Source organism: Segatella copri (assembly GCF_026015295.1).
GTDB lineage: Bacteria > Bacteroidota > Bacteroidia > Bacteroidales > Bacteroidaceae > Prevotella > Prevotella copri_C.
Genome location: NZ_JAPDUW010000002.1, coordinates 1 through 115,343, shown reverse-complemented (window position 1 = coordinate 115,343; position 115,343 = coordinate 1). Strand labels below are relative to the sequence as shown.

At 40.5% G+C, this 115,343-nt stretch carries 109 protein-coding genes and 3 pseudogenes (1 of these 112 running past the window's edge); 29 read left to right on the top strand and 83 right to left on the bottom strand.

The window, feature by feature from the left end; translation table 11 throughout:
• The 5 genes in view from ONT18_RS16620 to ONT18_RS16600 are tightly spaced (at most 37 nt apart) and all read right to left on the bottom strand, a layout consistent with a single transcriptional unit that may run on beyond the window.
• Positions 1-2,179 carry the 5' portion of a M16 family metallopeptidase gene (locus ONT18_RS16620; protein ID WP_264907125.1) on the bottom strand. The gene continues 635 nt to the left of window position 1, outside the view, so 2,179 of the gene's 2,814 nt are visible here — the first part of the coding sequence; the start codon lies at positions 2,177-2,179; its stop codon lies beyond the left edge, outside the window.
• A 33-nt stretch (positions 2,180-2,212) separates the two neighbouring features.
• Positions 2,213-3,448, bottom strand: coding sequence for a DUF4876 domain-containing protein (locus tag ONT18_RS16615; protein ID WP_264907123.1), 1,236 nt, complete (start codon positions 3,446-3,448; stop codon positions 2,213-2,215).
• A gap of 37 nt (positions 3,449-3,485) precedes the next feature.
• On the bottom strand, positions 3,486-5,000 hold the full coding sequence (locus tag ONT18_RS16610; RefSeq protein ID WP_264907121.1) for a DUF6850 family outer membrane beta-barrel protein: 1,515 nt from the start codon (positions 4,998-5,000) through the stop codon (positions 3,486-3,488).
• Positions 5,001-5,003: 3 nt separating this feature from the next.
• Positions 5,004-5,381: a hypothetical protein gene (locus ONT18_RS16605; protein ID WP_151202038.1), complete on the bottom strand. Its 378-nt coding sequence runs from the start codon at positions 5,379-5,381 to the stop codon at positions 5,004-5,006.
• Entirely contained in the window at positions 5,378-8,098 is a 2,721-nt protein-coding gene (locus ONT18_RS16600; protein WP_264907117.1) for a TonB-dependent receptor, read from the bottom strand. The genes ONT18_RS16605 and ONT18_RS16600 overlap by 4 nt, the downstream gene beginning before the upstream one ends.
• 512 nt (positions 8,099-8,610) lie before the next feature.
• Here ONT18_RS16600 and ONT18_RS16595 point away from each other — a divergent pair.
• On the top strand, positions 8,611-9,531 hold the full coding sequence (locus ONT18_RS16595) for a helix-turn-helix transcriptional regulator (RefSeq protein WP_264907115.1): 921 nt from the start codon (positions 8,611-8,613) through the stop codon (positions 9,529-9,531).
• Between the two features lie 227 nt (positions 9,532-9,758).
• Here ONT18_RS16595 and ONT18_RS16590 read toward each other — a convergent pair whose 3' ends face one another.
• Both ONT18_RS16590 and ONT18_RS16585 read right to left on the bottom strand, forming a co-directional pair.
• Positions 9,759-11,426 carry an ATP-binding protein gene (locus ONT18_RS16590; protein WP_264907113.1) on the bottom strand — a complete coding sequence of 556 codons (1,668 nt, stop codon included), beginning with the start codon at positions 11,424-11,426 and terminating at the stop codon, positions 9,759-9,761.
• Between the two features lie 113 nt (positions 11,427-11,539).
• On the bottom strand, positions 11,540-11,857 hold the full coding sequence (locus tag ONT18_RS16585; protein ID WP_006847953.1) for a hypothetical protein: 318 nt from the start codon (positions 11,855-11,857) through the stop codon (positions 11,540-11,542).
• Positions 11,858-12,039: 182 nt separating this feature from the next.
• Here ONT18_RS16585 and ONT18_RS16580 point away from each other — a divergent pair, with 182 nt between their 5' ends.
• On the top strand, positions 12,040-12,192 hold the full coding sequence (locus tag ONT18_RS16580; RefSeq protein WP_264907110.1) for a hypothetical protein: 153 nt from the start codon (positions 12,040-12,042) through the stop codon (positions 12,190-12,192).
• 371 nt (positions 12,193-12,563) lie between these two features.
• Here the strand turns inward: ONT18_RS16580 and ONT18_RS16575 are convergent, their stop codons facing one another.
• Positions 12,564-12,824 carry a hypothetical protein gene (locus tag ONT18_RS16575; RefSeq protein WP_264907108.1) on the bottom strand — a complete coding sequence of 87 codons (261 nt, stop codon included), beginning with the start codon at positions 12,822-12,824 and terminating at the stop codon, positions 12,564-12,566.
• A 311-nt stretch (positions 12,825-13,135) separates the two neighbouring features.
• On the opposite strand from ONT18_RS16575, the gene ONT18_RS16570 reads away from it, so the two are divergent.
• Together ONT18_RS16570 and ONT18_RS16565 are read left to right on the top strand one after the other, a co-directional pair.
• Positions 13,136-15,886 (top strand): AAA domain-containing protein, encoded by a 2,751-nt coding sequence (locus ONT18_RS16570; RefSeq protein ID WP_264907105.1) that lies wholly within the window; start codon positions 13,136-13,138, stop codon positions 15,884-15,886.
• A gap of 52 nt (positions 15,887-15,938) precedes the next feature.
• The gene (locus ONT18_RS16565) at positions 15,939-16,160 is read left to right on the top strand and encodes a hypothetical protein (RefSeq protein ID WP_264907103.1); all 222 of its coding nucleotides are present in this window, start codon (positions 15,939-15,941) and stop codon (positions 16,158-16,160) included.
• Between the two features lie 29 nt (positions 16,161-16,189).
• On the opposite strand, the gene ONT18_RS16560 is transcribed toward ONT18_RS16565, so the two are convergent.
• From ONT18_RS16560 to ONT18_RS16540, 5 genes are all read right to left on the bottom strand, one after another.
• A complete protein-coding gene (locus ONT18_RS16560) occupies positions 16,190-16,345 on the bottom strand; it encodes a protein tyrosine phosphatase (RefSeq protein WP_117661216.1) in 156 nt (51 codons plus the stop codon).
• A 95-nt stretch (positions 16,346-16,440) separates the two neighbouring features.
• Positions 16,441-16,917 (bottom strand): type II toxin-antitoxin system PemK/MazF family toxin, encoded by a 477-nt coding sequence (locus ONT18_RS16555; RefSeq protein WP_264907099.1) that lies wholly within the window; start codon positions 16,915-16,917, stop codon positions 16,441-16,443.
• 3 nt (positions 16,918-16,920) lie between these two features.
• Positions 16,921-17,496 carry a Panacea domain-containing protein gene (locus ONT18_RS16550; protein ID WP_228115604.1) on the bottom strand — a complete coding sequence of 192 codons (576 nt, stop codon included), beginning with the start codon at positions 17,494-17,496 and terminating at the stop codon, positions 16,921-16,923.
• Between the two features lie 765 nt (positions 17,497-18,261).
• The gene (locus ONT18_RS16545) at positions 18,262-21,552 is read right to left on the bottom strand and encodes a YobI family P-loop NTPase (protein ID WP_367398944.1); all 3,291 of its coding nucleotides are present in this window, start codon (positions 21,550-21,552) and stop codon (positions 18,262-18,264) included.
• Between the two features lie 149 nt (positions 21,553-21,701).
• Positions 21,702-21,857 (bottom strand): hypothetical protein, encoded by a 156-nt coding sequence (locus ONT18_RS16540; RefSeq protein ID WP_264907094.1) that lies wholly within the window; start codon positions 21,855-21,857, stop codon positions 21,702-21,704.
• A gap of 29 nt (positions 21,858-21,886) precedes the next feature.
• Here ONT18_RS16540 and ONT18_RS16535 point away from each other — a divergent pair, with 29 nt between their 5' ends.
• From ONT18_RS16535 to ONT18_RS16515, 5 genes are all read left to right on the top strand, one after another.
• Positions 21,887-22,156 carry a hypothetical protein gene (locus ONT18_RS16535; RefSeq protein WP_264907092.1) on the top strand — a complete coding sequence of 90 codons (270 nt, stop codon included), beginning with the start codon at positions 21,887-21,889 and terminating at the stop codon, positions 22,154-22,156.
• 257 nt (positions 22,157-22,413) lie between these two features.
• A complete protein-coding gene (locus tag ONT18_RS16530; protein ID WP_264907090.1) occupies positions 22,414-24,000 on the top strand; it encodes a hypothetical protein in 1,587 nt (528 codons plus the stop codon).
• Between the two features lie 178 nt (positions 24,001-24,178).
• Positions 24,179-24,538 (top strand): hypothetical protein, encoded by a 360-nt coding sequence (locus ONT18_RS16525; protein ID WP_153117877.1) that lies wholly within the window; start codon positions 24,179-24,181, stop codon positions 24,536-24,538.
• Between the two features lie 51 nt (positions 24,539-24,589).
• The gene (locus ONT18_RS16520) at positions 24,590-25,960 is read left to right on the top strand and encodes a C10 family peptidase (protein WP_264907086.1); all 1,371 of its coding nucleotides are present in this window, start codon (positions 24,590-24,592) and stop codon (positions 25,958-25,960) included.
• 62 nt (positions 25,961-26,022) lie between these two features.
• Positions 26,023-26,745, top strand: a complete 723-nt coding sequence (locus ONT18_RS16515; RefSeq protein ID WP_264907084.1) for a hypothetical protein — start codon at positions 26,023-26,025, stop codon at positions 26,743-26,745.
• A gap of 518 nt (positions 26,746-27,263) precedes the next feature.
• On the opposite strand, the gene ONT18_RS16510 is transcribed toward ONT18_RS16515, so the two are convergent.
• Positions 27,264-27,392 carry a hypothetical protein gene (locus ONT18_RS16510; protein ID WP_254918964.1) on the bottom strand — a complete coding sequence of 43 codons (129 nt, stop codon included), beginning with the start codon at positions 27,390-27,392 and terminating at the stop codon, positions 27,264-27,266.
• 427 nt (positions 27,393-27,819) lie between these two features.
• On the opposite strand from ONT18_RS16510, the gene ONT18_RS16505 reads away from it, so the two are divergent.
• The 6 genes from ONT18_RS16505 to ONT18_RS16480 all read left to right on the top strand — a co-directional run bounded on the left by ONT18_RS16505 (position 27,820) and on the right by ONT18_RS16480 (position 32,578).
• Positions 27,820-28,035 carry a hypothetical protein gene (locus ONT18_RS16505; protein WP_005823733.1) on the top strand — a complete coding sequence of 72 codons (216 nt, stop codon included), beginning with the start codon at positions 27,820-27,822 and terminating at the stop codon, positions 28,033-28,035.
• Between the two features lie 12 nt (positions 28,036-28,047).
• Positions 28,048-28,287, top strand: coding sequence for a DUF6926 domain-containing protein (locus tag ONT18_RS16500; protein WP_264904766.1), 240 nt, complete (start codon positions 28,048-28,050; stop codon positions 28,285-28,287).
• A gap of 23 nt (positions 28,288-28,310) precedes the next feature.
• The gene (locus ONT18_RS16495) at positions 28,311-28,736 is read left to right on the top strand and encodes a PcfK-like family protein (protein WP_264907082.1); all 426 of its coding nucleotides are present in this window, start codon (positions 28,311-28,313) and stop codon (positions 28,734-28,736) included.
• The gene (locus ONT18_RS16490) at positions 28,733-30,010 is read left to right on the top strand and encodes a PcfJ domain-containing protein (protein ID WP_264906994.1); all 1,278 of its coding nucleotides are present in this window, start codon (positions 28,733-28,735) and stop codon (positions 30,008-30,010) included. Before ONT18_RS16495 ends, ONT18_RS16490 begins: the two co-directional genes overlap by 4 nt.
• A 202-nt stretch (positions 30,011-30,212) precedes the next feature.
• Entirely contained in the window at positions 30,213-31,265 is a 1,053-nt protein-coding gene (locus tag ONT18_RS16485) for an IS110 family transposase (protein WP_007896891.1), read from the top strand.
• A 266-nt stretch (positions 31,266-31,531) separates the two neighbouring features.
• A complete protein-coding gene (locus tag ONT18_RS16480; RefSeq protein WP_007896893.1) occupies positions 31,532-32,578 on the top strand; it encodes an IS110 family transposase in 1,047 nt (348 codons plus the stop codon).
• A 428-nt stretch (positions 32,579-33,006) separates the two neighbouring features.
• On the opposite strand, the gene ONT18_RS16475 is transcribed toward ONT18_RS16480, so the two are convergent.
• The 37 genes and pseudogenes from ONT18_RS16475 to ONT18_RS16295 form a co-directional block, all read right to left on the bottom strand.
• On the bottom strand, positions 33,007-34,293 hold the full coding sequence (locus tag ONT18_RS16475; RefSeq protein ID WP_264903518.1) for an IS1380 family transposase: 1,287 nt from the start codon (positions 34,291-34,293) through the stop codon (positions 33,007-33,009).
• Positions 34,294-34,403: 110 nt separating this feature from the next.
• On the bottom strand, positions 34,404-35,933 hold the full coding sequence (locus tag ONT18_RS16470) for a hypothetical protein (RefSeq protein ID WP_264907080.1): 1,530 nt from the start codon (positions 35,931-35,933) through the stop codon (positions 34,404-34,406).
• Between the two features lie 84 nt (positions 35,934-36,017).
• Positions 36,018-37,229, bottom strand: a complete 1,212-nt coding sequence (locus tag ONT18_RS16465) for a sugar MFS transporter (RefSeq protein WP_264907078.1) — start codon at positions 37,227-37,229, stop codon at positions 36,018-36,020.
• Complete coding sequence (locus ONT18_RS16460; protein ID WP_264907076.1) at positions 37,192-38,016, bottom strand: hypothetical protein; 825 nt, start codon at positions 38,014-38,016, stop codon at positions 37,192-37,194. The genes ONT18_RS16465 and ONT18_RS16460 overlap by 38 nt, the downstream gene beginning before the upstream one ends.
• Positions 37,937-38,431, bottom strand: coding sequence for an adenylyltransferase/cytidyltransferase family protein (locus tag ONT18_RS16455; protein WP_264907074.1), 495 nt, complete (start codon positions 38,429-38,431; stop codon positions 37,937-37,939). The genes ONT18_RS16460 and ONT18_RS16455 overlap by 80 nt, the downstream gene beginning before the upstream one ends.
• Positions 38,432-38,542: 111 nt before the next feature.
• The gene (locus ONT18_RS16450) at positions 38,543-39,880 is read right to left on the bottom strand and encodes a nucleotidyltransferase domain-containing protein (protein WP_264907071.1); all 1,338 of its coding nucleotides are present in this window, start codon (positions 39,878-39,880) and stop codon (positions 38,543-38,545) included.
• 115 nt (positions 39,881-39,995) lie between these two features.
• Positions 39,996-40,751: a WecB/TagA/CpsF family glycosyltransferase gene (locus ONT18_RS16445; RefSeq protein WP_264907068.1), complete on the bottom strand. Its 756-nt coding sequence runs from the start codon at positions 40,749-40,751 to the stop codon at positions 39,996-39,998.
• Positions 40,752-40,764: 13 nt separating this feature from the next.
• Complete coding sequence (locus ONT18_RS16440) at positions 40,765-41,436, bottom strand: MAE_28990/MAE_18760 family HEPN-like nuclease (RefSeq protein WP_264907066.1); 672 nt, start codon at positions 41,434-41,436, stop codon at positions 40,765-40,767.
• A complete protein-coding gene (locus ONT18_RS16435) occupies positions 41,433-42,527 on the bottom strand; it encodes a DUF262 domain-containing protein (protein WP_264907064.1) in 1,095 nt (364 codons plus the stop codon). The genes ONT18_RS16440 and ONT18_RS16435 overlap by 4 nt, the downstream gene beginning before the upstream one ends.
• A gap of 18 nt (positions 42,528-42,545) precedes the next feature.
• Positions 42,546-43,535: pseudogene (locus ONT18_RS16430) on the bottom strand (mannose-1-phosphate guanylyltransferase).
• Positions 43,536-43,616: 81 nt separating this feature from the next.
• Positions 43,617-44,519, bottom strand: coding sequence for a glycosyltransferase family 2 protein (locus ONT18_RS16425; RefSeq protein ID WP_264907062.1), 903 nt, complete (start codon positions 44,517-44,519; stop codon positions 43,617-43,619).
• Position 44,520: 1 nt separating this feature from the next.
• Positions 44,521-45,711 (bottom strand): EpsG family protein, encoded by a 1,191-nt coding sequence (locus tag ONT18_RS16420; protein ID WP_264907060.1) that lies wholly within the window; start codon positions 45,709-45,711, stop codon positions 44,521-44,523.
• Between the two features lie 2 nt (positions 45,712-45,713).
• Positions 45,714-46,559, bottom strand: a complete 846-nt coding sequence (locus ONT18_RS16415) for a glycosyltransferase family 2 protein (protein WP_264907058.1) — start codon at positions 46,557-46,559, stop codon at positions 45,714-45,716.
• Between the two features lies 1 nt (position 46,560).
• Positions 46,561-47,886: a UDP binding domain-containing protein gene (locus tag ONT18_RS16410; RefSeq protein ID WP_264907056.1), complete on the bottom strand. Its 1,326-nt coding sequence runs from the start codon at positions 47,884-47,886 to the stop codon at positions 46,561-46,563.
• A gap of 50 nt (positions 47,887-47,936) precedes the next feature.
• Entirely contained in the window at positions 47,937-49,475 is a 1,539-nt protein-coding gene (locus ONT18_RS16405; protein ID WP_264907054.1) for a hypothetical protein, read from the bottom strand.
• Positions 49,476-49,990: 515 nt separating this feature from the next.
• Positions 49,991-50,470, bottom strand: coding sequence for an acyltransferase family protein (locus ONT18_RS16400; protein WP_264907052.1), 480 nt, complete (start codon positions 50,468-50,470; stop codon positions 49,991-49,993).
• Positions 50,449-52,197 (bottom strand): hypothetical protein, encoded by a 1,749-nt coding sequence (locus tag ONT18_RS16395; protein ID WP_264907050.1) that lies wholly within the window; start codon positions 52,195-52,197, stop codon positions 50,449-50,451. Before ONT18_RS16395 ends, ONT18_RS16400 begins: the two co-directional genes overlap by 22 nt.
• Positions 52,198-52,199: 2 nt before the next feature.
• Positions 52,200-53,186: a hypothetical protein gene (locus ONT18_RS16390; protein ID WP_264907048.1), complete on the bottom strand. Its 987-nt coding sequence runs from the start codon at positions 53,184-53,186 to the stop codon at positions 52,200-52,202.
• 88 nt (positions 53,187-53,274) lie between these two features.
• Positions 53,275-54,318 carry a nucleotidyltransferase family protein gene (locus ONT18_RS16385; RefSeq protein WP_264907046.1) on the bottom strand — a complete coding sequence of 348 codons (1,044 nt, stop codon included), beginning with the start codon at positions 54,316-54,318 and terminating at the stop codon, positions 53,275-53,277.
• A 1-nt stretch (position 54,319) separates the two neighbouring features.
• The gene (locus tag ONT18_RS16380) at positions 54,320-55,012 is read right to left on the bottom strand and encodes an acylneuraminate cytidylyltransferase family protein (RefSeq protein ID WP_264907044.1); all 693 of its coding nucleotides are present in this window, start codon (positions 55,010-55,012) and stop codon (positions 54,320-54,322) included.
• A gap of 4 nt (positions 55,013-55,016) precedes the next feature.
• A complete protein-coding gene (gene neuB / locus ONT18_RS16375; protein WP_264907042.1) occupies positions 55,017-56,021 on the bottom strand; it encodes an N-acetylneuraminate synthase in 1,005 nt (334 codons plus the stop codon).
• Positions 56,014-56,991: an ATP-grasp domain-containing protein gene (locus ONT18_RS16370; RefSeq protein ID WP_264907040.1), complete on the bottom strand. Its 978-nt coding sequence runs from the start codon at positions 56,989-56,991 to the stop codon at positions 56,014-56,016. The genes neuB and ONT18_RS16370 overlap by 8 nt, the downstream gene beginning before the upstream one ends.
• A 2-nt stretch (positions 56,992-56,993) precedes the next feature.
• Positions 56,994-58,166, bottom strand: coding sequence for a hypothetical protein (locus ONT18_RS16365; RefSeq protein ID WP_264907038.1), 1,173 nt, complete (start codon positions 58,164-58,166; stop codon positions 56,994-56,996).
• On the bottom strand, positions 58,144-59,286 hold the full coding sequence (gene neuC, locus ONT18_RS16360; RefSeq protein WP_264907036.1) for a UDP-N-acetylglucosamine 2-epimerase: 1,143 nt from the start codon (positions 59,284-59,286) through the stop codon (positions 58,144-58,146). Before neuC ends, ONT18_RS16365 begins: the two co-directional genes overlap by 23 nt.
• Positions 59,283-59,687 (bottom strand): TIR domain-containing protein, encoded by a 405-nt coding sequence (locus ONT18_RS16355; RefSeq protein WP_264907034.1) that lies wholly within the window; start codon positions 59,685-59,687, stop codon positions 59,283-59,285. Before ONT18_RS16355 ends, neuC begins: the two co-directional genes overlap by 4 nt.
• Positions 59,688-59,691: 4 nt before the next feature.
• Positions 59,692-60,867, bottom strand: coding sequence for a tetratricopeptide repeat-containing protein (locus ONT18_RS16350; RefSeq protein WP_264907032.1), 1,176 nt, complete (start codon positions 60,865-60,867; stop codon positions 59,692-59,694).
• A 31-nt stretch (positions 60,868-60,898) separates the two neighbouring features.
• A complete protein-coding gene (locus ONT18_RS16345) occupies positions 60,899-61,171 on the bottom strand; it encodes a hypothetical protein (RefSeq protein WP_264907030.1) in 273 nt (90 codons plus the stop codon).
• Between the two features lie 2 nt (positions 61,172-61,173).
• Positions 61,174-62,394: a LegC family aminotransferase gene (locus ONT18_RS16340; protein WP_264907027.1), complete on the bottom strand. Its 1,221-nt coding sequence runs from the start codon at positions 62,392-62,394 to the stop codon at positions 61,174-61,176.
• An 11-nt stretch (positions 62,395-62,405) separates the two neighbouring features.
• On the bottom strand, positions 62,406-63,614 hold the full coding sequence (locus ONT18_RS16335) for a UDP-N-acetylglucosamine 4,6-dehydratase (RefSeq protein ID WP_264907025.1): 1,209 nt from the start codon (positions 63,612-63,614) through the stop codon (positions 62,406-62,408).
• A 42-nt stretch (positions 63,615-63,656) separates the two neighbouring features.
• Positions 63,657-63,779 (bottom strand): annotated as a pseudogene (locus ONT18_RS16330) (sugar phosphate nucleotidyltransferase); the annotation flags it as partial.
• Positions 63,780-64,430: 651 nt separating this feature from the next.
• Positions 64,431-65,357 carry a hypothetical protein gene (locus ONT18_RS16325; protein WP_264907023.1) on the bottom strand — a complete coding sequence of 309 codons (927 nt, stop codon included), beginning with the start codon at positions 65,355-65,357 and terminating at the stop codon, positions 64,431-64,433.
• Positions 65,358-65,363: 6 nt separating this feature from the next.
• Positions 65,364-66,353, bottom strand: coding sequence for an AAA family ATPase (locus ONT18_RS16320; protein WP_264907021.1), 990 nt, complete (start codon positions 66,351-66,353; stop codon positions 65,364-65,366).
• Positions 66,350-67,762, bottom strand: coding sequence for a DUF262 domain-containing protein (locus ONT18_RS16315; RefSeq protein WP_264907018.1), 1,413 nt, complete (start codon positions 67,760-67,762; stop codon positions 66,350-66,352). Before ONT18_RS16315 ends, ONT18_RS16320 begins: the two co-directional genes overlap by 4 nt.
• Positions 67,763-67,819: 57 nt before the next feature.
• Positions 67,820-68,791, bottom strand: a complete 972-nt coding sequence (locus ONT18_RS16310) for a bacteriophage abortive infection AbiH family protein (RefSeq protein ID WP_264907016.1) — start codon at positions 68,789-68,791, stop codon at positions 67,820-67,822.
• Positions 68,792-68,797: 6 nt separating this feature from the next.
• Positions 68,798-70,342 carry an ATP-binding protein gene (locus tag ONT18_RS16305; protein ID WP_264907014.1) on the bottom strand — a complete coding sequence of 515 codons (1,545 nt, stop codon included), beginning with the start codon at positions 70,340-70,342 and terminating at the stop codon, positions 68,798-68,800.
• Positions 70,343-70,929: 587 nt separating this feature from the next.
• Positions 70,930-71,805: a DNA adenine methylase gene (locus ONT18_RS16300; RefSeq protein WP_153139799.1), complete on the bottom strand. Its 876-nt coding sequence runs from the start codon at positions 71,803-71,805 to the stop codon at positions 70,930-70,932.
• Positions 71,802-73,193, bottom strand: coding sequence for a hypothetical protein (locus ONT18_RS16295; RefSeq protein ID WP_264907011.1), 1,392 nt, complete (start codon positions 73,191-73,193; stop codon positions 71,802-71,804). The genes ONT18_RS16300 and ONT18_RS16295 overlap by 4 nt, the downstream gene beginning before the upstream one ends.
• 1,052 nt (positions 73,194-74,245) lie before the next feature.
• Between ONT18_RS16295 and ONT18_RS16290 the strand changes: the two genes are divergently transcribed.
• The 3 genes from ONT18_RS16290 to ONT18_RS16280 all read left to right on the top strand — a co-directional run bounded on the left by ONT18_RS16290 (position 74,246) and on the right by ONT18_RS16280 (position 75,568).
• On the top strand, positions 74,246-74,788 hold the full coding sequence (locus tag ONT18_RS16290; RefSeq protein WP_264907009.1) for an HU family DNA-binding protein: 543 nt from the start codon (positions 74,246-74,248) through the stop codon (positions 74,786-74,788).
• 88 nt (positions 74,789-74,876) lie between these two features.
• Positions 74,877-75,011: a smalltalk protein gene (locus ONT18_RS16285; protein WP_153079614.1), complete on the top strand. Its 135-nt coding sequence runs from the start codon at positions 74,877-74,879 to the stop codon at positions 75,009-75,011.
• 32 nt (positions 75,012-75,043) lie between these two features.
• Positions 75,044-75,568: an N-acetylmuramoyl-L-alanine amidase gene (locus ONT18_RS16280; RefSeq protein ID WP_264907006.1), complete on the top strand. Its 525-nt coding sequence runs from the start codon at positions 75,044-75,046 to the stop codon at positions 75,566-75,568.
• Between the two features lie 3 nt (positions 75,569-75,571).
• On the opposite strand, the gene ONT18_RS16275 is transcribed toward ONT18_RS16280, so the two are convergent.
• The 9 genes from ONT18_RS16275 to ONT18_RS16235 all read right to left on the bottom strand — a co-directional run bounded on the left by ONT18_RS16275 (position 75,572) and on the right by ONT18_RS16235 (position 85,157).
• On the bottom strand, positions 75,572-75,760 hold the full coding sequence (locus tag ONT18_RS16275) for a hypothetical protein (protein WP_264907004.1): 189 nt from the start codon (positions 75,758-75,760) through the stop codon (positions 75,572-75,574).
• An 803-nt stretch (positions 75,761-76,563) separates the two neighbouring features.
• Complete coding sequence (locus ONT18_RS16270) at positions 76,564-76,746, bottom strand: hypothetical protein (protein WP_203069190.1); 183 nt, start codon at positions 76,744-76,746, stop codon at positions 76,564-76,566.
• Positions 76,747-77,027: 281 nt separating this feature from the next.
• Complete coding sequence (locus ONT18_RS16265) at positions 77,028-77,183, bottom strand: hypothetical protein (protein ID WP_178288105.1); 156 nt, start codon at positions 77,181-77,183, stop codon at positions 77,028-77,030.
• Positions 77,184-77,579: 396 nt separating this feature from the next.
• A complete protein-coding gene (locus tag ONT18_RS16260) occupies positions 77,580-77,708 on the bottom strand; it encodes a hypothetical protein (protein ID WP_264905915.1) in 129 nt (42 codons plus the stop codon).
• Between the two features lie 533 nt (positions 77,709-78,241).
• On the bottom strand, positions 78,242-79,696 hold the full coding sequence (locus tag ONT18_RS16255) for a hypothetical protein (protein ID WP_089545425.1): 1,455 nt from the start codon (positions 79,694-79,696) through the stop codon (positions 78,242-78,244).
• An 841-nt stretch (positions 79,697-80,537) separates the two neighbouring features.
• The gene (locus ONT18_RS16250; protein WP_007896893.1) at positions 80,538-81,584 is read right to left on the bottom strand and encodes an IS110 family transposase; all 1,047 of its coding nucleotides are present in this window, start codon (positions 81,582-81,584) and stop codon (positions 80,538-80,540) included.
• 266 nt (positions 81,585-81,850) lie between these two features.
• The gene (locus tag ONT18_RS16245) at positions 81,851-82,903 is read right to left on the bottom strand and encodes an IS110 family transposase (protein ID WP_007896891.1); all 1,053 of its coding nucleotides are present in this window, start codon (positions 82,901-82,903) and stop codon (positions 81,851-81,853) included.
• Positions 82,904-83,562: 659 nt separating this feature from the next.
• On the bottom strand, positions 83,563-83,937 hold the full coding sequence (locus ONT18_RS16240) for a hypothetical protein (protein WP_264907000.1): 375 nt from the start codon (positions 83,935-83,937) through the stop codon (positions 83,563-83,565).
• Positions 83,934-85,157: a site-specific integrase gene (locus tag ONT18_RS16235; RefSeq protein ID WP_022459668.1), complete on the bottom strand. Its 1,224-nt coding sequence runs from the start codon at positions 85,155-85,157 to the stop codon at positions 83,934-83,936. The genes ONT18_RS16240 and ONT18_RS16235 overlap by 4 nt, the downstream gene beginning before the upstream one ends.
• Positions 85,158-85,606: 449 nt before the next feature.
• Here ONT18_RS16235 and ONT18_RS16230 point away from each other — a divergent pair, with 449 nt between their 5' ends.
• The 7 genes and pseudogenes from ONT18_RS16230 (at position 85,607) to ONT18_RS16200 (ending at position 90,601) form a co-directional block, all read left to right on the top strand.
• Positions 85,607-85,822 (top strand): hypothetical protein, encoded by a 216-nt coding sequence (locus ONT18_RS16230; RefSeq protein ID WP_005823733.1) that lies wholly within the window; start codon positions 85,607-85,609, stop codon positions 85,820-85,822.
• Between the two features lie 12 nt (positions 85,823-85,834).
• Entirely contained in the window at positions 85,835-86,059 is a 225-nt protein-coding gene (locus ONT18_RS16225; RefSeq protein ID WP_068855719.1) for a hypothetical protein, read from the top strand.
• A 12-nt stretch (positions 86,060-86,071) separates the two neighbouring features.
• A pseudogene (locus ONT18_RS16220) lies at positions 86,072-86,310 on the top strand (DUF6926 domain-containing protein).
• A gap of 23 nt (positions 86,311-86,333) precedes the next feature.
• On the top strand, positions 86,334-86,759 hold the full coding sequence (locus ONT18_RS16215) for a PcfK-like family protein (RefSeq protein ID WP_264906996.1): 426 nt from the start codon (positions 86,334-86,336) through the stop codon (positions 86,757-86,759).
• Positions 86,756-88,033 carry a PcfJ domain-containing protein gene (locus ONT18_RS16210; protein WP_264906994.1) on the top strand — a complete coding sequence of 426 codons (1,278 nt, stop codon included), beginning with the start codon at positions 86,756-86,758 and terminating at the stop codon, positions 88,031-88,033. Before ONT18_RS16215 ends, ONT18_RS16210 begins: the two co-directional genes overlap by 4 nt.
• A gap of 202 nt (positions 88,034-88,235) precedes the next feature.
• Entirely contained in the window at positions 88,236-89,288 is a 1,053-nt protein-coding gene (locus ONT18_RS16205; protein WP_007896891.1) for an IS110 family transposase, read from the top strand.
• Between the two features lie 266 nt (positions 89,289-89,554).
• A complete protein-coding gene (locus ONT18_RS16200; protein ID WP_007896893.1) occupies positions 89,555-90,601 on the top strand; it encodes an IS110 family transposase in 1,047 nt (348 codons plus the stop codon).
• Positions 90,602-90,953: 352 nt separating this feature from the next.
• Here ONT18_RS16200 and ONT18_RS16195 read toward each other — a convergent pair whose 3' ends face one another.
• From ONT18_RS16195 to ONT18_RS16110, 18 genes are all read right to left on the bottom strand, one after another.
• Positions 90,954-91,439, bottom strand: coding sequence for a lysozyme (locus ONT18_RS16195; RefSeq protein ID WP_264906991.1), 486 nt, complete (start codon positions 91,437-91,439; stop codon positions 90,954-90,956).
• Positions 91,436-91,927: a DUF3872 domain-containing protein gene (locus tag ONT18_RS16190; protein WP_373690147.1), complete on the bottom strand. Its 492-nt coding sequence runs from the start codon at positions 91,925-91,927 to the stop codon at positions 91,436-91,438. The genes ONT18_RS16195 and ONT18_RS16190 overlap by 4 nt, the downstream gene beginning before the upstream one ends.
• 15 nt (positions 91,928-91,942) lie before the next feature.
• Positions 91,943-92,812 carry a toprim domain-containing protein gene (locus tag ONT18_RS16185; RefSeq protein ID WP_264906987.1) on the bottom strand — a complete coding sequence of 290 codons (870 nt, stop codon included), beginning with the start codon at positions 92,810-92,812 and terminating at the stop codon, positions 91,943-91,945.
• A 12-nt stretch (positions 92,813-92,824) separates the two neighbouring features.
• The gene (locus ONT18_RS16180; RefSeq protein WP_264906985.1) at positions 92,825-93,406 is read right to left on the bottom strand and encodes a conjugal transfer protein TraO; all 582 of its coding nucleotides are present in this window, start codon (positions 93,404-93,406) and stop codon (positions 92,825-92,827) included.
• A gap of 3 nt (positions 93,407-93,409) precedes the next feature.
• The gene (gene traN, locus ONT18_RS16175; protein ID WP_143722985.1) at positions 93,410-94,438 is read right to left on the bottom strand and encodes a conjugative transposon protein TraN; all 1,029 of its coding nucleotides are present in this window, start codon (positions 94,436-94,438) and stop codon (positions 93,410-93,412) included.
• Between the two features lie 59 nt (positions 94,439-94,497).
• Entirely contained in the window at positions 94,498-95,841 is a 1,344-nt protein-coding gene (traM, locus tag ONT18_RS16170; RefSeq protein WP_264906983.1) for a conjugative transposon protein TraM, read from the bottom strand.
• Positions 95,822-96,112, bottom strand: a complete 291-nt coding sequence (locus ONT18_RS16165; protein ID WP_153089026.1) for a TraL conjugative transposon family protein — start codon at positions 96,110-96,112, stop codon at positions 95,822-95,824. The genes traM and ONT18_RS16165 overlap by 20 nt, the downstream gene beginning before the upstream one ends.
• A gap of 11 nt (positions 96,113-96,123) precedes the next feature.
• On the bottom strand, positions 96,124-96,747 hold the full coding sequence (gene traK, locus ONT18_RS16160; protein ID WP_068856390.1) for a conjugative transposon protein TraK: 624 nt from the start codon (positions 96,745-96,747) through the stop codon (positions 96,124-96,126).
• Positions 96,748-96,777: 30 nt separating this feature from the next.
• Entirely contained in the window at positions 96,778-97,791 is a 1,014-nt protein-coding gene (traJ, locus tag ONT18_RS16155; protein WP_068856391.1) for a conjugative transposon protein TraJ, read from the bottom strand.
• A 3-nt stretch (positions 97,792-97,794) separates the two neighbouring features.
• Positions 97,795-98,406, bottom strand: coding sequence for a DUF4141 domain-containing protein (locus ONT18_RS16150; protein ID WP_370867672.1), 612 nt, complete (start codon positions 98,404-98,406; stop codon positions 97,795-97,797).
• 48 nt (positions 98,407-98,454) lie between these two features.
• Positions 98,455-100,956, bottom strand: a complete 2,502-nt coding sequence (locus tag ONT18_RS16145) for a TraG family conjugative transposon ATPase (RefSeq protein WP_264906979.1) — start codon at positions 100,954-100,956, stop codon at positions 98,455-98,457.
• A complete protein-coding gene (locus ONT18_RS16140; protein ID WP_264906977.1) occupies positions 100,953-101,279 on the bottom strand; it encodes a DUF4133 domain-containing protein in 327 nt (108 codons plus the stop codon). The genes ONT18_RS16145 and ONT18_RS16140 overlap by 4 nt, the downstream gene beginning before the upstream one ends.
• Before the next feature lie 21 nt (positions 101,280-101,300).
• Positions 101,301-101,606, bottom strand: a complete 306-nt coding sequence (locus ONT18_RS16135; protein ID WP_068856396.1) for a DUF4134 domain-containing protein — start codon at positions 101,604-101,606, stop codon at positions 101,301-101,303.
• A 158-nt stretch (positions 101,607-101,764) separates the two neighbouring features.
• Entirely contained in the window at positions 101,765-102,097 is a 333-nt protein-coding gene (locus tag ONT18_RS16130) for a DUF3408 domain-containing protein (protein WP_264906975.1), read from the bottom strand.
• Between the two features lie 81 nt (positions 102,098-102,178).
• Positions 102,179-102,346 carry a hypothetical protein gene (locus tag ONT18_RS16125; RefSeq protein WP_264906973.1) on the bottom strand — a complete coding sequence of 56 codons (168 nt, stop codon included), beginning with the start codon at positions 102,344-102,346 and terminating at the stop codon, positions 102,179-102,181.
• Positions 102,347-102,364: 18 nt separating this feature from the next.
• Complete coding sequence (locus ONT18_RS16120; RefSeq protein WP_259305979.1) at positions 102,365-103,009, bottom strand: hypothetical protein; 645 nt, start codon at positions 103,007-103,009, stop codon at positions 102,365-102,367.
• A 21-nt stretch (positions 103,010-103,030) separates the two neighbouring features.
• On the bottom strand, positions 103,031-103,477 hold the full coding sequence (locus tag ONT18_RS16115; protein ID WP_264906969.1) for a DUF3408 domain-containing protein: 447 nt from the start codon (positions 103,475-103,477) through the stop codon (positions 103,031-103,033).
• A gap of 5 nt (positions 103,478-103,482) precedes the next feature.
• The gene (locus ONT18_RS16110) at positions 103,483-104,241 is read right to left on the bottom strand and encodes a ParA family protein (RefSeq protein WP_264906967.1); all 759 of its coding nucleotides are present in this window, start codon (positions 104,239-104,241) and stop codon (positions 103,483-103,485) included.
• Between the two features lie 749 nt (positions 104,242-104,990).
• Between ONT18_RS16110 and mobA the strand changes: the two genes are divergently transcribed.
• The 3 genes from mobA to mobC are packed head-to-tail and all read left to right on the top strand — an operon-like array spanning position 104,991 to position 108,689.
• Positions 104,991-105,410, top strand: a complete 420-nt coding sequence (mobA, locus tag ONT18_RS16105) for a conjugal transfer protein MobA (RefSeq protein ID WP_032856281.1) — start codon at positions 104,991-104,993, stop codon at positions 105,408-105,410.
• Complete coding sequence (locus ONT18_RS16100) at positions 105,395-106,648, top strand: relaxase/mobilization nuclease domain-containing protein (RefSeq protein ID WP_264906965.1); 1,254 nt, start codon at positions 105,395-105,397, stop codon at positions 106,646-106,648. Before mobA ends, ONT18_RS16100 begins: the two co-directional genes overlap by 16 nt.
• 37 nt (positions 106,649-106,685) lie before the next feature.
• Positions 106,686-108,689, top strand: a complete 2,004-nt coding sequence (gene mobC, locus ONT18_RS16095) for a conjugal transfer protein MobC (RefSeq protein ID WP_264906963.1) — start codon at positions 106,686-106,688, stop codon at positions 108,687-108,689.
• Positions 108,690-108,766: 77 nt separating this feature from the next.
• Here the strand turns inward: mobC and ONT18_RS16090 are convergent, their stop codons facing one another.
• The 3 genes from ONT18_RS16090 to ONT18_RS16080 all read right to left on the bottom strand — a co-directional run bounded on the left by ONT18_RS16090 (position 108,767) and on the right by ONT18_RS16080 (position 113,240).
• A complete protein-coding gene (locus ONT18_RS16090; protein WP_264906961.1) occupies positions 108,767-109,396 on the bottom strand; it encodes an RteC domain-containing protein in 630 nt (209 codons plus the stop codon).
• Between the two features lie 230 nt (positions 109,397-109,626).
• Positions 109,627-110,943, bottom strand: coding sequence for a sigma-54-dependent transcriptional regulator (locus ONT18_RS16085; RefSeq protein ID WP_264906959.1), 1,317 nt, complete (start codon positions 110,941-110,943; stop codon positions 109,627-109,629).
• A complete protein-coding gene (locus ONT18_RS16080; protein WP_264906957.1) occupies positions 110,940-113,240 on the bottom strand; it encodes a hybrid sensor histidine kinase/response regulator in 2,301 nt (766 codons plus the stop codon). The genes ONT18_RS16085 and ONT18_RS16080 overlap by 4 nt, the downstream gene beginning before the upstream one ends.
• A 238-nt stretch (positions 113,241-113,478) precedes the next feature.
• Between ONT18_RS16080 and ONT18_RS16075 the strand changes: the two genes are divergently transcribed.
• Positions 113,479-113,718, top strand: a complete 240-nt coding sequence (locus ONT18_RS16075; RefSeq protein ID WP_259023695.1) for a copper resistance protein NlpE — start codon at positions 113,479-113,481, stop codon at positions 113,716-113,718.
• Positions 113,719-114,008: 290 nt separating this feature from the next.
• Here the strand turns inward: ONT18_RS16075 and ONT18_RS16070 are convergent, their stop codons facing one another.
• Both ONT18_RS16070 and ONT18_RS16065 read right to left on the bottom strand, forming a co-directional pair.
• Positions 114,009-114,545, bottom strand: coding sequence for a hypothetical protein (locus tag ONT18_RS16070; protein ID WP_264906954.1), 537 nt, complete (start codon positions 114,543-114,545; stop codon positions 114,009-114,011).
• Positions 114,546-114,615: 70 nt separating this feature from the next.
• On the bottom strand, positions 114,616-115,343 hold a 728-nt coding region (locus ONT18_RS16065), incomplete at its 5' end, for a hypothetical protein (RefSeq protein ID WP_264906952.1).

Below are 115,343 nucleotides of genomic sequence, written 5' to 3'. Positions count from 1 at the left end.
GTAAAGGACGAAGTTCTGCCATGTCTATCTTTCCGATGAAAACGGTTTTGAAATTGCTAGCATCGCTGAAGCGTTCACGATAGATTTCCATAATGCGCCCGTAATCAGCCTTGGCAAGAACCTCATCGGTGACAGGAGCCATACGCAGGTTATGGTCATAGAGAACGGCAGAAAGGGAGTCATTGTAAACCACCTTGGAACTTGCATTACGGTTTTTCAGAAATGACAGCGTTCGATTCTTCAAACCCTCAAATGCCACACTGTCTTTACGGGGTGCCATGAAATAAAGGTGTGCCAGCTGGAGCATGGTTTCCATATCCTTTACAGAAGATGAGCCTGCTATACGCTGGCCTTCACTACTGATGGATGGAGTCAGCCTGATTGACTTCCCTGCCAAAGCCTTACGCAAAGCAGTAGCTGAAAAGTCGCCTACACCCGCTTCTGTGATGGCACTTGTCAAGAGAGAGAAATTAGGAATATCCTCATTTCCGTAAAGTGAGGTTCCACCTTCAGCGCGTATGCTCATCATTACCTGGTCTGCCTGATAGTCGGTAGGTTTTACGTAAACCTTCATACCATTACTAAGCGTAATCTCTGTCATGCCAAACTTGCCGTATGGTTTTTCAGACACAATCTTGCCCGGTTTTGGCAAGGCAGATATCAACGTAGAAGGAATCTTTTCCTCCTGATACGGTTCATATTGCTTTTTCTGGGCAGCAAGTACCGTAGCTTCTATTTCTGATTCTGAAGGAATAACAAATCCTTCCTTATCTGGGCCATACATCACAAATACCTGGTTTTTATCCGTAATGATGTTACCTACAGACTGATTAACCTCAGCCAGGGTTACTTCACCATCAAACTGCTTTACCAGTTGCAGATTATAGGCTGGAGTAAGGATAGGCTCTCCTTCAAGGAAATGATCCACACACTGGCTTACGTAATGGGCGTTGCGATAATCCTTCTCCATCTTCAGTTTTCGTTCTGCTGCATTGAGATAGAGTTTCTTGGCACGTTCCAGTTCACTCTCTGTAAAACCATGCTGGCGGGCACGTTCTATTTCACCCACAGCCTCGTAGATACCACCGAGTACGTGATCCTGCTTGCAGCTGATGCTCATACTGAAGGCATCCTTGGTACGGGAAACAAAAAAAGCACCATTCCTTACGGTAGCACTCATGAATGGAGGATTTGCCACCTGTTTCTTTTCTGAGAGACGGTCATTGAGCATGTAAGTAATGAGTCCGCTTACATAGTCATCACGCTGATACTTTACCTGGCTCTTTTCGCTGTCAGGAGTGGCATCGGTTTTCATGTAGAGATGACCGATGATAATAGGCTGCTCCTTGTCCTTCTCAATGGCAACTATCATCTTGTCGTTGTTGTTTACGGGATAATAGACACGCTCTGCAGGATTCTTATGGGCTTTGATCTTACCGAAAAGTTTCTGGATTTTCTTCTCCATCATATCCACATCGAAGTCGCCCACAACCACGATGGCCTGAAGATCAGGCCTGTACCACTTCTGATAATAGTCGCGCAAATCTCTGTAAGGAAAGTTATCAACAACATCCATACTGCCGATAGGCATACAATCTTCATATTTGCTTCCCTTGTAGATTTTTGGCATCACATTCTCCATCATGCGCTGCATGGCCATACCGGTACGCCGGTTTCTCCACTCTTCATGAATAACACCACGTTCCTTGTCTATCTCCTTAGGTTCGAGATTGATATACTGGCTCCAGTCGTTGAGTACCAGAAGACACGAATCGATAATGCCCTCACGCTTGACAGGGGCAGACCCGATGTGATAGACTGTCTGATCTACAGATGTATAGGCATTCAGGTTGGCTCCAAACTTAACACCTATGGTTTCACACCAAGGCACGATTCCCAACTTCTTCCCCTTGCCAGGGAAATGCTTGGTACCATTAAAAGCCATGTGCTCCAGAAAATGAGCCAGTCCACGCTGACGGGGTTCCTCAAGGATGGAACCTACGCGCTGGGCAATATAGAAATCGGCAAGGCCTGCCTCTTTATTATTATGTCGTATATAGTAAGTCAGTCCATTCTTCAATTTGCCCTGTCGCACGGAAGTGTCCTGCTCCACAGTCTGAGCGAACAATGAAGCTGGAAACAAAGAGAGAAGGAATAATCCCAAAAACTGATTCTTCATAAATTTTTCTTTTTTAAAATTATACAAGAATGCCTATTTCTTCAGGAAAGAGACTGTTGCATCTGATTCGAAATCATTGGTAGAATTATTGGTATCAACCCATTTGCCATCAGCATCCTTCTTACGGATTACTGACTTGCCGTAGCGGTTTTCATCTTTGTCTACCTGACCACAATGAGCCCATCCTGCATCAAGGTTTGCAGCTACCAGATTCCATTGCCACATAGATGCAATAGAAAGATTAACCGCATCCAGTATCCAGGAATTAGGAACCTTGATACAGTTCTTGGCTGTCATCGGAAAAGCATTACCATTCACTTTCATCACATAGCTGGCATCGTAAGTATTCTCTTCGAGATACTTCTCCTTATCGCCATGCATACGGGCAATGGCATAAGTATTGAAACCACGGTTATGCAAAGAGAAATAGGTACGTGAACTGCAATACCATTTATCCAGATTAGGAACACTGGCATTGTCATCGTCTGTGAAGCGTGGATTTGAACTCTCATCATAGAATTCGTAATCAGCCTTACTTAAATCAAATGAAGCTGAGTTTGCTTCTGTATGATTCTTGGCATTCAATGCCAAGACAAGAGATTTGCCTGGTTCTACTGCAACTTCCGTACCCTTTCCTGGAATCATATAGATAGCATCTACCGTCATTGCTTCGTTCATGATATCCGGATTATAATCATATTTTGTTACTGTGAGGAACTTAGATTCCAGAACCGCTATACTGTCTGCATAGAGTGTAACATCAGAATTATTGGAAAGAATGAAATACTGGTCATCAGAATACTGCTTTCCTTCTGGAGTAAGCGTACCCGTGAAGAAAATCTCTGAGATAACGAAACCTCCCTTAGCATTGAATGTGTTCACAGCCAACTTGACTTGGGCATTGCCGGATTTTACACTCACATTCTCGCTCTTCTGATTGATTTTACTGCTACCGGCAATACCATCCTTAGTAAAACTCAGGTCACCGCTGATGGCAACATTGTATGTTCCTTCAGGCACATCGGCAAGAGATGCCATAAAGCTACCATTTTTTTCCTGGAACTGCTCCTGGATAAACGTTTCATTGGTAGTTACATTGGTAAAAACCGCTTTGGCATTGGAGAGAACTATATTCTCCAGTCCCAATGGCATTTCAATACTCAATGACACAGGAGTGGTAACTACTTTGTCATCATTGTCGCTACAAGAGGTGAAAGTCAATGCCAACACCGAAAGCAACATCATACTCTTTAAAATTAACTTTTTCATTTTTCTACTATTAGTTACATTAATACTATATTATACTTTAGAATGTGATACCAAGAGCCAAATGCAGATGGTGCTGGTGTCCGTTTTCAGAACAAGTTATCCAATCTCCACCTAATTCGGCAAACAAGCCGATCTGTGAGCCTGATAGCCGATAATCACTACGTATCTTAGCAGAGAGCATTCCATAGCCTGCTTTTTCAAACTGGTACTGATGATTGATCATGTCCTGGAACGAAGCCTTCATATTGGCATAAGGCATGACGATACCAGAACTGACATTACCATAATAGGCTGCCGCCATGTTCACAGTAAGGGCCACAGTTCGGGAGAGACTGCGCATCCACTGTCCACCCAATCTCCCATAGATCTTAGCAGCCTCCATTTTGCGTTCAGGATAGACATATCGCTCACGATTGCTCCAATATCCGATCTTTCCATTCAAGCACCATGTACCAGAGCCACTCCCCCATCCGTAAAGTCCTCTGAGATAGGTATCTATAAGATAATTCTTATACATCGTAAGTTTACCGATAATAGGATAATATTGGGCAGAGGACTTGCCAATGATGTTTTCATCACCACTACGTCTGACAAAAACAAGGTTTCCATCTAAGGCTACCTGACGGCTCCCTCCCATGTGCTTCCATCCCAAGGAGACTTCTGCAGAATGATAAAACAACTGGGTTAAGGGTACGGAATTCAAATCGGCAAGCATACGTTTATATTGCCGTCTCCAAAGCTTGGCATGACCATAAAAACCAGTTTCGTTCAACGGATTGACATCCAGATTTATTCCATATCCTACACCTTTATAATACAAGGTGCGTTTATCTCCGGAGAAACGACTGTATTCTGTTCCCAATCCTGTCATTTGAAACTCAGGTATAACACCCAGTTCCCGATAGAAATCCACATCATTGGTCTGCTTGTATACATTCCCTTCTAGACCGGCAGCCCACTGGTATTTACCGAAATCATAGGCAGTACCAAGGCGTAGAGTCAGATCTGTGACAATACCTCGCATTCTCGGGTCCACATTCCGATATTCATGTTCTGCTCTGAAAATCGCTTCAATACCGAGTTGGAATTTCCCCTTGCTAACAGCATATCCGCCCTGAAAACCATACCGTTCACAATGTGTGTCACCTCCTAGAGTATCCGCCAGAATATAAGGATTCAGCAAATCATAATCAGAAGAAGAATTCCAGCTGACCTGATATTGCTTTCCCGTCATGTAAGATGCTGCCCCCCAAGCAGAAGAGTGGTTGCTCAAGTGAAGGAAGGTTTCAGCCTTGGCCTCAGAGAGAAAATGCCCTGTTCCCTTCTGCAGTACAAAGGGAGCAGATTGATGCAGGTAATCCATCTGGACATACACTTCAGAATAAGGCAGCGTGAGGCTAAGCCCATGAATGGCGGGATTTTGCCATGCTGTCTCCTTCTGCCAGTTTTTCCACATAGCATGATGCTCTATCCTGGCAGAATCTGTTACTGCAGACCTTCCAGTAAACCAAGACACACAGCACAGAAATAATATGAAATATCTCTTCTTCATGATTTACATCCAAATTATGTTCAACATCGCTTCATTATGTCCTTCCTTTTCCAATCCCACATAATCGGTACTTGCCCTGAACATCCTGATGTAGGTTTTACCTGAAGCGTCATGATATTGGGCAGTACCCTCTACCAGGATAGCATAAGAACCCCGAAGAATACTGGCTCTGGCTATATTCCCTTCAAATGATGATACAGTGAAAACCTGGGTGGTATTCAGATTGGTAAGACTTACCGTACCCTGGACCCTGTCGAGAACGATATCCGTTTCTCCCTGCAACACGATGGAAGCTTCGGCAAACAGGGAATCTTCATCCTGATGACAGGAGGAAATGATAAAACCACAGGTCATCATACATATAATCAACAATCTTTTCATATCTTTACATTCATTTCTAATCCAAAATAGGGAGTTACATGACGGCGGATCGTTACTCCATTGTTCTCATATTCGGGAGTATAATCCAACAGTTTGTTGCAGAACAGAGCTACATTCAGTTTCTCATCAAAGAGTTTCTTTGTTACCTTGAAATTGACATTCATGGCAAAAGGTACTCTGTATTTGAGATAATAGCTGTCGTTATAATCCCTGATCAGATACCTGAGATAAGCATCATTTTCATCACCTGCTTTCCACTCATGCATCACACCGTCATTATCCATATAGCTGGTAGGATAATTACTCACCTCTTTACTCTGTTTCAGCGTATACCACAGGCATTGGGCGGATATTGAGAAGCCCAACTTCAACTTGGGGACATCCGTATCTAACGTGAAATTGGTATTGAGCATTTCATTCATATTGCCTCCATCATGTTCATAATACCCCACATACTGTATCTGCTTACTGCCGATAACAGCACTTGGGCGATAAGTCTCTACCACAGAATTACGATAAATCGTGCGGAACCATGCTCCGTTGATAGTGAGTCTGGTGAACAGTTTTTCTATTCTTCGGGTAGCAAAGGTGTATTCCACTCCCCGTTTGAGAGTCTGACTGCCATTGGTGTAATAACTGTAGCCCCTCAGTTCCTTACGTTCCTCAAAGGGTAATCCTTCCAAAGAAGGTGGAGCTGACAGTGCATCGGCATCAATTCCCGATGCATCATACCACCTATATATATAGGGAGCATAAGCCGTCTGCAAACGGAAGCCTGAAGTCATGTTCTCCCTAAAGAGTGTGACAGACAATCGATTGCCTCCTATATTGATGTCAGTACTCACCTCCCATTTGAAATTACGTGCTGGCTTCAGATTCTGATTGGTTGCATCTATCACATACGTCATCAGGTTGATACGGCGATACGCTGGATTCGTATGGTAATAATTCAGCTGGGTTAAGTCCAGATATACAGGATCAGGGTAAAGCTGTTCCAAAGTAGGCATTTTGGTATGTTCACCTATTCCACCTGCTATTCGGATAAAGGATGGTAGCTTGCCAATATTGAATTTCGGAAAAGTCAAGCCGAGATTGATACGGGGATCCCAGAAAAACTTACCATGCATCTCATAATTATTGGGCAGATTCAACATCTGCGTACCTCTTATACCGGCTACCAGTTCAAGAGAATGACCAGCAAAAGGCAATGTCAACTGTTCCTCAGCATAAATTCCCCACTGTTGGTTGGAAGGTATTGAAGAAAGATTTCGGGGACGGCATGACATGGAACCTGCATAAAGAGGGCGGGTTACATCATAAATCTGCCCCCGTCCTTTATTTTTGTCGTAATTCCAATCGGTGCCTAACAGCAAGGTATTGGAAACCACAAGAGAAGGAACCTGGAATTTACCATTGACCTTAGCATAAAGATTGAGCGGCTTTCCTTCTACATCATGACAAGCCACATATTTATAGGGAAGGATAACACCATCATGAATCCCTTGTGTAGTTGCTGTAGCTGCCACTGTCTGGCGGGTCAGCTGTACCAGTTTGGTTCGCTTGATAAGGTCATACTCATAAGAGGCTGACAAAGTCAGATCCAGCGACTTAAACCAAATGCGCTTCTTAGGAGACAGACTTACATGTGAATTAAATGCATATTTATTATATTGCGATTTATAAGAATCTTCCGCCTGATTATTGAGATCCGGGTCAACTTTATCATTATCAAAAGAACCGGTATAATCGAGATTGGATGAAATCTTCCAACGGTAAAAATCTGTCAACCAAGTTTTTCCGAACCGGGCAGAAAACGTCAGTCTCCTGTAATTTTCAAGCCGGTTTCTTGGATCCGCCTTCGCATCGAGGTAATCAACACTGAGATTGAGGGTCATCTGCTGGGGAGTCCATTCCAATCCTTTTGCAAGATAAAAGAGTTTGCTTCCCATATCTGCTTTCAAACGGGCATTCCAGTCATTTCCACCTCTCCTACGTTCTATTTTCACCAGACCACTTGTCAAATCTCCATATTCTACCGATGGAATGCCACGTACCACCTCTACTTTCTCGATATCATCGGTAGAGATGCTACGCATATCCACTCCGGCATTCATATTTTCTCTGGATGTTGTTGCTGCATCCCAAGACCCAGCCACATATTGCATATTGGCATTGGTACTGATGGGAGCTCCATCTACTACAAAACTCGTTCCGAGGGAAGTGGTAGTATATCCTGAAGGACTTCCGGCTTCCCGAATACGAATCGTATTAGGGCTACTCAAATCAGGATCTTTGGAACGTCCACCAGGCAACAGTTCGAGAATGTCCGTAAAACTTGAAGGCTGCAGGTGCTCCATGGCATGCTTCTCAATAACAGAAGCAGAAGACAGACTCTTGGACTCCTGAGCTGTAACCACTACTTCACCCACAGACTTGATTTCCGGTTCCATTTCATAGAGAGCCTGGTTTAACTTACCTAAATAGTTTTTGTATCCTATATAAGTAATCTTAAGAGATTTACCTGCATTGGCTGCATCTATGGAAAATCGCCCGTTAATATCAGTGATAGCTGCCACTTTCTGAGAACTACCCACATACACGACAGCACCGATAATCGCTTCATGAGAATCTTTGTCCACAACTTTGCCAGACATAGATTGCGCCTTTCCCATCAGACTCACCTCAAAAAGCATCATAAGCAACAGGATATGTTTCATACTAATCTTTTAACTTATTTTTTTGGGTGCAAAGATACGACAAAATTAAATAGTTCACAATACCTAAAAATAGGTAATATATGTATCAGTAAATGTACATTCATATATCTGTACTGCTGCTCAAATAGTAAAATACAAAAAGACTCAAAACCACATTCCTGAAGGTAAACAGAAATGTGGTTTTGAGTCTTCTTGTTAACCTGAAACTTAAAAGCAACCAGATTTGAACAACAGGTAAATTGGAATACCTGAATTATTGACCAATGAAACCTTGTCCCCTTTTCTAATATTAAACGGACGTATTTTGTCCGCTTTTCCATGGCAAATATACAATAATTTGTCTGTTTCTGTTACAATTCATCATTGCTTTCTAAGTTTTTGATGCAAAGATAGAAGAAATGGGTGTAAAATCACTTCACACATCAAAAATAATTCAACTTGTGCAACATATTTTCCTACTTTTCCGTTATCTTTGTACCAAAATTATAAGAAACAAAATTAAACAAGATAATATGGCAATCAACCAATTAAACAAATATGTCTGGCTCGTGGAAACCATCCACCGGGCAAAGAAAAGGGGCGGCATCACCCTGAAGGAAATCCAAAGCAGATGGTTGGACTCTGACCTCAGTGAGGGAACGGAACTCTCCCGAAGAACCTTCATCAACAACATCCATAGCATCGAGGAACTGTTTGAGATAAACATCGAATGTGGCAACGGATACCGCTACAACATCGAGTATGGCGACTGCTTCGAGGAAGGAAGTACCCGAAGTTGGATGCTCAATGCCTTCTCCCTCCATGCCATGGTTGGCAACAGCCGCAAGCTCAAGGAACGGGTCCTTCTGGAGGATATGCCTTCTGGCAGAAACTTTCTGGAAGACATCATCAAGGCCATGCGTGACAACCATGTCATTTTCATCTCTTACTATAGTTACAATTCCGAGAAGTATTATGAGTTTGACATCCATCCTTATTTCGTGAAGGCTTTCAAGAAACGCTGGTATGTGGTTGCCTATAGCCCTGGTACGAACGATATCCGTTGTTATGCCCTTGACCGTATGGAAAATGTCATCATCTCAGACAAAGTTTTCAAGATGCCAAAGAAGTTGGAACCGGCCGAATATTTCAAGGATTGCTTCGGAATCATCAATAACGAGGATTCCGAAGTTCAGAAGGTGGTGCTCAAGGTAGATGCCTTCCAGAGCAACTACATACGTAATCTTCCTCTCCATGAGTCTCAAAAGGAAATGAAGCGTACCGATGAATACTCCATCTTTGAGTATCACCTGAAACCAGAGTTTGATTTCGAACAGGAGATTTTCTCCAACATGGACACCATGGAAGTACTGGAACCACAATGGCTAAGGGAAGAGGTGAGTGAAAGGTTGAGAAACCTTGCTAAGAAATACAAGATCTGGCCTTCTTCTTAACTCCTCTCAACAAATGATTAAGGCGGTAAATACAAAATTACGTATTTACCGCCATTTTCATTTCTGCCAAGGTAAATGATATTGATGCAAACTATTTTGAATCATAAGGAAACGACGATTCGTGCCTATCGCTTTCTGATCAAACTTACCTTTAGGAGTATTGAGCACTCCATCGAAATCCAAAAATATATACTTCTCCATAGGGGATATTTAATTTTGATTATACATTAGAATCCTATCTTTCTCTTGGCCCTGGCACCTTCCAACCTCTCGCTCTCGCAAAACTCGGTAAGAGACTTGACCATCTTCTCCGGGCTACCATGCAAAATGGTCTGAATGGTGTAATGACGGGCAATATTCTCAATCTCACCACCACTGAAATCATAGCGGGCAGCAAGGAAAGAAGCATCAGCATTCTCCAAAGAAGGTATCATCGCTTGCCAAATCTGTGAACGGCAAGCCAAATCAGGCTTCTCAAATTTCACTTTATAGAGGAAACGACGCTCAAAAGCCTTGTCCATGTTCTCTGCGAGGTTGGTAGTGGCGATGAGAATACCATCCAGCTGCTCTATCTCCTGAAGGATGATGTTCTGAATACTGTTCTCCATCTTCTCCACAGCTCTTTCCGCTCCCACCTGACGCTTGCCGATGATAGCATCAGCCTCATTGAATAACAGGATAGGAGCCTTGACAGATTGCTTCACCTTCTGCTTATAGTCATCGAAGATACCCTTGATGTTCTTTTCGCTCTCGCCAACCCACATGCTCTTAACCTCTGACACGTTCACCTGAATCAGGTCACGCCCTGTATTCCTGGCTATCTGAAGAACAGTCTCCGTCTTGCCAGTACCAGGCGCGCCATAGAAAAGACAAGCAAAGCCACTCCTGAAATTGGTTTCCCTCAGACGATTTCTGATACTCTGGTAGTGCTCTTCCTCCAAGAGTGTTGCCAGCTCATCAACTTGCTTTCGTTCCTTACTGTTGTAGAACAGTTGCTTGGGTTTGATGTCCTCAAATGACAACATTCCTCCCTTCGGCCGGACACCACGCATGGAAGACAGGTTGAGTTCAGAGAAGAGCAGTTTCTTGGCATCGTCTGTAATCTTGAAGGACTCCCTGTCTACAAAGCCATCATCATTGGTATACTCGATAAACTTCTCCACTAAGAACAAATGGTCACCTTGGCTCAAGCCTCTCTTTGCCCATCTCCAGTCAGCCTCTCCCTCCTCGTAGAGAAATTCCAAGTCGTGATAGCGGATATCGTCATCACCATCTATGACAAAGAGTGTACAGAACAACAGAAAAAGAGAAAATTCTGTATCCTCCTCATCTATGTCAAATGAAGACATGGCCTTGACAAAAGCCAGGTTCTCATTCTTGCGAACCAATGCCCTGAGCTTCTTTTTCAATATTTGCCTGTCAAGTTTCCTGCGACGGCATTTTGTGAACAGTTCATTGAACTTGTCAAACAATTCCCTGGCTGTAAGTTCCTCCACATCAGAGGGTATATAACGTTGATTCTGCTGAAATGCCTCCATCACCTCCATGGGGATGCAGTAGTAAAGACCTTCATCCTTACTCCGGCAGACATATTCCTTGTCAACAAGTTCCTCTGTCTCCTTGGAATATCGAAGCAAGCTAAGGATTCTGCAATCCAGAAAATCCGTATAGTCAGAAAACTGGATGTGATTGTCATCGCACCTGTCGGCAAACAAGGCCATGATGGCACTGGCACGCTTGGAGATACACAACTTGTCAGAAACAAATCCAAGATATGGGTCTGCCTCCTGATAGAACTTCTCACCAAGTGAAGAACCCTTGGCCTTGTCTACGATAATCTCGAAGGCTTGGAGCAAGTCCATCTGCTCCATACCTTTCTTACATGATGTTTGCATAACCATAATAGCACTACATTAATACATATAATTTTCTCCATGAGGGAAAGACTTTTGAAGTCAGTTCCTCCCAATATGATTCTCAAATAAGGTCTATTTCCCATCTGTCATCTTTAAATGAAGAAATCATCCTCTTCTTCGTCCTCACCATTAGGAAACATAACACTTCTCTCATACTCAGGGTCATAAAAATTATACCCATTCTTCACCTGCCGGATTTTCTTCTGGATGGCACCGATCTTCTTCAGCTCAGAAAGCTGCAGATGATCCTGCCTGAACTCCGATATCTCCTCCAACTCTCTCTCAAAGGAATCTACCTCAGCCTGAAATTCATTAAATTCAGACTCAGATTCTTCGAAGAGGTCAGTATCAAGAGCCTCATTCAAACGTCTGTTCATTTCCTCCAATTTCATCTTTAATGCCGTATTCATCTGTCTGATATTTTAAAAGTAAAACAATTGACACTCATATACTTTGTGCCTGATTCTGTATTCTGGTGCAAAGTTACGGGGTAGCTATGAAAGTTCGTTTCATAGGTTGAGAATATTTTCTCCAGAGCAACTATTTTTCTCACCATTCAGCTAATTTTGCAAAAAAATAGAAAGGAAAAACAATGAAAATGGAAAAAGATCACTTAAATGACAAGGTGCTAGATAAGGAAAAAGCCCTATCCGCCATCAAAACCAGTTACCTCAACAGCTATAAGGTAATTGTAGCTGGTGCGCGAGACTTTGCTGATTACGCCTTTATGAGAAAGAAGACTTAGGTGAATAACTTAAGGCATTTTTTTTGTATCTTTGCAACATAAAAAATCGTCAAAACGTGAGAAATAGCCTACTATTATCTCATCAAAACGTGAGAAATAGGGCAAAGATAGGTCGTCATAACGTGATAAACAGATAATTATGAAGAGAAAAATATATAATGAAATGCTGCAATGGAAGTAGAATTCTCAAGGAAAATCTGCTTTGATGATATTTATATAATAGTGCCAATTCATCCCAAAGGCAAAAGACCTTTTTGATGAATTGGCACGATATGTAAACAAAAGCACCACCAATGCTATTTAGCAGAGAACACTACCCACTAAAGCCCAAAACTCAGCCAAAGGAAGAATGCTATGATGCCTTTACTCCATTACCTGTTGCTGTCTTCCTCTAACCTGTGATACCGTTCATATACATCAAGAGCATACTCCTGCCTGAGCAGTTCACCCCGATGAAGCCCTTCAACCACCTCTGCTAGAAGGATGATGCTATGACGTATGGCAGCAAACAGTTCCCCTGTCGCTATCAAATGCTGGTATTTGCCCAAGCCATACCTGATTATGTTCTCCAAGTCCTGACGCAACTCCTCGTGATCTATAGTCAGCAAGAGATCGATGATGTGATCCGGCAAATTCTATGGAACCATAGATCAGATTGTGAGCTACCTCATATGGTATCTCAACCATCCTGTTATTCTCAGCATCCGAGTAGTACTCAACAATCTCTTTTAAGTTCTCGGGTGATATATTAAAGAAATATGCTTGAAAAATTGGATATTACATTAAATCATTGTATCTTTGCACATGTTTTAATTGGTGCAGTTCCGAATATGGAAGAAAAGATACGAGTGACATGATGGTGCAGTATAACCATTAGTTTTGTATTTTGGAGTTAAGAGAATTACCATACGCACTCGCAACAATGTATTATAAAAAATTAAACATGTTAGATATATCATCAAAAATAATCCTCATAAAAGGAGAGCCACGCTCCTTGAATATTGAGAGCATTACTCCCGCCAATGAGCAGAAAATGGCTGTGATGTTTAAGGAAAACCCGAAAACATATCTTTACAAAAAAGAAAATGTGGTCATCATAGAGGAGTCTTTACATATTGACGGAGAGTATGCTGTAGTGATGCTGGATGGTACCATAAGACAAGGCATTTCTGATCTCTGGTGCTTCACACATCATGGTATGAAGTACTGGCGCATCAAATATAAAATTGACAAGGTAGAAGAATATCCAGGAAGCAGAATTCAAGTAGAAGTTTCTTGCCTGGCAGATGAAAAGGCAAGAAATGTCTGGGCCTATCTTAAACAGGTGGCAGAGATTAATCCCTTAAAGAATGACATCAATAACCAAAAGATTCTCTTAACTGCCTATGAAAAGATAAAGCAGATACCTAATTCTACAGCTGCTGATGTTTATCTTAATACTAAACATCATAGCAAAAAACTTAGAGCAGACTTCTTTATCTACCCTTTTGGCTGCAATTCCAGTCAGAAGAAGGCAGTGGAGAACGCTTTGAGAAATCAGGTTAGTATCATCCAGGGACCTCCAGGTACAGGCAAGACTCAGACAATTCTCAATATCATAGCCAATCTTCTCATACAGGGAAAAACAATACTCGTCGTATCAAATAACAATTCTGCTACAGCAAATGTAAAGGAGAAACTCGCCAAGTACGGAATTGATTTCATTGTTGCAACTTTGGGAAGCCATGATAATAAGGAGACCTTTATCAAGGAAGGACAACCCCCAATACCAGAGAATGTAAAAGATTGGGGAATAGAAGAAGAGGAAAAAACTGTTGTTGAAAAAGAGATTCAAAGAATTTCTTTGCAATTAGACAAAGTCTTTGATTTAAAGAATCAACAGGCAACTTCAAGGTTGGAATTGGAAAACCTCAAATTGGAATGGACTCACTTCAAGAGCAATCATAACATTTCAGATGGCACATTCTACCTCAAGCGTTCTTTATCTTCTATAAGGCTGACGAAAATGTGGGTAAAACTTCAGGAGTTTGCCGATACCAGGGATGATAATTCCAAGAGTTTTTGGCAATGGCTGAAATGGTTATGGACAAGCCTGCTTATCAGATATTGGCTGCATCTCAAGAGTAAGTTTGATAAACATCACCTGGCTGAGCTCATTATAGAACTTCAGGCCCTTTACTATATGAAGAGAATTGAAGAACTGGAACAGGAGCTAAGAAAGATAGAAGATGAATTACAGCTACATGATAACAAAACTCTTATGGATTCATTATCTGATCATTCAATGATGATATTGAAAAATACGCTTCATGCCAGATATTCAGGCAGAATGCGTCGTGAGTTTACGGATGCAGATACGTTGTCCACCCTGGCTGAGGAAGTCCTCAAGGAATATCCGGTTATTACGAGTACAACTTTCTCTGCTCGATCTTCATTAGGCGGCAATACGATCTATGATTATGTAATTATGGATGAATCCTCTCAAGTATCACTTGAGACAGGAACGTTGGCTCTTACCTGTGCAAAGAACGCTGTAATTGTAGGCGATACAAAACAGTTGCCAAATGTAATTACAAATAATGATAGAGAGAAACTGAAAGTTATTTTTGGCTTATCCCACATAGATAATGGATATGATAGTGCTAATCATAGTTTCCTGGAGTCAGTAAGTATTATGATCAAGGATGTACCCCAAACCTTACTGCGTGAACATTATCGCTGCAATTCCCGTATCATCAACTTCTGTAACCAGAAGTTTTATGGTGGAAATCTTCTCATTATGAAGGAAGATGAGACCAACAAAAATGTTCTTGCTGCTTATAAGACAGTAAAGGGTAACCATGCAGCAAACATGACCAATCTGAGAGAAATTGAAGTCATCAAACAAGAGGTAATTCCTGAGCTGAAAGATATTTGCTTGGATGAAATAGGAATCATTACCCCCTATAATAATCAGGTGAATGCCATTCGCCAGCAGTTACCTGATATTGAAGTGGGTACTGTTCATAAGTTCCAAGGAAGAGAGAAGGATGTCATTATTATGAGTGTAGTAAGCAATCAGATTAATGATTTCATTGATGATCCACATCTCATAAATGTAGCTGTATCAAGAGCTAAGAAGAAATTCTACCTAGTGGTAACAGGCAATGAGCAAGAGAAGACAAGTAACATCAAAGATTTAATTGATTATATTGACTACAATAACTGTAAGGTCGTAGACAGCAAGGTGTTTTCTATCTTTGACTATCTCTATAGTCAATATACAGATATGCGCATCGCATTCTTGGAAAGCCATCCGAAAATCTCAGAGTATGCTTCTGAGAACATTGCGTATTCTCTGATCAAAAGTATACTTGAAAGTGACCGGAAGTATTCCTGTCTCCATGTATTATGCCATATCCCTTTACGTTCAATCTTCAGGCAAACAGACTTAATGAGTGAAGAAGAAAGAATTTATGCAGGCAATTTCAATACCCATGTAGATTTCCTGATCATAAATCGGGCTACCAAGCAACCATTACTCGGTATAGAAATCGATGGTTATGCCTATCACCATAAAGGAACCGTACAAAGTAGTCGTGACGCCCTAAAGGACCACATCTTCAAATCATATCATCTCCAACTCTTAAGATTATCAACAAAGGGTGCAAATGAAGAAGAAAAAGTGAAGGAACAGTTGGATACGATTTGCTGACACAAATGCAAACACAAAAGTAAACACAAACATAAGAATAAAAAAGAATGATATGAAAGTATTTGCACACTATATGGGAAATGAAAAAGATTGGAATCTTTCTGAGGATGGATTCCAATACCGCTGGCGTACCCTGCTGAAGTTTGGAGACTCCTGGAATGTCATAGGATCAGTCATCATGAAAAATCCAGGCAGTGCCCAACCTCTCAAATCAGAAATATCAAAAGCAGAATCAGATGCATTGGCAGAAACAGAAGATAGCATTTGCATATAAGGTAAGCATGACACACTACATATTTTCTACTACCATACTTCTACCCCTATTGGTTCTTTACCAGTACGTTCCAGACAGCTTTTGCGAACCAAGTTCTCCAGTTTCTCCACCATTTTACGTTTGTTTTCCTTAGAAGCATTCCAACGGCGTAGAGCCTCTTCCCTTGTTAACTTTGTTGTATCCATATATTCTTCCTCCTATTTATTCTAGTTCAACATTCAGCCGCCAAAGCTACGCTTTTCCCTCGAAACCACCAAGAAAATCACAATAAATTTCCCAGTTATATCAATCTAAAACGTTTCAACAACTTCATGGAAATATTCTCATAAGAACAAATAGCCTTTTTTATTTCTACCAAATCATTCTTATTAATTTTTCCCTTCATCTTATCTATTGAAAACAATTCTGCAAATCGTTCCTTTGAAATTCTTTTAAAATCAGAGCAATCGACAAATCTATCTTGGTCACCCAAAAACTCATACTCAGAAGCCTTCAATAAATAGTGCAATTTCCTTCTACTTTCAGGAAGGTGCTTATTGATTTCTGAGTTGATAAGTACAAAACCAATCGCATTTCCTTCTTGGTCTTTACCCACAACTACAAAGAACTTCTTTCTCCCTTCATCTCCTTTATTTTTAGGAATAATACCTTCTTCTTTTGTCAGGCAAAGACGATAAACTTCACCCTCCTCAACTGTATCAAGGAGCAAGTTTTGAAGCTGATTATTATTTCCCAGCAATTCTTTGAAGTTCACCATAGCCTAAGCCTCCAAAATAGAATCTATAAATTCCTGTTCCTGGAGATACTCTAAAAACTCATTAGAAGCATCACCTGCTTTTGCAATATTCAGAGAGGTCATAACAGCATTATGATTTTTATCCCATGCCTCATGCCAGGCAGAATCATGAGATAGCTCAGACAAAGTCTTGGTATCCATATCTTTGTATTTATCAATGGCAGCATCCAACGCTTCTATCTCAGCTTTACTCAATTCGTCCAAGTCAGGCTTTTCGCCAGCTTTCACAAAAAACCAAGCGCATTCCCCACCAGCAGGTAACAAAGAATCGCTAATAGCTTTGACATCCTTATTGTTTCCCTTGCCATTCATTAATTTCAAGGCATCATAAAGATGAGAGGGAACCGGTCCGTGTTCCATGGCGATAAAAGTATCCTTAACTAAATGTTGACCATATTTTGCATAGAGATTCCTTTCCGCAAAATAGATAATCTTAAACAAATGAATGAAATCCGTTTCACCACATTTGTCTAAGACATACAAAGCTACCGCTTTAAGCTTAGCGATATCCTCCGCCGACATTTTATTCATACTTCTCATAATCAATTCCTTCTATATTTAACACTTCTGCCGCAAAAATACGCTTTTTCTTCGAAACCACCAAGAAAATCACAAGAAATCTGCAAGTTATCAGCAAATAACCACGAAATCAATCGTAAACTATAACTATTAACTGTAAACTATAAACTGCTATTCCTAGGCGGTCCCATCCCGCAAAATATGGCGAAGACCGCTTTGGTCCGCCAACCTTAGAGCGTAGCGGTTCCGAGCGACGAGGAGGAGCGGTTACATCCCTTGCCCTTTTGGAAAGGGCGAGGGCTTGGGAGTGGGTTAAGGACCCTCCCGCAGGGGAGGGACAGGTGGGGCAAATATAGCACTGTAGGGCGGTTACATCTTTCCCATTTCGAGAAGGGTTTCTGTCCCCTGTAAGGGGAACCGAAAGGGTCGTAAAGACAATTGAAGGTAAGTTTTCAGGATACTCCTCCCCCAATCTCTCAATATCCTCAAAGCAAAGCCCCAGTAACGCCTGCTTAGAAGCAAAAGAATACAGCTCCTGCCAGTTCATACAAGCGCAACAGCTTTTCTTCCCTTATCTGGATTTCAATATTTCTGAACTCAGGTGTATTCATCACCTCTTTCTTCAGATGCTTCTTGATGACTTTTGTCAGATAGCGTCGCCATGCCTCCTTGTTTTCTTCGGTAACAAATGGCGGACATTGCTCTCCGTAGAAGGTGTGTCAGGTGACTGGCTCGAAATCGAGGTGCCAGAGGAAGGAATTGTGTTGGGTGTTGTTTGGTTCCATTTTACTTTGGTTTACGTTTTAAAACTTTTCCTGTCAGATAATCACCTTTCTCTTTTACCTGACCAATATATTTGGACTGGTGTAGAGCTTCCATGAAATCCTGTGCTCCTTCCACTTGCTTAGAAATAGAATAAACCTCTCCTTGCTTTTCAAGTCCTTCAAATATACCTTTTGTCTTAGCAAAGATACCAGCCAGTTCATTCATAGCTATTAATCTTTTCGCAATACAACATGTACTAGCTAAAATCTTTAAAGCAGGATTGTCTGACTTTTCCATAGCTTCCTTATATAGAGACAAGTTAAACTCACTGTCAGATTTGCTGAAATATGCCAGTAAAGCATTAGCAATAATAGGCGTAACACTTTCCGTTTCAATTTTATCCAATATGAAGCTATGGTATTTCTTATATTCTACCCAACTCAGTATCTCAACAACTGTAGTTATGCTAAAAGCAAATTCATCCCACTCTGATATAATTTTATCTGGATCCTTACATAGGAGGTATTTGCTCAGCTTTGGGTTTCCTTTTATTATGTCTTGATAAATACTTGGAGAAACAGTAATGATGCCTTCATCTACAACATATCTTACTCTGGTTTCATTTAATTGTGACAGTTCCTTACTCCATACATCTATTAGCCAATGGTTATTAAATATGGAGAAAGCTATATTGTCATTAATATTGTCAGACTTTACAACACTTGCTAACAACTCTGTTTCATGTTCATCATTACTTTGCACAAGCTTTGTAAATTCTTCCATGGTCTTTTCCTCATTGAGATTCATGAATACAACAAGCGAACTGTCTATTTTCCAAGTACCTATGCAAGAGCAGTAATGTTTAACATTTTTAATCGTCATTTTAATTTTGTTTTTCCAGAACAAATTTCTTACGATATTTTCATCTGAAATACCCTTACAATCATCCCACAAAGTATTATTATGCTTGATAAGTTTAATAATATCGTCCACTTTAATATCTTCATCCATTAAAGACACTATTGTATCAGAAGATTCATGGGTGTTGCTTGAAGTAAGCATAAGATTATCCACAAATGCTGGTAATTCTTGATGAACATATCCCTGAAGTTCATTCAGTTCTGTCGCTTCTATAGAAGTATAAATTGCTGAATCCAAATTATCTACCGGCAATTCATTATGCTTAAAAATCACCTTGACATTATCCAATGTTAGAGCATACATATTGTTCTCATATATATAAGAATATGTGTCTGTACCATTGCTGTCATCTTTCAACGATTGAACATTTAAATCCAGCAAATCAAGAAGCTCCCGAACCTTTTTTTGATCTATATCTTCAAACAGATCAGGATAATTGTAGTTATCGTTTACATAAGTATTGAATGGATATGAGGTATTTACAGATCTTATGTCGTTTATGTCTGCATACTTAAACATCGTGGATATAACCCTGTCTTTATCCTTATTAGTATGATTCATATCCATATTTAATGATTTCCAAACATTTTTATCAATATGGACTAATCGCTTGATGAAGGTCGGTACACAATTGCCTTCTTGCATGAATTGATACAGCAAATCTATATATTGTTCATGAACAACCATTTGTTTAAGAATAGCATCACATTCATCCTCATATTCATCTTCATGCAGTAAGCAGAATTTCAACAGGTCTTTGTTTAATATTCCCTTATGGTCATAATCTACAACAGATAGGTTTTGGATAAGAGAAGGTATTTCTTGTAACTTATAATCAAATTCTTTAGGTGTATTGAATTTGATAGAAAGAAGGAATTCCTGATCAGAAGGTGTTAGTCTTCCTTCTTGGAATATTGAAATATAGAAGAAATACTCTTCGTCTATATACCCCTTTTCTAAGAAATATTTGAGAACTTTATATTTTTCTTCTTGACCTTTTGGTATGTCCACATGCTCAAAGATATCCCTATCTGATTTTGCAATATCTGTAAGCGTATATTTATCTATGGCTGCCATTTCATCCATAAAAGCCCTGCGCTCATCTCTAAGATTTTCTATTTTGTTATTTGCAACTGATTGAATGTATTTTTTCCTTACGCTATATTTATAACTTTCCCCTAAAGTAGATTTGATTTCATCAAGATTAGGTTGCCTAGATGAAGAATTGAAACCATTGCTTATAAAATAAATTTTTCCTTTAAGAATATGCTGTATATTTTCTTCAGAAAATAAACTACTGATATTTGTTTGGTAGCCATTACAATATATTTCCCAGCCCACACCTGGCCATAATTTTAATAAATTTCCAACAATAACAGCGCGTAATTCTTCTATAGACCGAAGAGACTCTTCTGATATAGCTTGTATCTCCAAGTCTATCTCCTCTAATCGTTTCCAATCATCTTTTTTGATTTCATTCTTTAATATTCCTGCAGATATAAATGTCTCATAAACCACGCCCTTATTCTGATGCAACAAAGAAAAATCTGTAGGATAGAGATTCTTATATAGAATCATAGCCAGCAATTTATCCTTCTTAAGTTTCTTGTCAAGCAAGTTATGATAAAGATCAAACTCATTCACTACATTTGTCAATACCCTCATATCATTAACAAACGCTGATATATCCGTAATAAATGAAGAATTTACCTCTGCCTCAGGAATACGTAAGCCAGTAATTTTTCTTCTGAACAAGTCACCAGAATTAGAAGCATTCACAAAAGGAATAACAGGAACTATATAGTCAAAGAACTTTGTTCGTTCTTCTGCATTGGCGAAAATGTCATCTTTCAATGCATATAGAAAGACAATTCTCCTTCCTATTTCTTCAGACTGGTTAAGAATCAGGTTTAATTCCCTCAATTTTGTAAATATATGAGTATTTTCAAAGCGGTCAATATCTTCAAATATTACAACATTATACTTCTTTTCCTGGAAGAGATAAAGAATCTCGTCCAAATAGCGATTCATAATGGAAACATTCTTCTTCTCTTCAAATTCTAAGGTAGCCTTATCTAACGTTAGATTTTTGATACTAATCTTCTTTATGAAAAGAATAAGTTGAAACAGAATAACACATATACCAAGAATGAATACACATATACTTAACCCAAATAAGAATGAAGATTTTAAAACTTCTGTTGGAATCAAGAAGTACTTTGTCACCTGTTCCTGACAAAACAGGCACAAGTTTGCTACAACAAACAACAATATGCACACAACCACAAAAATTCTCTTCTTGCGTGATGTCCTTTCAATTCGTCCGAATCTTGATTCTGGTATATTTGTCGCTTTTACGGGGCAGGAAAGTACGTATTTTTTATAAGTGATTGAGAATGAGATAAGTTTTTATCTCATAAAAAGAAGAGGTTACGAATTAGAAATAAACAGAATGTAGCATCCTGCTGTGATTTGCATAACCATCCAAAGAACTCTTTCGGTTGCAAAGGTACGATATTTAATCGGGGATAAAGAATGTTTTAAGATTTTTTATCCTCGATTTTTTGCTTGGATAAATCTGTTTTTATTAAACCATATTCTTCTCTATTCTTTGCTATTTCCATTTCAATCCATTCAAACTTATGTGGCAAGGGTTCCTGTTTTTTAAATGTTCTGTTTGGTTTACATATTCTCATCCTTTCGCCGCTTCTTTCACGAGAAGAATATGCACAACGCCTATGCCGAGGCATCGGCCAGAAAGACCCGCTTTACAGGAAATGGTAGCCTGCTTACCGAGAAATATCTCAGAGAGTGGAACGATCCGCGCATGGGAATCAGAGCTGCATGGTATGTAAACTGGGACAAGCAATCGCTGCTTTCGCTGAAACGCAACATCGGTCACATCAACCTGCTCATGGGCGAATGGCTGTTCATCAATCTGAAAACCGGAGCGCTCAGTACTAAGGTAGTTTTTTGCACTGAAAATTTCTTTTGAGATGACAAAAATATCTTTTATTGGTAAGAGGCAACCTTAACCGCATATTTTTCACTAATCGCAGGTATAAAAGACACTTTTGTGTTTACCGAAACTAAAATTTAGACTTGTAAAAAGCAGTTAAACACAAATAATCTGCTGTGTATCAACAAGATAATCGCTATGATTATAGATTGGTAATTTAGACCTTATTTCTGGTCGTATTTCTCGGAAAATTTGTATTTTTGCAGACAAAAAAAACATAAAGGAATTAAGTCATGAAAAATTTTTATATTCACATCAGTTCATTGATTATTGTGGTTTTGGTGTTTATGTCGTCTTGCCAACACAAGCCTAATACCACAATAGCACAAGCATTGCTACTGGCAGGAGAACACCCGGATAGTGCCCTCGTACTCCTGAACAACATGCAGTTCAGTGAACTGGGCAAGTCTGAACAGGCAAAGTACGCTGTTGTGTACACAATGGCACAAGATAAGTCGGGGTTGGATGTGGACGAAGATTCGCTAATTCGCATTGGATACAACTGGTATGAAAAGCATCCCGCAGATTCCCTTTATGCAAAATGCCAATACTATATGGGCAAATACTATATGCTAAATGATAGCACGGAGTTTGCCATCCGTTGTCTAGATCGCTCATATAAAGCGTCAGAAAAGATAGACGACATCCTTACGGAATGCCTTGCTTTGGAAAAACTTTCTAAAGTAGAGAAGATGACGGATGCCAAACAAGCTTTGCTTCATGCAAGAATGGCTATTGACAAATGTGAAAGAGATACGAGAATATCACTTGCCAATAAGATTTACTTCAGGTTGAACCTATGTGAGGCCCTTGAGTTTGCTGATAGCTCTGCTATAGCCCTAAAAGAATGCAAAACAGCTTTGAGCTTGGCAGAAGAATTAGGCGACTCACTGGTTCTTGCTGATACCTATCAAGACATGTCGCGGTTCTTTCATGATGTAGGAATGTACCGAAAGGCACTTACTTGTGCAAAGGAAGCCTATTTATATAGGAAATCGATGTTTGATACTTCGAACGCCCTTGCCCTAGCAGATGCATATTGTGATGTTGATTCAACGCTACAGGCAAAAGATATTCTTGCAAAGGTCAGTAAAGATTCTCATGCTAGCCGACACCTTATTTATTATATCAGATGTAAGGCGGCAATAAGAGAAGGACAAATACAACCGGCTATTGTTTGCCTTGACTCGTCAAACTACTATTTAGACAAAATGTACTGTACAACCATGCAAGTCAAAAATGACTATTATGTCTCTGTTCTGCAAAAAGAAAAGGAAGAAGCAAGATTGCAAGGTGAGATTACATCGCAAAAAGCTGCAACAGTATTGACGGTTGTACTGGCACTAATTGTTATCATTTTTGTACTCTACATATATAATACCAATAAGAAGCAAGCAAAACAAAAGGCTACAATGGCAGAACAGCTCCATGCGCAAGAACTCTCTCACCGAGATATTCAAATTTGCACTATGAGGAATTTTCTTCTAAAGAAAATTGATATAATGGAAAAGATAGAGTCCATGAGAAACGAGACAGAGAAACATATACTCATATCAGAAGATGATTGGAATGAAATAGAAGTGTTTTTAGATAGTGTCGAGAATCTCTTTGTGTCAAGATTAAGAGCGCAGTTCTCGGGATTGACGAAGAAAGACCTACGACTGATGATGCTGCTCCGTCTTAAAATGCCACAGAAGGCACTTGCACTAATCTATGGTATCAGCGAGAAAGCAATTAAGCAGAAACTGTTTCTCTACAAGGCAAAAGTAGGCATAGAAAAAGAACAAAAATCTCTACGAGAATTCATGGAAAACTACTAAAATCAGTAGCAAAACTTCAAATTTAGACCTCCATTTTTCTGGGGGGGGGGTATATAATACGTTGATTATCAGTATATAATAAAAATGTTACAAAATTAAAGAATTAGACCCAACTTCTTTGCTGAGTGTTTGGAATTAACGTAACTTTGCACCGAAATTAACAACAAACGAAATCAGTATGAAGAAAATTATCATTTTTACATTATTGTTGTTACTAACAACATTGCCCTCTACAGCAAAGGGCATAAAGACCCATATGGATGGGATGCGGCAACATGGTGGTGCACGCAGTGCTATTCCTTCAGTAATGGTTGACCAAGAGTCTGCATATGTTACTGTAGAAATAAGTCGTTATTCTGGAGAGTACGCAATTTACATCTCTGATGAGTATGGAGTTCCTTCATCAAATACAAATGGTATTGTAGAAGGACGCACATATAGTATTCTTGAAACAGAAGATTTGCCCACAGGCAATTATACTATCATGATTGTTTTGGGCAATTTGGTTTATAAAGGAAAATTCCATATTACGCATTGATAAGAAGTTATATAGCTATATACTATTTTGAATATTAATTTTAAAGCAACAATGACAATGAAGAAATTTTTTATCGTTGCTCTTTGTGTGGCTGGAATGATGAGTTCTTGCTCTGATATTGACGATAACATCGCCAACGATGCCAAAAGTTCCATCCTCCTCACACAACAAGAGTATGCAAGTATTGAACCAGATTCTCAACTAGAGATGACGCAAGGCGAGATTGTTGATATGGTAAGCAAATTCTCTACAACAGGCAATTCCACTAGAGCTATCGCTGCCAATCCGACAATTGTGAAGAAGTTTTCCCTCTCCTCTTATAGTAACGGAAAACAGATTCCTCTCTATGAGGTAAGCCTAAACGAAGGTGACGATGCTGGTTATGCTATCGTTTCTGGAGACGAAAGAGTCCCTGGAGTCATAGCATATGTTGAGCATGGCTCTCTCAATGACACCCTCACCAACAAAGGTGCAGCTATGATGCTCAAAGAAGCTCAGCGTTCGCTGATAAGCAAAGTGAAGGCTGTAGATATTGCTATAGATTCTTTGAGAGCAAGTGCTAAAGCTAAAATAGCTGCAAAGATTGGCACCTGTAATTTTACTTTTGATGAAGTAAAAGACCGTATCGAAGTTCAAAAGGGTATTACTAGAACGGTTGCTACGTCCAATCCTCAGGGCACATTGTTAAAGCAAGTGACACCACTTATCACCACAAACTGGAATCAGTGTGCGCCATACAACAATCTTATGGCTGAGACTACTGCATCCGCCATGCAAGGATGGCCATATTATGGGAAAAACGCTGTAGGATGTACCGCTGTTGCTATTGCTCAGATAGTTGCATTTTACGAATGTTTATCTACTGTCAATGGTGTTTCGCTTAATTGGAGTGCACTGAAGGCATCCTCGGAAATTAGTAATTATGGAAGTGAATCTTTAAAAACACAGATTTCAAATTTATTTTACCATGTTGCTCACGGAATTCAAACAACATGGAATAATGGAGAGGGTGGTGCAAAAATAAGCAATGCCTCAAGCTACCTTAGTGGACTTGGCATCACTTTTGATTCCGGAAGTAAGTGGGCTGGATATTCTATGGATGCGGGACGAATTGTAGAATCGCTTGACAAATTGTATCCCGTAATTATTACAGGAGCATATGAAGCGGGCACAAGAAGTTCTAGTGTCGGAGGAAGACATTGCTGGATTCTTGACGGTTATCAAATCCGCAGAAGAACAACGACCACCCGTATCATTGTAAAGCAAAACGACACATACATCCATGCGAATTTTGGATGGAGCGGCAGCGAGGATGGGTACTATATGGTGGATAGAAACACCACCAATCTGGATTTTGAAACTTCGTACAACGGACATTACAACCAGGATTTGAAACTCTATCCTAATGTAAGAAAGAAATAAAACAACCAGCTAAGAGGGTGCGTTATACAAGACGCTCCCTCTTTATCATATATTATAAAATTATGAAAATATATAGTATATTAGGTGTTATCTTAGTTGCGTTATGCTTCTTTGCATGTAAGAGCAATAAAGAAAATGAGTATCAGCCTCTGACTATAGAAAATTATGCAGAGGTATCCTTGGGTGATACGACAAACCTCATAATAACTGGCGGAAGCGGAAACTTTGTTGTTGAAGGTAACGACAAAGTGGACATTTCTACAGCTCAGAATGACAAACAAAAAATCACTCTTATCGGCAAGGAAATAGGTACTACTCACATCTTCGTACGAGATAAAATCACGAACGAGTCATGTAGCATTGAGGTAAATGTGATTCTCCCATTTCTTACGTTGAACTTTGAAGAGGAGGAAGGAAACCACCTCAATATAAGGTCAAATAGCTTATTCGTATTGGTTGCAAGTGAGGATAGCATATGTTACGCTTTTAGCTATAATAACATGCAGTTTAAATATAATGACATACCAATTATGAAAGGAACATACCATATATCTCAAAATGGAACCATGTTGTCTTTCGACTTAAAAGGAGAAAATAGTACCTTCGAACATACCTTTAAGTTAAAAAACGATAATGTTGCATACCTTCTGTCAAACATGTCAAGCATAAACATGTTACCGCAAACCTATTTAACGGCAAGTTTTACAGACATAGAAACGGGCATTGACTTTCCGCATGTGTTCATAGGAAATAAAGTCCACAAGACTTTACCAAAAAGAGAGTAGAAGGTCGTATGATAGAACTTCTTTCTCGATAGTATTGTTTATGTCTGAAAATAATTGCTACATAAGCAACATTATTGAGTTAAATTCAGAAAATACGTATTTTTATTCGTTTGCTTTTCTCTCCTTATGAATATCCACTATAAGACTCAGCCGTCGTCGCAGAAAGACAGTCCTCGTACCTCAGACTAACTTCCTCCGACTATGGCACGGCAAGAAAAATCCTTGACAGTATGCCTTGAAATGCTTCAAGACTATACTGCCAAGGACTTTTCTTTGTTTGCCGTGCTGACAACGGCTGATTTTTATAGCCACAACTCGCAGTTCCATTTTTATCGCACAATCCAAACGACATGAAACAGTGGCACGCCACCCTTTCATGTCTCAGTAGTACGGCATGAGGAAAAGTGTTTCTTTTTGTCGGTTGCAGGCTAACCGATCAAAAGAAACACCATTCCTTGATTTGCCGTACCATTTTGTTTGCATACTCCACCGCAAGAAAGAAGTCATTGATGTAAACCTCAACGACCACTTTCATGCTTGGCAGCACAGCCTTGGAGAAAACCCGATGCAAGAAGCATGGACAAGCCATACTCTTCTTTCACCGGAATTTCTCTGAAGGCTGTGCCATTCTTGTATGCGATTTCCATTTTCCTAAAAACATTTGCAAGACAGTAATTGTATCCATTTCTCAGAAATGGGTATGCGATAATCGTACAGTCCAAAAACTTCCGTGAAGTTTCTATTTTCATTTGCCGCTCTGATTTTCTTTCCTCCACAAGGTCTTTCCTTTTGGCATCAACCGTTATCGTGCAGGTGCAAAGGTATGGCAGTGGGCTTTGGAAATAAAAGGTCGAGCCTTCGGTTTTCGAAAAAATCTCCACACCGTTGGGTAGTATTTTTCCGAAAAACCTTGTATTTCCAGCCTCGCCGCCCTTGAAAGGCACCTGAAACGAAACGACCGATGCGACAGGAAGACGCAAAAAAAAATGTCGGAAAAGGGAGCGACAAAAAGGTGAAGAAACGAGAACTTCCCTTCAGTTCCTGGAACCGCAAATAAATTTAATTCAAGGCTATATGACAACAAACATCAATATAACACAGACTTGGTGGAGATTACTCTCCGCAGTCGGCTCAACCCTCATCACTTTGGTGGCTTGGTTGGGATATATGGCTCTCTGCATGGTCGGTGAAGTCATATTGGGAATTGTGAAGTTCATCTTCGGCATCATCATTTCCATTCTTTCTATGGTGGTACTGATTGGAACATTCATTTGGTTATTAACACTTTAAAGAACAAGCGATATGAACAGAAGCATTGAAGCGATACCTACATGGGCACTCTGCTACATCATCAACGGCGATGCAAGCGGACTGACAGACGAGGAAATCCGTATGGTGGACGAAACCATGCGCAAGAACAATATTGAGATAGTAAGTCCGAGATACAACGAGGACATGTGCACAGAACCTTACTTCAGCCATTATCCGTTCTTCGGACTGCCTACAGAAGTTGAGGACTGCGACATCATCTATCATGAGTAACGAACCCTTTAACAACATCAGATATGAACACTACAGAATATTTCAAGAGAACCATACAAGCCTATTTGGAGGAGCGTGCTATGGAGGACGAACTCTTTGCAGCCAAGTATGACAACCACGACAAGAACATAGACGATTGCGTCACCTACATACTTAATTGGGTGCAGAAGAGCGGTTGCAACGGCTTTTGCGATGACGAGATATATGGGCAAGCCATCCACTACTACGAGGAGAAGGACATCGAGGTAGGAAAACCATTGAACTGCCAAGTGTCTGTTAACCACCACATCGAACTCACAGAGGAGGAGAAGGCACAGGCAAGACAGGAAGCCATCCGCCAATATCAGCAAGAGCAGATGAACAAGATGCGTAACAGAGATACCGCCAAGCGCACCTCACAGAGAACGGAAGCAGAAGTACACCAACCATCATTATTCGACACGTTATGAAACCAAGAACGAAATATCAGAAGCAAGTCGTAACCTCAAACAAGGGGTTACGACCTATCAAGGGAGCGCAAATGCAATGGGCATTCCGTGAATGTCTTGACCACTATGCCTTTCAGTTGAAGCACGGACAGACCACCTGCATGGACTGCGGACACACTTGGACTACGGACGATGATGCGGACAAATGTGTCTGCCCGAAGTGTAAGGCAAAGTTGGAAGTGCAGCGCACCAAGCGACAGAAGGCAATGTCTTCTACCTATTTCAGCGTACTCACCGAGCGTAAGGGACTGCAACTTATGCGAGCATATCAGATGAAAGCCTACTACCGCAAGGGACAAAAGGCAGACATCTTTTGTTGGGAGGTGGCACGCTATTGGATGAACGAGAAAGGCAAGGTGGAGGTTATGGCACGCAAGCGCACAATGGGTATCTATATGGACACGTTCTGCTACGACTCCGACATTGAACTGCGCAGGGACAACACCACCTATCAGCATATTGCTTCATTTCCGGTCTGCCCCGATATGAAAGTCATTCCTCAGATATGGCGCAACGGCTTTGACGGAGCGTTTCACGGCATCGAACCGCTTACATTGTTCAAGGCGATGCTGACAGACCACCGCATCGAAACGATGATGAAACAATGTCGTTACGGACACGTCCGCCACTTCATAGACCACCCACGGCACTTGGAAACTTGTTGGAATGCCTACAAGATAGCCAACCGCAACCATTACCTTATTACAGACATCGGCAAATGGGCGGACTACATCTGTATGTTGGTAGAAATGGGCAAGGACATCAGAAGTCCACATTACATTTGTCCCGACAACCTTGAAGCCGAGCACGACAGAATATCCGAGAAAATCAGAGCAAAGAAAGAAAAGGAGCGCACCGAGGAGGAGATACGCAAGGCATTGAAGAACGAGGACAAGTTCAAGGAAATGAAGAGCCGTTTCTTCGGTTTGATGTTCACGGACGGCAATATCGTGGTGAGAATGCTTGAAAGCGTCAGGGAGCACGTTCTTGAGGGTAAGGCGATGCACCATTGCGTAGGCAGCGGTACAAACTACTCACTCAATCCCGACTGCATCATCTTCTCTGCAAGAATAGCCGAACAAAGGGTTGAGACCGTGGAGTTTTCACTCGAACAGATGAAAGTCGTACAATGCCACGGACTACAGAACAAGGACACCGAGCACCATGCCGACATCATCAACTTGGTGAACAGCAATGCAAGACTTATAGAGCAACGAATGGTTGCAACGACATGAAATCCATATCGGCGGAGCGATGAAAATTCGTTCCGCCACTTTCTTTCTTTTACCTTTGCACCCAGGAATCAAGTTAGGATATTTGGTTAATGGGTGTTAAGGTGAACTATCTTTCTTTCAAGGTATGCCCTTTCTCATGTCATAGTCCTTATATAATCCAGCCAACTTTCTTGATTCCATTTAACTATTAAATGTCAAAATTATGGATAAAGAACTTTACATAGGCGTGGATGTCTCAAAGCAGACTCTCGACCTTGCTTATTATGACGGAGAAAGCATTGATTGGAAGAAAGCCCATATAAAGGTGAGCAACAACAATGCAGGTTTCAAGAAAATTGGTTCATGGGTGGCAAAGGTAAGCAAGGGGTTTGATATAGTCTTGTTCTGTATGGAATATACAGGACTTTACACCCAAAACTTTAGACTGTGGTTGGAAGAGAAACATTATATTTATAGGATGGTGGAACCTCGCAAGATGCATCGCTTTGAGCCAGACTTGGATGATGGACTGCGTTCGCTCGACCGCATCAAGACTGACGAGCTTGATTCTTTCCGCATAGCCATTTACTGTGAGCAGAACCACAGAAAGATTCTTCGCAACCCATCAAAACTTCCTTCTCCTGTATATTTTAAGTTGAAGAGGCTTTTGGCGGAACGCAAGCAGACAGTCAAGCAGTCAGTCCTTTACAAGCAGCAGCTTCATGATATATGTGCGTATGACACAGATTTGTCTGTGGAACGTAAGAATGGGCAACTTAAAACGCTCAATGATGCACTTAAAGGCATAGACAATGAAATTGACATGTACATAAAAGAAGATGCGGACATCAGCAAGAACTTTTCCCTGCTGACATCAATACCTGGTATTGGGCGTGTTGTCGCACTTGAAACCATTGTCTTGACCGAAAACTTCATGGCAATAGATAACCCACGTAAATACGCTTGCTATATTGGTGTCGCTCCTTTCAAGAAAGAATCTGGTACATCTGTGAGAAAAGGCTCGTCAGTCTCTAAGAAAGGTTTTAAACAGGCAAAGGCAGATTTGTCCATTGCCTGTTTGGTTTGCATGCAGCACATTCCGAACATCAGAGATTACTGGGAACGCAAGAGAAAGGAGAAATGCAGTGGAATAGTGTTTAATGCAATCAAGTTTAAGATGATACTCCGTATGTTTGCCGTTATAAAACGAGGTACTCCGTATGTGGAGACGGACAATTATCGAAATGGGAAAAACAAGCAACCAGGAGTGAACTAACAGTGTTTTAAGACCATCACTATACCATGATAGAGTCTCTTGGTTGCTTTTGGCACTACCTTTGCGAGGAATCCTCAAAAGGAAGGAACTCCAGACAGAGGTAGTGAACTTTTTAATCTTAGGCAAAGCCCTTTCCCTTGATATAGTCTCCTCTGCCCGAAATGTCAGACTCAGTGCCTTTTAGGGAATTAGCTGTCCGTCCCAGCTTTTAAAAGATTTGGCTTATCCTGACATAGAGAGTTCCTTTCGTAAAGCGGTGCAAAGATATGAAAAATAAATCATTTGTAGGCATTGACATCTCTAAAAATGTCATAGATGTATCTATATTTCGTGAGGACACCAACATCAAAATGTTCCCTCATGAGGTGTTCAACAACACTCGCAAGGGATTTGGCGATATGTGCTCATGGCTCAAAAAGAGCCGTGTGGTACTTTCCCAAGCCCTGTTTGGCATGGAATTTACAGGTTGCTACTCCTTGGACTTGGAAAAATTCCTCACGTCCAAGAATTACTCTTTCTGTATGCTTAGTACACGTATAGTAAAACATCATCCTATGGGGACAATAGATAAGCGAGACAAGAATGACTCTGCAAAGATAGCTGACTTCCTCTATCGTTATGATGGCACGGAATGTGCCAAGCCATACAAGTTGCCAAGCAAGGCTATGCAACAATTGAAGCAACTTGTCAATGAGCGTAAGTTCCTTGTGGAGCAACGGACAAACTTTATGAACCGAATGCAGATGTTTGAAACGAAAGAGGATTCTGCCATGTATGAGAGCTACATTAAAAAGCTCAATCATGACATTGAGAAGATAGATCAGGAAGAGTGTGAATTAATGTCCAAGGAGGAAGATGTCTTTGACACTTTTCAGAATCTGTTGACGATACCAGGAATTGGTTTTGTCAATGCAACAAACATAATTGCCATCACACGAAACTTTACCGCTTTTGACACAGCTCGGCAATATGCGAGATATGTTGGCGTAGCTCCATGCAGTCACACTTCTGGTACCAGTGTGAAATGGCGTGCCCGACCTTCCGCACACTGTAACGGTCAAGTGAAAGCTGACCTGTCTATGGCGGCATTGAGAGCTGTTGAGTACGATGTGGAAATGCAAATGTTTTATAATCGAAAGTTAGGAGGCAGAAAAGATTCTGATACTAAGCGTAAGGCATTGAATGCCGTCAAGTTTAAGCTCATTTGCAGAATGTTTGCCATAGGCAAGCAAAAGAGAAAATGGGAAGTGTTGAACACCTCTGACGACAGAAAGAACTTACATATTGAAAAGTCCAAAGCAAGTGAACTATGACAATGTACCATTGTCTCTTATAGTCTTGTGAGGACAGATACGGATAACTAATTAGGAATCGAGCAAAAAGCTATTAAAAGAAAGAGTTCCGTATCGTTTTTTTTGTAACAGAAAAGTCAAAAAATGTCTTCTTCTGCTACAGGGGTAGGTATGACTATATGCTTTCTGGGGGCTATTTTGCTTATTTTAACACAAAAAAGCTCTCAAAAATTTGGTGATGTCTTAGGAATCTGCACCAATTTCCAATGAAATCATGTTCACCTCAAATCCGCAACCTATAGGGTTTAGTGGGATTTTGCTTGCAAAGCGACAAAATTCATTTTATTGTACATATTTCTTGCACAACAGAAATGTCGCAGACACAAAATCCCCTTACCCCATAAAGCGACTTGAGGTAATACGCTGGTTTAACCAGAAAAGCATGGTCTTTAACCAAAGTCTGTCTTGAACAGGTTGGCATAAGCATTGTTGTCTGAGTAAATGTTCAATACATGCCTACGTGATGTCTTAATCCATTTCGCAGGAACAGAGATGAACTTGAAAACAAAGGTCTTGATTCTGCTGGTGGCACGCAATCCAAATTCATGGGTTTTCAATCTCTGCATAATAGCTTTGTAGAAGTTTCTGATGAGAGCTGTCATAAGCAGGAATACAGTATTCTGTGCCATGAACGATTTTGGCAATCGATTCCAGCCAAAGCCATTGTTCATGTCATCGAAGATGCGTTCCTTGCCACCACGAAGATTGTAGAATTCCACGATGTCTCTTGCACTCGACTTGTAATCGTTAGTCAGTATACATCTGTAGGTATATTCGCCTTCCCAAATGTCAAGGTATCCATCTATTCGCCTTTGTCTCTGTATGACAAGACGATACGGTTTTCCTTTCCATTTCTCAACAAGGATAGAATTCAACTCAAACTCAATACCGTTGATTTCAACAGTTTTCCATCCAGTTAAGGCAAACATGGAATCGTAGAAAGAAGAGCATCTGTTGGCACGAATATAAAAATGCCTGCAATGAGCCTCTACCATATCTACGATTTCCTCCGAACATGAGCCGCAATCCATGCGGGCACGAGAAATATATATTTCCGAAGCCTCCAATCGCTTGAAGATTCTTTCCAAAGTCTCTCTTTGGTTGAAGCGCACGTTTGTGTTACCGTCTCTATTTTCAATACCGACAATCATGTCGTTAATGACTGCCACCCCTGGACTATAGCCCAAGAACTTCTTGTAGGTTGGTTTTGCATCATACTTCTCTGTTTCAATGAACTGATGGTCAAAGTCAAAATCATACTCTTGACCGGATTTCAATTGACCAGTAGCAAGCAGGGCATTGACCAGTAAGCAGTTCATCTTGTCTGCAGTATTGAAATCATAGGATTTGCCAGAAGCAGACTTATAGGTGATGCTCTTAAAAGTCAGTTCTTCGATAGCACGTAATATGGTGTCTGCGCTGCAAGTGCGAAGAGTTGGATGAAGAGACAAATGTTTCATCAGGTGAGTTGTAACATCCTCAATACATGAGCCACCACAAAGATATACGCACATCAGAGAGCGTAGAATCTCGCTATATTGATAACCAAACATAGTGCATCTCAATCCCAAGGTGGAATCTATGGTTTGAGCTAAAAGAGCATCAAATTGCTCCATAATCGAAAAAATTCCCCCAAAAGGAGTGAGTTTCTCAGATTTTATTTGTATCTTTGCCATGTCATATTAGAGTTTTGCTTGTCTTCTTTTCGCAACACTAAGGTAAGTGAAAATTCTGACATGGCAAAATCCTGGGTAACTTTTTGTTGCTCAGGCACTTATAAATAATGTTAAATATAGTGTTGCGGAATTAAGGGTTCATTTTCTCCAGAGCGCATAGCTCTTACCCATATTTTACCATTATTTTCCGTATTTACAGTAATATATTGTGGTACTATCGTGGCTCTGTCGATGTATTTGTCAACCCATGCATGAATTTTTAGAAAATCTTGTTGGCGAGGTGCTTTACTATATAAAGTTAGCACATTCTTAATAGAAGAAAATGTATGACCGTATTTCAATCTCTCATTGTCCAAGACGATGAAATCCCTGTTCATTTTATCTATCATCACACATTGAAGATAAATTAAACTGGTAAGTTCTTCCTCTAAATTGCCTTGGCATTGAGCGATATATTTTTTCTGCATAGCATAATAATAATCTTCATATTCAAATTTGGAAGGCAAAAGTTCTTGCTCTCTTAGTTTATGGACTGTAGAAACGAAATTGGTACCTTTCTTTTCTACAATATCTTCAGCTAGCATGTTATTTATAATAGAATATGCTTCTGCTGCGTTTTTTGTTCCAATGACTTGTTCTAATGTATTACGTTTCACAGAAAAAGAGAATTCTGTCATACCAAATATTTTATTTAAAGCATCTTCTAGAATATTTCTCTTTTCCAAAAAGGCGAGAATCGAGCATATATAATTATACCAGATACATAGTACTCTATAATATGCATTATCTTTTCCTCTGTCATCATATAGGGTGGAAATATCATTTTTTACAAGATTCCATATTTTCAGGCATTCGGTATTTCTCCACTCAATTGTACCATCTAAATCTTCTTGCGAAATATCATAAGCTGTTATAGAGGATATAGTTAAACGATTACCTCGTATATAGAAACGTATTTTTCTTAATTCACTAGTTGATCCTATATTCCAACCAAACTCAAAACAGCCTCGTCCATCTTGATCTATCTCAATTGCCGTTATTTTATATGTTTTCTTCGTCCTGTTATACAATTCGGCATAGAAATTACTGATATCTTGTGGTGAGTTATATGGCAGTTCTATTTCCAATGCAGGAAACTCTATCTCAAAGGGTGCATATTCTTCACAAAAACATTCAGCTAATGATTTTACAAAATAATGACCATATACTCTTGGTTGGATACTTGCCTTTAAATTGTTTTCAAAGGATAAGGATGCTTCTGAGGCTTTAACACAGCATATTGGAATGATGTTGATATTATCATTATACGATTTTATAAGATTATAATAATAACTGAATGTGGAACCAAAATAGATAGCGTCATCCATCAATATAATGGTCTTTATATCAGACCATTTTATAAACGGAAGCGCAATCTCTGTAAATATGTACAACTTATCCCAAATAGACGACAACTGTGGTTTTACCATATCCAGCAATCTTGGTGTCTTACGTGAAATCGCACATAAGAACACTTTGCCATTTGTCATTTCTTCTGGTTTGATATTGTTTACAATCTTAATTAAGTTTGTACAAAATGCACCTATCACGTTGTCAAACGATTCATGTCCTTTGATTTTTTTTCTCTTTGGATATTCCATAATCTCATATATCTTATAAAATGGGCTGAACCTCCAACCCCTAAAACAAACTCATTATAAGCATTTCCTAAATTCATCACTCTTTCAGCCCCTCTCGACATCAGTCGAAGAGTATCTAGGCAATGCAGCATACCCTCCAATCACCCCATAACATACCAGCGGTATAAGAAATTCAATCGCCATACTCCCCGTAGTATCCGCAATATACCCCATGATTACAGGAGCAACCGCACCACCCACTATCGTCATGATAAGCAATGAAGAGGCAAGTTTGGTCTTTGTACCCGCATCCCTCAATGCCAGCGAGAAGATAGTCGGAAACATGATGCTCTCTCCCAGATACAGGGCGAAAAACGCAATGAGAGATAAGGTTCCACTACATACCACCACAATCAATGTAGCAACAAAGGTGAGGATGGCGCAGACCAGAAGCACCAGCCTTGGCTGGATATAATTCATGATGACACCACCAGCCAGTCGGCCGATAAAGAACAGACCCATTCCGCCAAAGGCGAGATACAGACTGGCAGTCTGCTTCTCTATATGAATACTCTCCTCTGCATAGTTGATGAAGAAACTGTTCACACCCGTCTGGGCAGCCACATAAAGAAACAAGGTCAGCATACCGAAACCGAATGCCATCACTCGCATCGGCTTCTCCTCCACCTTCTCGTTCGTATCCGCCTCATGCGCTCTCCTTGGGTCCGGCAACTTGATTCTTGACAGAACCAGCGCCACAGCAAGCACGAAGATACCCACCAGGGCATAAGGAATGGCGATGTTGACACCCGAGAACAGAAGCTGTCCGCCAACCAGCGGTCCTACAATCCATCCGATACCATTGAGCGACTGCGACAGGTTGATTCTGCTCTCTGCCTTGTCAGGATGTCCCAGTACCGTAGTATAAGGATTCGCACTCGTTTCCAGACAGGTCAGTCCGCATCCTATCACAAACAGCGACAGAACGAAGAAGTAGAAACTGTTGATCCTGCTTCCCGGTATGAACATCAGAGCACCGATACCGAAGAGAACCAGTCCTGTTATCACTCCCCTCCTGTAGCCCCACTTCCGGATAATCCATCCGGCAGGCAGCGCCATCAGAAAGTAGGCACCATAGACAGCAGTCTGCGTCAGGGCCGACATCGCCTTGCTGATATGGAACGACTCCTGGAAATGCGGATTCAGCACTTCGAGGATGCCATGAGCAAAGCCCCACATGAAGAAGAGGCTGCTGATGATGAGGAAGGGCACCAGATAGTTATGCCCTTCGTATCTGAAGATGGATGGCTTCGTCATGATTCTCAGCAAATTTAAGACTGTCCTTTACTACCAGTGCCAGATAACCGCCGCCACCGGCTCCCGGCATCTTCCATGCCAGAACCTCCTCCATGTTGCTGTAGCGGTCTATCATCGGCTGTACACTCGCCTCCGGTTCTATCACACCGTTGACAGACGGATTCACCATACCCGGGAACATCGCAATCTGGGCCTCGAAAGATGCCCTATATGCTGCAGCAAAGGCATCGAGGTCGTGCGCCAGAATCGCCTTCCAGCAGGCATCAGCCGCATCAGCCAGCGCCTTCACCTTCTCAGGCGTGATATCCTTACCTTCCACCACACTGCATCCCGGCCGTCTCGGTTCCATCGGAATCATCACCAGATGGTCTTCCAGGAAACGGAGGGTCATCTCATCCTGCGTACTCTCTATCTTCTCCGGCCAGAAGTTATTGTCATAATAATGACGCACCAGACCGGGAACACAGATACCGATAGAATCCTGGGCACCCGAGATGATACCGTCATGACGCTCCGGATTGTTCTCAAAGCAGAATACCAGTCGGGCGAGCATCTCCGGGTCCATCTTCGGCAACTTCACCGGCCATATCTTCTGAATCATCTTACGGGTAGAGGTAGACAGACCGCAGCGGTCGCGCACCTCAAAGGTCGGTTCCAGCGAGATGGTAATCGCCCATCCCGGATGATGCATGCTTACATAAGGCTGGTCAATCCAAGTACCAGCCAGATCCAGCCAGATCCAGACGGGTAGGAATCCCCGCCTCCTGTGCCGAATTCTCAGATACATTCGATAACGCCTTCTTCAAGTCAGAAGAAGAACGTGCCTTCAAACCAGCATGAGGCGTGCGCTGGAGTTCGACATATTCGATGCCCCTTTCCTTACAGATCCTACGTTTCTCATCAGACCCACCTTCAGCGTTCACCACAAACACGTCCGGTTTCACCTTATCAAGAGTAGGCAGGAAATCGATGACTCCGCTTCCCTCATTGATATACGCATCCTTCACCGCCTTGATATTCTTGACCATGAATAGCCTTTCCTCCTGCGGAAACATAGGCTTGCGATGCTTATACTCCAGATAAGTAGCATCCGATCCGATACCCACATACAGGTCACCATACTGTGATGCCTGCTGGAAAAACTCCACATGACCGGAATGCAGCAGGTCATAGCAACCGCTTACAAATACTTTTTTCTTCATTATGATTATCATTGATAATCGAAGTGCAGACAGTCAACCTCATCTAGCTGATTACCTATCTGCATCTCGATAAACATAAACAGAATTATTTCAATTAATTATTTGATTATTTTATTTTTTATATTTTAGCCTCCAGAAGAAGTGCCATATCCTAAACAAAGGCTCGCATAGAGCCTCAGCAGGAAAATACCTCACGAGTCTTATATCCCGATACACCCTTTGGAGATTATGTCCAAGCTGTGACCTACCAAACCGATTCCGGGCATCATGCCTTCCGAAATTCCCGGCTTCCAGCACTTCATTCAGCACAAACCTACCATACTTCTCATTCGGAGGAACAATAAGGCGAGAGGCAGGCATGCCGAACACCTCCTGCATGATATACATGATACCCCCGGCAAACTTCCACAATCCCAACTCCTTCAATTCCTTCTGCACCCTATCGATAGCTGCAGAAGAATTGGCAGCAAAAGAAGAGCGAGCAGCAGTTGCAAAAGTCATATCCCCAATAGCATCCCGGCGGTCCCATCCCGCACAATTTGGCGAAGACCGCTTTGGTCCGCCATCCTTAGAGCGTAGCGGTTCCGAGCGACGAGGAGGAGCGGTTACATCCCCTGTCCCCTGAGGGGAAAGGGGCTTGGGGAAAGCGGTGGAGCCTCCCTTAAGGGTAAGGGAGGACGGGTGGGTTTTCGAAAAATTTTGATAGACTTTATAAAAGTCGCAAAGAACATAGTAGTAATCCAGAAGCTGCCTTAACCCAATCCCCTCATTCATCAGATGAGCATAAATATGAGTTAACTGGAAGATGAGATTGAATTCCGCTGTCGGAATCGCAATCTCACCTTGTTCCCCCAACATTACCCGATGCGAGAACTGCTCCTCCTTCACCCTCTCATAATATTTCTGAAGCTTTCTGTTATGCCAGAAACACAACAGGAAGCTAGGGCGATAATGCACTTCCACCTCAATACCCTTATACGATGGGAACTCGATGTGGTGATAGCACGCCTTTTCATGAGGCGAGATAGAGCGGACAAAGGAGATAACTCGTTTATCTCCACCTTCTACCCAGATATCAATATCACCAGGCGTACGAGAATAAGGATTCGGATACATCAATGCATTCCCCTGCCCTTTCAGGATACAGGTTCTGAATCCCTTTTTCCGGAACCACTCAGAAACCTGGATGGCAGCATCATTCAGCCGAACATTCGCATTCTCCAACATCTGGCTTTCTGCCATCCATTGAAGCAGCAGTTCCTTCTTCATCCCTACATGTTCAGCAGGCAACTTCTTGATACCATCAAAGAGAATACCCACCAGGCATTGCTTCTTGGCAATAGCATATAATTCCTGCCAATCCGCTTCCTTCAAAGAACCAGGAATCTCCTTGACAGAACCAATACAGAATCGCAAGAAATCAATGAAAATCTTTTGTTGTTTCAACATAAAGTTGTACTTTTGCACGCATGAAGCAAGCCATACGCATCATATTATCCTACATAGCAGCTATCATCCTTCTTCCGATAGCCTTGCTATGTAAGTTCTTCCGAAGAAAGTAATCCTACTTTTTTCGGAAAGGATCCTTGTATATTCCCAAGAGCTGCTTACCAAAGTAATAGAAGAACTGCATATCATCCACGAAGTAACGCTTGAAGAGGCGCTTTGGCTCCTTCATGCAACGATACAGCCACTCCATACCGATTTTCTGCCAAATCTTAGGCGCACGTTTCAATGTTCCAGCTTCGAAGTCAATGGTAGCACCCAGAGCCATGAACACCTTTACTCCAGGCATCTTATCACGATACTTCATTATCCACTTCTCCTGCTTTGGAGCACCCACACCAACGAGCAGCACATTAGCACCACTCTCGTTCACGATGCGAACCAGCTCCTCGCATTCATCCTCATGCTTCTCGAAGCCAAAGGAAGGAGAATGAGCACCTACCACCATCTGGCGCCCCACCTTCTCATTGATACGTTCCATAGCCTTGGCTGCAATACCCTCCTTGGCACCAAGCAGGAATATCTTGCAGTCAGCATCATCCTTATGATACATATAATAAGAGGTGAAGAAGCTGGAACCCGGAATCGCTTCCTTAATTGGAGTCTTCAACAACTTACCGAACAGGTAGAGGATCTTACTGTCACACACCACCCATTCCGACTTCTGATATACATCATAAAACTCCTTGTCTTTCTGAAGTTTAATCAGATGGTCAAGATTAGGAGTCACAAGAACACCCTCCTTCAAGTTCTCCAAGAGTTCCTGACGGGTAATGTTCTGAATTTCAATATTTAAGATTTCTACTGTTTTCATTTCTATTATCGCCCTAATATCGTTTATATTTATGATCACTAATGTGTTGTTTCATCGTCGTTGTAACCATCTGCATAAAAGTAATAATATGATTTTTAAACCTTTCCAAATCGGTTAGCATATAACAAGCACCACATTGAGAAAATGAAATGTTACCATGAGCTAACATATTTCTACGATTTTTCACAATTAAAAAACTATTAGAAAACTCACCTCTATCTTTATCATCTAAAGGACAACCATGTTTTTGGAATATTTCAAAAATTTTTCTAATATCTAAGCTACCTGATATATTAACAGCCAATTCCTCAAATTTAATTTTCATAGTCATTATCTCATCATCTGGCTTATCAAAACTTGGATGGTTGCGACGTTTCATATGACTTCTCCACATTTTTCTCATATCATCTGATAGGGAAAAATATGTCAAGTTGTCATCAAAAACAGCATCATATAATGCATTTAAACAATCATTTACAGTTGATTCTACTAAATTATATAGAACCAAGAGAAATTGAGCTTTTAACACACACTGCATTTCTTGAGTAACATACAATTCTTCTTTTGTATCATCATTTAACAATGGCTTGTTTTTGTGTGACTCTAGCTTTAATACAAATGAAAGCATGGTGAAAATTTCATTAATGTCCTCCACCCGCATTTTAAAATTTTTATCTATTATCATTTAAGATACAGATTTTTTACATATTCAATTCTATTACGTATCTTTTGAGCTGTATGAGTTCGATATCGACCTTCAATTAACTTAAAGAATTCATTTCTGTTATTTTTGTCTATAATCAATTCTTTCTTCGCTACTAAGTTAATATCAGGATTATCAATAAGGGCTAAATATATACCAACGGCAATTGCCTCAAAATATGGCTTAGAAATTCCTATAGCCATCTTTGTCTTTGCAAAGCCTTGATTAGGATATATTTTTTCTATTGCATTTATAAGATTATAAAAATTTTTCTTCAGTACGGCCTTTTCATTTTTGTTAAAGGTTTTATTTTTTTCTGCCAAGTAATTATCCAAAAATTTAGCAACCCCTTTGTTCTCTACTATCGAAAACGAAGGGAATATCTCGCTAAAAGCAAACAATCTCAACAAGAGTTCCTCTTCTTCCCTTCTATTTTGCATGTAATTTGCCAGTGGACAAAGTTTCTTAAATCTAGGTTCTTTTGCCAATTCTGCAATAAAATCAGTAAAAATACCTTTATAAATTCCTCGACGCGTTTCCATCGGCAGCAAAGGCACACTACTTGTGTTTATACGGTCAAACATTTCATTTCTTACATCTTCTGTAGCTTTAGCAGATAACACAACCATTCTGATTGATATATTTTTAAAGCTTCTTTGTAAGCCAACAGGAAGTTCTGAATACTTACAACCATTCATTTCAGAAAGTTTCTCCAAATGGGATAAAGTTAGTTCGTCAGATAAGAATGCAGCCAAAGTTCTAATTCGCTGCGAACCATCTACAATTTCCAATCTTCCACTCTCTTTAATTTCTGCTGAAAACATAAAAGGGACTGGTAATCCTAAGTAAAGACTTTCAATAAAACGAGACTGATGTCTATCATCCCAAATAAATTCTCTTTGATAATCAGGAACATACAGTTCGTTATCTTCTTTATCTATATCCTTAAGATATTTATTAACATACAATTCTATTGTAAACTCTTTCATATCATATGAAATTGCGTTCTGTTGAAGTTCTATCTGATCTTCAATCTTTTGTTTTTTTTCTGGTGTCAACATATTTTCAGTCATTTAAATTTATATTATTTATCATTTTCCGAATTCTTTAATTCTCTGTTCCTCTTTCAAAGAGCAGACAAGCAATTGCCCATTCTTCTCGGCTACAATATAGCCATCCAAGCCTTGAACTACCACCTTGCTTTCGTCGGCTGCATGAACCACGCAGTTCTTGCATTCATACAATCGGATGTCCTTTCCTACCTTGGCATTGCCAGCCTCATCCTGTGGAAGCAAGGTGCGGAGGCTGCCCCAACTACCTAAGTCGCTCCAGCCGAACTCGGCTGGCAGGGTATAGATATCCTTAGACTTCTCCATCACGGCATAGTCAATGCTTATCTTCTCGCAGGTTGGGAAGAGTTTGCCGACTACCTCTTTCTCCTGTTCAGTATAGAAAGAAGGAGCCATCTCATCCATAATGCTGGCAAGGTTTGGCTGGAAGGTTCGGATTGCCTTGCTGATGGTATCGATGTTTCATACGAAGATTCCGGCATTCCAATAGTAATTACCAGCGGCAAGGTATTGCTCAGCAGTCTCCAGGTTTGGCTTTTCCTTGAAAGCCTCTACCTTGTAGATTTCATCTACGGATGTTGGCTCTGCTGCGGCGATATAGCCATAACCTGTTTCCGGGCGGCTCGGCTTAATTCCGATAGTAACGATGGCGTTCTTATCGGATGTATAGCTCAATGCCTTGCAGAGCACTCGCTGATACTCCGAGGTATTAATGACCAGGACATCGGATGGTGTCACCACGATGTTGGCATCAGGATGCTTCTTCTGGATCTTCCAGCAGGCATAAGCGATACATGGAGCGGTATTGCGTGCCTCCGGCTCTGATAATATGTTATCTACTGGCATGTCAGGGATTTGCTCCTTGACAATGCTGATATATTTCTCGTTTGTCACCACCCACATGTTTTCGACAGGACAGATTGGCTTCAATCTATCTACCGTCAATTGAATGAGGGAACGACCCACTCCCATCACATCAATGAACTGCTTTGGGTAATCTGGGGTTGACATTGATCAGAAGCGGCTGCCACCACCGCCGGCCATGATTATGATATACGTATAATTAATAATCATAAATTTACAAGTAAAAGATTATGATTTAATAAACTTGTTTGTATTTTGCCTATCCATTAAGACTTGCTTAACATAAAATATTTTTTCCAAACCTTTAAAGATATTACTTCTATGACGCCCACATTCATAAATACAATGTAACAGATATTTTATACCAAATTGATAAGATTTACCTAAAAAGTATAAAATAGAAATTTGATATTTACTATAATTATTTTTTCTCAAAACATCATTTACGCGTAATGTAGCTTGGAATCGGGCATCAAATCTATCTTTTGATAATGTTGTTGTAATACTATTTTCCGTAACAGTAACACAATATATTTCCTGAAAATCAAATGTAATATTTTTAGCAATGATACCTGCAGTTACAGAAAACATCATATCATTCCCTGCAATAATTTCTTCAAAACGAAGATTGTTGCACTTTATGAATTCTCCTTTATACATTTTTCCCCATGGTACAGTATAACAACATCTTAAAATATCCATTCTTTTATTTTTTCTACATTTCTCTAGAATAGATTTAATATACTTATCACGATAACCATTAGATAAATCTGAAGAAAACTTGCTCGTTACATTAAAATAAACAATATCGAAGTTTGATTTTACATATTGTTTTAATATATCAAATGCATTTGGTTCAAAAAAGTCATCAGAATCAGCGAACAGAACCCACTCACCCTTAGCATGCTCTATACCTACATTTCTAGCTCCACCAGCATAAACATACGTATTAACATATAATTCAAATGAATATTTTTTTTGTAATTCATTCAAACATTTTTTCTCACTTACAATACTATGATCATCTATTACTATCACTTGTATCATATCATCTTGGGGGATACTAATTAATAATCTTTCCAGTAAGCGTGAGCTATTTTTATGAGGAATTATTATTGAAAATGTGTACATATTAAAGGAAATTATTTATAGGAAACAATAAAAGTCCAAAAGGTATATTATAGTCATAAGATGAACCTGTGATATAAAAAATTAGGACTAAATTCATTATTAAAGAAAATCCTAGAGCTCTTGCAGAACTAAATTGTTTATTTCCAAAATAATAAATTACAGGAAATATTGACAATATTGATGAATAAAAGAAGAATCTATTACTTAATTCTAGTTGATTTAAATTTGCCAAAATAAATAGATTAAAAACAACTATACAATTAATAACTGGTAAGTGCTCTATAGACAGCATTATCTTTTTTTTCTTTGAGTAAAATGCGTATAAGCATAATATAATACACATAATCAAGAAAAGAATTTTACTTACTCCTAAAGGAGGTAATTCAAATGTTGTATTGGTTGAAGCCCTACTGAGCACATAAGACAATGCATTATCACCACTTACAAACTTAAACAGGAATGATGAAATTGATTGAATAAAAACAAATACTAGTAATCCACAAACATATAAAACCAATGTTTTAATTGTAATTTTCTTTTTAAAAAAATTCAAATATAACAATGGAAGAAATATAAGTGAAGAAGTATGAGTCAAAAACATGCATATATATGGTATTATCATTTTTTTCTTATAGAAACAATGATCAACTATAATACAAAGTAGAATCGACCCAGCCAAAAACTGTCTCAATAAAGTACTAGTATATGTAAAAACCCATGGAAAACATGCGAACCAAATAATGGGATAAATAATGTTTTTTCTGTCAACTCTCATGTATTCAAATAGTCTAATTATCGCCAAGAAACTTAAAAAGTAACAAATAAAGGAATGGATGAAAATATACAATTTAACATTGTCTCTTGCTATAAAATACACTAAATAATTAAAAGTAGGAAAAAACAATTCACGTCCCTTACCATTCATACCAAATTGAAATATATATGGAATAAACTTCATATCGCCTGCCATTAAGTATTGTGTTGTATACCAAGGAAGATCAGGGTCTGACATTATATCCTTCGAACAATTTATAAAGGATAAGTAACTTGCAACCATTAAAGAAAAAAGCCAAATATACTTTCCTTCTTTTTTACCAAACAGCAAAAACATGGACACAAAAACTGCTCCTAAAGGAAATAGCAGAAGTAACAAAAAACACAAAAAAAAGTTCAATACTAGATATTTATCCATTATCATATAATATTAATATCCCAAATTTTAGGAAACAATAGACGAACATGATTTGTAATAATATGCATTAAAGCAATTAACGTACCTTTATGTATCCTATCAAAATGAAATGCCTCACGAGGAGGATTACCAAGAGGAGAATAATAGTTTTTAATACGTTTTGCTAGCTTAAAATTTGGATTACACCAAATTGGCAATGATGCATGGCGATTACAAATACCTTGAAAACCTGGACAAATATACATTTGGATTTTTTTCTTATAAGCTCTGTAACCATAATCAAAATCGCCAAACGAATGAGAATATACCTTGCTTATTGTCCCCAGTTTTTTAAAAGCGAAAGATGGAATAAGTACTAAATTACCGTTGAAAGAGTTACATTTTTTTGCAAAACTATCATTAACCTCAATTAGCTTTTTATCCAAATCCCTTCCTCCATAACATAGTTTCTTTTTGTCATTTGAAGAACACATATTACCAACAATAATAGAATTAGAATAGGATTCTTCTGTACTTAACAAAACTTGTAATGCATTTTCATATAAAACAGCATCATCATTAAACCATAAGTAATAATCATAGTCAAGCGTTTTGCTAGCTACATCCCAAGCCTTACGCATCCCTCCACTCCAATAAAGATTACCATCACCATTTATAATATGTACATCAGGAAAGCAATTTTTCACAGCCCCTGGAGTACCATCCGTACAACCATCATTGGTCATATAAACATCGAAAGAATATTTATCCTCTACGGGCTTCATCGCAGCATATAATGTCGATAAGCCTTTAAGTGTTATATCCTTTCTATTAAATACTGTCAGTAAAACAGCTACAGTCTTTTTCATATTAATCTCTTCTAAAAATATCCCTTGTATATACCTTATCCTTTACATCATCCAGACAAGCATCATAACGGTTGGCGATGATAGCATGGCTCTGTGACTTGAAGGCTTCGAGGTTGTTCTCAATGCGGCTACCGAAGAAGGTGCTGCCCTCTTCCAATGTTGGCTCATAGATAACTACCTCTGCACCCTTTGCCTTAATACGCTTCATGATGCCCTGGATGGCAGACTGGCGGAAGTTATCGCTGTTTGACTTCATGGTCAAACGATAGACTCCAATCACGCAGTTGTGCTCCTTGCTAGCATCATAGCTGTTGGCATCAGCATAGCTGTAATAGCCTGCCTTCTGGAGTACGGCATCAGCAATATAGTCCTTACGGGTACGATTGCTCTCTACGATTGCCTCTATCAGGTTCTCTGGAACATCGGCATAGTTTGCCAGGAGTTGCTTGGTATCCTTTGGCAGGCAATAACCACCATAGCCGAAGCTTGGGTTGTTGTAATGGGTGCCGATGCGTGGGTCGAGACCTACGCCATCGATGATTGCCTTGGTATCGAGTCCCTTTACCTCTGCGTATGTATCTAACTCATTGAAGTAGCTTACTCGGAGTGCCAGATAGGTATTGGCGAAGAGCTTAACCGCCTCGGCTTCCTTCATACCCATAAAGAGAGTATCAATGTTCTCCTTGATGGCACCTTCCTGGAGCAAAGCGGCAAATGTCTTGGCAGCTTCCTTCAACATGTCGACATTGGTTACAGACTTGATAGCCTCGTTCTCCTCTTCGAACTCTGGGCGCTCGATAATCTTTGGATAGCCTACGATAATGCGGCTTGGATAAAGGTTATCGTAGAGAGCCTTGCTCTCACGAAGGAACTCTGGAGAGAAGAGAAGGTTGAACTTCTTCACGCCCTTCTTGGCATACTTCAAGTAGAGGCTACGGGTATAACCGACAGGGATGGTGCTCTTAATGACCATCACTGCATCTGGGTTTACCTCCAGAACCAGGTCGATGACTTCTTCTACATGGGTTGTATCGAAGTAGTTCTTCACTGGGTCGTAGTTGGTTGGTGCTGCAATCACTACGAAATCTGCATCCTTATAGGCTGATTTGCCGTCAAGGGTTGCCACGAGGTTCAATGGCTTTTCTGCCAAATACTTTTCGATGTAATCGTCCTGGATTGGAGAAATCTTATTATTGAGTTTCTCCACCTTCTCAGGGATTACATCTACTGCTGTTACATGATGGTGCTGAGATAACAGGGTTGCTATACTCAGACCTACATAGCCGGTACCGGCTACTGCTACCTTTATATCTTTAAAATCATTCATATCATTTAAATTAATCATTATCAACAATATATATAAAAAAATACAGATGATTATTTGTATTGTTTTGACCTGTATTTGCTAAACAATGTGGAAACTATATTTTTCACAAAATTTTGTTCTACAGAATTTAAGAATATATAATATCCATAACTTGGTAGAAAAAGTATTGCTAGCAAAATTGAACAACCTAGGTATAAGATACCCGAATTATCCAAAAACATACTTAAGACATAATATAATGATAAATATACTACAGTATAAGGTATAAAGCACTTAACAAACAAAAGCAAATAATCAGATAAACATATTAATCCAAATCTCTTTGCAAAATATACTCTTACCACCAAGCAAAGAAATGAAGATAAAATCAAAGAATAGTAGACCCAATTAGCATCATGAGTAAACTTAAGTCCAAAGTAAGACAATAATGTGCATGAAACTAAAACTATCGTATATGAAATTTGTGTCCACTTTATATTTCCATTAGACTCTATAAGAGTACTTAAAGTACCTGTTGCAGCAACAATTGCAGAATTTACTAATAACAACTTAATAAATACAGGAACAAATTCAGGATATTCTTTTAGCCATAAAGTTAGTATAAATTCTATATTAAAAGCAATCGGAATAGCAACTGCAACAATTAAAAAGAACGAGAGCTTCATCCCTGAAAAAACAACTTTTCTTAGATAAGAATCATCATTGGAAGCAAAACTCTTAACGATTTGTGGTTGAATTGCTGAAAGAAAGTCTTGAATAAACTTATTAACATAAGAATTTACTTGAGTTGCAATAGCTTGGGCAGCATTAACTAATGGTCCGCAAAAAACATTAATCATCATATTACTAAGTTGATTCATTGTTACCTGACCTATTCCACCTAAAAAATTCCATCCACCAAAACTAACCATCTTCTTTAAGACAAGCACGTCTATATCAGAAAAAGGTTTGAGGATTACAGTATATTTTCTACTTCCAAATTGATATAAATGAAAGATTATCATTGTAATCAACAGGAAAAACAATGCATATAAAATAATGCGATTCGAAGAGAAACAACTTATGAGATAAGCAATTAATAGCTTCAAAATAGATTCAACTATTGTAAGAATAGAAATCCAATCAAAACGCTCATAAGCTGTAAGTATTGCTCTATAAGGAACTATTAAAATATTATATACAAAAACCAATATCGAGAACTGGAGGACTAAACTCATTTCTACTAAACGGTCTTGTGGAACATTCATATAGTTATAAATAAAAACCAAGCCTACAACTTCACATATAGCTACAATTAATAAAGACAAATATCTATGTATCTTTAATGCGCCATAATAAACTAAAGCCAACTTCAGCATATTATTGTTTCCTAATTCAAAAGAGATAAATCTCTGTGTAGAATTTGCTAGTGCTGACGTCAAAAAGGAACATAATACAACAATACTTCCTATCGTATTATATAAACCATAATCAAATACACCCAAAGAGGCTAATAAGATGCGAACAGAGTACAAAGTTATCAACATTTGTAATCCTGTTCTGACATACATAAATAATGAATTTTTAAGTGCAGCTTTACTTTTACTCATTTTATATATTTTTTCCTAATAATAATTTCGATAACAAAGAAGATTTTCCAATATACTTTTTAATCAACATACATCCCATAATATTAAGACAAGAAAGAATTAAGCATACTAATGACAAACAAAATTGACTATACTGGTCACAATCAATTAAGAGGCAAAATATTCGATTAAAAATATAATGCAACAAATATATCTCTAATGTTGAACTCCCCAGTAAACACAGAAAGCTTTTAACTTTCTCATTTAAGGAACTATCAATCCTTTTGACAATACTCATAACGAGGAAAGAACCAATTGATCCAATTAATATTCTATAACCAAAAGCAATCCATTGCTCTAGGTTAGATAGAGCCCCTCTCGTTAATGGCGTCACGTAAACTGTATAATCATATTTCCAAAAAAAAAGTAAACAAATGTATAACAACAATAGAGCAATACATGCTCTTAGTGTAAACTTTGACTCTATTCTTTTGAAAAAAACGCCTATCAAAACAAATGGAAGTGTAAAATTCACTCTAAACATATCCATATGTGGAACAACTAGAACTATCAATAGTGCTAGAATCGCCCCCCCCACCAACACTGTTTGTTATCTTTACAGATACCATTATGAATGCTAGAGATATGAATAATGATTTTAAAAACCAATAACTATTGGCAATTGTCCTCAAATCATGCGGCTCATTAAAAGCAAGAACCAACAAGGTGTACCAGAAAAATGTAGGCAAAACTAAATGCAGAAACTTTTTCTTTAAATAATCTGCAATTATATTTTTCTTTAGCTTGTCTAAGTTTAAAAAGTACCCTGACATTATCATGAATAAAGGCATATGAAGAGACTGGATAGAAGTAAAACCAATCTCATTCATATAATTGTCTTGAGCTATATTTTGAGCAGTATGCGTATAAACTACCAAAAACATAGCTAATATCTTAGCAATATCAATATATGTGATTCTTTTGCAACCTGTCATCATACACAATATTTTTTCCATTCTTTTCTTTCAATGGTACCTATGACTAACTTTAATTTTAAGTAAGCCATAAATACATAAGAATGCTGATTTATTAAGTTTCTAATTAAATCATTATCAAAGATTTCATTAAACCACAATGATTCCTTATCATAGAAAGACAAAAAACTTTCTTTTTGTTCTGGTAACATATCTGCAAAATGAGAAACACCTCTCAGTCTCTGAGAAATAATAGCCTTTATAATTTTTAGCCAAGATGTTTTTTCCTCATCATGAATACCACACAAGCTATGCTCACTCTCAATATTATAAACATTCTTATAATAATCATGTATCGTTTGCTTAAGAACGAGTCTGTCCTTAATGTATTTAAAAGGAACATGCTTTAATACATCGTTACCAAAAGGATAGAACATAGAATAAGTCTCCTTTACCTGTCCTGTCAGACTTTCAAATGCTCCACAACAAATATCAGAACCATTATCATAGCGATACTTCAAAATTGAATTTGAATCATCATCCTTAAACAAATCATTTTTAATATATGAATGAGTTGCTTTATAGAATTGATCTTTCTCAAATATTCTTATTGGATAAAAATCCTGTACATCTGTAGGTAATGGAATTTGGATAGTATTCTTACCAGCTTTAATTAAGTGATATAACTTTACCAATTTATGGACTTTACCACTTTTAACACCTCTTTTAAGATATCTATTACCCTCATAATTTTCCATGATATCTAATAAATCAATACCCTCGGCAGACATAGCCCTCACACCAGACAGCAAATCTGGATGACCTGCAGTAACCAAATAATCAAAGTTTAAACCATAACGCTTCGGATTAATGGTCTTGATAAAGTTTTCTCCACCAATTGGAAAATTCTTCATTTCTATATCAATCTTTTCTTCAACAGGAGTCAAAGACTGATCTAACTTCATAATATTAATGCCAAATGCCTTTGCTATTTTATCTATATAACAATAATTATATGGTTTCAAGCCTAATTTTGATATATTTCTCTTTCCTACAATCACAAAATATGTTGGTTCTTTACCAAACAATCCAGGAAGAATTCGAGAGTCTAACCCGCCGCTTATGCTCAGCCCTATTTTTTTTGTTGTAGTTATTCTTTTTATATAACTGGAGAATTTCTTCAACGCCTCATTAAACTGATGCGCAGAAGTCTCCAATGAGAGTCTTTTGTCTTCAACAAAATCTTGAAATTTATAGTACTTAGATTCTGTAAAACTAAAAGTACTAAAGTCAAGTATAAAATTACTTCCTGCAAGAACGGATTTTAAGCCCTTAATTGGAGTATTATGATACAAATATGAGTTATAAACTCCATATCTACAAATTGCTTCAAGATCCAACATATCCTTATCAGGATTTAGAATATCTACGGAGTTCCAGAATCTATTTGACACAACAAATTTTGCCCCACTACAATAATAATAGATGGAGCGTATAGACATTGAATCGTTTGTAATATAGACCTTATTCTTTATCTTATCTACTACTATAATATTATAGGAGCCCTCCAATTGATTAAAAAACTCCAATCCTTTACTCTTAAATAAAGAGAGAATATTTGCACTATTAAAAGACTCATCAATAATAAATCCTTCAAAAAATACAAGATAGTCCTTGTCGTCACTTATATTTTCTCCGCGATAGTAAAGACTCCCAAATGTTTTTGCCTGTGGAAATGCAACATTACTAATTTGTATTAATTCTTTCATAACTAGAATATATCTTTAAATTCTTCTATTGTCTTTGGAAAATAAATAATACCTTTACCATTCAATCTATTTTCCAAATATTCATAAAATCTCTGCTGCGATGCCTCATTCTGAGGTTTCATAAGGTATAAGGTGGATATTACCTTTTTACCATTCTGAGCAGCCTCCACCAACAACGTACTAAAATAACCTATGTATATATCAAAAGCATCTAAAATAACATTCCCTGGAATATACTTTGGTATTTCATTAAGCTCTCGTTCTTTTCCTATCATATCATCGAAACGTGGATGCATTTTTACAGTAGCATTTTCAGTCCCAATAAAATCGATTATCTCATTGATGCTGTTTTCATAATCTTCCTTTGAAACAAGATTTTCTGCAACTACAGATCCGCTAACAAACAATACGTTACCTTTGATATTAAGTTTATCATTTAAACTTTTTACTGCATTGCAAATTAAAGCTCTATCAATCTTTGATTCAATAGAAACAGCCTTTAAACGCTTAAAAAAGCTATTGGGTAAAGAAGGGAACAGATTTGTTCCATCATCCAACACATCTGGAAAATAATTGAAACATAACCATTGTTTGAGTTTTATTTTTAAACCTTGATACCATTTTGCTTTTGGTACAGGTATACTATCAAAAACCTTATGATATTCAATACTTACTCCTTTCTTTGCAAATTTCAAGAGAAGCCAATTGGCTAATTCGCCAAACTCTGCATGATAAAAAACAACTTTTGTTATTCTATAATTTGCTAGAAAAGATTTCATCTTCTTTTTTTCCTTATAAATAACAGATACCTTACCTGTAGAATATGCTAATTGTATGACATTAACAAAATTAAACAACTCAAAAAATTGATTAATATTGGGTGTATCAGAAGCTACTACATATCGTTTAGTCTTATTCTTTAGACATTCTGTCATTACATAAGGAACAAACATATTAGAGTTACATATAATCAATTCTCTTTCTTCCATAAAACTTAAGTATTTGAAAATTAAAACAGGAACTGATTTACATATCTATTCCAGAAACAAGGATACCAAATAACATATGTAAAATTATTTAATTTTTTAGATGCTTAACCAAGTCCTTTGCCTTCTGATATTCCTGAGGAGTACCAATATCAATCCACGTTCCATTTAGTGGATATCGGATAACCTTCTTGCCTTGAGCAATAAGCTTCTCTATAAGATGAGTGGCATGGAAGAATGTGTCTTCAGGTATCTCAGCAAGGGCACGCTTCTTTATAAGATAAATACCAGCATTAGCATAGTAATTATACTTCGGCTTCTCGATGAGTCCCTTGATGTTACGACCATCCAAATCAAGAATACCTAGTTCTATACTGATGTTGTAAGGAACTGCTGCTACCGACATTTCTGCATCATTCTGTTGAAAATGAAGGAAGAAATCTTCATAATCTATATTGGTGAAAAGATCAGAATTCATTACGAGGATGGTATCATTATAGAATGTATCTACAAACTTAATGCTACCAATAGTACCAAGGAACTTTGGCTCTCGGAAAGTACGAACCTGAACTCCATCACGCGGAGTAGCAAAATGTTCCTCCAACTGTTCTGCAAGATAATTTACAGTTACATCAATATGATTAACTCCATAAGAAATTAATCGGTCTATGTTATGATCTATGATACATTTACCACCAACTTCTAGCAATGGCTTAGGAGTCTTTTCCGTTAAAGGACGAAGACGTTCACCCTTTCCTCCTGCCATAAGAACTGCATCAATAGGAAGTCGTGTAATATACTTTTCCAGATTGACTATATCAACAATATGATTGTCTGAATCAAGAATCGGAACCAACTTCATTTTCTTCAATTTCTGCTCATGAAGATGCTGTACATCATCATCAACACCACTACGAAGGAAATTGAAGTTTTTATGCATCACCTTCTCGATAGAGTCATTAACAGAAACACCTGCTATCAAAGCTCGGCGAGAATCGCCATCTGTCAACGTACCCACCATTTTGTCATCGTCATCAACAACAAACAAAACCAACGGTTCTTGTTCCATTTCATTGATTATCTTTAATGCTGACAAAAGAGATTCTCGTTTATTAATAATATGTATTGTATTCATCTTATTTTACTAAACCTTCGTTCAACATAAGTTCTGCAACCTTCCAATCAAACATAGTGTCTAAATCAACAGAATGAGTATCATCCATTTCTACGAAACCTATTTTGTGGAAAAGATTATATGTACCTTTTTTCAAGGCTTCAACGTTCATTACATAGACAGCACCGTTATACTCATACACTTTTGGAGCATCCTGTCTTCTGTTAATATTACCATCACCTTTAGAAGGAATAAGATAACCATCTTTATTGCTCTCAAAGCAATCATAATATGGATTGGAAGAAGCGTTCTTTACACTAACTACCATTTCATAGTCCGACGTGTATTTCCCTACACATACTTTCACATCATCTACACTTCTAAAAGGAGATGTTGGTTGAAGCAAAACGATTGCATCGTAATGCTTACCTTGCTGCTCATAAAAGTTGATGGCATGCATTATCACATCATACGACGAAGAATTGTCTGTCGCTAAACTATCTGGTCGTTTAAACGGAACTTTTAGTCCAGCCTGTTCTACTGTTGAAATAATCTCATCATCGTCAGTAGTTACACAGATGTTTTCATCTGCAGTAAGTTGGCGAGCCGTTTCTATGGCATAATAGATGAGTGGTTTTCCTCCAAACAACTTAATGTTTTTATGAGGAATACCTTTACTGCCACCTCTTGCTGGAATAATATATAAAAAATTCATACTCCTAAAGTTTTATTTCTTCATCAATTGAATAATCTTGTTGTGCAACTCTTCCTGCCACAACATCCCAATAAGAAGCCTTGATACCATTGTCGCTACGCTTTACGGTCATATTATCCTCAGAAAGAATCTCACCTTTCTTGATGGGACGGCTAGCAACAATACGTTTCAAAACTACCGTTGAGATTTTCTTTTCACTCTCATTTGGCTGCTTTATTCCATCTCCCAAGGCCTGCTCAATATGGCGAATGGCAGATACCATTGCCTTGAGTTCCTCAGGATTCAAGGAAGCCTTATGGTCTGGTCCTTCCATATTTTGGTCAAGAGTGAAATGTTTCTCAATAATCTCTGCTCCCATAGCAACAGCTGCTATTGGAACTTCAATTCCCATGGTATGATCTGAATATCCAACCCTGCACTTAAATGCTTCCTTCATTGTCTGCATAGCTCGAAGGTTGACCTCATTCATAGGACATGGATAATTGGTTGTACAGTGTAAAATAGAGATATCCTTGACACCAGCCTCCTGCAATGTATCATAAGCAATGGCAACTTGTGCCAAGTTTGCCATGCCTGTAGAAAGTATAACAGGCATTCCATATTTCGCAACAGAGCGAAGATATGGAATATTAGTAATATCACCTGAACCTAACTTGATAAAAGGCATACCCAGGTTCACCAAAAAATCTAGAGACTCTGTCTCATCCGCTGTGGAAAGAAACTGAATACCGATTTCATCACAATGCTGTTTAACCAACTGGAAATTATCATATGACAACTCCAATTTCTTCAGCATCGTAAACTGGTCATCATCATTATTGAGATTTTTCTCCTGATACTCTGCTTTCTTGGTGCCTTTGGTTATAATAAGTTCCGTTTTCCAAGTTTGGAACTTCACGGCATCAACACCGGCAGCTTTTGCAGCATCACAAAGCTGCAGAGCTAAATCGAGTCGACCATTATGGTTTACTCCTGCCTCTGCTATAATGTATACATGTTGATTAGTCATTAGTATCCTTGAAATATAATCCGTTATATTTAAGCATCATGATGCCTTCTTTGTAAGAATCTAAAGAAACTTGATTCTCATTACCATTCAGATTGTTTAATATCAAATTCATGAAATTAACTCCACATCCATAGGCATGAGGATAACCTCCACCAAACCTAGGATTAATCTCATTGATATAAACTTCTCCATCATTAGATACAAATACATCTATATCGATAGGACCATAAAGGCCTTTGATATTCTGTACCTTTAAAACTTCATCTATAACATTTTGAGAATGAACAGAAATTGCCTTATCTGTTTCTCCAGCTCTCATTGCAAGTTTCTCCTTGATAAACATTGAGACGAGCTTTCCTGATTTCAAATCAAAGAAAGTATCAACCCCATATTCCTTTCCTACAATAAATGGCTGATAGATATACTTTGGTTCACTCTTCAGTTCTTCAATATCCTCAAAGCTATTAATCTTCTTTATGCCAATGCTGGCACTTCCATCTCTCAATTTAGCAAATAGAGGGAACTCCCATTCTTTACTATTAAGTTTGTTCAAAGCATCTTCTGCCGAACCAACAGTTTCTACTAGTTTAAGAATACCTTTATATTTATTGTAAAACTCAAACTTATCAAAAGTGGATTCTACAAAATCAAGATTTGAGAGTATAAGCTTTACACCAAGTTGATCAAACTCCTGCTTGTAATGAGAAAGAAGAACTAATTCTGGATCTATCAAAGTAATGATAGCACCAACTTCCTTCTTTTTGCAAATCTCTAAAACCTTGTTGATATAGAGGTCAAGATGTGCAAAATCCTTATCTATACGAAAATATTCATCACCAAAATATAAAGCAGGAGCCTTATCGCTCATATCCAAAGTATAGACCTTTCGGTTTTCCTTATGGAAAGCATCCTTAAAGTATTGAACAATCTCAACACGTCTTCCGGGACTAAGAATTAAAAGATTCTTCATAATTACAATTTACTTTTTTGAATAAACTCTTTTGTTGTCCATTTCTCTCGGACAACTTCCTCGTTTCCATTTTCATCCGTAACTATAACAGTCGGAAAATACTCTATGAATAATGGAGTCAATGACATTGTATATGCACCCACATTATATATCGTTATTCTATCACCCTTTGCCAACTCAGGTTGATTATCCAAAGTCAAGAAACGATCCATCTCAATGCAAGTATAACCTGTAACGATTTGCTTTTCTTTCAAATTACTGGATTTAGTATTAAGAGAAGATACAAAAGGTGGGGCTTTCATTTGAGAAGCTACATGTTTTACAGAACCATCAGTAAAGACAAGTCTTCTATCCTTAATATCCTTAACGTCTATCACAGAGCATACATAAGAAACCGGTGAAGCTATCAATGCAGCACCTGGTTCAACAAGAAGTTGTACTTCTTTAGAGATTTGATAAGCTTCAAGGATATCAACTATTGTAGAAGCATATTCTTCAAAGGTCGGAGTACCTGGTTTATCACCAAACAGACAACCACCTAAATCCAAATATTCTAATGCAGGTATCTTTTTACTTACCTCGCAGAGATGCCTAGTTATACTATTAAAGATTCTCAAACTCTTTGTACGAGTACTGTGATGTCCATGCAAGCCTACAACTTTAACTTTCTGCAGATGACTTAAGCGGTTTAATGCCTTATCAAAATCACCATTCTCAAGATTAAAACCAAAACGTCCAGGTTCTTCACCTGGAATAGTTTCACCAGGACATTCGTGTTCCAAATCAAAATTGATGCGCAAACCGACCTTGATGTCATGAGTGAATGACTGGATATTCTCTTCAATGAAATCAATCTCAGCAAATGAGTCAAGGTTTACTATACTTCCGTTTTTTAACGCTAGCAATAAGTTGCTTAAACCTTTATGCGGACCATTAAGTATGATGTTATTAGGCTGATTCCCCACATAAGTAGCTAATTCATACTCTGGTTCAGAAACAACTTCTGCCATAACCCTTTGTTCATGCATCCACTTTACAAGCCAAGGTAAGTTATTCGTTTTATAAGAATACCCTATTTGGAAATTTGGCCATAAAGCTTCAAAAGCCGAGCGCAATGATGCTAAGTTCTTCTGAAGCTTAGATAAATCTATATTATAATAAGGTGTCGCTATCATTTAAATAACATTTAATCTGTTCAACTATCCGTTCTGATGCATGACCATCTCCATAAGGATTGTCTGCCATCTTACATTTATTATGAAATTCTTCAGTCTGAAGTTCTTTCAACGCATTCTGCATACCAAGTTCGGTACCATCACAACATTTTATGTTCGATGTTATTAATCTTCCCTTTTGTCTATCACCAATGTTCAAGACCGGAAGTTTAACGAATGGTGTTTCAAAAATACCACTAGAAGAATTTCCTATCATCATAATTACTTGGTATAGAATACTAATGTATCTCTTTTGACCTAATGATGCGACAAAATGGAAATTATCTTTTTCCTCTGCATGTTGTTGAAGAATATCGTTTATCAAATTGCCACCAATATCTGAATTTGCTTTGGTAAACAGAATTTCACAATCGGGACATTCTTTTTCAAGAGATACAATAAGATTATTAACTCGCTGGATATTTTCAGACACAGATAATGTAGTTTCTGAATGATAAGTACCTAATATCCACTTTTTAGCAGGATCAAGTTTTAATGATTCTGCTAATTGATGGCGGTTTAACAATTCAATCTTACGGAAATTATCCAGATTTGTCTCACCTGTAACATATATATTGTCTGAACTTTGGCGCATAGCTCTGATACGAGCAGCAGATTCTTCAGTACCAGGGAAATGAAGAGCCGACATCATTGTCACAGCATTTCTCACTTCATTGTCAATTGCCCCCTCTGTGATATCTCCTCCAGATATATGAGCAACAGGAATTCTCATAACCAAGGCTGTACCTACAATTGGAAGCAACTCATATCTATCTCCCAAAACCACAATCATATCTGGCTTCAGGCGATTAAAAGCATCTGTCATTCCTATGGAACAGAGTCCCATTGATTTGGAGATACCAACAGATGTTTCTGAAGAAAGGAGCATCTCCACCTTCTCATCGATATGATATCCATCCTCTTCTATTGCCTGATACGTAAGTCCTTGTTCAGGAGAAAGATGCCCACCTGTAACTACTAACTGTAGTTGCAGGTCTTCATCTTTATCTATTCCATCTATCACCCATCGCAAGAGCCCATATTCAGAACGGGCGCCCGTGATAACGCAAACCTTTTTCATTTTGAATATTCTCTTATTGCCTCAACAATACTATCAGCATTCCATCTTACATCTTTAACAGAACGATTACAAACTTCTTTAGATATGTGTTCCTGACCTCGAGGAATAACACCTATAACATTGAGACCAAGCTCTTTTGCCTTATCCATCTCCCATTGCATCCACTCACTATGTGATGCAAAAACACCAGCTATCGCCAACAATACATCAGACTCTTGCAGACGTTTAGTAATATTGGCTTTGACAACTGCTGCTTTCTCAGAATTAATGGGGCAATCTTTTTCAACCTGCATATAAACAGCAGAGAAATAGCCCCTACCATTTAATAAGTTCTTTAAACTCTGCAAGGTATCATCATGATCCCAGCTATGACTTATAAATAAAGAATATGTTTTTGCCATAATTCTACGATTTTAATAGTTCTACCAATTTTTGTTTTTGAGATAGATATGATGTTTTCATCATTTTATCCGCTCTGCTAAGAAAACTTTTTTCATATTTATCAGAGAGTTCCTTCTTATTCAAAACTAGAGAACATGAAGCCAATGTTGCCAACGTCCATATTTCATAGTCGGTATTTACTTCATCTTCTACATAATTTCTATTACTTTCAAAAACTTCTCTGTATATATGTTTAGCTATAACCTTTAACTCCATTTTCTCTTCACATTCTTGCAAAAGTGAAGCTCTGAGAAGCAAACAGAAGGCATAATTTTCACCATTATAATAGTCTGAAAAAATACTATAAGCCTTCTTGTAATAATTTATAGCCTTGATAATATCACTCTCTGCATTGGAAAGATAAAACTTCCGCTTAAAAATAGCTCCTAACAACCCATTAGTTTCAGGATCTACAGTATTTTCAAGGGGACTTAAAATACTTAAAGCCTCCTCTAATGCTTCTTTTGGAGATGGCTTTTCTGATTTATATGTACAAAGAGCCTTTTGCTGTCTAAAATAAGGATCAAAAGGAACATCATCTATCAATGAAGTAAAAAGAATTTTAGCTTCCTCGTATCTTTCCTTTTTCCTTAGGGCTATAGCCTCTTTTATTCTTTCAAATAATGGCTTATAATCCTTCTTTTGTAAAGCTTCATCCGCATCTTTTACGGGCTCTTTCAAGGCTGGAATAAACTTATATAATGGGCTGTCAACTTGATTCTCTTTTACAATGGAATCAATTATCGCCTTTAGTCTAATTTTTACACGCTCAGCCTCTTCTGCGAACTTTTTGCGATTTCTAACATATGTATAAGTCAGTGTACGATTATGATTCAAATCAAAGAAGAATTTATCTCCAGTTTCCATCATTATTATCGTACGATTCTTCCTTACTCCATGTCTGACACCCAGTTCATATATTGCATTGGGATTCAAAGTTGTCAAATCAGCTACGACCAAATCAGACTCTAGAATACCATAATACATACTCTCGTCTATTAAGCCACTATCTAAAACCTCATCACCTCGAATACATTCGAAACCGCTTTCTGTAACAGCAGGTTTTATAATTTCATGATAAATCTGATCCAGATTAATCTTCTTACCAGAAGACAAATCCGGTCGGGTACCATATCCCATAACAACAAAGCACCTCATAATAATAACATTATTAAAGAAAAAGTGGGCTGTGGAGGCTTTTCACCTCGGAGCTTCTACCATATCTATTACCTTCAATGACTTTTACAATACCTTTTAGGTTCGTGCACAGCCCAGATGAAGCTCCAGCCCACCATCCTAATAGTTCTCCATTTTTCATACCGTTTGAATTTATTTTCTCAATCAGCGTCAAAACTGATATAGTTCCTAACATGAACTGGAAATAGGTTGCAGCAGGAGCTCCAAACAATACTGTAGAAATCATATCCAGAATAAATACGATCATATTTATATATTCAAATCAGAAGGTCGAACAGAACTTGGAATATTCACGACTCTATCTGCAAACCAGATGGTATTCTCCAAGCCATCGTTCTCACAATTCTCAAACATCGGCAGGCGATTCATCAACTCCCAGATTGGGCGAGTCATTACTCCATTATCATTTGTCTGGGTAAGGAAATCAATCTGTGCCTCCTTATCTTTCAAGATAACAGCATTGAGCCAATAGTTAGAAACTGTATTTGGAGAATCTACGAAGAACTCGATATCTGATACATTCTTGAAGTACTCCTCATATTCAGCAGCAACCTTACGCTTGCTTGCTACATACTTGTCAATGTTCTCCAACTGGGCACATCCCATAGCTGCATTGATATTTGGCATACGATAGTTGTAACCTACATGGTCGTGACGAAACTCCCAACGATGTGGAATCTTTGCCTGTGTGGTGATATGCTTTGCGTATGCTCCCAACTCCTCATCATTGAAGAGCATCATACCGCCGCCACCAGTAGTGATGGTCTTGTTACCATTAAAGCTAATCGCACCAATCTTACCGAATGTACCTGTATGCTGTCCCTTGAATGTAGAACCAATACTCTCTGCTGCATCCTCTACAAGTTCGATATGCCACTCTTTACAGATAGCTGCAATCTCATCAATGCGGACAGGGTGACCGAATGAGTGCATAGGAACGCATGCTTTGACACGACGACCGGTATTCTTGTTATAGCAAGCCAAGTCGTCCTCTTCGAAAGCGAAATCCTTGCTTTCCGGTAGTTCTCCCTTGCGAGCGTTCTTGCGAACCTCAGCATTCTTCTCAAGCCATGCCTTCAAAGAATCTGGAGAAAGGCCCATTGTTGAACGATCCACATCGATGAATACGGCATGAGCTCCAATATAGCTCAATGCATTGCAGGTAGCAATGAAAGTAAGAGCCTGAGTCAACACTTCATCATCTTGCTTTACACCTACGAGCAACAAGCTCATGTGAAGAGCATTAGTTCCACTAACACATACCACAGCCTTCTTGGCACCTGTGTATTTTGCCATATCCTCCTCGAAGCGATCCACAAACTTACCTACGGATGAAACGAAGGTTGTATCGATACACTCGTTGAGATATTTCTTTTCATTACCTGCAAAAACAGGAACAGCCAAAGGAGTAAACTCCTGATTGCCATAAACTGACTTGATAAAGTCTATCGTTTTCTTAAAATCTGCCATTTTATTGAAAATTACATTTTTTGATCCAAGTTCTTACCTTTTTCCTCATGCTCGAAGTTAGGTATAAACTTCTTGATAGATGTCACGATTTCAGCCTTGGTGAAGTCTGGCTCTGCAAAGATGCCCTCCAATTCATCAAAGAACTGGTTAATCTCTGGCATCGGGCGACGGGTTGTCTCCTCAACTACACCAAGTGCAGAGAAACGAGTCATATTGATTTTCTCACCAGGAACATAGAATTCCTCGTAAGCTTTCTCGCCAGTAGTATCACTCTTGAAGTAAACGACAGGATAGTTATCACTCTCGTAATCCATATCTGCAGCATACTTCTTTGCCTCTGGATCATTCTTGCACTCTACCTTCTTGAAGCCTTCTGCCTTTACGAAGTCATCGCAGATAGATGAGAAGGTAAGCATCTGCTCTTCACCCAACTTAGGGAAGAACACCTCACCGCCATTACCAAGGATACAAGCCAACATACAAATCTGGCCAGACTCCTCAGGAGATACGAAATAACGCTTTACATCAGAAGGGGCAGCCAATGGCTGCTTCTTCTGCAAACGATGAATCCAACCATCAGGTAAAGAACCATTGGAGAAAGCAACATTGGCAAAACGAGCTGTTGTTACTTTGAAGTGCTCATTATAAGCCATCACCAGGTCTTCCATAATACGCTTGCTGGCACCCATGATATTAACAGGATTAGCAGCCTTATCTGTAGATACGCAGAAGAAATGCTTTGGTGGGTACACGCAAAGCAAATCCATCAGTTTCTTTGCCTTGATGTCATTATTCTCGATGAGTGCCTGAACACTATACTTATCTTTCTCAGAGCGAACATGCTTATGAGCTGAGAAATTGGCTACAATGTCAAAGCCCTTCTCCTCACGAAAAATACGTTCGAAGATTGGATCTGCAAAGTTGAGGGTGTAGCAACGGAACTCATCAGGTACATAAAGTCCTTCTGTGCTTCGTACATCACGAACCAATTCTGCCAATCCGTTCTCATTCAAGTCAACTACAACTACGCTCTGTGGTTCAAAGCGAAGTACTGCCTTGATGAATGAAGAACCGATGGAACCGGCTCCACCAATTACACAAACTTTCTTGCCTTTGATTTCAACAGAAAGTTTCTCCTTGTTTGCCTCGATATCCTGAGCAAACATACTCTTTTCACGATGGGTCACATACTGACCTATGAATTTACTGAGATTAAACATGATTTATATGTTTATTGTTTTATTTACTTTTTAAATTAAATATTGTATGAGGGAACGGCCGACACCCATCACATCAATGAACTGCTTTGGGTTATCGGGAGTTGACATAGGCCAGAAGCGGCTACCTACGCCGCCGGCCATGATTATGATTTGTATGTCGTACATAAATCTTGTTCTTTTATATTAAAGATTTTCTAAAATCATCCCGGTCTTCTTTACCATTAAAAAAGGCTTTTTTCGAAAACCTACCCGTCCTTCCTTACCGTTAAGGAAGGCTCTACCTCTCACCCCGACCCTCTCTCCTCAGGAGCGAGGGAGAAAACCGCCCTACTCGGTGCTCGGAACCGCTACGCTCTAAGGTTGGCGGACCATCAAAGGTCTTCGCCATATTGTGCGGGATGGGACCGCCTTAATGCAATGTTTTCTATACCTAACCTTAAGCCTTATTTACATGAATCAGCAAAAAGAAAAGACTAGTTATATATATTATTATCTCCACATTAACTTTGCTGCAAATTCAAAGAAATCCGCAACATTCTTGAAGTTATCAAACTGCTGGCAATACATACTTGCATAAGGTTCGGGAAACCTACTGCGTATGTCAGCCTTTATCATGCTTGCCAAAGCTTACTTGGTATAGGCTTTCAGCAATTCATTATATTGTTCCTCACTCATAATATTCTCTGTCATTTCAACATCCTTGCTATATACATCGCCTCATAAACTATGATACAACCATCAAGAACTGTATTCGAAAATACAGAAGCAAAGTATTCTTTGCATTTCGGTTGTTATTATCAGATGTTTGAGACTTTGTCATTTTTCTTCCTTTGATTTCTCATATTTTACAATCTCTTGATGAGCTCTAATCATATCTTTATTTTGTTTCTTACCTTTATATTTTGATTTGCGTCCAACACCTCCAAAAATCAAATGATGCTCATCTTTCTTTTCGAGATAGAATCTTATACCTAAATCATGTGCAGATTTCAATTCAAACATATTGGATACACCAGTACATTTGCAATGGCGATATAGCTTTTCATCTTCCTTGTTTAAACTAATGAGATTTTCTGAATATGCAACATTCAACCTCTTTACCATATGTTTTAGGTCTGATGTTTGAAGATTCATAAAATCATCTTTGAACACTTGGCTAAATTCAATAAAATAATTGTCTATACGATGTGTGAAACGAACCAAATAAGCTTCATTTGTTTCTTTATCTTGTAATATTCTCTCAACAACATCATAACGATTTCTGCCATAGAAATTTGGCAACTTATATTTGTTTTCTTTATCTAATGCAATTACCGAATTTTCCCATTCTTTTTCAATTGGGAAAGAAAAAAGAATCCATGAATTTATGCTTGCGATGGCAGTATATAATGCGAGTTTGCCATTGTGAAAATGCATATCCAAGATTTCTTCTAATACAGAATCTTCAATGACTTTATTTTGGTAATTATAATCTACTAAATTTGCATTATCTCGCAAACAGAAATAGCTATAACAAACTTTCTTCAAATCATTATCTTTTATTCCTTTTATCAATTCCCCCAAAGACTTGCCACCTATTATTATTTTATTAGCCTTATCACCAATGATAATATACTTTTCTATATCAAGAAGTGATTCTTTGCGTATTTGAACATATTGTTTCATTGTATGCTCAAAAATTTCCTGCATGTCATCAACATTTGCATCAGCCATCAAATCGTTTAGATAGAATTTTTGACTCATAACAACTTAAATCAATTTTTCTGCATCTATCAAAAATTGGTCAAACATTCCTTGTGGCCAATTATCCACTTTTCCATTTTTCTTAATATGACAAGTATCTACTTTCGTGCATTTGTCTTCATCAAGTTGGCACCAATAGGCAATAACGTTGTCTGCAAATGAAGTTGCACTTTCTTTGCAAAAAATTCTAACTCCATCAAACAAGTGGTCACTATGGGTTTCAACTAAAACTTTTGCGCCTGCTTCAACGCAAAGACAAATCAATCGTGACATTTCATATTGTCCTCTTGGGTGAAGGTGGGCTTCTGGGTTTTCTATCAGTACCAAAGAATCTTGTTTTATTGTTCCAAGTAGTAAAGCGACAATGACTGGTAAGGAATAACTAAGTCCATATCCAACATTAGAAGAACGATGTTGGTCATATAGAGAATAAGAAGTATCGGCCTGTCGTGCCAACCTCGGTTCAAACTTTACATCTGGACTTATTTTTTGCAGCCATCCAGCTAAGACATAACTAAATGTTTTGCCTTCTGCTTCATCTTGTAAAGAGTCTGCAAGAATCTCGTCTCCATAATGTTCTATTACATTTAGAACATTTTCTCCTTCTGATCCAAGTTCTAAATTTGAAAGCAACGGTATGGTAGAAGTTCCACCTTTTCTTGATGCAGAAATATAGATAATATAAGGAAATGGTGCTATATTTATTCCGTTCTCGGAATCGTATAATATTTGAGTATGGTCAAGATCATCAATCGTCGCTTTGATTTCTATCTTGTCGCAATTTTGATTCATTACCTCATTTTTGTCTCCTATATTTAATTGATAAAATGCTTTGTTTTCATCTTTGTATGAGACGATATTTTTTAGAACTCTGATTGATTGAATCACAGAACTCTTTCCACTACTATTTAGTCCTGTCAAAATCGTAAGTGGACTTAATTCAAACGTTTGATTCACATAAGACTTAAATCCATGTAAGCTTATACTCTTTATCATAGCGAATATTTATTAATCAATTTTGATAATTCCTCATATCTATAAACTACTGAACCTTGTCGCATACTATCTCTTGATATTGCGATTATGAATTTGTTGTCATCTAAAAGTTTTGAATAGTCAGCAGCAAATTGCTTTTTATGATTACATAAACGTACATATTGATCATTAGGCATGTTTGCTAATAATACACCCCAACTCTCAAATAGACATTTGTTGATAGGTCGTCTGCGCAGAGTTCCATAACTTTTTCTAAAAGCATGTTTACCAAAAAGTTTAGTCGCTCTACTCATCGCAATATCAAAATTTGATATGATAGTAGATTCGTCTAATACTTTTATATCTGACACATTTACAGAACCTCTGGATATGCTTCTTTTAATATCCCTCGAATCCAAAAATGGGAAAGAATTGTAAATAATCATAGTGTCTGATAGCCAAGTGTCAATATTCTGGGTCTTTTTATAAAATGTATGATCCCGAATCACAAAAGAAAGAAAACGCAACAACAATTCTTTATCTTCCATTCTCAAACTTTTTATTGAATTATCTGTTGCTTGCTTAAAAGACTTCATTTCCGACATTTTCTTCAATAATGAAGATATACGACCACCATAAAGGGCATTACGTATTTCTTGTGGACTAAGAGGTACTCCACCGGTATTTATTCGTTTAAATACATTTCTTTTTACTTCATCAGGTGTTCCTGGATTTATGATTGTCAAGGAAAATTGAGCTTCCATAATTCTGTTGTAGAAATTATTTGGCAATTTTTTCATTTGGCAACCTTCTATGTTTTTTAGGAACTCCAAACCTTTTAGTTTTATGCCATTTCCTTCATCATCGCTATTTTTTGTTTTCATATATAGTTTACCCAATATGAAATCCCTAAAAGCACTAATTCTTTGTAATCCATCTACGACAGTCCAATTACCTTCTTCATCTGCAGAGACATAAAACATAGGAATAGGTATCTCTAACAAAATGGATTCTATCAGTTGCGATTTTCTTACATCAGTCCAAACTTCATTGCGTTGAAAATCTGGATTCAAAATCAAAGAACCTTGTTTTAATCTTCTGAGCAACACATCCATAGGGATAACCTTTGTGTTTATTGAAATTTCCTTGGGGTTGAATGGATCCGAGATCTCATTTTCTTCCGTTTCGGTCTCTATTCCAGAAAAATTATCTTCTAAATATTGATGATATAACTCATCTATCTTATTAGAAACACTTTCCTCTGATTCTGAAAACAAAAAGGAGTCATAAGAAAATTCCAATTGTCCTAAATCTCCTTTTCTTAGCGCAAGATATTCTTTCCCCTCTTTTGATACCAATACAAAAGTGTCGTCATTCTTTAGTTGAAGGTAAAGATTTATCTGTTCATTATTATATAACTGGAATAACATGTTTTTAAAATTTCATTTAAAATAACTGATTACTTTGTCATAAACAAATATTCTTCATTACCACATGTTCCTATGTCTGTTTGGATTAGGCATAGTTACAATCATTCTACTTGCTTTGATGTCGTTAAGCCTTTCGGTAAATACCTCGAATTTCTGCAACTCATTTCTGTCATCATAGTACATCTGCTTAGTTTGTATGATGCTGATGTTATTTCTACGGAACAATTGAGTCAAATCTACCTGAGCATTTCTTATACTATTGCGTATCTGTTGGTTGGAATCATCATCGTATATGAAGATTGTGATGTGCTTACTTTTATACTCTCCACCCATGCCACTCTGCTTAATAAAGAAGTCCTTGAAATAAGGGAAGTCCATTCCGTTAATGGAGTGTCCAAAGAAAATGATGTCATCGGCTTTATCAAAATCTTCATACATGTTGTTTGACATATAGAAGCGACTATTGTCCTTATACATAAAAGAATACTGCTCATGTAATTGATTGGCAGGGTCTGTCAAAACACCAAGTATGATACTGTCATTTTCTAAAGAGCCATGAACATGAGTAATGCGTGAAGTATCTATTTTAATTCCACAAGAAGTGGCAATGTCACCTAAACTTGTGTAGTTGAATGTATAATATTCAAAGCCACCAACATCTGCAATCAATCGTAAGACCTGGGCAGCATAATGATTACTTTCCAAAGTCCGTGATTTCTGCTCGTCTTTCAGATACTTATCAAGTGCCTTAGTTACTTCTATAAAATTCTTTTTATCTTTATCAACAAGATCTGTCGTGAGAGATTCTGGGCGTATGGCACGTACATATTCATTCATAGTCTTTTCTATATCAAACCATGCTTCCTTTTCTTTTGCCTCCCTCAACGCTGCAAGTAAATCTTGATCAAAGCCGTAAGTATTTCTCATTAACTTTTCCCAAATATTGCTTTTTGCAAAATCTGAATACCGGGTTCTAAGACCTAAATCTATATCGAACCCATTGCCTATTATCAATATTTTTTTAGCCATAATTATTTAAACTTGATACAATTTCATCATCTCTTCAAAATCAGAGATAAATTCATTGCGTTCATCCTTATATTTCTTGAATAAAGGAGTTAAGACCTTGGATGCAGTTCGGCCCCAAGAAGGCAACTGGCTTCTAAACCAAGTTTTAGCTTTTATCCTATCATGCAATATTTCATCATAAGTTATGTCTCTGAAACATACTTGCTTGCTATATCCTTCAGCTATATTTTCCCAAAGTTCATCTGCTTCTGATAAATCATGCAAAAAAGTTGAAGTCAATTGTTCTGGTGACATGTTGGTTGGTAAAACTAAAATGTTGTTAGCCTTAGTGATAGACTTCATCTTGTTGGGTTCCTTACGTACATCACCATCAACTATCACAATAGCCGCTGGTTCTATGAAAGCTGGAACTTTCTTTGATACCAACGAGATTAAGTTTGCGCCAGAGAAGTCGATGTCTATGAAATTAAGTTGAGAAGTTTTGCCTCGCAACAGGTGCTTGGCAAATATGATATTCTCCTTATCCTCAGTATAGACTGTGATTTTATGAACAGGTTTGATTTTTCCTTGTATAACCTGAAGATTCAGTGTTATGTTGTGGAAAGTAGCCTTGTCATTGATAACAATATTGTTGTCTTGCTTTTTCAGATAGACTAATCTTACCTGGTCTTTTGTTGCATCTTTCTGACTGCATTCACCAACCAAATCGTCAATGCTCTCTAAGAGAGATAAAGAGTGGGTTGTAAAGAATATTTGCAAATTAAGTTTTGATGCATATGTGCGCAACTCTTTTAGCAACTTCTTTTGTGATGCAGGATACATGGTCGCATCCAATTCGTCTATAGCCAATATGCCACCTTTGTATTCATGAGGATACTTTTCTTTCAAATGCTTGAAAGAGAACAATGCCAATATGATTTTACTCAGATTGTCTTGTCCCACAGAGTTTTCATTCCAATCATACGTGTCCGTTGTGATACCAATAGTTTGCTTATTAGCACTTTCAAGAAAAGAAGCTGATTCTATATGACTCTCTGTAATCAGTATCGTGTCATGTAATTTTTTGAATTCCGCAAGCTCTTGGTCTGTGAGTAGTGATGATTCTGAAACTGTTCCTGATTCAGCAACAGGCAACACACGCTTCAAACTAAGAAAGATAGTAGGGTATTGGATGTATCCATCTCCTTTTCCCCTCATGCCTTTCTGCCAAAAGCGTATGGTCTTTGTATCGGAGCGAAGAATGCTCTCTATAGTATAATCGCTACCATTATCAAATGTCAGTGTCCACTCATGAGAGCCTGGTTGGTCAAACTTTGGAGAAAGTCTAAACTTGTCGCTGAATGCTGAACGGTAGTTTCCTCCACAAAGAGGTTTCTCACCACCCATTGGATTCTTGTCTTTACCCAATGTAAAAGTCTGTGTTATCATACCCAACAGCGTTGATTTTTGAGTTCCATTCTGTCCAGCAATAGCTGTCAACATGGAACCTACTTCAAACTCTTGGTCATGAAAACCTCGAAACTTTTCTATATGTACCTTTTTAATTAGCATGATTCTACAATATTTATCTTTGCTAGGGCCTCTTCTGAAACCAAACAGTTGTTGGAGAAGAAGAGGACTTCAATACTTTTTACATTGTTATTGGTGTATATCACCTATCCTGCGTCATCAATATATTACAAATAGGTACACCTATCATTTTTTGAAATTTGTTCTTCGGGAATATGCTATGTCAAATATTATTTCTAAATTATCGCAAATTCCAGATTTTCAATCTAGATGGCTGCGAGGAGGCAAAAATATCGATTTTATATCGTATTATATGCTCCTTGCAGAACGAATGACCTGTAGTTGTACGACCGTAAGGCTGCGGTTGTACGACCATATAGGCTATGGTTGTACAACTCTGGAGTTATGGTTGTACAACTATAAGGGTCTTAGTTGTACAACTGCAGAATTCTGATTTTTTGACGGAATCCACGAATTTAGATAACATACTGATTTACTGCATTTTATGCATTTTTATTATATTTCAGATATTCTCTAAGAAAGATTTTCTGGTCGAAAATCCGCGAATTTTGAAGAGATTTTATCTTGAATTTGTAAGATTTTTTAGCATCATTCTACCCTTTTATCCGTTACTGTTCTTTCTTAAAGTGCAACTTATCCAATGCTTCTGGGGTCAAAAGACAATTATCGGAGAAAAAGATAACCTCCGTTCCTGTACCATTATTATTTGCACTATAATTCAACCGAAACTCCTGATGACGAAACTCCTGATAAAGAGACTTGATGAACTCTGAATTATCATACGAAACGACCCATTTCATTTGACCAAGCCGTGATACCAGACTCTTGATGTCCCGGTGATCAGAATCCTTATAGTAGTTCATATATAACCCCTGCCCCTTCTTATAATAAGGTGGATCCAGATAAAGTATCGTTTTGTCGATATTCTGATTTGCTATTTTTTGGATAAAATCGACGGCATCTTCATTGTGCAATTCTATCCTATCCGCATAAGAGGCTATGCGACGGATACGCTTCATGAGTTTGTCTTTCCTATACCTTGCATCCATCTTATAATTACCGGTCTGGGCATACCCTCCAATGACACCTGCCTTGATGATTCCTGAACGATTGGTACGGTTCATAAAGAATGTTGAGAAACCTAAGTCTAACAGACTAGCCTGGTCCTTCTTGTCTACCTTCTGCAACTCCCGGAGTTTTTTCCAGTTTTCCATCGTAACAGGTGTCTCTGCTATCAGGCGACACAGATTTTCCGTATCATACAATACACTGTGCCAAAAGGCATAGATAGAACGGTCCTTATCATTGATGATAATCTTGCTGACATACTCATCAAAGAGTAAAGACAATGCAACGGAGGCTCCTCCAGCATAAGGTTCTACATACACCCCGTCCAGAAGACCGTTGTCTTTCACAAACTGCTTGAAGAAGTTGGAGATTTTAGACTTTCCTCCAGGATATCTTAATGGTGAGAGAATGCTCATGATTTTGTTTCCTCCTTTTTGCTTATAGCACCCCAAAGGCATTCAAAGAAGGGCTGGATATTGTCCCATTCAATGATCAGATTATCTGCAATCGGACTGATGCGATAATTATGTATGTATGCATTGAGCGTTTGAGGTGACAAAGGAGAGTTACGATCACTGATTTCCATTTCTATTCCCTTTGTCATATCCTTATTGGCAAAGTGAGAAGTATGCAAATGCTCAATGACTCTTTTGAGTTTCTCATGCAGATTCAGCTTCGACTGGCTCGCAGTCTGTACACCCACCGGCAATAGGTTGAACTGTTCCATATAAACGTCTACTGACATTTCTATGAAAATACGAAGCAGAATCGCTGCCGTATTGGTACAGGTCTTGACCAACAGTCCACTCATCTCCTTAAAAATTTTGGCTATCCGGGATTCTGTAATTGGCAAATGAAATGATTTCGGAACCAATGTGGCTCTGGTTTTCCGGGTCGACACCTTTTTGTCAATTGTGCTTTCTACAAATTTGGGAGCCTCAGCTATCTCCTGATTTTCCTGCAATTCCCATAGAACAACCTTATTCTCTGGAATGTTGGGATTTTCTATCCGCTCAAATAATTTGCTGATATAATCTGCACGATCTGATTTACTATAGATGACTCCTACCTTGAAAGAAGGAGTCAACATCTCGGAAATAATATCCACAAAAGACTTGGTCAATACCTCTGGTTTAAGGTCAGATACCAAACGGCCATTCTGCAATGCCAATCCCAACTTTTCACGTACGGCCGGATCAGCCAACAGACGCTGCAAATTGGTAACATTCAGTTTTTTCATCCTTGTCTTGAAATCATCATCTACAAAAGACGAAGCATTCAGCATATTGATTACCTGTAAAGCATAAGCTTCTTTTCCAGTGGTCACCTTATCAAAGCGCTGCTTTTGTAAAGGAGTCCATTGCTTTGTGCCTATTCCCTTCAATCCATTGGCATGCTTACGTACAACCCAAAAATTACCTTCATCTCTAGATGGAAAAACACCACATTCTACACGATGAATCAATTTGTCTGCATGTGAATTCTTCAGCTTGATAAATTTCTTTCGCAAAGAGAGATGAGAATCATCTATCAATTTAGGATTCAAAAGGAGCTTCAATGTCGTAATTCGCCGGTTACCTTCAATGACGATATATTTCTTCTCGTCAGTTGGATGAGGTATCACGTAGGGACTATCCATAGGATTCAAACCGATATTTAAGATATCAACGGCCAGTTGGTATAATTCATCATGATAGGCTTCAACCATCTGGTTGATGGCATCCCTCTGTGAATTCTGGTGTTCGAACCGGAAGTTATCCAAATCCAGAAACAGATTGGTAACACAAATTGTTTTTCTTTCCATAACAATTGAGTTTTAGTAAACCCCTCGAGCGGTAATGGAATTTCCATCCGCCCGAGAGGAATCATATTCTAAAATCGTTCATTAACCAAGCAATGACTTGACCTGCCTTTCATACTACCACATATTACGAAACGCAAAGCATTTATGGCAAATTACTTGATTGGCAAACCGTTTCCCTGTTGATGCTCCATCTCGTGAAGAGCCTTTTTGACGAGTTCTTGTCGCGGTGGGAAAGCAGCCCTCAATACATTGGCTGATGCCTGATACAGTAATGAGAGCTCTTGATTTACATCTTCGGTCGTATTACACTCAGTCCATACTGAAGTCATTAAGTTGGAAAACATCTGTTGAACAGAACCATAACTCAAACTTGCGTCGGGTGGATCAGCATAAAGCTTTGCTAATGTTCTGCCATTGATGCCGAGTAAAACTGCGAACTTTCTCTGAGACGGAATACCCCATCTTGTTTGTATCTGGCGAATCTCATTTGCAGCCGTGGTTAACCAACTATCCGCCTTGACTTTTACGGATATTCGGTTCATTAGACAAACGCAGGTTAGTTACTAATCTAACTAGTATCGACCACCTTATTTGCTAACAAACTTTAAACATATCCTAAAAAGTGTATACAGTGTTGCACCCTATAGAGTACATCACAGGATTTCCAAGATTACGTACTTTTGTAAGCGAAATCAGAATTGATTTTTAATTCATATATATAATAATGTATAAAACTATCAGAATATGAGAGCAATGTATAAAAGCGAACTGGCTGCTTATGCCGGAGTGTCGACTGGGACACTGAGGAGATGGCTGATGCCGTACAGACAGGAACTGAATGAAATTGGTGTGAAACCGAAAGACCAGTTGTTAAGTCCGAAAGCAGTTAAGTTCATATGTGATCAGCTGTCTATCGATATCTAACAATGTCGAACAGCACGCTTTAGAAAAGCCGTACCTTCGCAGCGTCAATCAGAACAAACGGGATTGCTCATCTCTTTGAACTGACGATGACTGAACTTTATTATTAATTTTCTTAAATGTTTTAAATTATGAGTAAAAGTTACAAAGTGTCTAAGAAGACCATGAACATGGGCCCTAAGAAGGGTAAGACTGTTTATAGCGTTCGCCCTTACAGTTACGGTACCTTGACTACCAAGGATATCGCTAACCAAATCGCTATGGAGTCTACGGCTACTCCTGCTGATGTGATGGCGGTACTCGACCGCTATACCTACTATGTGAAGGAGAACCTGAAGAAGGGTTACGACATCGAACTGTTCGGTTTCGGTAAGCTCTATCTCCGTTTCCTCACAAGTAAGGCTGTAGAGACTGAGAAGGAGGCGAATGCCAAGCTCGTGAAGAGTATCCTTCCTGCCTTCCGCCCTTCGTACTATCTCCTGAAGAACGGCAGCCGTGTTTACAACCTGATTCCTGATTCCATCGAACTCGTCAAGTACGGTGAAGAGAAGAAGGATAAGACTACCGGCGGTGAAACCACTGGCGGTGAGACTACTGGTGGTGAGACCACTGGCGGCGGTTCCGGCACCGAGGCTGGCGGAACTGGTTCCGACAATGGTGACGGATTGGAATAGTCTCCAACTCTGGCAGTGCCTTACCTCTCTGAAAGGGAGGCACTGCTAAACTCTGATAACTTATTGTTTCATTTAAATTTTATTGATTATGAAAATGTTTCGTTCTAACTCTGAATCAAATCCAAACAAGATTTCTTGGACTCAAATCGTGAATGCCATCGTACAGGCGCTGATTGCTGCTCTCACGGCACTGGGAGTAAGCTCGTGCGCTAATGCCTTATAGCAATGTTGAGTGTTGAATGTTGAATTATTCCTATGACGAAAGATACATTTCCAATGAACATTGGCGGAGAGAAGGTACGCTCTGAGCGCATGCTCCTCGCCAAAGTGGAGAACGGCAAGAACATGATGTCTGCCGACTCTGTGAGATTTCTGGTACTGCATTGCTCGGCTAGCCGATGCAATCAGGACTATAGTGTGGAACAGCTGCGCCGCGACCATAAGGCTCGTGGGTTTTATGACATCGGCTATCATTTCTACATCCGTAAGGATGGTACGATGACGCAGCACCGTAAGCTGCTGGAGGTGGGTGCTCATGCCAGACCTTATAATAGATGCTCTATCGGCATCTGCTATGAGGGAGGGCTCGATGAGCAAGGCAAGCCTTGCAACACCATGACAACTGAGCAGGAAACGAGACTCATTGATCTTTTCAGGAATCTGAAGATTCTCTTTCCGAAAGCGAAGATTGTGGGCCATCGGGACTTGCCTGGGACTACTCCAAAGGAGTGTCCGTGTCTGGATGCTGGAAGCTGGGCTGCTCGACACCGCCTTGATTAACTCTTATAACTCCTTTTGGCTGGCATTGCTGGCTAAAAGGAGTTTATCATGATACGTCTTTCCAAAGTGCGTCAGATCTGTTGCTACGAAACCATTTTCAGCTACATATTCTTCACTTTTTGCCATGGCTTCGCCGTCGTCCCCTGCAATAGTGGACGTAACCTGTGAGTGTATATTTGTCTCTTTCATCATGCGAATCAAGTTCGTTTTTTGATGACGTTCATCTGAATCTCGATATAAGAGACACAGAATCTCCTTGCAAAAATACGAAAATTGTTGGAAACTAGCAAATTATGCGTGTTAAAAAATTAATATCATTCTACGAAAATCAACATTATTTTACTATTCTTTTCGTACATAATTTCCTAAGTCGTTGATTGAACGAAAGTTTTCGGTTTTTCTGTATCTCTCATGTAAAGATTCAGGAAAAATGGTTCATTTTGGTTCATTTTACAAAATCCCTCTTTTTATTCTTTTTTGTGGCTTATAGGGCTGCCAGTATTTTGGCGTTGGCATCATCTACTGCTGAGCTTTTGATGGAATTGAGATAGATTTGCGTGGTGCCTTCTCCATCTTTCGTTTGGTTGCAACCTTTGTGATGATGACAGATACACCTGATAATCATCCCGTCCTTCCTTGTTGATAAAGGCTTTTTTCTACCTCTCCGTCTCTCCTGCAAGGAAAGACTTTTTTCGAAAACCTACCCGTCCTTCCTTACCCTTAAGGAAGGCTCCACCTCTCATCTCGGTCTTCTTCAATGGTCTTTACACCCCCTTCGGTTCCCCCGTTAGCGGGGGACAGAAACCTCAGGCGAGAAGAAGGAAACCGCCCTACTCGGTGCTCGGAACCGCTACGTTCTAAGGTTGGCGGACCATCAAAGGTCTTCGCCAAATTGTGCGGGATGGGACCGCCTTAATGCAATGTTTTCTATACCTAATCTTAAGCCTTATTTGCATGCTTTCAGCAGAAAGCAAAGACTAGTTATAAATATGATATTATCTCCTCATTAACTTGGCTGCAAATTCAAAGAAATCTGCAACGTTCTTGAAATTATCAAACTGCTGGCAATACATACTTGCACAAGGTTCAGGGAACCTGGTGCGTATATCTACCTTTATCATACTTGCCAAAACCTCCTTTGTATAGGCTTTCTGCAATTCGTTATATTGTCGTTCCATCGTAATATTCTCTATTATTTCAACATCCTTGCTATAAACATCGCCTCATAAGCTACAATACAACAATCAAGAATAGCATTCGGAAAACGTATTTGTTTTAGATTATGAAAGTACGTATTTTTTATAAGTGATTGAGAATGAGATAAGTTTTTATCTCATAAAAAGAAGAGGTTACGAATTAGAAATAAACAGAATGTAGCATCCTGCTGTGATTTGCATAACCATCCAAAGAACTCTTTCGGTTGCAAAGGTACGATATTTAATCGGGGATAAAGAATGTTTTAAGATTTTTTATCCTCGATTTTTTGCTTGGATAAATCTGTTTTCATTAAACCATATTCTTCTCTATTCTTTGCTATTTCCATTTCAATCCATTCAAACTTATGTGGCAATGGTTTCTGTTTTTTGAATGGTCTATTTCGTTTGTATATTCTCATTCTTTCGTGTGTTTTGTATAAAAGTCAGCCGTCGTCGCAGAAAGACAGTCCTCGTACCTCAGACTAACTTCCTCCGACTATGGCACGGCAAGAAAAATCCTTGGCGGTATGCCTTGAAATACTTCAAGACTATACTGCCAAGGACTTTTCTTTGTTTGCCGTGCTGACAACGGCTGACTTTTATAGCCACAACTCGCAGTCCCATTTTTATCGCACAATCCAAACGACATGAAACAGTGGCACGCCACCCTTTCATGTCTTAGTAGTACGGCATGAGGAAAAGTGCTTCTTTTTGTCGGTTGCAGGCTAACCGATCAAAAGAAACACCATTCCTTGATTTGCCGTACCATTTTGTTTGCATACTCCACCGCAAGAAAGAAGTCATTGATGTAAACCTCAACGACCACTTTCATGCTTGGCTGCACAGCCTTGGAGAAAACCCGATGCAAGAAGCATGGACAAGCCATACTCTTCTTTCACCGGAATTTCTCTGATGGATGTGCCATTTTTGTATGCGATTTCCATTTTTCAAGACGTTTGTAAGACGAAGTTGTATCCATTTCTCAGAAATGGGTATGCGATAATCGTACAGTCCAAAAACTTCCGTGAAGTTTCTATTTTCATTTGCCGCTCTGATTTTCTTTCCTCCACATGGTCTTTCCTTTTGGCATCAACCGTTATCGTGCAGGTGCAAAGGTATGGCAGCGGGCTTTGGAAATAAAAGGTCGAGCCTTCGGTTTTCGAAAAAATCTCCACACCGTTGGGTAGTATTTTTCCGAAAAATTCTTCTATAATCTGCTGAATAGCTTAAAATGAGCGATTTATAAGTGTTCAACCTCAATAGAGGTAATGACTTGGCAATAGTCACAACTTCTGCAATATGCATATGTTTGCTTTGCCTAACAACTCTTTACAGTTGCAAAAATACAAAATAAAAATGAAACCACACTATGTTGGTGCAAAAAACAATAGTCATAAAACAAAGATTAACTTCGCCTTATGACTATTGTTGTTATATAAGCTACATTCAATTGCGTTATCCACATTAAACTTATTTATCATTTAATTGGTTCCGCATGCACATAGTATTCACTGTTTATAGGGTCTTCCCCGTCAGTTTTAAGTATCAGTACCATGCGAGAATGTTTTGTACGCCAATATGCTTTAATATCAGCATCTTCGGGTAGTGCCTTAAACGTTTTACACAGCGAAGCCTTTTCTGTTTCTTTTATAGTACTATGTGCTTCATAGTACTGGTCCATAATCTTCAACAGACCTTCTCTTTCACGTTCAAGCACGCCTAACATATATTCCTTGTCGTTTTTGTCTTTTGCTCCTTTCAGTACAATACGTAACTCTGCATACGGTTTTGTAATGTCTTCTTTGTAGGCAGTAGGTGGAGTTAGGATAAACTCACGGCTCTTGTCCAGCAAGCAATATTCTGTTAGTTCGGGGTTCTTGGAATTATACCTTACGTTATCCCAATCGTAACCAAAGAATCCATCATTCACCAAATAGAGCCTCTTTCGGGCTTGATAGACAATACGGCCATCTTTATAGCCATTGGCATAGACAATAGTATTGTCATGAGGCGTGAAGAAGTATGTGCTCCACCAATAGGAAGTATTCAAACAGTTTGTCTTACGTTCCATGATTCCAAAGCTATCTGGCATATCACGACAATCACTCGTCCAAGTAATTGAATCGTAGTAGTTGTAATAGGCATTATCTGAAGAGTTGAAACCATATTCATCGGTAAGCTCAAATGTTACAAGGCAGAAGGTCTGAAACACAGGGTCTGTGTTGTCTTTGTCGTCTTCTGCATAGTATGCCTTAATCTTAAACTTGCAGTTGTCGGGAACAGAACGGTCAATATCCGTATCATACGTGTAACTTTTCTTCATCATTTCCAAATCGGTTTCGGTCATGCGTTTATATACAATCATGCCATATATAGACTTGTAACCATTGCTGCCATCACTCGTCGCTCCCAATTTTTGTATGGTGTACATTAAGGTCTTGCCATTCGACTCGTCAAGCTTAAGAATCTGCATGTATCTGCTGTCTGTTGTCTGCTTGTTGCTGCCAAACAGTATGAAGCCTTTGTCCATGTCATAAGTCCATGATACACGACTGAAACAAAAGGCTGGCAAGGCATCACTATAAAAATAACTAAAAGCTTGCTGTGATGTCTCAAACCAAAAGTGTGTAGGGCTGCCACCAAATCTGTCTTTCCAAAATTCCTCCTTGCTCAACTTTCCGTTTTCCTGTACCTCATAAGTGGCAATACTCTCCCAACCATAGCCCTTGACCTTACTCTGTATTTCTTCTGCTGCTATTGGCTTTCTCCCTTTTAGCACACAGCACCCCTCATCATTAACAGTATAGGTTTGGTTGAATAGATTCATATCCAACTTACATTGCTCAACACTCAATTCCTCAGACTTATCGCAACTGCCAAATACAACAGTGCAAGCTACGATGAGTGCTATTAACCAAAACTTCTTAGTCATAATAATCCAAATTTAAAGATTTTACATATAGACAGATTACGGATTTTCAGTGTTTCAAATTCTGCTGTCCAAGATAACTGAGTGCAAAAATACAAAAGTATCAACGTAATAGTGCATTTTTTTATTTTTTATAACACTCAAAACATACTTTTGTGCAAATAAAGGAAGAATAAACTACACCTGACAAATCTATTTACATATTTCTATGCACTGCCTACAGTTGGTACACTCACTTTCTGCAACCGTTGGGAGCAAAATTTCTCCGCCCTCATGGTGGAGCGAGGCGTTTTGGGGTTCCCAAAACATAACCTCGCTCCCTCCTCCAAACATAATAATCGACACTCTTGTCTTTCGATTCTCCAAATCCAAAATTGCCGACCTTAAATCTCACAATTTGCATGAAACATCAAAAGCTGCTGCATTGATAAAGAACAAGGGAACAGACACGACCTGCTTTGTTCTTGAAGTTTGCAAAAGACAAGGTAATAATATTCTGTGCGCAATTTGCCAAGTATAGTAGTTGTATATTGTCGTTTTATTTCGTAAGCTATACCGAGTGTGTTATGTGCGCTGTGTGTCCTCGGTATAGGTTGCATAAATCTAATGCCATGATTCCTAAGACATCACCAAATTTTTGAGAGCTTTTTTGTGTTAAAATAAGCAAAATAGCCCCCAGAAAGCATATAGTCATACCTACCCCTGTAGCAGAAGAAGACATTTTTTGACTTTTCTGTTACAAAAAAAACGATACGGAACTCTTTCTTTTAATAGCTTTTTGCTCGATTCCTAATTAGTTATCCGTATCTGTCCTCACAAGACTATAAGAGACAATGGTACATTGTCATAGTTCACTTGCTTTGGACTTTTCAATATGTAAGTTCTTTCTGTCGTCAGAGGTGTTCAACACTTCCCATTTTCTCTTTTGCTTGCCTATGGCAAACATTCTGCAAATGAGCTTAAACTTGACGGCATTCAATGCCTTACGCTTAGTATCAGAATCTTTTCTGCCTCCTAACTTTCGATTATAAAACATTTGCATTTCCACATCGTACTCAACAGCTCTCAATGCCGCCATAGACAGGTCAGCTTTCACTTGACCGTTACAGTGTGCGGAAGGTCGGGCACGCCATTTCACACTGGTACCAGAAGTGTGACTGCATGGAGCTACGCCAACATATCTCGCATATTGCCGAGCTGTGTCAAAAGCGGTAAAGTTTCGTGTGATGGCAATTATGTTTGTTGCATTGACAAAACCAATTCCTGGTATCGTCAACAGATTCTGAAAAGTGTCAAAGACATCTTCCTCCTTGGACATTAATTCACACTCTTCCTGATCTATCTTCTCAATGTCATGATTGAGCTTTTTAATGTAGCTCTCATACATGGCAGAATCCTCTTTCGTTTCAAACATCTGCATTCGGTTCATAAAGTTTGTCCGTTGCTCCACAAGGAACTTACGCTCATTGACAAGTTGCTTCAATTGTTGCATAGCCTTGCTTGGCAACTTGTATGGCTTGGCACATTCCGTGCCATCATAACGATAGAGGAAGTCAGCTATCTTTGCAGAGTCATTCTTGTCTCGCTTATCTATTGTCCCCATAGGATGATGTTTTACTATACGTGTACTAAGCATACAGAAAGAGTAATTCTTGGACGTGAGGAATTTTTCCAAGTCCAAGGAGTAGCAACCTGTAAATTCCATGCCAAACAGGGCTTGGGAAAGTACCACACGGCTCTTTTTGAGCCATGAGCACATATCGCCAAATCCCTTGCGAGTGTTGTTGAACACCTCATGAGGGAACATTTTGATGTTGGTGTCCTCACGAAATATAGATACATCTATGACATTTTTAGAGATGTCAATGCCTACAAATGATTTATTTTTCATATCTTTGCACCGCTTTACGAAAGGAACTCTCTATGTCAGGATAAGCCAAATCTTTTAAAAGCTGGGACGGACAGCTAATTCCCTAAAAGGCACTGAGTCTGACATTTCGGGCAGAGGAGACTATATCAAGGGAAAGGGCTTTGCCTAAGATTAAAAAGTTCACTACCTCTGTCTGGAGTTCCTTCCTTTTGAGGATTCCTCGCAAAGGTAGTGCCAAAAGCAACCAAGAGACTCTATCATGGTATAGTGATGGTCTTAAAACACTGTTAGTTCACTCCTGGTTGCTTGTTTTTCCCATTTCGATAATTGTCCGTCTCCACATACGGAGTACCTCGTTTTATAACGGCAAACATACGGAGTATCATCTTAAACTTGATTGCATTAAACACTATTCCACTGCATTTCTCCTTTCTCTTGCGTTCCCAGTAATCTCTGATGTTCGGAATGTGCTGCATGCAAACCAAACAGGCAATGGACAAATCTGCCTTTGCCTGTTTAAAACCTTTCTTAGAGACTGACGAGCCTTTTCTCACAGATGTACCAGATTCTTTCTTGAAAGGAGCGACACCAATATAGCAAGCGTATTTACGTGGGTTATCTATTGCCATGAAGTTTTCGGTCAAGACAATGGTTTCAAGTGCGACAACACGCCCAATACCAGGTATTGATGTCAGCAGGGAAAAGTTCTTGCTGATGTCCGCATCTTCTTTTATGTACATGTCAATTTCATTGTCTATGCCTTTAAGTGCATCATTGAGCGTTTTAAGTTGCCCATTCTTACGTTCCACAGACAAATCTGTGTCATACGCACATATATCATGAAGCTGCTGCTTGTAAAGGACTGACTGCTTGACTGTCTGCTTGCGTTCCGCCAAAAGCCTCTTCAACTTAAAATATACAGGAGAAGGAAGTTTTGATGGGTTGCGAAGAATCTTTCTGTGGTTCTGCTCACAGTAAATGGCTATGCGGAAAGAATCAAGCTCGTCAGTCTTGATGCGGTCGAGCGAACGCAGTCCATCATCCAAGTCTGGCTCAAAGCGATGCATCTTGCGAGGTTCCACCATCCTATAAATATAATGTTTCTCTTCCAACCACAGTCTAAAGTTTTGGGTGTAAAGTCCTGTATATTCCATACAGAACAAGACTATATCAAACCCCTTGCTTACCTTTGCCACCCATGAACCAATTTTCTTGAAACCTGCATTGTTGTTGCTCACCTTTATATGGGCTTTCTTCCAATCAATGCTTTCTCCGTCATAATAAGCAAGGTCGAGAGTCTGCTTTGAGACATCCACGCCTATGTAAAGTTCTTTATCCATAATTTTGACATTTAATAGTTAAATGGAATCAAGAAAGTTGGCTGGATTATATAAGGACTATGACATGAGAAAGGGCATACCTTGAAAGAAAGATAGTTCACCTTAACACCCATTAACCAAATATCCTAACTTGATTCCTGGGTGCAAAGGTAAAAGCTAAAACACTGCGGAGGTTCGCCCAAGTGGCTGGAGGCGCAAAGCCTCCAAGGAACGTTGCAGCAATCATTTCGGAGAATAGAGCGGTAGCCAATAATCCACAAGTACATTTTACAGCGGAACAAGTGTTGGGCGTTTTTCAGATGAGCAGTTGAAGAGATATGGTATTGCTATGAAAATCAAACACTAAACCTGTCAACAAGTTCTCAACAAAAGTTTCGACACAACAAATCACTGGGCAAAAGAGAAACATAGACATGGACATTGAGGGCTTCTCTTTCCATCATTACCTTTCTTTTGTTGAGATATTTGTTGAGAGTATGTAGAGCCATAAATACTTGATATTCAATACGACTTTCTGTATATTCAACAAATCAACAAAAATATGGGGATTTGTCAGTTTTTTATACAATATGACAAATCCCCAACAAGCAAAGTATATGCTTCAGTACTTATTCACGACAGTACGACAGCGACAAACAAACCAACAAGCAAGAGTACATTCAGCTAAAGGCGGTTGTTCCTCCACTGAATTGTAGGACAATGACACTACTTTTCTCTTTTGCCCCGTACAACTTCTTCATGATGGTGTCCCGAAACCGAACAGCACCATAAGAGCCTATACGGAAACAAAGGGCAACAACCATCGGGAAACCATACATCGTTTGCCAAATGCCCTTGGAGGTTTCCTGTTTCTGTTGTACCTCCGACATGGGCAACAAACCTTCCTCGTATATCGACCTTATCACAGCATGGAGTTTCGGGGCGGTGACATGGAGCATATCCACCAATTCGCTCTCGCTCATCCACAAGTCTTTCAAGTTGGACGGAATGGATAACATTCCATTTCCGTCCACGGTGATTACAGTCCTTTTCATGCCATTCCCCCCATTGTCGGCATATGCCCCTTGATTCGACTTTCAAAAGCTGATATGTCATGCTCCAATTTAGTACTTGTCACCTTTGCGTAAATTTGTGTTGTGGCGATGTCCGTATGTCCCAGTATCTTGCTTACACTCTCTATCGGCATACCGTAGTTTAAAGCCAAAACTGCGAACGAATGCCGGGAGACATGAAATGAAATTCGCTTCTTGATGCCACACATTTTTGCCACTTTCTTTATACGCTTGTTTACCATGTCAAGTGAGCCAATATTAAACAAGTGCATATCTTTTCTCAATGGCTTGTAACGTTCAATTATCTGTATGGCTGCATCTATCAGTTTAATTTTGAATGGTACGCCTGTCTTTTGACGCTGAGAAACTATCCATGGAGACCCACTTATAATGGCAACATTGTCCTCTGTAAGATTCTTGATGTCAACGAAAGAGATACCTGTCCAACAACCAAACATAAACAAGTCTCTCGCAAAAGCAAAGTTGGGATTTTCCAACTCTATTCCTGCAAATATGTCCAATTCTTCCTCTGTCAAGAACTCACGCTCCTTGTGGTCTGGGTCAACGTGGTACATGGCAAACGGATTTCTCTGTATCTTGCCGTTGTAGTGTGCTGCCGTGACGATATGCTTCAATGGTATGGAGTATATCCAAATGGTAGATTGCGTGAGTCCAATGACATTCTTCAAATACAGACAAAAATCACGGATGAACTCCTCGGTAAGCTCATTCATGGACATATCGCTGCGCTTGTACTGAAATTTGATGAACTCGGCAACGTACTTTCTTACCGTCAGATACTTGCGGTAGGTTCGGACAGCTCGGTCTTTTCCCACGCGTTGGGCAAAGGCTGCGTTCTCCTTGTCAAAAGCTCTGAGTAATGTCTCATACTCCGTACCTATGCCTTGATATGCGTTTCTCACCATTTCAGCGGTAACGAACGCCTCACGGTCGGAAAGCCGTTGGTAATGCTTAGCGATTTGAGCCTTGATGTTATCAAGCGCAAAGTTCACCTCATTGGCTTCCTTGCTTCTGCCTTTGGCTCTGTTGCCCTTGGCATCCCATATCGCCTTGGTCACGCTCAGCTTGCAACTGAACTGTGCGATAGTTCCGTTGATTGTCACACGTCCCATGATAGGGACAATTCCGTTTCTCTCCTTGCTTCCGTTTACATAGAAGACTGTCTTGAATGTACTTCTCATAATTCCTTGCTTTTTGTTCTGTGCAAAATTAAATCATGAGAGTTGCATGGCAAATTCACAACCTGTGCAGAATTGAGAAGTAAAAACCGAAGCCGTTAAAAATGCTTATTAGAGCGTTTCTTTGAGGTAATGACTTGAAAGCGTTTCTACTTCTCAAATCCGCCATTTTCGCATTTCCTCACGAATGCCACAAAAAGCCAACGACTGCCACAACCACTTGAAACTCAAAACAAAAGCTCAAATCTGCTATTTTTTGCTTTTTTAGTCATTCTTTTTCAGAAAAACCTTGTATTTCCAGCCTCGCCGCCCTTGAAAGGCACCTGAAACGAAACGACCGATGCGACAGGAAGACGCAAAAAAAATGTCGGAAAAGGGAGCGACAAAAAGGTGAAGAAACGAGAACTTCCCTTCAGTTCCTGGAACCGCAAATAAATTTAATTCAAGGCTATATGACAACAAACATCAACATAACACAGACTTGGTGGAGATTACTCTCCGCAGTCGGCTCAACCCTCATCACTTTGGTGGCTTGGTTGGGATATATGGCTCTCTGCATGGTCGGTGAAGTCATATTGGGAATTGTGAAGTTCATCTTCGGCATCATCATTTCCATTCTTTCTATGGTGGTACTGATTGGAACATTCATTTGGTTATTGACACTTTAAGCATACAAGAATATGGGAACAAAAAGACATTCAAAGACAGCATCACAGCAGTGCAGATATTATGAGGTGGACAACATCTTTGAGTATATGGTGGACACATACATCAATGGTAACATCACATCATTCAAGGACATCTACAGAGAGTTGAACAAGGACGCAAGACGTGATTTCGTGGACTTCATCTTCAACGAGGTGAACCCGAAATATACGATTGAGCTAATCAAGCAAACCATTTAATGAGCAAGCGATATGAACAGAAGCATTGAAGCGATACCTACATGGGCACTCTGCTACATCATCAATGGCGATGCAAGCGGACTGACTGACGAGAAATCCGTATGGTGGACGAAGCCATACGCAAGAACAATATTGAGATAGTAAGTCCAAGATACAACGAGGACATGTGCACAGAACCTTACTTCAGCCATTATCCGTTCTTCGGACTGCCTACAGAAGTTGAGGACTGCGACATCATCTATCACGAGTAACAACCCCTTTAACAACATCAGATATGAACACTACAGAATATTTCAAGAGAACCATACAAGCCTATTTGGAGGAGCGAGCAATGGAGGACGAACTCTTTGCAGCCAAGTATGACAACCACGACAAGAACATAGACGATTGCGTCACCTATATCCTTAATTGGGTACAGAAGAGCGGTTGCAACGGCTTTTGCGATGACGAGATATATGGGCAAGCCATCCACTACTACGAGGAGAAGGACGTCGAGGTAGGAAAACCATTGAACTGCCAAGTGTCTGTTAACCACCACATCGAACTCACAGAGGAGGAGAAGGCACAGGCAAGACAGGAAGCCATCCGCCAATATCAGCAAGAGCAGATGAACAAGATGCGTAACAGAGATACCGCCAAGCGCACCTCACAGAGAACGGAAGCAGAAGTACACCAACCATCATTATTCGACACGTTATGAAACCAAGAACGAAATATCAGAAGCAAGTCGTAACCTCAAACAAGGGGTTACGACCTATCAAGGGAGCGCAAATGCAATGGGCATTCCGTGAATGTCTTGACCACTATGCCTTTCAGTTGAAGCACGGACAGACCACCTGCATGGACTGCGGACACACTTGGACTACGGACGATGATGCGGACAAATGTGTCTGCCCGAAGTGTAAGGCAAAGTTGGAAGTGCAGCGCACCAAGCGACAGAAGGCAATGTCTTCTACCTATTTCAGCGTACTCACCGAGCGTAAGGGACTGCAACTTATGCGAGCATATCAGATGAAAGCCTACTACCGCAAGGGACAAAAGGCAGACATCTTTTGTTGGGAGGTGGCACGCTATTGGATGAACGAGAAAGGCAAGGTGGAGGTTATGGCACGCAAGCGCACAATGGGTATCTATATGGACACGTTCTGCTACGACTCCGACATTGAACTGCGCAGGGACAACACCACCTATCAGCATATTGCTTCATTTCCGGTCTGCCCCGATATGAAAGTCATTCCTCAGATATGGCGCAACGGCTTTGACGGAGCGTTTCACGGCATCGAACCGCTTACATTGTTCAAGGCGATGCTGACAGACCACCGCATCGAAACGATGATGAAACAATGTCGTTACGGACACGTCCGCCACTTCATAGACCACCCACGGCACTTGGAAACTTGTTGGAATGCCTACAAGATAGCCAACCGCAACCATTACCTTATTACAGACATCGGCAAATGGGCGGACTACATCTGTATGTTGGTAGAAATGGGCAAGGACATCAGAAGTCCACATTACATTTGTCCCGACAACCTTGAAGCCGAGCACGACAGAATATCCGAGAAAATCAGAGCAAAGAAAGAAAAGGAGCGCACCGAGGAGGAGATACGCAAGGCATTGAAGAACGAGGACAAGTTCAAGGAAATGAAGAGCCGTTTCTTCGGTTTGATGTTCACGGACGGCAATATCGTGGTGAGAATGCTTGAAAGCGTCAGGGAGCACGTTCTTGAGGGTAAGGCGATGCACCATTGCGTAGGCAGCGGTACAAACTACTCACTCAATCCCGACTGCATCATCTTCTCTGCAAGAATAGCCGAACAAAGGGTTGAGACCGTGGAGTTTTCACTCGAACAGATGAAAGTCGTACAATGCCACGGACTACAGAACAAGGACACCGAGCACCATGCCGACATCATCAACTTGGTGAACAGCAATGCAAGACTTATAGAGCAACGAATGGTTGCAACGACATGAAATCCATATCGGCGGAGCGATGAAAATTCGTTCCGCCACTTTCTTTCTTTTACCTTTGCACCCAGGAATCAAGTTAGGATATTTGGTTAATGGGTGTTAAGGTGAACTATCTTTCTTTCAAGGTATGCCCTTTCTCATGTCATAGTCCTTATATAATCCAGCCAACTTTCTTGATTCCATTTAACTATTAAATGTCAAAATTATGGATAAAGAACTTTACATAGGCGTGGATGTCTCAAAGCAGACTCTCGACCTTGCTTATTATGACGGAGAAAGCATTGATTGGAAGAAAGCCCATATAAAGGTGAGCAACAACAATGCAGGTTTCAAGAAAATTGGTTCATGGGTGGCAAAGGTAAGCAAGGGGTTTGATATAGTCTTGTTCTGTATGGAATATACAGGACTTTACACCCAAAACTTTAGACTGTGGTTGGAAGAGAAACATTATATTTATAGGATGGTGGAACCTCGCAAGATGCATCGCTTTGAGCCAGACTTGGATGATGGACTGCGTTCGCTCGACCGCATCAAGACTGACGAGCTTGATTCTTTCCGCATAGCCATTTACTGTGAGCAGAACCACAGAAAGATTCTTCGCAACCCATCAAAACTTCCTTCTCCTGTATATTTTAAGTTGAAGAGGCTTTTGGCGGAACGCAAGCAGACAGTCAAGCAGTCAGTCCTTTACAAGCAGCAGCTTCATGATATATGTGCGTATGACACAGATTTGTCTGTGGAACGTAAGAATGGGCAACTTAAAACGCTCAATGATGCACTTAAAGGCATAGACAATGAAATTGACATGTACATAAAAGAAGATGCGGACATCAGCAAGAACTTTTCCCTGCTGACATCAATACCTGGTATTGGGCGTGTTGTCGCACTTGAAACCATTGTCTTGACCGAAAACTTCATGGCAATAGATAACCCACGTAAATACGCTTGCTATATTGGTGTCGCTCCTTTCAAGAAAGAATCTGGTACATCTGTGAGAAAAGGCTCGTCAGTCTCTAAGAAAGGTTTTAAACAGGCAAAGGCAGATTTGTCCATTGCCTGTTTGGTTTGCATGCAGCACATTCCGAACATCAGAGATTACTGGGAACGCAAGAGAAAGGAGAAATGCAGTGGAATAGTGTTTAATGCAATCAAGTTTAAGATGATACTCCGTATGTTTGCCGTTATAAAACGAGGTACTCCGTATGTGGAGACGGACAATTATCGAAATGGGAAAAACAAGCAACCAGGAGTGAACTAACAGTGTTTTAAGACCATCACTATACCATGATAGAGTCTCTTGGTTGCTTTTGGCACTACCTTTGCGAGGAATCCTCAAAAGGAAGGAACTCCAGACAGAGGTAGTGAACTTTTTAATCTTAGGCAAAGCCCTTTCCCTTGATATAGTCTCCTCTGCCCGAAATGTCAGACTCAGTGCCTTTTAGGGAATTAGCTGTCCGTCCCAGCTTTTAAAAGATTTGGCTTATCCTGACATAGAGAGTTCCTTTCGTAAAGCGGTGCAAAGATATGAAAAATAAATCATTTGTAGGCATTGACATCTCTAAAAATGTCATAGATGTATCTATATTTCGTGAGGACACCAACATCAAAATGTTCCCTCATGAGGTGTTCAACAACACTCGCAAGGGATTTGGCGATATGTGCTCATGGCTCAAAAAGAGCCGTGTGGTACTTTCCCAAGCCCTGTTTGGCATGGAATTTACAGGTTGCTACTCCTTGGACTTGGAAAAATTCCTCACGTCCAAGAATTACTCTTTCTGTATGCTTAGTACACGTATAGTAAAACATCATCCTATGGGGACAATAGATAAGCGAGACAAGAATGACTCTGCAAAGATAGCTGACTTCCTCTATCGTTATGATGGCACGGAATGTGCCAAGCCATACAAGTTGCCAAGCAAGGCTATGCAACAATTGAAGCAACTTGTCAATGAGCGTAAGTTCCTTGTGGAGCAACGGACAAACTTTATGAACCGAATGCAGATGTTTGAAACGAAAGAGGATTCTGCCATGTATGAGAGCTACATTAAAAAGCTCAATCATGACATTGAGAAGATAGATCAGGAAGAGTGTGAATTAATGTCCAAGGAGGAAGATGTCTTTGACACTTTTCAGAATCTGTTGACGATACCAGGAATTGGTTTTGTCAATGCAACAAACATAATTGCCATCACACGAAACTTTACCGCTTTTGACACAGCTCGGCAATATGCGAGATATGTTGGCGTAGCTCCATGCAGTCACACTTCTGGTACCAGTGTGAAATGGCGTGCCCGACCTTCCGCACACTGTAACGGTCAAGTGAAAGCTGACCTGTCTATGGCGGCATTGAGAGCTGTTGAGTACGATGTGGAAATGCAAATGTTTTATAATCGAAAGTTAGGAGGCAGAAAAGATTCTGATACTAAGCGTAAGGCATTGAATGCCGTCAAGTTTAAGCTCATTTGCAGAATGTTTGCCATAGGCAAGCAAAAGAGAAAATGGGAAGTGTTGAACACCTCTGACGACAGAAAGAACTTACATATTGAAAAGTCCAAAGCAAGTGAACTATGACAATGTACCATTGTCTCTTATAGTCTTGTGAGGACAGATACGGATAACTAATTAGGAATCGAGCAAAAAGCTATTAAAAGAAAGAGTTCCGTATCGTTTTTTTTGTAACAGAAAAGTCAAAAAATGTCTTCTTCTGCTACAGGGGTAGGTATGACTATATGCTTTCTGGGGGCTATTTTGCTTATTTTAACACAAAAAAGCTCTCAAAAATTTGGTGATGTCTTAGGAATCATGAGCCGAGGAGCGGAAAAGAAAGTGGCAAAGAAACCGTCTTGCCCTTATCTGCGATGCTTGCAAAGAACAAAGGACAGTCCCCAATCAAAAGGACTGTCCTATTTTATAAAATCTTATTCTATGGAGTAAACAAGAGCAGATACTCCATTTTTCTTCTTCGCTCGATGGAAGGCACTATCTTTCCGTTCCACCTTTTGAAGTCCACATAGTCACGATAGATGTTTCTGTTGCCACTTCGCATCTTGGCATACATCCGGCTTTTCATCACCTTTCCACATCCCACATTGTAGGCAAGTGCAGCCAAGAGCAGCGAGTCACGACCGAAGTCACGAAACATGGCGCAGAGCTTTCTGAGGTCAGAGCGCAGCAATGCATCGGCTTGCCGTTCCGTCATTCTTGGAGAAAACCGCTCGCCAGGCAACAGCTTGTGCCCATATCCGACATAAGGATGATGCTTCGGTCCGTGCAGACCCTCGTACTTCTTGATGCAGGCGACAGCCAACTCAAAACGTGACACATGACGAACTCGCTTTATCGCCCCTTGCGTCTGGGCAGACAAGCTGCCCGATACAAGAAGCAAGGCTAACAATATCATCAACCTCATACGCTACCGAGTTTGTTGGCACTTCTCGCAAACTCTTCCTCCTCATCAGTATCGTTGAAGTTGAACTCCACTTCGTATGACTTGCCGAAGTTGTCCTCCACCACCACTGTCAGCGTCTGTGTCTCCGTGCTTGCCGAGGTATAGTAAAGACGGAACTTCTCGTTCTCCAACAGATAGCGGTCGTTTGGCTGGAACACCGTTCCGTTCTCCATTCTCAACGAGCCTTTTCCGTCATGCTGAAAATAGCGGATGGTATAGATGGTGCCGTCAAACTTTCCCTCCGCCTTCAACTCGCAGCGGATTTCAACGGTCTGTCCACGCACAATGTCCTTTGGCACAGGCATCGTCTCCACCTTGAAAGGATACGACTGCTGAATGTCCAGCTCATCGCTGCACGATGAAAGGATTACCGACACGGCACACACGAAAAGGAATGCCAATACGCTCACTGATTTCTTGATTTTATTGTTCTTCTTCATTGTCTTGATGTTTTTGAATGATTGTTACTTTCTTGTCTTATGGCTCATCAGGTACTCGTTCAAGTCCTTGTAACCTGTGTATAGATGCGAATGGTCAATGAACTTATCGCCATATCGCTTTTGCAGTTCGACACAGGCATTCTCGCCAGCTTCGTCATTGTCCAAGTGACAATACACTTGTGCATAGCCATCTAAAAGATGATGCACCTTTTGCATATTAGCCACCGAATTGAGGATAATATGATCCTCACCACGACCTATACCGAGCATGACGGCAGAGAGGAAATCCATAAAACCCTCGTACAGATGGCAGACGTTGCTGTTCCTGCCAATGAGAGTGACGTCCTTTGGCGACACGCAACCTTTGAAGAAGCGGTTGCGTATCTCGTAGCCATCGCTGTTGTTCTTGAAACCGACAGCAAAGAACTGTTTGCCATTGTATCGGTATTCCACCTGACAGCAGAAACGGCTCGCCACGTCAGCCGATATGCCACGCTCACGCAAGTATTGCCGAAGTGCAGGATGGCTCAATGCCTTTTCCACAATATCACTAAAGGGATTGCCTTTCGCCTTCACAGCCTTTTCTTCTGTTCTTTGATAATGCTGAAACGATGTCGGGAAACTGCCACCAAGCGTTTCAGATATGAACTTGGCTTGTGCTACAAACTCATTGCTGTTGATGAACTCCCCTGCGAGGTTGAAGATGTCACCACCTCTGGCGATGCCATAGTCATACCAGACATTCTTGTCCGTTGATACCCGAAGCGAAGGATTGCGGTCGTTGCGGTATGGCGCATGATACCAAAGTCCCGAAGCCTTGTGCTTGACAGGCTCAATGCCGAGAATATAGAGAAAGTCCACGATAGGCACTTGTTTGATTTCATTGATGTCCATAGGCTCACTGTTTTAGTTGATGATGAACTTCATGCCAATACCAAACTGCGTGTGGAAATGTCCCGTGCTGTTGCCCCAAACAAGCCCTTCCTTAACGGAAGCGGTCAAAGCTATAGCATCCGACAGGTATATTTCCGTTTCCAATGCCACGGCACCGCCATAGATAAACGCTCCCTTGTTCTGCAAGGTCGCTCCGTCTGACATGGTTCTCTTGCCCCAGTTTACGGACTCATAGCCAGCCAGTGCCGTACCTCCGATATAGAACAGCACCGTCTTACTGTTGTCGGAAAGGAAGTTGTAGGAATAACCGAACTCGCCCGTCATTTGTGCTATTGGAACGGAAGTTTCACGGTAAGGCTGATGTACTTGCAGATATTCCGCCCCATACGTCCACTTGTCACCACCCTTGGTATAGCTCGAAAGTCCGAGACCTGCATAATAGCCAGCCTTGCAGGACTTCTTGCCGTTATACACTCCGTCAGCCATGCCGACCTTCACCTCAATGCCTTTCATCTGAGGAAGACATCTTTGGGCGAATGCCTGCCCTGCGGTGAGGGCAAGCATTGCCATGATTGCAATGTTTCTTCTTTTCATCCGTTACTTCACGCTAAGTTCGTTGATTGTCAAAGCTCGCACCAAGTCACTGTTCTCCACGACAAACGACTGATGGCGACCGCCTTCCTTCTCGTTCATCTCCACGACAAGCTCCTTGTCGTCTGGAATGGTAAATTTCGGCAAGCAGAACACCGTCTGCTCCGTTTTCTTGCCAGCCACACGCACCACATAGTTGTAGGCACGGACAGGAAGAAGCACCTGCTCCTGAATGGCGGTTCGTTTCGCCACCTTCTTGTCCACCACCTTGAACGTGATATAGTCCACGTCAAACGGCACGTTGCTCTGGTTCTTGATTTCTGTGTGGAAATACAGCAAGTCACTGTGTACATAGATGCCCTTCAAAAGATACTGGATTCCGAAACGCTTGCTGCCGATGTGCTTCACCTTGCGTTTGTTCTCCTTGTGGATGGACTTCATGATGAGGTGTACCAGCATGGGACTTTCCTTGCCCAACTCCTTGAGATAAATCTCCTGCGCATTGTTCGGACGGTTCACCGCCTCACCGTCATGGATGAAGTCCGCCATCTCGATATTGAGCATGAGTGGTTCCTTGGCATACTTCACATTGAAGGTGTAGAATGAGCCATCCTCCGTGATGACGCTCATATTGGTCTCTTTCTTGAAGTTCTTCACGGCTGCTTTTACACGGATAACATTCTCTGCACCGTCCGCCTTGCCAGCAATAAGGTCCTCTGAACCCAAGTCAACGTACTTGACAGAGGCAGGAAAGAGAATATGAACCGTCTTGTCATAAGTCACTTCCAAACCATGAGGTGGAATCATGCGGTCGAAGGTCAGCTTCTTGGTCAAGCCGTGATAGAGGTTGCTGTTCTCTTCCTTCTGCGGATACACCTCCTTGGTCAAGGTCAGTTTCTCTTTCTGGTCGGAAGAAACATTGCTTACTTGCTCAGTCTTTACAGACTTCTGCGCTTTTTTCTTGCCTGTCTTCTGCGCTGATGCAGTGCAGGCTACGCCCAGCATAATGGCGAACATGATTGTTGTCTTTTTCATTTTGGTTTGCTTTTAATTAAACTTTTGAATTAAGTGGTATAAATGTTGTTGCCTTTCGGCTAATCTTCCTCTTGGTAGAGCATGACCCTGTAGCCAGCCTTCAGGTGTATCTTGACGGTACGCATCTTCTTGGAGATATACTGCGACACGCCTTGTATGACACCTTTTCCCAAGTCGGAGGCAAGTTGTGCCCCGGCATTGGAGGAAATGTTGATGCTGCTGTTCAGCGAGCTTCCCATGTTGGCACCGACTTCCTTGGCTGCATCAACCTCCATCGACTTCGGGATGAAGATGCCCTCCTGACCGTCATTGTCATAAACGGCAAGCTCTATCGGGATAATCATGCCGTTGTGCTCAATGGACTTCAAGGCTATGGAAAGCCTTTCGCCTTGCAATCGTGCCACTCCGACAATGACAGAATTTCGTGGTATCTCCCTATTGCCGACACGCATGGCTTCCAGCAGTCTCAACCTTACTGCCTGTCCGTCCGTTATGGTCTGGTTGCCGTGGATGCAGGCAGAAATCGTGTTTTTGTCGGAAACACCACCTCTTCCGATGGCGGTATTGAACCTTGCCGAAGCCTTTTCCGAGTAAGAGGCTACAAACTCCCCGTTACTCATGGGGCGGTTCAAGGACGAGACTACACGCCTTTGCACTTGCCTTACAGGGGAAACCTTGGCTTTCTTGCCCTTGGTGACAGCTTCCTTGTTTTCCTCTGTTGCAGTTTCTGCTGATGAAGGACTTGCCGCATTGGCATTTCCACCAGGCATGTACTTTGCCGCAAGTTGATAGGACTTCTCCATAAGGGCAACTTGCTCGTCCATATTGGAACGCTTGCTTTCCTGCTGCATCATGCTTGCCTCCAGCTCGTCAAGACGTTTTCTCAACTCAGCATCTTCGCTGCTTCCCCCTTGCTGTGGCTGTTCATAGAAACCGCCCAAGGTCGTGTTCAAGGTTCGGTATGCCTCGGCAGACGAGCGGATGGCATCCGCCTCTTTCCTTTCTTCCTTTGTTGGCTGCTGCCCAGACTGCATCAGGTCAAAGTCCTTTTCTTGCCGTGTAGCAGTCGAATCAATACCTGGCATGTATTCTCCAAGGGTGCTCATAGCTCTGCTTTTTTCCTTCTGCTTATTGGCAAAATCCTCCTTGGAGTATGCCTTGCGCTTGTCCGCCTCCACATCTGTCTTCTCCGCATCGGGCATTTCCATGTTGAATCCCTTGCTGCCTTTCTCACCCTCTGATGCAGACGGCTTGAAGATGAGCCATAACACCAATGCGCAGACGAGACACATGCATGGTATGGCAATCATCTTGTTACGCTTGATACGCTGTTCCTCTGTCAAAGGCTTCTTTTCCTTTGGAGCCTTATCCGGCTCCATCTTGTCATTCTTCTCTTTCTCCATGTATCAATTCATTCAGGTTGGTCACTTGCTGCCCCTTGTCGGTGGGCAACTTTACACTCTCAATATGCTCAACCTCTATATTTGAGGTCTTGCCGTTTCCGAAGTTGATGATGGCTGAACCTATCATGTAAAGGCTACAGAGGGCAAACAAGCCGAACATGACGAGCACGACTTTCAGTCTCACCCTTGGCGGAAGGGAATCCAGCCTGTCACGCAGTCTTCCCTTCATACCATTCACCTTTTCTTGGATTGTCTTAATCGGATTTTCCATTCTTGCTATTTTTATCGTTCTACTGTACTGATGTCCCTGTTCTCCACAATGGTGAAACCTTCAATGGTAAAACCATTCGGGTTGTCGTCGGAGCGTGTGGCATTCACTAACCTGCATACGGTGACAAGACTTCTTTCCGTCACATTGCTCTCTCGGAGTATCACCTGCCGTGCGTAGGTCTTGGCTTGATAAGGGTAGTTATCAAAGTTACAGACCACGCTGTCAACTTGCAGCGACTGGTTGATGTTTCCTGCAATGAGTCGGTTATAAAAACCTTTCTCCGCAAAGTCCTGGTAATAGTTGTATGCGCTCTTGTCTGCCAGCAGCAAGGCTCGTTTCACGTTGTGCTCAATGGCACTCTTTTCGGGAGAGAGCGTGAAGAACAGCTCATGAAAGCGTCTCACGTGTTCCCTTGCCTCGGCAGGTCTGTTCTGTGAGAGGTCTTGCGAGAGAGCGAGCATCAGTGACTTGCCTCCATCAAGGACGTATATCTTCTCGCGTTGCTTCTCCGCAAATCGGAATGCGAACACCACCGAACATATTGCAACAACAGCGCAACCGATGACGAGGACGATGCAGAACAGGCGTATCTGCCTGAACGAGGTCTCGATATTCTTCAATGACTTGAATTCCATTTTTCTTTTCGTTGTATTGTTCATGAATGACTATATTTTCTTAAATCCGCTCTTGATGAGCCTTCCGGCACGTCCTGCCACATTTCCAGCCGTTGCTCCTGCGATGCTTCCGCCCAGTGAGCCTGCCGTGTTCACGTTCCGGTTGTAGTTGCCGATGCCGCCACCTGCCTGTATGATCCATCCCGCCACGGTCGGTATGGTGAAGTAACCGATGATTCCGATGATGAGGAAAACGATGTAAACACCGTTGCTTGCCTCAATGGAAAAGTTCGGGTCGTTCTGCAATGCCTCGATGTCGTTTTGCAGCATCAGCACCTGTATCTTGGCAAGGATGGTACTGAACAAGTCCGAAACGGGTAGCCAGAGATAAATCTGTATGTACCTGCAGAACCATTGCGTCAGCGTGGACTGGAATCCGTCCCATACCGATATGGCGAAACAAAGCGGTCCGAGGATGGACAGGACGATGAGGAAGAATGTCCTCAGCACGTCTATGACCAGTGCAGCGGCTTGAAATAGCAGCTCCAGCAGTTCACGGAAGAAATCACGGATGCTCTTTTTCATGCTGTACATGCCACGCTCCACATACATTCCTGCCATTGTCACCACGTCGCCGGGTGACCAGCCGAGTTCGTCAAGCTGCTTGTCAAACTCCTCGTTGCTCACAAGGTATGCGGTTTCCGGATTGCGTTTCATCGCCTCATACTCCAGTTTGTCTTTCTGCGCCCGGTATTCATTCATGTCGAAGGTCTGTGTCTCCAGCATGGAATGTGTACCTTGCACGATGGGACTCATCACGCTGTTGAGCGTACCGAGCACGATGGTCGGGAAGAACATGATGGCAAGTCCGATGGCAAACGGACGGAGCAGCGGAAATACGTCTATCGGCTCTGCCCTTGACAGTGACTGCCAAACCCTCAGGGCGACATAGAACAGCGCCCCAAGTCCTGCAAGTCCCTTGGCAATGTCCGTCATGTCGGAACACAGCGGCATCATCTCGTCATACAGGGAACGCAGTATCTGGTGAAGATTCTCGAAATCCATAGGCTACCAGTATTTCTCGTTTGACTTGCCGTAGAGTCCCATGATGCGGTCGAGGTCGTTTTTCTTCTTGGCACGCAGATAACTCACGGAAATGTTCTTGTTGGTGTAGTAGCTCACGAGATTGCGGTAACGCTTCATCTTCGAGTAGCAGCGTTCCACCACGTCCATTCGCTCCTTGTCCGTCATGGAAAGGGTCGTGATGTTCACCACGTTCTTCAGTTCTGTCAGCACATCGTTGCTTTCCTCCAGCAGTTTGGTGTAGCCGAAGCCGATGGCGGAGAGTTCCTCCACGGAAAAATTGTCATCGTGCATCATCTTCTGGTAGTTGTTGATGTAGATGTCCGTGATGTCACCCACCATGAGGATGGTCTGCTGCACCTTGCGTGCGTCCTTGACGAGGTTGTTCACCGACTTCAGCGCATCGTAGTACTTCTTGCCCTGCTCGTAAATTTTCACGGTCTCCTTGAAGTTGTTGATCATGTTCTGAGCCGTCGAAGACGTGTGGACGATGTTGTTGGACGAGTTGATGATACTCTGCGCAATGTTGGTAGGATCTATGACAGACCACTGTGCGCTTGCCTTTCCTACCATCAGCAGGAACAGGCAGATTGTCATGATTACTTTTGTTCTCATTTTTACTTTTGGATTAAGTGGATAATGAATTTACTTGTTCTCTTGTTTGTCCTCTGCAAGCTGTCGGATGGCAGCTTCCATGTCGTCACCGAGTTTCTCCGCCAATGCCCTTACCTCCAGTTTCTCACTTTCTTCAGTCGTATAGGCGAGATATTCCTGCGTGGACACCTCTGTGGCATATACTGCCGACTGCGTTCCGCCAAGTCCTATCCATACTTCCTTGTAGAGACGTGACGGGTCGTTGGACTGGTTGATGGAGAGAATCTGCGACTTCTCCTTTTCCGTCAATCCGAGCAATGACTGTATCTGCTCGAACTTGTTCATGAACTTCCTCTGGTCAAGGAGTATCTTGCAGTCTGAGTTGTTGATGATACTGTCCTTCACGATAGCGGAGGATATGATGTCCTCGACTTCCTGCGTCACCACAACCGCCTCACCGAAGAACTTTCTGACCGTCTTATAGAGATACTTGATATAGGAAGCCATGTTTGCCGAAGCTATCGCTTTCCATGCTTCTTCTATCACTATCATCTTACGGATGCCTTTCAGGCGGCGCATCTTGTTGATGAACAGCTCCATGATGATGATGGTCGTGACCGGGAACAGGATTGGATGGTCCTTGATGGAATCAATCTCGAAAACGATGAACCGCTTGTGCAGCAGGTCAAGTTCCTTGTCGGAGTTAAGCAGATAGTCATATTCGCCACCCTTGTAGTAAGGTTCCAGCACGTTGAGAAATCCGTCTATATCAAAATCTTTCTCACGGACTTTCTTTTCTTCCAGTACCTTGCGGTATTCCGTTCCCACAAACTCATAGAAAGTATTGAAGCACGGCACGATGTCGCTTTTCTCTTTCAGTTTACCGATGTAGAGCGACACGGCATTTGACAAGGCAACCTCTTCCGCTCGTGTGGCAGGCTCGTTGTCCTTCTTCCAAAGTGTCAGGAGCAAAGTCTTGACGCTCTCTCGCTTCTCGATGTCAAAGACCTTATCCTCGGTAAAAAAGGGATTGAATGATATGGGACTCTCATCCGTATAGGTATAGTAGATACCGTCCTTTCCGCCTGTCTTTCTGTTGATCATCTCGCAGAGTCCCTGGTAGGAGTTTCCCGTATCGACCAAGACCACATGCGTGCCTTGCTCGTAATACTGTCTGACGAGGTGGTTCATGAAGAAGGACTTCCCGCTTCCCGAGGGTCCGAGCACGAACTTGTTGCGGTTGGTTGTCACGCCTTTTCTCATCGGCAGGTCAGAGATGTCAATGTGCAGCGGCTTGCCACTGATGCGGTCTGCCATCTTGATGCCGAACGGTGAGGGAGAATCCATATAGTTAGTTTCCTCCGTGAAGAGGCACACTGACTGCTCAATGAAGGTATAGAAACTCTCCTCTGACGGAAAATCACCCTCGTTGCCGGGTATCGCAGCCCAGAAAAGTGTCGGACAATCCACCGTGTTGTGGCGTGGCACACATTCCATGCTTGCCAACTGACTGCCCACATCATTGCGAAGATGCTTCAACTCTTCCAACTCCTCACCCCATGCCATAACATTGAAATGGGCACGGACAGACTGCAAGCCTTGTGAGTGAGCCTCGTTCAGATACTCGTCAATCCATTCCTTGTTGATGGCGTTCTGTCGGCTGTACCTTGACAGCGAGTGCATGTTACGGGCGGTCTTCTCAAACTTCTGCAAGGTCTCGTCACTGTTGTCTATGAATACATACTGGTTATAGATATGGTTGCAGGACAACAGCAAACCAACTGGAGCGGCAAAGGAAAGTCGGCAGTCACTTCGGTCAGTGGACAGTCGCTCAAAGCGGTTGTCCGTAGATACTTCCGTGGGAAGGTCTTCCGTTTGCGACAAGGTATGAAGGCATAGGTGTTTGTTTCCGATACGCATACCACTTGCAGACAATTCCATGTCCTCCAAACATTGCACGTTCTCCGTGGAAAGCGAGAGGTACTTACCTACAAGCCCGGTTGTCCGTTCCGTGCCTGTGATTTCCTCATCTATCAGTCTGCGTAAGGAGATATAGCCGGAGTCATTGATGATTCTTGCAAACTGCTCCACGGCATCGAGGAATCTTGCGACCGTTTCCTTGTCCTTGATATCCTTGGGGATGATATGCCCACGGCACAAGGTGGAAAAATTGCTCTGGTGTGCCATACGCTCCTTGGTGGTCTTGGTGAGGAACAGGTAACACTGGTGATGCAGGTAAGGACGCTCATTGAAGTGTCTCTCGTAGCTTCTTGACAGAAAGCTCATATCGCTTTTCAGCAAGTCCGGTTCGTAGTTCTCTTTCACGAACCAGTCCTGCTTGTGTACGATGCTGTAGTCGGGCAGCACCTTGATAGCCTTGCACCATGCGGCATGTACCGACTCATACTCCTGCGATGTAACCGTGAAGATTTCGGGGAGCGTTAACTCGTAGGCGACCGTGATGTCGCCATCCTTGGAGATGATGCAGCCTTGCTCCACAGCAAGCAACGGGAACTTGCTTTCAAGGGTGCTTGATTTTCTGATATTTCTCATTCTTCTTTCTTTTTATGTTTGAACATCCGGTTTGTTTTCCTTCGGTTGAGGATATAGCGTGGATGGCTCTTGGCGGCAAGGAACTTCATCAGTCCATGCTCACCATACTTGTTGTTCAGATGGAATGTTCCCCATACAAGCAATGATCCGAGCGTGAGACCCAAGCCGATGCAGACCAGTTGGTCCGCACCTGCCATATAGAGGACGACCACAAGGAAAAAGACGGCAAGCAGTCCACCTGCAAAGATGAAGAGGTACTGTGCCTTCAGTCCCTTGAACTCAACCGAATGACCGATGCCCTTGTTGATTGGGTAGTCAGCCATAAGTCTTATACCTTAATTATATTATAGGAAGAACGAGCGGAGGATGGTTGCGCTCACGATGAGGAAGATGCAGGCTCCGAACCAGCTTGCGGCAGTCTTGCTCGTGTCGGGGTCGCCAGACGAGAACTTGCCATACACCTTGATGCCTCCGATGAGACCCACCACGGCACCGATGGCGTAGATGAGCTTCGTGCCTGGATCGAAGTAGGAGGTCACCATACTTGTTGCTTCGTTGATACCTGCAAGTCCGTTGCCTTGCGCGAATGTCTGTGATACGGCTGCGACAATCATCGCAGCGAGAAGAATGATTCTGTTTTTCTTGTTCATAAATCGTTTTTTGTCTGTGCCTTGGGGATTGGATGATCCCGTTTGGCGATTGATACTTTTGTTTACTCATGCGGCATGATGCCGACTTGTGGATTCAGTGGCGAGCTGAGATTTTAGCCGTAGTCTTTCTTTTTCATTGGTGTACTTTAAAATTATTGTTAGAGGCGATATGCCTTGAGTCCCTCATCAAATGCAGCCTTGATTTCGGCAGCATGGATAGCAAAATGCTCGTTGATGATGTTGTCTATGAAACTTGCTACAGTAGCCTGTCCTTTACCAACCACATTCACAAACTTCATAATGCGCTCATGTGTCTCTTCTTTGATGCATACCTGTTTACCATTTCTTGCGGTAAAATCAGCTTTGGACATAAACTTGTCTATATACCCAACTTTCTTTTCAGCTTGGGATGACACTGTTACATTTACAGTGGACTGAATACTGATGTATTCTTTTGTCTCACCATTCTTACTTGTTCTGTTTCTTTTCATTGTTCTCTAATTTTAATGTTATACAAAACCGAAGATATTGAAATACTTGTTGACTTTTGGAATTTAATCCTGACAGTTTTATTAAACATCTGACATATGCAATTTCATCAACGCATCTAATTTGCGTTTGATAACCTTGGCATTTTCTGCAAATTTAGCTTGCAGTTCTTCGCGATTCATTTCTGAGAATATTTTGCCAACATGTGCAAATCTCTCGTTCGTTACATTAGTCTTTTTTGCTCTTTTCATAATTCTCATTTTTTATTGTTATACAAAATCGAGGATATTGAAGTCCTCTATGCTGTCTGGCACTTTAAACACCTTCTTTGACTTGGATATTTCTTCTATCTTGTGAGTTTGCAGGTAGAAGGTGACAAAATCATGAATGTTTTTCTTGCACTCCTTGCTGTTCTCCATGAATTTCTCATAGAATTGGTTACCATCCATCTCGTGGAAGACCTTTCCTGCATGTCGTTTCTCCTTGTCCGTAGCTTTTGAAGCCTTGACCGTCTTCACGGCTGTATCTATGTCCTCAAAACTTGTTCCTTTTGCTTGCGGTACATCGGCATCGTCCTCATCGTCTGAATACTTCACACCGACATCTTCTATGCGGACATTTGTAAACACATCATCCAGTAGTTCATCAGGAATCCTTGCCGTGTTCTTTGGTGGATCCTCGAATGTCACGTCATTCTCAGACACAGGCTCTGACTCAGTTTGCTTCTGTACCGTTTCTTCTTTCTTTCGCAGTTGGGACACTTTGAAAAGGCTTTTGCCAACGAGTGCCATAGGGTCGATTGGTGGCTTTTCCTCTTCTTCCTTATTGTTCGCAACTTCAAGGAGCAACTTGTTGTAAAAATAGATAGTCCAGACATTGAATGCAACCAAGACTATCATGAATATACTTTCCATTGTCATGTTGTTCATTTTTAGTCACACATTCCAATCATCTATCTCTTTTCTTAGTAAGCCGTTAATTTCTTCCTGGTTCTCTTCAAGATGTTTCTCAAGAATAAGGTCGATATAACCACCGACAGTCAACTCATGCTTTGCGAGCACACTGACAATCCTCGAAATTCTCTTGTGTATCTCACGACTGATATAAACGCATTGACGAGTCTTTATCTCGTTTCGTTTGAGAAATGCAGCATCATAACTTTCAGAAGAAACCTTGGATGGCTTGCGTGGGGCTGCAGACTTATCCATCAGTGAACGTGGATTTTTCTTTTCACCCTCTTCTTTCTCTTCGGTATCCCTCACTTGGTATTGAGAGGCTCCATTAAGGATGGATGCCGTTGTCGTGCCTATCTTGCTCTTGCCAACAGAGGCAATGAGCAGACTTTCATCTATTGCATCGGTGTTAATTTTTCTGCTTACCATAGGCATTATGTTTTTATAATTTCACAAATTTCGTCAGACAATTCCTTGATGCCACTTCCTCGCAACAGATTCGGGTCTGCGGGGAAGATGGTGGAACGGAACACAGCCTTTCGATTCTCCGACAGTTCTCTTCTGAAACGCTTGCTGTCTGGAAGTCGTGTATTGAGAAGTGAATAGCCGAGAGAAGCAAACATTCCTTCATACACTTCATATAAATTCGTGCGTTCTCGTTTGTCAACCATCGTCCAGAAAAAGGCAAGTTCCTTGGTGACTGCCAAACCGGGAGTCATTAGGTTATCATTGAATAGTTGGACAAAGCCCAATGCACTTTCAATCACAAAACGGTCTGCGCTGATAGGAACAAAGATGTAATCCATCTGAGACAATGTTTTCAAGACACCTTCGCTTTTGATTGTTCCCGGCATGTCAAAGAAAATAAAGTCCAGCTCAACCTCCGAATCTTCCAACACCCTCTCTGCGTCATCAAGCGCATTGAGCGCATTGCTTCTCATGACGCAGTAGGATTTCTTGCCCAACTTCTTGAAGTGCTCACAAGCTTGTGCCTTGAAATAAGCACTGTCCTTGATGAGTTCCATTTCCTCATCACGCAGGTCTGCGATGTTGTGCTGTGGTTCGTCACAGTCAATGACTGCTACATTGAAACCTTTAACATTGTGAATGTAGTTGGCTACAAGAGCTGTGATGGTGGATTTTCCGATTCCACCTTTCTGTGTTGCAAAAGCTACAAATCTTGTTTTACTCATATCTTTAACTTTTTAATTTGTTGATAACTCACTTCCATGATTTTCTGCCAATTTAATGATATGAACACATAAGTGTCCATGTCAATAAGTCATTGCTCCATTATGGAGACCTTGAACCATTGCAGTGCTTCATCATTTCCATACGACAGTACGACAGTGAATCAGTAAGTCTGTACGTCAGTAGCGCATCATTGATGCAAGGCGATACTGCAATAATGACAGGTTTATTCATTTCTACAAATGCTTGTTTCATCATATTTTCAAATCATTAGTTCGATGTTTACGGCTGCAAAGTAACAACGCTTTTTCCGAAAAACAATGGTTTTCAAATCCTGTGGCAGCATGTTGCCGATAGTTGCAGTGGTTGTCTGGGGTGCATCTGTTTCAAGGGTGCTATTTTAGCCGTAATTTTGCACCCGAAAGGCAAAGCGATGGATGGCGCATCCATATCGTTCCGAGAAGAACTAAGGCTTGATGCTCCGCAAAGGACTGGATTTCCCGAACAGCCTCCATTCGGGATGGGGACAGCTTCTTACGAAGGCTAACTTCAATCCACCCTAAGCGGATTTTTATGTCCTCAAAGACATAGCAAGGTATGTTTTGAGTTACTCAAAACCTTTGGAGTTACTCTCCAAAGACCTTGCCCTGCCGGGTTGGTAGCCTCTCCGAAGTTGGGCTCCCCATGTTCCAATCTGACGATAGTTTGTGCAATTCCATTATTGCCGCATGTACCACTTAATCCATTTTATATGAACACAGAAAGAAAACGAGGGGGACGAATCCCCAAGCTGAACCCGAAGTCGCACCATGTGATGCTTCGGTTCGACGATGACGAATGGATGAAATTCCTCGTCATGTATGAGCAGACTGATGTGAAGGCGAAGGCTGTTTTTGCCAAGGCACGCATCTTCGGCGAGCCGTTCAAGGTGCTGCGCGAGGACAAGACACTGGTGGAATACTACACCAAGCTTTCTTCTTTTCACTCGCAGTACCGAATGATTGGCAACAACTACAACCAGGTTGTCAAGGAACTCCGTTGTCATTTCTCAGAGAAAAAGGCGATGGCTTTGCTCTATAAGCTGGAGAACTGCACCAGGGAACTGGTCTCTCTTACCCGTGAGATTGTTGAACTAACCCGTAAGTTTGAGGAAAGATGGTCGCAAAGATAAGTTTCGGAAGTTCATTGTATGGTGCACTGGCATACAATGGTGAGAAGATTAACAAGGAAGAAGGAAAACTCTTGGCTACAAACAAGATCTTTGATGATTGTTCTGGAAAGACGAGCATCGCCAATGCCTTGCGTGATTTCCAGCGATACCTTTCTCCGCACATCAGAACAGAGAAGCCTGTAGTGCATATATCCTTGAATCCGCATCCTGATGATGTGCTGACGGATATGGAGATGGAGAATATTGCCCGTGAATACTTGGAGCGCATGGGATATGGCAACCAGCCATACATGGTCTACAAGCATGAGGACATTGACCGTCACCACATGCACATCGTAACCATCCGGGTGGATGAAAACGGCAAGTGCTTGGATAGCCGATACAACTACCATAAGAGCAAGGCTATCACCCGTGACTTGGAGGAGAAGTACAATCTCCACAAGGCAGACCGCAAGCAACGCCAGGCAGACAATCCACTTCGTAAGGTGGATGTAAGCCAAGGCAATGTGAAGAAGCAGGTTGCCAACACAGTAAAATCTCTCTGCGCTACCTACAGGTTCCAGTCATTGGGCGAGTACCGTGCACTTCTTTCCTTATATAATATATCCTTGGAGGAAGTCAGAGGCGAAGTTGGCGGTCGTGAGTATCATGGTTTTGTCTATTCTGCCACGGACGGACAGGGCAATAAGGTTGGAAATCCTTTCAAGGCTTCCAAGATTGATAAATCTGTCGGTATAGAGGCGATAGAAAAGCGGTTCGCTTATTCTACCAAGAAGTTCAAGGAGGACAAGAAACTCTCCGAGATGACCCGTCATAGCGTGGAAGCTGTCTTGAAACAGACGTATCATAAGGATAAGTTCGTTGAGTTGCTGAAAGCAAAGGGCATTGATGTTGTTTTCCGCCATACAGCTGACGGCCGTATCTACGGAGCAACATTCATTGATCACCGCACCCAAAGCGTTTTCAATGGTTCAAGGCTTGGAAAGAATCTTTCTGCCAATGCCCTGCAGGAGCACTTCACCTTGCCTTACGAGAATGAGCAGCCGATACCACTTACCATCCCGAAGGAAGATGGCACAATGCCGGAACTGGAATATCATGGTTCTGGCTTGTTCGATGAGTACGGCAGCGGTCTTGGACTTATGGCAGGGAATGGTTCTTCCAACGAGGCACAGGAAGCAGCATTTGATAGAGAGTTACGCAGAAAGAAAAAGAAACGAAAAGGGAGAAACCTTTAATCGTATTATCAAGGTATAACTTCAAAACAGAAAAACAATGGCACAAGAAGACGATTTGAGAGCATTGGGAAAAATAATGGATTTTCTCCGTGCCGTGAGTATAATACTCGCAATTATGAATGTATATTGGTATTGCTATGAGGCAATGCGCATGTGGGGAGTGACAATCGGGGTTGTTGACAGAATCCTGATCAACTTCAACCGTACAGGCGGCTTGTTTCATTCTATCCTCTACACCAAGCTGTTCTCGCTTTTACTCCTGGCGCTCTCATGTCTGGGAACCAAGGGCGTGAAGGCAGAGAAGATGAGTTGGAACAAGATTTTTACGGTTCTTGCCGTTGGTATCTGTCTGTTCTTCCTCAACTGGTGGATATTGCTTCTGCCTATATCACATTTTGGCAATGCCACGCTGTACATCTTTACAATGACAGCGGGTTATATCTGCCTGTTGATGGGAGGACTCTGGATGAGCAGACTCTTGAAACACAACCTCATGGAGGATGTGTTCAATAATGAGAACGAGAGTTTCATGCAGGAAACCAAACTCATGGAGAACGAGTATTCCGTCAATCTGCCAACACGATTCTATTACAAGAAGAAATGGCAGAGAGGATGGATCAACGTGGTCAATCCGTTCCGAGCGACCATCGTGTTAGGTACACCGGGTAGTGGTAAGTCCTTTGCTGTCGTGAACAACTACATCAAACAGCAGATAGAGAAGGGGTATTCAATGTATATCTATGATTTCAAGTTTTCCGACCTTTCGACGATTGCCTACAACCACATGATGAACCATCAGAATGGATATAAGGTCAAGCCCCAGTTCTATGTCATCAACTTTGACGATCCTCGCAGAAGTCATCGCTGCAATCCCATTCACCCGGATTTCATGAGTGACATTTCCGATGCTTATGAGAGTGCATACACCATCATGCTCAACCTCAACAAGACGTGGGTTCAGAAGCAGGGCGACTTCTTCGTGGAGAGTCCGATTATCCTCTTTGCAGCCATCATTTGGTACCTAAGGATCTACAAGAACGGGAAGTATTGTACCTTTCCCCATGCCATCGAACTGCTCAATCGCAGATATGAGGATGTCTTTCCGATACTGACGAGCTATCCCGAACTGGAGAACTACCTATCTCCGTTCATGGATGCATGGCAAGGTGGAGCGATGGAGCAGTTGGCGGGGCAGATTGCAAGCGCAAAGATTCCGCTGTCACGAATGATCTCACCACAACTCTATTGGGTGATGTCCGCAAGCGAGTTTACACTCGACATCAACAATCCCGAAGAACCGAAGATTCTATGTGTCGGCAACAATCCCGACCGTCAGAACATTTATGGTGCGGCACTTGGTTTGTACAACAGCCGCATCGTGAAACTCATCAACAAGAAGGGACAACTCAAATCATCCGTTATCATTGACGAGTTGCCGACTATCTATTTCAAGGGTTTGGATAATCTGATTGCTACGGCACGAAGCAACAAGGTGGCGGTGTGTTTAGGCTTCCAGGACTTCTCGCAGTTGGTTCGCGATTATGGAGACAAGGAGGCAAAGGTGGTTATCAATACCGTTGGTAATATCTTCAGCGGACAGGTCGTTGGCGAGACCGCCAAGACTTTATCCGAACGTTTCGGCAAGGTGCTCCAAAAGCGCCAGTCCATTTCCATCAATCGTCAGGATGTCTCTACATCTATCAATACCCAGATGGATAGTCTCATTCCGCCAAGCAAGATTAGCGGACTCACCCAAGGTATGTTTGTCGGCTCTGTTTCCGACAACTTCACCGAGCGCATAGAGCAGAAGATCTTCCATGCCGAGATTGTCGTTGACACCGACAAGGTAAAGCGAGAGGAAAGCCATTATCAGCCTATCCCTATCATTAACGACTTCAAGGATGCCGATGGCAACGACTGCATGAAGCAAGCTATTCTGGACAATTACAACCAAATCAAGGAGGATGTCAAACAAATTGTCAAGGATGAACTGGAGCGCATCGCAGGTGACGAGAGCTTAAAGCATCTCATACAGAAATAAACAATAAAGCGAGTAACTTTTAGGAATTGTCCTTTCAGTTACTCGCCCCTGCATACATATATGGGATTTATCGTTTTTTATCGTCTCATTCTTTCCAATTCATCATCCTTTCGCATCTTGTCGTTCAACTTCTCCTGCATTCTGTCAAGGAAGTAAGTACGGCTATGGTTTTTGCGTCTTCTGATGTCGGTGTAGAAACGATAGCAGTCCTTGGCTTTGATGCCGAAGAACTGGTACATGGCTTGCGCCAAGTCCTTGAACTTCACATCGCCATCGTTCACGCTTCCCATTACGCAGATGCCATATACCATTTCTACAAGGTCAACGGCATTGCCTGTCCATTTTACTAATGGCTTTGATTCTGATGATACTGGTGGGGAGGCTTCTGGAGTGGATGTGGTCACATGAAGATGATATGTTGCTGACACATGCTCTTGCATTCTGCGGACAAATGCAATAGCCTTGCGCACATACAAGCCTACGGTTCCCAAACAATCCTTTATATGGGGCATTGACAGATGAAAGTCAAGCTCGGTCTCTGCGTATGACAGTGCAAAGACCGCTTGCTTCACGTTGGTGCTGCATAAATCAACCACAACCTTGATAAACTCACGATATGAGTTCTCCAAAGCGTTACCACCTTTGTTCTTATGACCTGCATTCAGCAAGTTGAAAAAATCAGTCTCTATCAATATGTTGTATTCCATGTTGCTGTCTCTTTTATGGGTTTGTACTAATTTGATGTTTCTGTGCGCACATCATTTATTAGTCCAACACCTATGCCATTCCAAGACAGACTAAACAATAGGATGATGATATTTCCTGATAATCAGCAACTTTATCAATAGAATAAGATTTTTACGAGGAAATTGCAAGCAGAAATAGTGTAAGGAAAACCGGACACTCGTCCAATCTTCCTTACACGGTTCCTATACCATTACAACTTATTAGTAGGAATACCATACTCTTTCATACGGGCATAGAATGTAGTATGGCTCATTTCCAACATTTTTGCCGCATCACGCTTGATGCCATTGCATTGCTTCAAAGCCCACAAGATACGCTCTCGATTGATCTTGCGTTCTTGTTCATCAAAGTCCAAAGCCTCTTCTGTCAATGCCGATTGTGACAACTGCAAGTCCTCGACATCTATTATCTCATTCTCGCATAACAGCATAGCTCGCATGATACAGGATTTCAACTCACGCACATTACCTGGCCATGTATGGCTTACAAGTGCCCTTTGCGCTTCCTTACTGATACATTTTATTTCTTTGTCCGTATGCCTATCATATAGTTTCAGGAAGAAGTTAGCTAATGGCATAATATCTTCCTTGCAATCCCGCAACCGTGGAATCTCAATAACCGCTTCGTGAAGTCGATAATACAGGTCGCTTCTGAATCGTCCTTCCCGAACTGCCTCTTGCAGGTTTTCGTTGGTGGCGGCAATAATGCGCACATCAGCCACTTTGTCTTTTATAGCTCCCAATGGTCGGTAGCTCTTGGATTGCAACACACGCAGCAGCATCGCCTGTACATCTTTCGGCAGGTTGCCTATCTCGTCCAAGAACAGTGTACCTCCAGCAGCCAATTCAAAGTAACCTTTTCTTGCTGCGTCTGCACTTGTGAATGCACCTTTCTCATGCCCAAAGAGAGCGGAAACGGCAAGTTCTGCAGAAAGCGTACCGCAATCTACTACCTCAAAAGGCTTGTCGGCTCTTTTGCTTTGCAGATGTATCTTTTCCGCTATATGTTCTTTGCCAGTACCATTGTCGCCCAATATCATAACAGCCATGTCGCTTTTGGCAAACAATTCTGCCATTTTGTATATACGGCGAAACTTCTCACTTTTGCGGTAAACAATCTTGTTATTCAACTCGACGAGTCGTTTCTGCTTGTCTATGATTTCTTCCAAACGTTCATAAACTACATCAAGCAACAATTTCTTCGGTATATAGTCTTCTGCTCCCAATTTCATAGTCCTCACGGCACTCATGCTTTCATCGTAAGATGTCATGATGATAAATGGATTCTGGTAGCCGTTACTACGCATCCATTCCAACAGGTCGATGCCGTTATCATTCCCCAAGCGCATATCCGAAATGACAACATCCCATTCAGAGGATTCCCTCACAGCTTTCAGACCATCTCTGTAATTGTAGCATAAGATTGTTTTCCATCCCTTTGCCTCCAACTTCTTGCCCAACATATTGCAAAATGTAGGGCTGTCTTCAATGATTATTACTTTCTTCATGCTGTTACCTCCTCAATTTTCTTTTGTGCGGCTTTGATGATTTCCTCACCATGTGCGAAAACATCCTCAACCGCTTGGTTGATAACGTCGTCTGATGATGTAGAATCTTCTATCAGGTCAAAAAGATAGTTCAAAGACTCGTCAGATTGTACCATCATCCACGAGCTTCTTGCGTGGTGAATGGCATCGGACATTTTCTTGCGGTTCTCCTCTTGGGCTGCATTACGGATACTGCCCAATGTGTCAGTCATTTCCTTTACGAAATTCTCCAAAGTCTCTTTTTCATTGCCGTAGGTCAGCAACATAGAGAAGTCTATTTGTTTTTCTGCAATCTTACCGTTTACACACTTTCTTGCAGTGTTTATCAAATCCTTGTCAGACATCGGCTTGAACAGACAAGCGACAAATCCAGCGCCAAGCAGTTCTTGCTCACTCACATTTGGTGCTGCTGTCATAACGACAACAGGAATGGTCTTGGAGTTACGCACGTTCACCATACGCATCATTTCCAGAATCTCGATACCATTCACTTCAGCCATCTTCAAGTCCGTTATCAGCAGATCATATGATTTTTTGCGCATCATATCCAATAAATCCGTGGCATTATTACAAGTGTCACATACGATGCCGTTTGATGCAAACGCCTCACGGATGGTACTCAGTTGTACATGGCTATCATCAATGGCAATGACAGTAAACGAATCTTGTCGTTTCGTTCTATACTGAGTTGGTTCCACATTCTGCTTTTCGGCTGTAGCCATAGGAAGACTAATGGTAAAAATACTTCCCAGCCCTTGGTGACTGGACACATCGATTTTTCCTTTCATCAGTGAAACGAGGTTCTTGACAATGGAAAGTCCCAAGCCAAATCCCGGTTGGGTGACCGCATTTCCCAATCTTGCAAATTCCTTGAAAATTTGTTTTTGTTGCTTGTCATCCAATCCTGTTCCTGTATCCTTAACCTTTAGCATGAACACACCATTCTTATAGGTTGTGGACAATACTATCTCACCCTTTCCCGTATATTTGATGGCATTGGAAAGCAGATTGCGTCCTATTGTAAGCACCTTTTCCTTGTCTCCATTGACAACACCATCTGCCTTATTGTTGACGCTCAATTCCAGTTGTTTCTTCGCAGCAAAGGGTTCATACTCCATCTTTAATTGCTCGGCAATGTCCATCATACGGAAAGGGCGTTCCTTGACGGTCGCCTTTCCATTCGCTAATTTGGAGTAAACCAGGAAACTGTCTATCATAGAAGTCAAGCCTTTCGATGTGTCAACAATCAAGTCGGCATACCGTTTGCTTTCATCCGTAGCATCATCAAGTCCGCTAATCTTGCGAGCATAATCCTTGATGGCAGACAAGGGACTGCGCATCTCATGCGTTACTGTCAGCATCACCTTTCTTGTTTCTTCCTTGCTCTTACGTGTCTTGAATGCGAAACGCCACACCAATAGGAATAATACGAAAAACACCAATATCAACAATCCTATCATCCCTATATAATAATAGGTGTAATTGCCTTCCAAGTCTGCGATTTGTCGCTCACGAACTTTGATGCCTTTATCCACATTCTCATCAGCTATGCTGATTACTCTTTGCAACTGCTTATTGATACTTTCATTTCTGTTTCCCAGACTATCCAAAATCTCCACAACCTTACGGCTTTGCTGGTGATGTTTAGCAACAACCGTTTGGTTTAGGTTGGTGAGCATCTTTTCAGTTTGGGTTAAACGGTTGCCTGTTGTTACTCCATTTTCTTTCTTGCCGAACAATCTGCTGAAGAAACCTCGCTTCTTTGGCTTTGCCTGCTGTGGCATAGCTGAAAGTCTTTTGCTTTCAGTCTTATTCTGCTCTACAATTCTTGGAACTTCTGCGGTCAGCTTTTCTTGAGTAGCATTCAATTCCTGCATAGCATCCTTTATATCCAGAAGGAGCTGTTCCTTTTCTGCAAGAAGACGGCAGATCGTATCAGAATCTTCTTTCGGACAAATACCTGCGATGCCTTCAAGCATACTGTCCACTTCCAATCGAAGCGAATGATACTCATTTACATCTGTTGAGTCCCAATCCGCAACCATTTCACCAAGCAGTGACAATTCCGTTATGTGCAAGTTTAAGTCATGCACATTCTTTCGCCACTGATGCAGTTCTGCATTTCTACACTCAATCTCCTTTCTGTCGCGCCATTCAAATAGGCCGATTACAATGGTACATCCTACGATAACGATGGCAGTCATGATGCCTAAAGCCATCCATCTACAGATATGCCCGGTCTGTTCTTTGCGTTCCATGTTGTTTACTTTTTACGCTTCTATTACTTCATTATTGCTTTGCACTAACATTTTTAATCGGCAAAGATAATGGCAGGAAGCATTAAAGACGAATATTTATATATATTATAACAACTTTTATGTAATTTCTTGGTAAAAACAGCATATTGTTAGAGAAAGAACCATTATTGAATAATAACAATGGACAATAAAGCCAAAAGCTGACAAAGTGTAGATTGTGAGACTTAACCGAAAAAGGATGGCAAGAGTTTCCTACCTGTTGATACAGACATTCAAAGAAAAGCAGAACGAGCGGGAAAAGTTAAGAGGTACCTTCCAAGTGCTTGATGGCAATATCTTGATGCTTGTGCATCCTTCGAGTGGTGACAACATATTCTATAAGGTGAGGGATGGCAATTGTATTATTCTGATAGACTCGTTCGGTAACGAACCCAAAAAAGAGGTTATGAAAAACTATATTCTGAAGAAGAAAGGATAAATTGGGAGTGGAAATAAGAGTGTTAACTATAGAACGGTAGTCTGACAAAGTTATTTTACTCTCTGTATTGAAGAAAAAGCACTCACAATAAAATCCGTTTTAGAAAGTTCCTATTTCTGATTTTATTGTGAGTAATCTTACCTGCATAAACTTTATGGCTTTTCTAACAAGTTATTAAAATAGTGATAGATTCAACATCTTTTAAATAGAAAAATCCATATGGTGATCCAAAGAATTATGTTTTCATACAACTATAACTATATTATCATCTATTCTCGTAATCACACAAATTATTGACACCTATTAAAATAAAAAATGTCTCCACTTGATAAACTGTCTTTATCATTATAAGGGAAAAACAATAGATTTGGTATAGAATCCTTTAGTTCAAATATAGACCTACTTTTTGTTTCATAATTATATAAACAAAGAGTATTTGATGTAATTTTAATCTTGTAAAAGTTGTTCAATCCGGTAAATTCTCCATATAATTTTCCCTTTAAGAACAATCTTATAGAAACTGTCGCTCTTTGTGAATCTTGATACTGACCTGACAATATTTTTTGTTGTATTACTTTAAAATTATTTTTCTTAATTTTTAATGAACCTAAATACTTGTACTCATAATCATTAGTTAAGTCTTCTGTTTTTATTCTTATTGAATATGTTACAGAACCATTATGCGATTCTAAGCATAATTTTTCTAATTCTGTTTCATATTTTTCCACAGAATCATAGGCGTTGTCTCTATTAGTTGAAGTACTTTTTTGGCAACCAATAATTAGAAAACAAATAGTTATATATATACAAAAAGTAACAATTTTCATAAAGCGTATTTTTACTATTATAAAAAGTGGATGCTTTTAATTTAATGCATCCACTTTCTATTTTTGGAATTTATCGTTTACGTGGTTTAGATTCTCTTACCATTGTTTCAACATCGTTTTGATAATTCCGAACACCACCACCATTAAAATTATTTGTAGCATTTCCCCATCCTTTGAACTCATATGATGTTTCTCCTGTTTTTTTATCATATTTCACACCACCTTTGAATCCTTTGGTTGCAAGAATTCTAATGCCATAATACAAAGAATTAGTTACACTCATTTTTTCTTTTTTCTTCATACCATAAGCACTCTTCAACTTTCCGTCACCCCAATCACCAGGATTGTTAGATGTCATAATGTCAGAACTTGTCAAGGCGGCATGGCTTTCTTGAATGCAGATAGCTTTTACTAAAGTCGGGTCTAAATCAGGAATTTGTCTGATTTCTTCAGAAGATATTTCATGTCCTCCTTCTGAATATAATTTCAAAATTCCATGATTTTTTGCTTGATTGAAATAACCCGTTCGGGCTGCTATCAAATAATCATTCTTTTGATATTTTTCACTTGATACATCTTCATTAGAGGAAGGTCTTGTTTGGATAATTTTTGGCATTGGCACTTCTTTCCACCCCAAATTGCCTTTTGATGGTGATGTATAAGAACGAGATGTTTGTATATAAGTCTTGTATATATTTTTGTTTTTAATCCTATACACTTCTTGACCTCCAAGATTGACATAGACAATATCGGCTCCGTTTGGATCCAAGATGTTCAAAGGATTATTTATCACATAAG

Bases quoted from the DNA above. Each gene is read 5' to 3' on its own strand.
- ONT18_RS16265 (WP_178288105.1), bottom strand. From the start codon at position 77,183: ATGAGAATATACAAACGAAATAGACCATTCAAAAAACAGAAACCATTG.
- ONT18_RS16350 (WP_264907032.1), bottom strand. From the start codon at position 60,867: ATGGGATATGGTACCCGACCGGATTTGTCTTCTGGTAAGAAGATTAAT.
- ONT18_RS16225 (WP_068855719.1), top strand. From the start codon at position 85,835: ATGGGAACAAAAAGACATTCAAAGACAGCATCACAGCAGTGCAGATAT.
- ONT18_RS16515 (WP_264907084.1), top strand. From the start codon at position 26,023: ATGAAAATATATAGTATATTAGGTGTTATCTTAGTTGCGTTATGCTTC.
- ONT18_RS16210 (WP_264906994.1), top strand. From the start codon at position 86,756: ATGAAACCAAGAACGAAATATCAGAAGCAAGTCGTAACCTCAAACAAG.
- ONT18_RS16345 (WP_264907030.1), bottom strand. From the start codon at position 61,171: ATGATCGTATTTATTCTGGATATGATTTCTACAGTATTGTTTGGAGCT.
- ONT18_RS16405 (WP_264907054.1), bottom strand. From the start codon at position 49,475: ATGAGTAAAAGTAAAGCTGCACTTAAAAATTCATTATTTATGTATGTC.
- ONT18_RS16285 (WP_153079614.1), top strand. From the start codon at position 74,877: ATGAAAATGTTTCGTTCTAACTCTGAATCAAATCCAAACAAGATTTCT.
- ONT18_RS16370 (WP_264907040.1), bottom strand. From the start codon at position 56,991: ATGAAGAATCTTTTAATTCTTAGTCCCGGAAGACGTGTTGAGATTGTT.
- ONT18_RS16410 (WP_264907056.1), bottom strand. From the start codon at position 47,886: ATGAATGATTTTAAAGATATAAAGGTAGCAGTAGCCGGTACCGGCTAT.
- ONT18_RS16380 (WP_264907044.1), bottom strand. From the start codon at position 55,012: ATGAATTTTTTATATATTATTCCAGCAAGAGGTGGCAGTAAAGGTATT.
- ONT18_RS16130 (WP_264906975.1), bottom strand. From the start codon at position 102,097: ATGAAAAGAAACAGAACAAGTAAGAATGGTGAGACAAAAGAATACATC.
- ONT18_RS16325 (WP_264907023.1), bottom strand. From the start codon at position 65,357: ATGAGTCAAAAATTCTATCTAAACGATTTGATGGCTGATGCAAATGTT.
- ONT18_RS16465 (WP_264907078.1), bottom strand. From the start codon at position 37,229: ATGACGAAGCCATCCATCTTCAGATACGAAGGGCATAACTATCTGGTG.
- ONT18_RS16185 (WP_264906987.1), bottom strand. From the start codon at position 92,812: ATGGACATCAATGAAATCAAACAAGTGCCTATCGTGGACTTTCTCTAT.
- ONT18_RS16235 (WP_022459668.1), bottom strand. From the start codon at position 85,157: ATGAGAAGTACATTCAAGACAGTCTTCTATGTAAACGGAAGCAAGGAG.
- mobA (WP_032856281.1), top strand. From the start codon at position 104,991: ATGAACACAGAAAGAAAACGAGGGGGACGAATCCCCAAGCTGAACCCG.
- ONT18_RS16490 (WP_264906994.1), top strand. From the start codon at position 28,733: ATGAAACCAAGAACGAAATATCAGAAGCAAGTCGTAACCTCAAACAAG.
- ONT18_RS16320 (WP_264907021.1), bottom strand. From the start codon at position 66,353: ATGATAAAGAGTATAAGCTTACATGGATTTAAGTCTTATGTGAATCAA.
- ONT18_RS16215 (WP_264906996.1), top strand. From the start codon at position 86,334: ATGAACACTACAGAATATTTCAAGAGAACCATACAAGCCTATTTGGAG.
- ONT18_RS16590 (WP_264907113.1), bottom strand. From the start codon at position 11,426: ATGCAAACATCATGTAAGAAAGGTATGGAGCAGATGGACTTGCTCCAA.
- ONT18_RS16200 (WP_007896893.1), top strand. From the start codon at position 89,555: ATGAAAAATAAATCATTTGTAGGCATTGACATCTCTAAAAATGTCATA.
- ONT18_RS16340 (WP_264907027.1), bottom strand. From the start codon at position 62,394: ATGGCAGATTTTAAGAAAACGATAGACTTTATCAAGTCAGTTTATGGC.
- ONT18_RS16420 (WP_264907060.1), bottom strand. From the start codon at position 45,711: ATGGATAAATATCTAGTATTGAACTTTTTTTTGTGTTTTTTGTTACTT.
- ONT18_RS16535 (WP_264907092.1), top strand. From the start codon at position 21,887: ATGCACAACGCCTATGCCGAGGCATCGGCCAGAAAGACCCGCTTTACA.
- ONT18_RS16355 (WP_264907034.1), bottom strand. From the start codon at position 59,687: ATGGCAAAAACATATTCTTTATTTATAAGTCATAGCTGGGATCATGAT.
- ONT18_RS16555 (WP_264907099.1), bottom strand. From the start codon at position 16,917: ATGGTGAACTTCAAAGAATTGCTGGGAAATAATAATCAGCTTCAAAAC.
- ONT18_RS16585 (WP_006847953.1), bottom strand. From the start codon at position 11,857: ATGAATACGGCATTAAAGATGAAATTGGAGGAAATGAACAGACGTTTG.
- ONT18_RS16485 (WP_007896891.1), top strand. From the start codon at position 30,213: ATGGATAAAGAACTTTACATAGGCGTGGATGTCTCAAAGCAGACTCTC.
- ONT18_RS16090 (WP_264906961.1), bottom strand. From the start codon at position 109,396: ATGGAATACAACATATTGATAGAGACTGATTTTTTCAACTTGCTGAAT.
- ONT18_RS16295 (WP_264907011.1), bottom strand. From the start codon at position 73,193: ATGGAAAGAAAAACAATTTGTGTTACCAATCTGTTTCTGGATTTGGAT.
- ONT18_RS16455 (WP_264907074.1), bottom strand. From the start codon at position 38,431: ATGAAGAAAAAAGTATTTGTAAGCGGTTGCTATGACCTGCTGCATTCC.
- ONT18_RS16440 (WP_264907066.1), bottom strand. From the start codon at position 41,436: ATGATAATAGATAAAAATTTTAAAATGCGGGTGGAGGACATTAATGAA.
- ONT18_RS16390 (WP_264907048.1), bottom strand. From the start codon at position 53,186: ATGGAAGAAAGAGAATTGATTATATGTAACTCTAATATGTTTGTTCCT.
- ONT18_RS16385 (WP_264907046.1), bottom strand. From the start codon at position 54,318: ATGAATACAATACATATTATTAATAAACGAGAATCTCTTTTGTCAGCA.
- ONT18_RS16195 (WP_264906991.1), bottom strand. From the start codon at position 91,439: ATGAGGTTGATGATATTGTTAGCCTTGCTTCTTGTATCGGGCAGCTTG.
- ONT18_RS16180 (WP_264906985.1), bottom strand. From the start codon at position 93,406: ATGAAAAGAAGAAACATTGCAATCATGGCAATGCTTGCCCTCACCGCA.
- ONT18_RS16070 (WP_264906954.1), bottom strand. From the start codon at position 114,545: ATGAAAATTGTTACTTTTTGTATATATATAACTATTTGTTTTCTAATT.
- ONT18_RS16335 (WP_264907025.1), bottom strand. From the start codon at position 63,614: ATGTTTAATCTCAGTAAATTCATAGGTCAGTATGTGACCCATCGTGAA.
- ONT18_RS16600 (WP_264907117.1), bottom strand. From the start codon at position 8,098: ATGAAACATATCCTGTTGCTTATGATGCTTTTTGAGGTGAGTCTGATG.
- ONT18_RS16280 (WP_264907006.1), top strand. From the start codon at position 75,044: ATGACGAAAGATACATTTCCAATGAACATTGGCGGAGAGAAGGTACGC.
- ONT18_RS16305 (WP_264907014.1), bottom strand. From the start codon at position 70,342: ATGCTAATTAAAAAGGTACATATAGAAAAGTTTCGAGGTTTTCATGAC.
- ONT18_RS16415 (WP_264907058.1), bottom strand. From the start codon at position 46,559: ATGAAAAAGACTGTAGCTGTTTTACTGACAGTATTTAATAGAAAGGAT.
- ONT18_RS16240 (WP_264907000.1), bottom strand. From the start codon at position 83,937: ATGAAAAGGACTGTAATCACCGTGGACGGAAATGGAATGTTATCCATT.
- traK (WP_068856390.1), bottom strand. From the start codon at position 96,747: ATGGAATTCAAGTCATTGAAGAATATCGAGACCTCGTTCAGGCAGATA.
- ONT18_RS16500 (WP_264904766.1), top strand. From the start codon at position 28,048: ATGAACAGAAGCATTGAAGCGATACCTACATGGGCACTCTGCTACATC.
- ONT18_RS16445 (WP_264907068.1), bottom strand. From the start codon at position 40,751: ATGAAAACAGTAGAAATCTTAAATATTGAAATTCAGAACATTACCCGT.
- ONT18_RS16150 (WP_370867672.1), bottom strand. From the start codon at position 98,406: ATGACAATCTGCCTGTTCCTGCTGATGGTAGGAAAGGCAAGCGCACAG.
- ONT18_RS16470 (WP_264907080.1), bottom strand. From the start codon at position 35,933: ATGGAATATCCAAAGAGAAAAAAAATCAAAGGACATGAATCGTTTGAC.
- ONT18_RS16290 (WP_264907009.1), top strand. From the start codon at position 74,246: ATGAGTAAAAGTTACAAAGTGTCTAAGAAGACCATGAACATGGGCCCT.
- traJ (WP_068856391.1), bottom strand. From the start codon at position 97,791: ATGGATTTCGAGAATCTTCACCAGATACTGCGTTCCCTGTATGACGAG.
- ONT18_RS16085 (WP_264906959.1), bottom strand. From the start codon at position 110,943: ATGAAGAAAGTAATAATCATTGAAGACAGCCCTACATTTTGCAATATG.
- traN (WP_143722985.1), bottom strand. From the start codon at position 94,438: ATGAAAAAGACAACAATCATGTTCGCCATTATGCTGGGCGTAGCCTGC.
- ONT18_RS16605 (WP_151202038.1), bottom strand. From the start codon at position 5,381: ATGAAAAGATTGTTGATTATATGTATGATGACCTGTGGTTTTATCATT.
- ONT18_RS16400 (WP_264907052.1), bottom strand. From the start codon at position 50,470: ATGGAAAAAATATTGTGTATGATGACAGGTTGCAAAAGAATCACATAT.
- ONT18_RS16125 (WP_264906973.1), bottom strand. From the start codon at position 102,346: ATGAAAAGAGCAAAAAAGACTAATGTAACGAACGAGAGATTTGCACAT.
- neuB (WP_264907042.1), bottom strand. From the start codon at position 56,021: ATGACTAATCAACATGTATACATTATAGCAGAGGCAGGAGTAAACCAT.
- ONT18_RS16505 (WP_005823733.1), top strand. From the start codon at position 27,820: ATGACAACAAACATCAATATAACACAGACTTGGTGGAGATTACTCTCC.
- ONT18_RS16255 (WP_089545425.1), bottom strand. From the start codon at position 79,696: ATGACTAAGAAGTTTTGGTTAATAGCACTCATCGTAGCTTGCACTGTT.
- ONT18_RS16165 (WP_153089026.1), bottom strand. From the start codon at position 96,112: ATGGAAAATCCGATTAAGACAATCCAAGAAAAGGTGAATGGTATGAAG.
- ONT18_RS16100 (WP_264906965.1), top strand. From the start codon at position 105,395: ATGGTCGCAAAGATAAGTTTCGGAAGTTCATTGTATGGTGCACTGGCA.
- mobC (WP_264906963.1), top strand. From the start codon at position 106,686: ATGGCACAAGAAGACGATTTGAGAGCATTGGGAAAAATAATGGATTTT.
- ONT18_RS16595 (WP_264907115.1), top strand. From the start codon at position 8,611: ATGGCAATCAACCAATTAAACAAATATGTCTGGCTCGTGGAAACCATC.
- ONT18_RS16110 (WP_264906967.1), bottom strand. From the start codon at position 104,241: ATGAGTAAAACAAGATTTGTAGCTTTTGCAACACAGAAAGGTGGAATC.
- ONT18_RS16080 (WP_264906957.1), bottom strand. From the start codon at position 113,240: ATGGAACGCAAAGAACAGACCGGGCATATCTGTAGATGGATGGCTTTA.
- ONT18_RS16205 (WP_007896891.1), top strand. From the start codon at position 88,236: ATGGATAAAGAACTTTACATAGGCGTGGATGTCTCAAAGCAGACTCTC.
- ONT18_RS16435 (WP_264907064.1), bottom strand. From the start codon at position 42,527: ATGACTGAAAATATGTTGACACCAGAAAAAAAACAAAAGATTGAAGAT.
- ONT18_RS16115 (WP_264906969.1), bottom strand. From the start codon at position 103,477: ATGGTAAGCAGAAAAATTAACACCGATGCAATAGATGAAAGTCTGCTC.
- ONT18_RS16565 (WP_264907103.1), top strand. From the start codon at position 15,939: ATGAAAGTATTTGCACACTATATGGGAAATGAAAAAGATTGGAATCTT.
- ONT18_RS16135 (WP_068856396.1), bottom strand. From the start codon at position 101,606: ATGAACAAGAAAAACAGAATCATTCTTCTCGCTGCGATGATTGTCGCA.
- ONT18_RS16250 (WP_007896893.1), bottom strand. From the start codon at position 81,584: ATGAAAAATAAATCATTTGTAGGCATTGACATCTCTAAAAATGTCATA.
- ONT18_RS16560 (WP_117661216.1), bottom strand. From the start codon at position 16,345: ATGGATACAACAAAGTTAACAAGGGAAGAGGCTCTACGCCGTTGGAAT.
- ONT18_RS16425 (WP_264907062.1), bottom strand. From the start codon at position 44,519: ATGTACACATTTTCAATAATAATTCCTCATAAAAATAGCTCACGCTTA.
- ONT18_RS16245 (WP_007896891.1), bottom strand. From the start codon at position 82,903: ATGGATAAAGAACTTTACATAGGCGTGGATGTCTCAAAGCAGACTCTC.
- ONT18_RS16145 (WP_264906979.1), bottom strand. From the start codon at position 100,956: ATGAGAAATATCAGAAAATCAAGCACCCTTGAAAGCAAGTTCCCGTTG.
- ONT18_RS16610 (WP_264907121.1), bottom strand. From the start codon at position 5,000: ATGAAGAAGAGATATTTCATATTATTTCTGTGCTGTGTGTCTTGGTTT.
- ONT18_RS16525 (WP_153117877.1), top strand. From the start codon at position 24,179: ATGAAGAAAATTATCATTTTTACATTATTGTTGTTACTAACAACATTG.
- ONT18_RS16580 (WP_264907110.1), top strand. From the start codon at position 12,040: ATGAAAATGGAAAAAGATCACTTAAATGACAAGGTGCTAGATAAGGAA.
- ONT18_RS16120 (WP_259305979.1), bottom strand. From the start codon at position 103,009: ATGGAAAGTATATTCATGATAGTCTTGGTTGCATTCAATGTCTGGACT.
- ONT18_RS16275 (WP_264907004.1), bottom strand. From the start codon at position 75,760: ATGATGAAAGAGACAAATATACACTCACAGGTTACGTCCACTATTGCA.
- ONT18_RS16615 (WP_264907123.1), bottom strand. From the start codon at position 3,448: ATGAAAAAGTTAATTTTAAAGAGTATGATGTTGCTTTCGGTGTTGGCA.
- ONT18_RS16140 (WP_264906977.1), bottom strand. From the start codon at position 101,279: ATGGCTGACTACCCAATCAACAAGGGCATCGGTCATTCGGTTGAGTTC.
- ONT18_RS16315 (WP_264907018.1), bottom strand. From the start codon at position 67,762: ATGTTATTCCAGTTATATAATAATGAACAGATAAATCTTTACCTTCAA.
- ONT18_RS16450 (WP_264907071.1), bottom strand. From the start codon at position 39,880: ATGTTGAAACAACAAAAGATTTTCATTGATTTCTTGCGATTCTGTATT.
- ONT18_RS16460 (WP_264907076.1), bottom strand. From the start codon at position 38,016: ATGTATCTGAGAATTCGGCACAGGAGGCGGGGATTCCTACCCGTCTGG.
- ONT18_RS16540 (WP_264907094.1), bottom strand. From the start codon at position 21,857: ATGAGAATATGTAAACCAAACAGAACATTTAAAAAACAGGAACCCTTG.
- ONT18_RS16270 (WP_203069190.1), bottom strand. From the start codon at position 76,746: ATGGAACGACAATATAACGAATTGCAGAAAGCCTATACAAAGGAGGTT.
- ONT18_RS16365 (WP_264907038.1), bottom strand. From the start codon at position 58,166: ATGATAGCGACACCTTATTATAATATAGATTTATCTAAGCTTCAGAAG.
- traM (WP_264906983.1), bottom strand. From the start codon at position 95,841: ATGGAGAAAGAGAAGAATGACAAGATGGAGCCGGATAAGGCTCCAAAG.
- ONT18_RS16230 (WP_005823733.1), top strand. From the start codon at position 85,607: ATGACAACAAACATCAACATAACACAGACTTGGTGGAGATTACTCTCC.
- neuC (WP_264907036.1), bottom strand. From the start codon at position 59,286: ATGAAAAAGGTTTGCGTTATCACGGGCGCCCGTTCTGAATATGGGCTC.
- ONT18_RS16395 (WP_264907050.1), bottom strand. From the start codon at position 52,197: ATGAAAGAATTAATACAAATTAGTAATGTTGCATTTCCACAGGCAAAA.
- ONT18_RS16550 (WP_228115604.1), bottom strand. From the start codon at position 17,496: ATGAGAAGTATGAATAAAATGTCGGCGGAGGATATCGCTAAGCTTAAA.
- ONT18_RS16260 (WP_264905915.1), bottom strand. From the start codon at position 77,708: ATGGAAATCGCATACAAAAATGGCACATCCATCAGAGAAATTCCGGTG.
- ONT18_RS16475 (WP_264903518.1), bottom strand. From the start codon at position 34,293: ATGGCAAAGATACAAATAAAATCTGAGAAACTCACTCCTTTTGGGGGA.
- ONT18_RS16495 (WP_264907082.1), top strand. From the start codon at position 28,311: ATGAACACTACAGAATATTTCAAGAGAACCATACAAGCCTATTTGGAG.
- ONT18_RS16480 (WP_007896893.1), top strand. From the start codon at position 31,532: ATGAAAAATAAATCATTTGTAGGCATTGACATCTCTAAAAATGTCATA.
- ONT18_RS16300 (WP_153139799.1), bottom strand. From the start codon at position 71,805: ATGAGCATTCTCTCACCATTAAGATATCCTGGAGGAAAGTCTAAAATC.
- ONT18_RS16510 (WP_254918964.1), bottom strand. From the start codon at position 27,392: ATGGAAATCGCATACAAGAATGGCACAGCCTTCAGAGAAATTCCGGTG.
- ONT18_RS16520 (WP_264907086.1), top strand. From the start codon at position 24,590: ATGACAATGAAGAAATTTTTTATCGTTGCTCTTTGTGTGGCTGGAATG.
- ONT18_RS16530 (WP_264907090.1), top strand. From the start codon at position 22,414: ATGAAAAATTTTTATATTCACATCAGTTCATTGATTATTGTGGTTTTG.
- ONT18_RS16075 (WP_259023695.1), top strand. From the start codon at position 113,479: ATGGCAAGAGTTTCCTACCTGTTGATACAGACATTCAAAGAAAAGCAG.
- ONT18_RS16570 (WP_264907105.1), top strand. From the start codon at position 13,136: ATGTTAGATATATCATCAAAAATAATCCTCATAAAAGGAGAGCCACGC.
- ONT18_RS16310 (WP_264907016.1), bottom strand. From the start codon at position 68,791: ATGGCTAAAAAAATATTGATAATAGGCAATGGGTTCGATATAGATTTA.